Origin of the sequence: Amycolatopsis sp. WAC 04169, from assembly GCF_003947535.1 — a bacterium.
GTDB classification, from domain to species: Bacteria; Actinomycetota; Actinomycetes; order Mycobacteriales; family Pseudonocardiaceae; genus Amycolatopsis; species Amycolatopsis keratiniphila.
Genome location: NZ_QHJI01000014.1, coordinates 110,794 through 224,059 on the forward strand (window position 1 = coordinate 110,794; position 113,266 = coordinate 224,059).

A 113,266-nucleotide genomic window follows, 5' to 3' on the forward strand; every position below is an offset into this window, starting at 1 on the left:
CGAAGTCGATCAACAGCTCGGTCGTGCTCGGCGGCGTCAACGACGTCATGCCCGAAGCGGCGCAAGGCTTCCCGAGCGAACTGCGCAAACTGCTGGACGCCTCGGGCTTCCCGTCCATTGTGGACCCGTTCCAGAAGCCGAACGTCGAGGACACCAGCCCGCCGGACACCGCGCTGCAGGCGAGCGCGATCGTCAAACAGGTGCACCGCAGTGTGGTGAAGATCCGCGGCAACGCGACCTCGTGCTCGCGGGCGCTGGAGGGCAGCGGGTTCGTCGTCGCGCCGCAGCGGGTGATGACGAACGCGCACGTCGTCGCGGGCACCGACGAGGTCGCCATCGAGTCGACCTCGGGCAAATTCCCGGCCAGGGTCGTCTACTTCGACCCCGAGGCCGACGTGGCCGTGCTCGCGGTGCCGAGGTTGCAGGCCCCGGTGCTCCCGTTCACGCCGCGAGTCGCGCGCGCCGGCGACAACGCGATCGTGCTCGGCTACCCGCTCGACGGCCCGTACACCGCGACGCCCGCCAGGGTGCGCGGCCGGATCAACCTGCGCGGACCGGACATCTACGAGTCCAACACCGTGCAGCGCGACGTGTTCACCGTGCGCGGGCAGGTCCGCAGCGGGAACTCGGGCGGGCCGATGATCAACCCCGAGGGCGAGGTCATCGGGGTCGTGTTCGGTGCGGCCGTGGAGGATCCGGAGACCGGCTTCACGCTGACTTCGGAACAGGTGCGGCCGGTGGTCGAGACGGCTCCGGCGCTGAGCGCGAACGCCTCGACCGGGCCGTGCGCTAACTAGCGGCTTCGCGCCAGGAGGTCACGACCTCTTCCACGTCCAGTGGCCGTGCCCGGAGCACCGGACCGCCCGCCGGGCGCCGGTGCTCGGCGCGGATCCGTTCGTTCAGGTCCTCGACGATCTCCCGCACCCGCGCCTCCCGGCGCACCTTCGCCAAGGTGTCCGGCAGATCGTCGAGCTCCTTCGCGATCGCCAGCGAAGGCGGCAGCAGCGCCGAAACGTCGTGCCCCTCGGCGCGGACCTTGTTCACCACCCAGGCCAGCGCGGTGTCCTTGCCGTCGGTCTTCGGCAGCGGTTTCCCCGCGCCGGGAAGGTCGTCGAACTCGCCCTTCGCCGCGGCGGCGCTGACCTGCCTGTCCACCCAGGACTCGAACGACACGCCCGTCGGTTTGCGCTCGGTCATGCGTCCAGGGTACGGAAAAACTCCAGCAACGCGGCCGACGTGCGTTCCGGGGCCTCCAGATGCGGGAAGTGCCCGATGCCCGGCCAGCGCTCCAGGCGGGCGTCCGGGGCCCAGCGACGGGACGCCGCCGCGGTGTCGGGCAGGACGCATCGGTCCTCTTCGCCGTGCAGTTGCAGCACGCGGGGTGCGAAACGGCCTCGCAGCGCTTCGCCGAACCGGCGTCCTTCGCCGCGGAACTGCGCGCGGAACGCCCATCGGTAGTACTCGAGCGCGCTGTGCGGCACTCCCGGCACGAGCATCGCCTGCCGGAACGCCCGCATGGCGTCGGCGAAATCGGAAGTGTCCGTCCACTGTGGACCGGACCAGGCGCGGAACAGCTCTTCGACGGCGAGCGCGTCGTCCTTGACCAGCCATTTCTCCGGCGCCATCGGCACCTGGAAGCGGAACAAGTGTCCCGAAGCCCGCAGTTGCCCCGGCCGCCGGACGGCCCGGCGCAGCGCCAGCGGATGCGCGCCGCCCAGCACGCTCACCGACGAGACCAGCCGCGGGTGCAGCGCGCCGACCGTCCACGCGAGCATGCCGCCCCAGGCATGCCCGACGAGATGGGCCTTGCGCGCGCCGAGCGACTTGATCAGCCCGCCGACATCGCCCGCGAGGGTCCAGGCGTCGTAGCCGCGCGGGGGTTTGTCGGAGTCGCCGTAGCCGCGCAGATCCACCGCGACCGCGCGGAAACCGGCGTCGGCGAGCGCGGCCAGCTGGTGGTGCCAGGTCCACCAGAACTCGGCGAACCCGTGCAGCAGTACCACCAGCGGTCCGTCACCGAGCTCGGCGACGTGCAGCCGGATGCCGTTCGCCGAGACGTCACGATGGGTCCACGGACCGTCGATCCGGACGATCGACGGATCCGGTGTCGCCTGCACCGACTCGAAGACTTCTCAGTCGCGGTCCGCGGGCGCGTCGTCATGACGCGGCTTGAACGCGGCGGCGGTGTCCTTGAAGCTGTTGATCGTGCGCTCGGGCGCCTTGATCTTCTTCACCTTGCGGTAGCCGAGGAAGCCCGCGACCGCCGTCGTGGCGAGCATCAGCCCGAACACGATCGCGAACGCCGCCCAGCGCATCAGCCACTCCGACAGCAGCTCGCCGAGGAAGAAAAAGAAGAAGAACGAGCTGTACAGCCCGACGACCAGCGCGACCAGGAAGAAGATGGCGCCCTTGAGGCCCTTCTTCGCCTCCGCGACGACCTCGGATTTGGCCAGCTCGACCTCGGCGCGGATCAGCGTCGAGACGTGTTGTGTGGCATCGCCGACGAGTTTCCCGAGGGACTGCTCGCTCGCTACCACGTCGTCATCGCTCGACAGGGGGAGGTAGGGCACGGCCCCCACGCCGTCGGGGCCGGTACGTTCGTGCTTGGGGCTGCTCACACCGGTCATCGTGCCACGTGCCCCGATCACGGGCGCGGCGGACCGGCGAGTGTCGCATTCTCAATCTTCGCGCGCGTGCACGCGGCTGCGGTGCAGCAGCATCGCGGCGGCCGAAAGCGAGGCGATGGCCGAAGCGATCAGCACCGCCGCCTTCGCCAGTTCGACGGCCTCCCCGTCGAGCGCGAGATCGGCGATCAGCAGGCTCACGGTGAACCCGACGCCGCCCAGCATCGACAGCGCCCCGATGTCGCGCCAGCCCATGCCCCTGGGTTTCTCCGCGAGCTTGAACTTCACCGCGAGCAGGCTGGCGCCGAAGATCCCGAGCAGCTTCCCGCCCACCAGCCCGACCAGCACGGCCAGCGGCAACGCCGTGGTGAACACCGCGCTGAGCGATTCGCCGTCCACTTTGATCCCGGCCGCGAACAGCGCGAACAACGGCACCGCGACCGCGGCCGACCACGGCTGCAACCGGTGTTCGAGCCGGATCGCGGGCGCGTGCTCCTCGCCCTCGTCGGCGCGGACGCGGGTGAGCAGGCCGAGCGCGACGCCGGCGATGGTGGCGTGGATGCCCGCCGAATGCACCGCGATCCAGGTGATCAAGGCCAGCGGCACGTAGATCCAGGCACTGCGGACGCGGCGGTGCTGCAGGTACGCGTACAGCGCGAGGGCGACGACGGCGACGCCCGCGGCGACGAGGTCGAACTTCGCGGTGAACAGGATCGCGATGAGCAGGATCGCGCCGAGGTCGTCGACCACCGCGAGCGAGAGCAGGAAGACCCGTGCGCTGCTGGGCAGGTTCGAGGCGGTTAGGGCGAGCACGCCCAGCGCGAACGCGATGTCCGTGGCGACGGGGATGGCCCACGCGCGTTCGATGCCCGGGGTGCCCCAGCCCACGGACAGCGCGACCAGCGCGGGCACGATCATGCCGCCGACCGCGGCGACCACCGGCAGGATCGCCTGCTTGAACCGGGAGAGTTCACCGACCACGAGTTCGCGTTTGAGTTCGAGCCCCGCGACGAAGAAGAACAACGCGAGCAGGCCGTCCTTCGCCCAGTCGCCGATCGTCAGATTCAGGTGGAGGAATTCGGGGCCGAGCCGGAAATCGCGGATGGCGCGGTAAATGTCGTCGATGGGCGAATTCGCCCACAGCAGGGCGATCGCGGTGGCGCCGAGCAGGATCATTCCGCCGGTGGTCTCCGTGCGGAGATAGCGGGCGAACTCGGCGACGACGACTTTCGCGGGACGGTTCGGTCCGGACAAGGCATCCTCCGGTTTTCGGCGACGACGAATACTGTTGCCGACCAGACTTCCCGGCGCACCTTGACGTCATTTTAACGCCTGGAGCTGCGGAAATCTCGCGTTCATGACAGCGACCACAAGATCCATGCGGACGTCGGTGTCCCGTCCACATGCTGGGCTTCTAGCATGTCAACTGAAAACCGACAACGATGTCTTCGATAAGGACGGCATGGTGAGTACCTCTACCGAGGTCCAGCAAGACACGAGGTTCTTCGGGCACCCACGAGGGCTGGCGAACCTCTTCGGCGTCGAGATGTGGGAGCGTTTCTCGTACTACGGGATGCTCGGAATCCTCCCCATCTACCTCTACTACGAAGTCAGTCAGGGTGGCCTCGCGCTGCCGAAGGCCTCCGCGCTCGGCATCGTCGGCGCGTACGGCGGCATGGTCTACCTGTCGGCGGTGATCGGCGCCTGGGTCGCGGACCGCGTGCTCGGCTCCGAACGGACGCTGTTCTACAGCGCGATCCTGATCATGATCGGGCACATCAGCCTCGCCGTGCTGCCGGGGCTGGCAGGCATCGGTGTCGGTCTCGTCTGCGTGGCCGTCGGCAGTGGCGGGCTGAAGTCCAACGCCACGGCCATCGTCGGCACGCTGTACGCGGACGGCGACGAGCGCCGCGACGGCGGTTTCACCATCTTCTACATGGGCGTGAACATCGGCGGTTTCGTCGGGCCGCTGCTGACCGGGCTCGCGCAGAGCGAGATCGGCTTCCACGTCGGCTTCGGGCTCGCCGCGTTCGGGATGGCGCTCGGCCTGATCCAGTACACGATCGGCCGCAAGAACCTCGGCGAGAAGGCGAGCGAGGTCCCCAACCCGCTGCCCGCTTCGCAGCGGCCGCTGGTCTTCGGCGGCACCCTGGTGGGTGTCGTGGCGATCGTGCTGCTCGTGGTCTTCGGCGTGATCAACCCGGGCAACCTCGTCGACGTCGTCGTCTGGGCCGTCGCGGTCATCTCGGTGATCTACTTCGTGGTGATCATCAGCAGCAAGAAGATCACCTCCGACGAACGCAGCCGGGTGTACTCGTTCATCCCGATGTTCATCGCGAGCGCCGCGTTCTTCTCGCTGTACCAGCAGCAGTTCACCGTGGTCGCGGCCTACACCGACGAGCGGCTGGACCGGACGATCTTCGGCTGGGAGATGCCGGTCGCGTGGGTCAACTCGATCAACCCGGTGTTCATCATCCTGTTCGCGCCGGTGATCGCGGCGATCTGGACGAAACTCGGCTCGCGGCAGCCGTCCTCGCCGATCAAGTTCGTGCTCGGCACGGTCACCATGGGGGTGGCGTTCCTGCTGTTCCTCCCGATGGTCGGCAGCGGCAAGAACGCGAGCCCGCTGCTCGCGCTGGCCGGCATCCTGTTCGTGTTCACCATGGCGGAACTGATGCTTTCGCCGGTCGGCCTCTCGCTGTCGACCAAACTCGCGCCGGAGGCGTTCCGGACGCAGATGGTGGCGCTGAACTTCCTGTCGATCTCGCTCGGTACGGCGATGTCCGGGAAGCTCGCCGAGTACTACACGGTCGACGACGAAGCGCCGTACTTCAGCATCGTCGGCGGTGTGGCCATCGTGGTCGGTGTGGCGCTCCTGGTGGCGACGCCGATGATCCGCAAGCTGATGAAGGGCGTTCACTGACGCACTTCTTCCCGCGCTGACGAGCGACCCTCGGAGGTGCTGAAAGGGCCCTTCACCGCATAGGAAGCGGTGAAGGGCCCTTTCGCTACACGTAACACGCGTGCTTGGAGGCGTAACTCGTGTGATTGGGGACGGAACTCGCGTGATTGGAAGGCGATGTCGGTGTGCGGCGTCTGATCACGCGAGTTGCGGCTTCAATCACGCGAGATCGCCGCCTGATCACGCGTGTCGTCCCTCCGATCACGCGAGATCGCCGTCAGCCGACGGTGGTCCCGAACAGCACACCGACGTAGTACGTCACCAGCATGGTCAGGGCGCCGACGCCGACGTTCCGCGCGATCGCGCGGCCGGCCCGGGCGTCGCCGAGTTTCGCGCTGATGAACCCGGTCAGCGCCAGCCCGACCACGACGGCCGCCGCGCACGCCCAGACGCGTGCCGAGGTCGACGTCCACACGATCGCCAGCAACGGCAGCAGCGCGCCGACGGTGAACGCCACCAGCGAGGCCCACGCCGCCTGCCACGGGCTGGTCAGGTTGTCCGGATCGATGCCGAGTTCGGCCTCGGCGTGGGCCTGCAGCGCGTCCTTTTCGGTCAGTTCGCGGGCGACCTCCGCGGCGAGTTCGGGGGAAAGGCCCTTGCCTTCGTAGATTTCCGCGAGTTCCCGTTCTTCGGCTTCGGGCATCTCTTTCAGTTCGCGCTTTTCCAGCCGCAACTGTGCGCGTTCGGTGTCGCGCTGGGTGCTCACGGAGACGTATTCGCCGCCCGCCATCGAAAGCGCGCCCGCCACGAGCCCCGCGATTCCCGCGGTGGCGATCGTGGTGGAGTCGGTGGTCGCACCCGCGACGCCGACCACGATGCCCGCCACCGACACGATCCCGTCGTTCGCGCCGAGTACCCCGGCGCGCAACCAGTTCAGTTTGCCGCCCAGATCCGCGTGCGGTTCGTGGGGATGTTCGGTCGATACCGTCTCGGTCACCGTTTCAGTGAAACACGGAAAACGACGTGAGGCGAGCGGAAAGTGTTTCGGTCAATTGAGGCGATCCTTATTCATTATTGCCTTACCTAAGTCGTCGGATAGATTGCCGGGCATGGCCGAGGTGGTGATCCTGATCGGGTTGCAGGCGTCCGGGAAGTCGACGTTCTTCCGGTGGGCGTTCGCGGGTACGCACGTCCACCTCAGCAAGGACCACTTCCCGAACGCCAAACGACGGCAGCCGCGCCAGCTGCGGATGCTGGCCGAGGCGCTCGAAGAAGGCCGTTCGGTGGTCGTGGACAACACCAACCCGTTCTGTATGCGACTCTCAAGCGGCTGCGGCGCCCGAGCGCCGAAGACGGTTTCGACGAGCTGTACACCGTCGGTTTCGACGGCGAAGGCGGTTTCGTCGTGGAGCGGGGGTGAGGCATGGACGCCGGTGATTTCGAGGCACGGCAACGGGAACGCGAGTGGTTCCACGGGCTGACCGTGCCACCGGGAGCCTGGACGGTGCTCCGCGTCGACGGCCGGGGCTTCTCCAAGTTCACCGAAGCGCGGTTCGGGAAACCGTTCGATCCCCGGTTCGCCGGCTGCATGGCCGAGGCGGCGAGCGCGTTGATGGCGGAGTTCGCCTCGCCTTACGTGTACACGGAAAGCGACGAGATCTCCCTCGTCCTGCCGCCCGCCGCCGACCTGTTCGGCCGGGGCGTGGAGAAGCTCGTGTCGATCTCCGCCGGCGTAGCGTCGGCCGCGTTCACCCACGCGGCCGGGGTGCCCGCGCACTTCGACGGCAGGGTCTGGCTCGGCACGACCGCGGACGACGTCGTCGACTACTTCTCCTGGCGTCAGGCGGACGCGGCCCGCTGCGCGCTCAACGGCTGGTGCTACTGGATCCTGCGCAAGGCGGGGAAATCGCCGAGTGAGGCCGGCGCGGCTCTCGAAGGCACTGGCGTCTCCGAGAAGAACGAACTGCTCTTCGCGCACGGCGTCAATTTCGCCGAAGTCCCCGCCTGGCAGCGCCGCGGCGTCGGGCTGTACTGGGAGTCCTACGAGCGCACCGGTTTCGACCCGGTGCGGGAGGTCGAGGTCTCCGCCATCCGCCGCCGCGTCCGCGTCGACCGCGAGTTGCCGATGAAGGGCGAATATCGCGCCTTCCTCGGCGAGTTGCTTCAGCCGATCGGTTCGGGCAGCCGCCGCACGGAGTAGGCGAGTTCGATCGTCTCGCCGGTCGCCGGGTCGCCCAGTTCGACGCGCCAGGAGTCGGCGAACTGGTCGACGCCGTGCACCATCGGGATCGTTCCCGAGATCAGCACGGTGCCGGGGGCGTACAGATCGCGTTCGCGCAGCACGTCCAGCCAGTACGACGGCGGCAGCAGCTCCGCGAGTTTCCCTTGCTGGATCAGGGTTTCCCCGGCCCAGGCGGACAGCGTGAGGTCGTCGAGCCGGTCCTGGACGTCGACGAGACGCCAAGCCTTGGCGGCGAGGACGTCGGGGCCGGCGTTCTTGCTCCACGCCACGCCGTGCGCTTCGAGCGCGCGGTCGGTGTGGTCGCAGGCGGCGGTCAGGAGGACGTCCTCCGGCTCGGGACCGGTGATGACAATGGCCCATTCGGCCTCGCCGGAGGTCCGCTCGTGCTGTACCGGGACCTCGCTGGTCTGGCTCGCCAGGTACGGCGCGACCGGGTAGAGCGCCGGGATCACCGAAGGCGCGGGGACGCCGAGTTCGGCCAGTTCGGCCACGTGGGCGGCGACGTCCTCCTGGCTGCGACCGGCGTATCCGGCGTTCAGCAGCGTGTGGACCTCGGTCCGCCGCTCCTGGCCGTCGGGAAGGGTGAAACGCAGCTCAGGCATCTGTCCTCCGAGATTGGGGGTTGCGCATACAGCTTGTATACAAGGAGTATATCCGCAATTCAACCCCTCCCGGCGGGGTTGCGGACCTCCTACGGACGGATGTGGACATGACCTCACCAGCCGGTGACCGGCGTTCGTTGCACAAGGCCTTCGCGGCCAGCCTCTCGGGGACAGCGCTCGAGTGGTACGACTTCGCGGCCTACTCGGTGGCGGCCGCGACGATCTTCGGGCATCTCTTCTTCCCCTCGGAAGACCAGCTCGCGAGCACGATGGCGGCGTTCTCGACCTACGCCGTCGGCTACCTCGCCCGGCCGCTCGGCGGGTTCCTCTTCGGCCGCCTCGGCGACGTGCTCGGCCGCAAGCGCATCCTGGTCATGACGCTCGTGCTCACCGGCGTGGCGACGTTCCTCATCGGCGTCCTGCCCACGTACGAGACGATCGGCGGCTTCGCGGCGGTGCTGCTCGTGGCGCTGCGGTTCGCGCAGGGCGTCGGCATCGGCGGCGAATGGGGTGGCGCCGTCCTGCTGTCGAGTGAGTTCGGCGATCCGGGCAAACGGGGCTTCTGGGCGTCGGCCGCGCAGATCGGCCCGCCCGCGGGCAACCTGCTCGCCAACGGTGTCCTCGCCGTGCTGGCCGCGCTGCTCACCGAGGACCAGTTCAACAGCTGGGGCTGGCGGATCGCGTTCCTGCTGTCCGGCGCGCTCGTCGGGTTCGGGCTGTGGATCCGGCTCAAACTGGAGGAGACGCCGGTCTTCAAGCAGATCCAGGAGCGGGGCGAACGCTCGTCGGCGCCGATCTCCGAGGTCTTCCGCACCGAACGCCGCGCGCTCGTCGCGGCCGTCCTGATCCGCGTCTGCCCGGACGTGCTCTACGCGCTGTTCACCGTCTTCGTCCTCACCTACGTCACCACGCACACCGGCCTCTCGCGCGGTGCCGGGCTGGCCGCAGTGATGATCGGTTCCGCGTTCCAGCTGATCCTGATGCCGCTGTTCGGCGCGCTCTCGGACCGGGTCTCCCGGCGCAGGATGTACCTGTTCGCGACGATCGCCGCCGGGATCTGGCCGTTCGTGTTCTTCCCGATGGTCAGCGGCGGCTCGTTCGCGATGCTGGCGATCGGGATCGTGCTCGCGCTGGTCATCCACGCCGCGCTCTACGGCCCGCAGGCCGCCCTCGTCACCGAGCAGTTCTCACCGCGCCTGCGCTACACCGGCAGCTCACTGGCGTACACGCTGGCCGGCGTGATCGGCGGGGCACCCGCGCCGCTGCTGTTCACCGCGCTGCTGGCCGGTTTCGACACCTGGCTCGCGATCGGGGGCTACTTGCTCGTGACCGCGGTGGTGACCATCATCGGTGTCGTGCTCGCCCGTGACCCGGACCGCGAGGAGGCGGCTGCCATGGAGCCCGTGCGATGACCTGGACTCCGATGTCCATAGTGGAGGGTCTGCCGCTGATCGGCGGACAGGGCCGGTTCCGGACGCTCGCGACCGCGGAAGGCGGCCTGGCGTACGAGATCTGCTATCCGGCGGGCGTCGCTTCGCCCGTGCACAGCCACGATCACGACAGCATCGTGTACCTGATTTCGGGCTCGCTGCGCGGCACGCTCGACGGCCGGGAAGTGACGCTCGAAGCGGGCGGGACGATTGTCCATCCGCGCGGCGTCCAGCACAGCGTCGAGGCCATTGTGGACAGTCGGTGGGTCGAGTTCAAGACCCCGCTGCCTTCGCGGCCACCGATCGCGGAATGAAGAAACCGGGGCGGACACTGATATCCAGCGTCCGCCCCGGTCGGGAGGAAAGTCTCAGGCGTCCAGCTCGGCCAGCGCCAGCTTCGCCTTCTCCAGCTCGGCTTCGAGCTGGGCCACCTTCGCGGCCTGCAGCTCGCGGGCGGCGTTGATGACCTCGTCGATCGGGCCCGACAGGTCCGCGTGCAGCTCCTTGGCGGCGCGGGACACGGCGGCGGCCGGGATCTCCAGGCCCTTCGCGACCCACTTCGTGCCGTTCTTGAGCTCGGCCTGCCACTCGCCGTCGGCGGTGCCGGTGACCGTGAGGGTCAGCTCGACGGTGCGGGTCTTCTTGGCCGTCGTGGCGACCTTCGGGCGGCCGCGCTTGGGCTTGGGGGACTCCGCCGCCGCTTCTTCGGCGGGGGTCTCCGCCGGGCTTTCCGGTGCTTCGGTCTTCGCCTCGGCCGGGGCTTCGGCCGTCTCCGCCTGCGGCGTCGAGTCGACGGGCGCTTCGGTAGCCGCTTCTTCGGACACGGCGTCAGTGCGTGTCAAGGCATCCACGGTCATCGTCGGTGTCGTCTCCTTGCCCGGGTATGGGGTGGTACCCGGCACATCCTAGAACAGGCGTTCGACTCGCGCCCGGCGGGGTGTGGTAAGCGTGCCGGATGTCATGAAAGGGTCGTTCAGGACAAAAAGTGTCCTGAACGACCCTTTCATGACGTTTGGGGGCGCTACTCCTCGGACTTGCCCGACTTCAGGCCCGAAGAGATCAGGTCCATCACCGACGAGTCGGCCAGCGTCGTCACGTCGCCGACCTGGCGGTTCTCCGCGACGTCGCGCAGCAGGCGGCGCATGATCTTGCCGGACCGTGTCTTCGGCAGCTCCTGCACGACCAGGATCTGCCGCGGCTTCGCGATCGGGCCGATCTCCTTGGCGACGTGGTTGCGCAGCTCCTGCACGGCCTCGTCGCCGCCGTCGACCGCGTTGCCGCGCAGGATGACGAACGCGACGATGCCCTGCCCGGTGGTCGGGTCGGTCGCGCCGACGACGGCGGCCTCGGCGACCGTCGGGTGCGAGACCAGCGCCGACTCGACCTCGGTGGTCGAGATGCGGTGCCCGGACACGTTCATCACGTCGTCGACCCGGCCCAGCAGCCAGACGTCGCCGTCGGCGTCGTACTTCGCGCCGTCTCCGGCGAAGTAGAAGCCCTGGTCGGCGAAGCGGGACCAGTAGGTCTCGCGGAAACGCTGCTCGTCGCCCCAGATGCCGCGCAGCATGCCCGGCCACGGCTTGTCGAGCACCAGGTATCCGCCGCCGCCCTTGCCGACCTCGACGCCCTGGTCGTCGACGACCTTCGCCGAGATGCCCGGCAGCGCCTTCTGCGCGGAGCCCGGCTTCGTGGCGGTGACGCCCGGCAGCGGCGAGATCATGATCCCGCCGGTCTCGGTCTGCCACCAGGTGTCCACGATCGGCGCCGAGTTCGCGCCGATGTTCTCGCGGTACCAGATCCACGCCTCGGGGTTGATCGGCTCGCCGACGCTGCCCAGCACGCGCAGCGACGAGAGGTCGTACTTCTGCGGGATCTCGTTGCCCCACTTCATGAACGTACGGATCAGCGTGGGCGCGGTGTAGTAGATGGAGACCTTGTGCTGCTGCACGATCTCCCAGTGCCTGCCCTCGTGCGGCGTGTTCGGGGTGCCTTCGTAGACGACCTGCGTCGTCCGGTTCGCCAGCGGCCCGTACACGATGTACGTGTGCCCGGTGATCCAGCCGATGTCCGCGGTGCACCAGTAGACGTCTTCGCCCGCCTTGTGGTCGAAGACGTTGTGGTGGGTGTACGCGGCCTGGGTCAGGTAGCCGCCGGAGGTGTGCAGGATGCCCTTCGGCTTCCCGGTGGTGCCGGAGGTGTAGAGGATGAAGAGCGGGTGCTCGGAGTCGAACGCCTGCGGCGTGTGCTCCGCGGACTGGCCGTCGACCAGTTCGTGCCACCAAATGTCGCGGCCTTCGGTGATCGGCACCTCTTCGCCGGTGCGGCGGACGACGATGACCTTCTCGACCGATTCGGCGCCTTCGAGCGCTTCGTCGACATTGACCTTCATCGGGGCGGCCTTGCCGCGGCGGTACTGGCCGTCGGTGGTGATGACGATCCGCGCCGCCTGGTCGTCCACACGGGAACGCAGTGCTGTCGGGGAAAAACCACCGAAGACGACACTGTGCAGGACACCGATGCGGGCACACGCGAGCATCGCGACGATCGCTTCGGGCACCATCGGCATCTGGATGGCGACGCGGTCGCCGGCCGTGAGGCCGAGGGATTCGAGGGCGTTCGCCGCGCGGGAGACGTCGTCCTTCAACTGCGCGTAGGTGATGTCCCGGTTGTCGCCGGGCTCGCCGACCCAGTGGATGGCGACCTGGTCGCCGTGCCCGGAATCGACGTGGCGGTCCACGCAGTTGTACGCGACGTTCAGCTTCCCGCCCACGAACCACTTCGCGAACGGCGCATTGGTCCAGTCCAGTACCTGCGACCACTTCGTTTCCCAGTGCAGGCGCTCGGCCTGCTTGGCCCAGAACGCTTCCCGGTCGGCGTCGGCTTCGGCGTAGAAGTCGGCGGTGGCATTCGCTTGCGCGCTGAAAGCCTCACTCGGGGGGAAGGTCCTGCTCTCCGTGAGCAAATTGTCCAGCGCCGGCGACTGCTCGGTCATGGTGCGATGCCTCCTGTGATTCGCGTGTCTTCACGCCCGTTGGCACGCTATCGACGTTACGACGCGAAGTAAAAGGTTGCATCGTGGTTGCGCGCGGCATTCACACGCTTGAGGACAAAGCGGTACGGACCGCCGGCCATTCTGGTCCGGTCAGGGAGTAGACGACGGTGTCGCGGATGGTCCCGTCCGGCCGGACGCGATGCGCGCGCAGCACCCCTTCCCGTTGTGCGCCGAGACGTTCGATCGCCTTCTGCGACTTGAGGTTGCGGATGTCGGTCTCCCACGAGACGCGGTTCGCGCCGAGGTCGTCGAAAGCGTGGCGCAGCAACAGGAGTTTCGACTCGCGGTTGAGCCCGGTCCGCTGCCATTCGGAACCGATCCAGGTGTAGCCGACGGAAACGATCTTGTGGCGCGCGCTCATCGCGTAGAACGAGGTCGTGCCCGCGACCTCGCCGGTGCGCGCGTCGATCTGCGCCCAGGCGCGGCGGTCGGTGTCGGCGAGGATGTCTTCGACCATCGCTTCGGCCGCGGCGAGATCCGGCGGCTGCCGGAGGCTGAGCCAGGTCCAGATCGCCGGGTCGGAGCCCGCCGCGAAGAGGCCCTTGGCGTGGTCGCGGGTGAGGGGTTCGAGGCGGACGCGTTCACCGGTCAGGGTCGCGTGGTCGTTCCAGTCGGTCACGATCTTGACGGTACGACCGGCAATGGCCTTACTGGATAGCCAGTTTCGAAGCATTCGAGAAGGCCACTGCGGCGTTGCCTATGCTCGCGGGAACGATCGACGAAGGCGAGGCACCATGGCCGAAGAGCGGGAAGAGCTCACCTGGGAGTTGTTCGGGACGGCCAGCAGGGATCTGGCACAGGCCGTCGCCGACGACGGCTTCGAGCCGGACCTGATCCTGTCGATCGCGCGCGGCGGGCTGTTCGTCGCGGGTGCGCTCGGCTACGCGCTGGACGTCAAGAACCTGCACGTGATGAACGTCGAGTTCTACACCGGTGTCGACCAACGTCTCGACCTGCCGGTGATGCTGCCGCCGGTGCCGAACGTCGTCGACCTGACGAAGAAGAAGGTACTCGTCGCCGACGACGTCGCGGACACCGGCGCGACCCTGAAGCTGGTCCGCGACTTCTGCGCCGACCACGTCGCCGAGGTTCGTTGCGCGGTGGTCTACGAGAAGCCGCGCTCCGAGGTCAAATGCGAGTACGTCTGGAAGCACACGGACCGGTGGATCAACTTCCCGTGGTCGGTGCAGGCTCCGGTGGTGCGGCGCGAGGGCCAGGTGCTGGACGCGTGACGGATCCGCTGAAGCCGCTGCTGGACCTCGAAGGGGTCGCGGCGGCCGCGAAATCAGCTCAGGACGCGGTGTTCGCCGTCCACCGGCTGCCCGCCAACCTGCGCGGCGGCGCGGCGACGGCCGCCGAAGCGTCCGTGCGGTCGGCGCGGGCGTCGGCCGGTATCGAAGGTGCCGCGCCCGAACTGCCGGAATCCGGCGAGGTGACCGATCCGGTGCTGGCGGGCGCGTTGCGGGTCGCGGAAGCGCTCGAAGGCCTGCTCCCGACCTGGCGGCGGGCGCCGCTGCAGGCGTTGGCGCGCCTGCACGTTCTCGCCGCGTCGGATCTGGTGGCGGATCTCGACGCGCTGGGGCGGCCGCGGTCGTCGGGTGATGTCGGGCCGAGGCTGGAGATGCTGGCGCAACTGGTCACCGGCGCGACGTCGGTGCCGGGACCGGTGCTGACCGCCGTCGTGCACGGGGAACTGTTGGCGCTCAAGCCTTTCGGCTCCGCGGACGGGGTCGTCGCACGAGCGGCGGCACGGCTCTCGGCGGTGGCGACCGGGCTGGACCCGAAGGCGCTGACGGTGCCGGAGGTCGCGTACTTCCGGCGGGTGCCGAAGTACCTCGAAGCCGCTTCGGGCTTCTCCAGCGGAACTCCCGACGGCGTCCGCGCTTGGTTGCTCTTCTCGTGCGAAGCGTTCGAGGCGGGCGCTCGCGAGGCGAAGTCCATCTCCGACGCCGCCGGCTGACTCCCCGCATTTCGTCCTCTGGATGCGGTAGTTCGCGATGCCAACTACCGCATTCAGAGGACGAAATGCGTGGGTGGGGTGGGCCCACATGGGATCTTGCCCAGGTGTGGTCCGTGACCACATGGCCTAAGCGCGCCGGGAGACCTAACGTCGTCCGGCATGAGTGGTGCGTATCACAGCGATCTGGCGGGTAAGTCCGCGCTGGTCACGGGCGCGGCGGGCGGGATCGGCCTGGCCTGCGCCGAAGCGCTCGCCGAGGCCGGGGCCAAGGTCCACCTCGTCGACATCGACGACGCCGTCGAGAAGGCGGCGGCCGGCGTCGACGGCATCGCGCACGTCGTCGACCTCACCGACGCCCGGGCCGTCGAGACCCTCCCCACCGAGATCGACATCCTCGTCAACAACGCCGGTTTCCAACACATCGCGCCGATCCACGAGTTCCCGCCGGAGACGTTCACCCGCGTCCAGTCGCTCATGGTCACCGCGCCGTTCCTGCTCATCCGCCGCGCGCTGCCGAGCATGTACGAACGCGGCTGGGGGCGCGTGGTCAACATGTCCAGCGTCCACGGCCTCCGCGCGAGCCCGTTCAAATCCGCGTACGTCACCGCGAAACACGCGCTCGAAGGCCTCTCCAAGGTCACCGCGCTCGAAGGCGCGGAACACGGCGTGACCAGCAACTGCGTCAACCCGGGCTACGTCCGGACGCCGCTGGTCACCGGCCAGCTCCAGGCGCAGGCCGAAGAGCACGGGCTCGAACGCGACGCCGTCATCGAGCAGGTCCTCCTGCGCCGGTCGGCGATCAAACGGCTCATCGAACCGGCGGACGTCGCCGCGTGCGTGCTGTGGCTGTCCGGCGACCACGCCGCCCATGTCACCGGCACCTCGATCCCCCTCGACGGCGGCTGGACCGCCGCGTGAACCCCTCTCCCGAAAGGACGTCCCCGGTGACCACGCAGAACCGTGGCTCGATCGCGAAGGTCGTCAGCGCCAGCCTGATCGGCACGACGATCGAGTGGTACGACTTCTTCCTCTACACCTCCGCCGCGGCGCTGGTGTTCGGCAAATTGTTCTTCCCCACCAACGATCCGCTCACCGGCACGCTGCTCGCGTTCCTCACCTACGCCGTCGGCTTCCTCGCGCGGCCGATCGGCGGGCTGGTGTTCGGGCACTTCGGTGACCGCGTCGGCCGCAAGAAGCTGCTGGTGCTGAGCCTGCTGCTGATGGGCGGGTCGACCTGCGCGATGGGCATCCTCCCGACCTACGCGACCGTCGGCGTGGTGGCGCCGATCCTACTGACGCTGCTGCGGCTCGTGCAGGGTTTCGCGCTCGGCGGCGAATGGGGCGGCGCGGTGCTGATCGTCTCCGAACACGGCGACGACAAGCGCCGCGGGTTCTGGGCGTCGTGGCCGCAATGCGGTGCTCCCGGCGGCAACCTGCTCGCGACGGCGGTCTTGGCGATCCTCGCCGCGACGCAGTCCGACGAAGCGTTCCTCAGCTGGGGCTGGCGGATCCCGTTCCTGCTGTCCGGTGTGCTCGTGGTGATCGGGCTGTGGATCCGGCTCGCGGTCAGCGAATCGCCGGTGTTCCTCGCGGCGCAGAAGAACAACACGACCACGCACGCGCCGGTCGTCGAGGTGTTCCGCAAGAGCTGGCGCGCGGTGCTGATCACGATCGGCTCCCGGATGGCGGAGAACGTCTCGTACTACGTGATCACGGCATTCATCCTCGTCTACGTGACCACCGGGCTGAGCCTGCCGAAATCCGCCGGTCTCAACGCGGTGCTCATCGGTTCGGCGGTGCACTTCGTGACGATTCCCTTGTGGGGCAAGCTTTCCGACCGGGTAGGCCGCCGCCCGGTCTACCTGTTCGGCGCGATCGGCATGGCGGTGTGGAGCTTCGTGTTCTTCGCGATGCTCGACACGAAGAACTCCGGCGTCATCATCCTCGCGGCGACCATCGGTCTGGTGCTGCACGGCGCGATGTACGGCCCGCAGGCCGCGTTCTTCTCCGAACAGTTCCCGACGGGGGTGCGCTACACCGGGCTTTCGGTCGGCGGGCAGCTGTCCTCGATCGCGGCGGGCGCGGTGGCTCCGCTCATCGCGGTGGCACTGTTCAAGGAGTTCGGCAGCACGGTCCCGGTGTCGCTTTACGTGGTCTCGATGTGCGCCCTGACCGTGATCGCCCTGCTCGCCGCCCGCGAGACCAAGGGGGAATCCCTGCACTCCGAAGTTCTCACGGAGCGCGGTCACGTGTCAGCATGACCGCTGTGGACGGAGCCGCGGAATTGCGCCGGCTGCTCGAACTGCTCGCCTCCGGCGCGGGCAGCGAGCAGCTGGCGCACGTCCCTGTCGACCCGAAGGCCACCGAGCTGGCGCTGCGGATCCGGGACACTGTCGCCGAGCACCGGCGGCGCGAGGCGGAGCTGGCCGCGTTGTTCGACACGGCCAGCGACCTCGCGCGGCTGGACGATCCGGACGCCGTCCTCCGGTCGATCGTGCGGCGGGCGCGGGCGCTGCTCGGCGTGGACGTCTCGTATCTCAGTCTCAACGACGAGACCGAGGGAAAGACCTACGTCCGGGTCACCGACGGGTCGGTTTCCGCGCTGTTCCAGGACATCGTGCTCGGAATGGGCGAGGGGCTCGGCGGGCTGGTCGCGCAGACCGCGCGGCCGTACGCGACGGCGGATTACTTCAACGACAAGCGGTTCCGTCACACGTCGTCGATCGACACCGGGGTGCTCGACGAGGGATTGACCGCGATCCTCGGCGTGCCGCTGGCGATCGGCAGCAAGGTCATCGGGGTGCTGTTCGCCTCGGACCGGACCACCCGCGAGTTCTCGCCCGACGAGGTCGCGCTGTTGTCGTCGCTGGCCGACCACGCGGCGATCGCGCTGGACAACGCGCATCTGCTCGACGAGACGCGCCGCGCGGTCGCCGAGCTGAACGCCGCGAACGCGACGATCAGCGCGCACAACGACGCGATGCGCCGCGCCGAGGACGCGCACGACCGGCTGATGGATCTCGTGCTGCGCGGCGGTGATCTGGCCGAGGTCGCCGCCGCGGTCGCGGACGTGCTCGGCGGCGCCATCGCGGTCTACGACGCGGACGGCGCGGTCCTCGCCAGGACCGACGGCGAGCTGCGTCTTTCGCGTACCGCGGTTTCCGCGTCCAGGACGAGCGGGCGCGCGGTGTCCACTGAGGACGGTTGGCTGTGCGCGGTCCAGGCTGGGCAGGAGTTCCTGGGCAGCCTGGTGCTGGGCGGCGGAGGTTCGCTCGGCGAGGCCGACCGGCGGCTGTTCGAGCGGGCGGGCGTGGTCACCGCCGTGCTGCTGATGCAACGGCGGTCCGTCGCGCGCGCCGAGGACGAGGTGCGCGGCGAGCTGCTGTCGGACCTGCTCACCGCGCCCGGCCGCAATCCGGCCGCACTGCTGGCACGTGGTCGGCGCCTGGGGGTCGATTTGTCGACATCGCACGCGGTGCTGATCGCGCATTCCGACGACGTCTCCCGGCGTCGGCTGGCCGCGGCGGCTTCGCGGCACGCGGATCTGGTCGGGGTGCACGCCGACGAAGTGGTGCTTCTCGTCCGTGGCGCGGATCCGGGTGCGCTGGCGCGAACCGTCGCCACCGAGCTGACGTCCACAATGGACTGCCCGGTGACGGTGGGTGCGGCAGGGCCGGCCGGCTCACCGAAGGCGCTGGCCGTGGCGCACGCCGAAGCCGCGCGATGCGTCGCTTCACTGCTGGCGCTGGGCCGGGCGGGGGAGGGCGCGAGCATGGCCGACCTCGGCTTCGTCGGGCTGCTCCTCGGCGAGCACGCCGATCTCGGCGCGTACGTGACCGCCACGATCGGCCCGGTGCTCGACTACGACGACCGCCGCGGCACGGACCTGATCGGCACGCTCCGCGCGTATTTCGCCTGTGGCGGCAACTTGACGCGGGCGAAGGACCTGCTCCACGTGCACGTCAACACCGTCGTCCAGCGGCTGGACCGCATCGCGTCGCTGCTGGGCGAGCAATGGCAGGCGCCCGAGCGCGCGCTGGAACTCCAGCTCGCGCTCAGGCTGCATCGCCTCACCAGTGACCGAAACGGATGACTTCGTCGAAGTCGCGCCGGGCGATCGTGGTCGCCGACGAGCCGGGCGACGGACCGGATTCGGCGCCGTGCCCGAGCGCCACGACGCCGATCGGGTCGTGATCCTCCGGCACGCCGAACTCGCTGTGAAGCCGCTCCACGCTTTCCGGTGCCAGCCCGAAGAAGACCGCGCCGAGACCTTCGTCGACGGCCGTCTGCAGGATGAGCAACGTCGCCATCCCCGTGTCGACGTCCCAGTACGGCACGCGCCACCACGACTCGTCCCGATCGGCGACACCCTTGTCCGGCTTGGCGTAGCGGTCGAGGTACGCGTTCTTGACCGAAAGCGGGACGATCGCGACCGGGGCCGTGGTCACGGTTTCCGGCGCCCAGCTCGCCCCGAACTCCCAGAAGTTCGCGAGTTCTTCGCCGGTGAGCACGAGAAATCCTTGTCCCTGTGAGAAACCGGCCGATGGGCCCTTCAGCGCGTTGCGCAGGATGCGCTGAAGGCTCGCCTCGGCGACGGGCTCGCCGGTGAACTTCCGGACCATGCGACGGCGTCGTACGACGTCCTGGAATTCCATGCGATCAGCTTAATGCGCATGCCGTCGCCAGGTCGCCGCTCGCGCGCGGAATGGTCGCCGAAGCGGGCGGACGGACGCCGTCGAGCCAGCCTTCGAGCGCGCTGAAAGCCGTGCGGAAACAAGGGCCGATCGGGCGCAGCTTGTCCGGGTACGCGTCGTACAGCCCGTCGACGTGGTTGCCGTCGGCGATCCGGTAGTAGCGCTGCAGGCCGGCGCGGCCCTGCTCGGCGATCATCCGCTGGTAGACATCGGAATCGTGGGTGATCGGCAGGAGCGTGTCGAGGGTGCCGTGCAGGGTGATCAGCGGTTTGCCGATCCGGCCGGTCAGCGAGATCCGTTCGACCGCGCGGTGTACCGGCCGAGGGCGGGCGGCGTAGTCGTAGTCGGTCCCGGCGAACGACGGGTCGAATTCGGCCTGATAGATGCGCTGGGTCAAGCCCCAGTAGACGTCGTTGTGGTACTTCCAGAGGAATTCGGAACCCGGCGCGAATCCGGCGTCGAGGATTTCCTGGTGGGCTTGCGCGGAACCGGAGGCGTACGCGGGATAGGCCTTGATCGCGGGCGGCAGGAAGGTGAACAGGTTCGGGCCGTCTTCGTGCCAAAGCGTGCCCTCCCAGTCGATTCCGCCGTCGTAGAGCCACGGCCGGTTCTCGAGCTGCCAGCGGACGAGGTAGCCGCCGTTCGACATCCCGGCCGCGAGGGTGCGGCTCGGCAGGCGTCCGTAGCGGTGCGCGACGGCCGCCTTCGCGGCGATGGTCAGCTGTGTGACCCGCGAGTTCCACTCGGCGATCGCGTCACCGGGGCGACGTCCATCGGTGTGGAAGTCGGCGCCGGTGTTGCCCTTGTCGGTGGCGGCGAACGCGTAACCGGCGGCGAGGACCTGGTCGCCGATCGCGCGATCGTTCGCGTACTGCCGTCGCACGCCGGGCGATCCCGACACCACGAGGCCGCCGTTCCAGCGATCGGGAAGCCGGAGCACGAACTGCGCGTCGTGGTTCCAGCCGTGCGTCGTGTTGGACGTCGACGAATCCGGGAAGTAGCCGTCGATCTGGATACCGGGAACACCCTTGGGCGCGGGGAAACCGGTGGAGGTGAGCCCGGCCCAGTCGGACTGGACGGTGTGCCCGGTGGCCAGGGTGCCGGTGGTGGTCAAATCGTCCAAACAGGACAGTCGTTGGGTCGCGGCGCCGGGAACGCGCACGTTCCCGCAACCGCTCGCCGCCTGAGCGGGGGTGGCCAGGGCCAGCATCATCGCGAGGACCAGGAAGAGCCGCATCGGCCGACGATAAGCGGGCATTTCGCGGATCGGTACCCGGCGCGGCCACACAAAACGCGCCGCCGCTGTGGTGGTCTTCCACGTGGAAACCCCGCGGGCGCCGGTTTTAGCCTCGGGTGATGCGAAAACTCCTCATCGGCGCGGTGGTTTCGGCATTGACCCTTCTCTTCGCGACTCCGGCACAGGCGGCGACGATCCGTCCGGTGACCGGGTTCGGGAGCAATCCCGGTGCTCTGCAGATGTTCGAATACGTCCCCGACGGGCTGCCGTCCGGACGTCCGGCGGTGGTCGTGCTGCACGGCTGCACGCAGGACGCCGCCGGATACGCGCGTGGCTCCGGCTGGGTCGGGCTCGCGGACAGGCTGCGGTTCAAGCTCGTTCTGCCGCAACAGGTTTCGGCGAACAACTTCAGCAAGTGCTTCAACTGGTTCCAGGCGGCCGACATCAAGCGTGGCTCTGGAGAAGCCGAATCGATCGCGCAGATGGCGCGGTATTCGGCCGGAAGCCGGACGTACGTGACCGGCTTGTCGGCCGGTGGTGCGATGACTTCGGTGATGCTGGCGGCGTATCCGGAACTGTTCGCGGGCGGCGGTGTCGTCGCGGGGCTGCCCTACGGCTGCGCGGCCTCGATGATCGACGCGTACTCCTGCATGAACCCCGGCAAGGATCTGACCCCGAAGCAATGGGGCGACAAGGTGCGCGCTGTGGGCACAGGGCCGCGTTCGCCGGTCAGCGTCTGGCACGGGACCGCGGACTACACCGTCGCCCCGATGAACATGCGTGAGCTTTCCGAGCAGTGGTCCGATGTCGGCGCGGCCGTCGACACGCACGCCATCACCGGGATGGGGCACGGTCAGCCGATCGCGCCGGCATCGGGTTGCGGGCAGGCGGGGCCGTATCTGCTCGATGTCGGTGTGTGCGCCGCGGCGGAACTCGCGGCGAAGTGGCGGCTAGGCGAGGACGGCGTCCAGTAGCCCGGGGAAGCGGGCGTGGACGTCTTCGGTTCGTAGCTCGACCCAGCGGGTCCGGCCCTCGACGAACGTCGTCGTGAGGCCGGCCTCGCGCAACACCTTCCAGTGGTGGGAAAGCGTCGGCGCGCTGATCTCGACGTCGTACTCGGTGACGGCGCAGCTTCGCGGCGAAGGGTTGCTTCGCAGGGCGCGGATCAGCTCCAGGCGCACGGGATCCGCGAGCGCCTGGAGCACCGGCACGATCTCGATCTCGTCGATCGACGGCTGCGGCAGCGTGCTGCTCACGGCACTCCAAACTATTTGACAGTCATCGAACAGTCCCGCCACTATACCTCCCATGACGATTCGACGATCATCAAATGATCGGCTCGCTCTGGGGGCTCTGCTGGTACTCGCCGTCGGGACGTTCACCGTCGGCACCGACGGATTCGTCCTGAACGGGCTGCTGCCCGCCATCGCCGCCGACCTGCGGGTTTCCGAGGCCGTCGCGGGCCAGCTGACCACGGTCTTCGCGGTGACCTACGCGATTTCTTCGCCGCTGATCGCGGCTTTCACCGGACGGCTCGACCGGCGCTGGGTGCTCGGCGCGGGGATGGTGCTGTTCACGATCGGCATGGCCGGTCAGGCTCTCGGCGAATCCTTCGCCGTGGTCGCCGTCGCGCGGGTGCTGGCCGCCCTCGGCGCCGCCGCGTTCCAATCCAACGCCTATGTACTGGCCGGCGCGCTGTCCTCGGACGAGCGCCGCGGCCGCGCGCTGGCCACGGTCTCGAACGGGATGAGCGTGTCGATGGTGCTCGGCGTGCCGATCGGGGTGGTGGCGGGCAACTGGTTCGGCTGGCGCGCGGTGATGTGGGGGATCGGTGCGGTGGCGCTGGTCGTGATGCTGCTCGTGCCGCTGCTGCCCGGGGTTCGGATGCCGACGGTGTCGTTGCGCGACAGGCTCGCCGTCGTCGCGCGGCCGCCGATCGCGCGTGTGCTCGGCGTGAGCGTCCTCGGCACCGCCGCGGGCTTCGCGGCCTTCGTGTACCTGCCGGTGCTGGTGGCTCCGGTGGCGGTGGGCGCGACGATCTCGTGGTTGCTCGTCGGTTTCGGGATCGGGCAGATCGCGGGCAACGCCTTCGCGGGCCGGGCGACGGACTCGCTGGGGCCTTCGCGCGTCCGCTCGATTTCGCTGATCGGCACGGTCGTGACGTTCGCGCTGCTGGACGTCGCCGTGCTGAGCCTGCCCGGTTCGCTGGTCCTCGCGCTGGCTTCGGGGGTCTTCGGCGGCATGCTGATGGTTCCGCAGCAGCACCGGCTGTTCTCGCTGGCGCCCGACGCGCCGACGGTCGCCATGGGGCTCAACGGTTCCGCGATCTACGCCGGCGGAGCGCTCGGTGCCGCGCTGGGCGGCGTCGTCCTGTCTTCCGCCGGTGTCTGGTGGATCGGTCCCGTTGCCGCCTTCGTCGCTCTGGTGGGCTTCGCGCTTTCGGTGCCTTCGCGGGCGAAGGTGCCCGAGCCCGCGTGACCTTACTTGACCGACCAGCGCTCCTCGATACGCGCAAACCGCCACACGAGGAGCGCGAAGAACCACGTAAGCACGAAGAGCGCTACAACCGCGTAGCCCACGTAGTCCAGGCTCAGCGACCCGATAGCCGCGAGCGGTCCGGTCGTGATGCCGAGCCGTTCGGTGATGATCGAGACGACCTCGATCGTCCCGATCAGCAAGGCGACCGCGACGGAAAGCGCCGTCACGATGAGGTTGTAGTAGATCTTCCGCACCGGCTTCGCGAGCGCCCAGCCGTACGCGTAGTTCATGAAGCAGCCATCGGCGGTGTCGAACAGCGTCATCCCGGCGGCGAACAGGATCGGCAGCACCAGGATCGCGTACCAGGGCAGCGAGAACGCCGCCGCGCCGCCGGCGAGCACCAGCAGGCTGACCTCGGTCGCGGTGTCGAAGCCGAGGCCGAACAGCACGCCGATCGGATAGATGTGCCAAGGCTTGCGCACCGCTTTGGTGGCGCCGCGGAGCAGACGGTTCATGAAGCCGCGGTTGTCGAGTTGCCGCTCCAGCGCCGCTTCGTCGAACTCGCCCCGCCGCATGCGCCGGAACACCTTCACGATGCCGACGAGCACCACCAGGTTCATGATCCCGATGAGGTACAGGAACACCGCCGAAACGGAGGTCCCGATCAGCCCGGTCGCCTCGTGCAGCGCCGACGAGTCGTCCTCGACGGCCCCGGCGAGCGCGCGGACGCCGAGCGACAGCAGCAGGCACAGGACGAAGACGATCGTCGAATGGCCGAGGGAGAACCAGAACCCGACCGAAAGCGGCCGTTGCCCGTCGGCCATCAGCTTGCGGGTGGTGTTGTCGATCGCGGCGATGTGGTCCGCGTCGAACGCGTGCCGCATCCCGAGTACGAACGCCGTGACGCCGAGGCCGACCCCGAACACGCCCGTGGCGCCGAGCTCGTACTGGCGCGGCGCCACGAAAAGCGTCAGGACCCCCCAGCCGATGACGTTGAGCAGCAGGATGAATCCGGCCATCCCGGCGACGGACACCCGTTCGCGTCGCGTGAGCGCGATGCGTCGGGATGAACGGGTCTGTCCGCCGGTGTTCAGCTCGCGCGCACCCTGAGGGAGTCGAGAGCCTTTCGTACATGGCCATCGCTGGCCGTCAGCGCCTTCGCCGCACTCGCGACGTCTTCACCGGACAGCAGATGGACCAGCGCGACCTTGAGGTCGCCGTCGGCCTCGGTGAGCGCGTCGGAACAGTCCGCCATGCTCATGCCGGTGGCCTCGCGCAGGATCCGGATGGTCCGCCCGCGCAGCTTCGCGTTGGTCGCCCGCATGCTCACCATCAGGTTCGAATACGTGCGGCCGAGCTTGATCATCGTGGCGGTGGAGAACGCCGTGAGGATGATCTTCTGCGCCGTGCCCGCCTTCATCCGCGTCGATCCGGCGATCGCCTCGGGGCCGGTGTCCACCGCGATGAGGACGTCGACACCCGGCGGCGTGACCGCGGCCGGATTGCCCGAGACCAGCGCGGTCCGGGCACCGAGACGGCTGGCCGCGGCCAGCGCGCCGAGGACGTAGGGCGTCCGGCCGGAAGCCGTCAGCCCGAGCACGAAGTCGCCTGGCGCGACGGACTCGGCCACCTCGGCGGCTCCGGCCTTCGCGTTGTCCTCGGCGTCTTCGACGGCTTGGCGCAGAGCGCGCGCGCCGCCCGCGTGATGCGCGATGAACCAATCGGAGGGCACGTTGAACGTCGGCACGAGCTCCGCCGCGTCCAACGTCGCCAGCCTGCCGGAAGTACCGGCCCCGAAGTAGTGCACGCGGTGTCCCGACCGCAGCGCCTCCACGGCGAAGTCGACCGCCCGCGCCACCTGCGGCAGCACCGCGGCGACGGCTTCGGGGACCCGGCGGTCCTCGGCGTTGATCGCGCCGAGGATGCCCATGGTCGACATCAGGTCGATGTCGGTCGTCCGTGGATTGCGCTGTTCGGTTGGCGAGTCGACGTGCACCACCTGGCGTGGGACGGTCATCATGCGCCTCACTTTTTCGCTCATTTGCCGGTTTCCCGCGGCCGCCGCCTGCCGTCGGGCCGGACGCCCAGACGGTGCGAGCCAACCGCGTCCCTGGTCGCGTCGAGCGCGTTGACCGACGCGTCCATGTGCCGCTGCGCGACACCGATGAACAGGCAGTCGATGACGGTCAGCTGCGCGATGCGACTGGCGGTCGCACCCGAGCGGAACGTCGTCTCCCGCGCGGCCGTGGTCAGCACGTGGTCGGCGACCTCGGTGATCGGTGAACGCGGGAAGTTCGTCACGGCGACGGTGATCGCGCCGTGCTCACGGGCCACGCGCAGCGCCTCGACGGTGTCCGTGGTCGCGCCCGTGTGGGAGATGCCGATGGCGACGTCGCCGGGGCTCAGCACGGCGGCCGAGGTGAGCATGATGTGCGTGTCCGACCAGGCGAAGCTGACCCGCCCGATGCGGTGCAGCTTCTGCTGCAGGTCCGCGGCGACGAACGCGCTCGCGCCCACGCCGTAGACGTCCACGCGGCCCGCGCCGGCCACGATGTCGATCACGCGCTGTAGCGACGGGACGTCGAGCTGGTCGGCCGTCTCCTCCACGGCGCGTGCGTCCGCGAAGCTGACCTTGCCGATCACCGCGGCCAGGTCGTCCTCCGGCCCGATCTCGCCGCCGAGGTTGCGGGTCGACCGCGCCTCGGAGCGGGCGGTGTCGGCCGCCAGGGCGATCCTGAGCTGCGGATACCCGCCGACGCCGACCGCCTTGCAGAACCGCGTGACGGTGGTTTCGCTGGTGTTCGCCGCGAGCGCGACCTCGGTGATGCTGCGCCGCGCGACCTGCGCGGGGTCGTCGAGGACGACCTTCGCGACGCGCTGCTCGGCCCGGGCGAGGCCGGGCAGGAGGGAGCGAATCCGGACGAGCGGGCTCGCGTCAGCGTCCCGTGTCGGCTGCGCCGGCACGGCCTCGGACGGTGCGGCCGCGATTACGGAATCGGTATCGCCCACCGTGGGAAAGTTACTAACCGTTGGCATCTGCGACAAGGCTACCCACACCCTTCGGGAAGATCGCAACCTATCCGTGTCTGCGGATTCGATTTGCGATTAATCGTTGACCAGAAAGTCGCTAACCAGGTCGAGGCCGTTAACGAGGTCGAGCTAACGACTTGGCAACTTAGTGTCGCGATGCAAGGGGCTGTGTCCCGGTCAACGGGGCGGTCCGGTCAGCACATCGGAGCCGATTGGCTACCTAGTGCTCAACTTCCAGCCGGTAGCGACGAAAGTAGGGGGATTATGCTCACTGTCCAGCAGTATGCGGCCGCGTTCAGTGACTTTCACACCATCCAAGGAAATTCCGCGTCCGGTGTAACGGGCATCGGTCGTGTAACGCCAGCGGAGGGTGATTTGTGAGCTTTGTGACACCTCGGCGGCGGCCCGCCACCAAGCGCGGTGGCCGTGCCCGCCGAGCCCGGTCTGCTCCCCGGCGGGGGCGCCCGGTCCGGACGCACGCACGGTAATCGATTTCCAGGTTGCTCCGCCGTCGGTACTTATTTCCAGGAAGAGCGAATCCGACGGTCCTTCGGTGTCCACGAAGGTGTCGAAGGAGACCTTCAGCGGCCCGCCGCGCGTCTGTAACGGCGGAGTCGTGAGCGTGGCCGTGGAGACGTCCCCGGCGCCGCTGAACCACGCGTCGCGGCCGCGCGCAGGGCGGACGGCCATCGCCTTCGCGAGCGAGCTCGCCCACGTCTCCCTCGCGAGGTTGATCGAGCCCCAGCTCCGCGTCGGGTGCACGCGGTTGGTGAGCAGGATCGCGAACGACCGCGAGAGCGGATCGATCACCAGCGAGGTCCCGGTGAAGCCGGTGTGCCCGGCCGTCGAGGGGGCCGACAGCGCGCCCATGTACCAAGGCTGGTCGAGTTCGAAGCCGAGCCCGTGCGCGTTGTCGGGGAACTTGTGGTTGTAGTTCGTCAGCATCGCCCGCACCGTCTCTTCGCGCAGGATCCGCTGGCCGCGGTACGCCCCGCCGTTCAGGATCGTCTGCGCGAGCACCGCCATGTCGGCGGCCGTGGAGAACACGCCCGCGTGCCCGGCGACGCCGCCCAGCGACCAAGCGTTCTCGTCGTGCACTTCGCCGCGTACGAGCCCCCGGGGCGGCTTCGCGGCGTACTCGGTCGCCGCGACCCTGGCGAGTTTCGCCGCGGGCGGGTTGTAGCCGGTGTCCACCAGGCCCAGCGGCGCGGCGATGCGGTCCTGGACCACCTTGTCCAGCGGAGCCCCGGCCACCTTCTCGACCAGGAAGCCGAGCGTCAGCAGGTTGATGTCGGAGTAGAGGTACGTGCTGCCCGGCGCGTTCTTCAGCGGGCTGTCGAGGACGGCTTTCCGGCGGGACGGGATGTCCGGGTAGCCCTCCCACAGCGACGGGAGCGGTGTCGCGGCGAAACCCGAGACGTGGGTGAGCAGCTGCTGGACGGTGACGGCCTCCTTGCCGTTCACCCCGAACTCCGGCAGGTACCGCACCACCGGCGCCGAGATGTCCAGCTTGCCCGCCTCGGCCAGTTGCATCACCGCGATGGAGGTGAACAGCTTCGAGATCGAAGCCATGTCGAAGATCGTGTCCGCGCGCATCGGCACCTGCTGTTCGGGTGGCAGCTCCGTGCCCTTGGCGTCGGCGTAGCGGACCGCGCCGCCGACGGCCTGGCGCTCGACGATCACGCCGTCGTGCGCGAGCAGGCCGACCGCGCCGGAGAAGTGCGGATGGCCGGTGGCATCCGGCTTCGTCCAGCTCTCGATGAACCGCTCGGCCGCCTTGATCGGCTCCGGGTCGAGGCCGACGTCGGAGGGCGCGCCGTCGCGCAGCACGGTGGACGCCGGCGCGAAGCCTCCGCGCGGCTTGTCGAACCGGCCCGCCGCGCCGTCTCCCTGTTGCCCGGTCCCCGGAATCGCCTGTGCTCCCGCCGTCGACAGCGTGGTCGCCGCGACCAGTACGGAGACGGCCGCGATCAGGATCTTCCTAACACGCACGGTCGTCCCCTTCAGCGGTAGATGAGATGGCGGCGGCGTTTCCGGTCGAACTCGGCCAGTTCGGCCTGCCAGGACCCGACGATCTCGTCCACTCCGGCGCCCTTGTCGATCATCGTGCGCAGCCTGTCCGAGCCGGAGAGCTTGTCGAGGAAGTTGTCGGGGCGCCACTTGAACTTGTCCGGATGCACCTGTTTCGCGGTGACGAACATGGTGACCGCGGTGCGGATGGCGTCGAACGCCCGCGGATCGGTGATCGTCACCTGCACGCCGCCGCAGGGCTCGTTGACGAACTTGCCGAACGTCGGCACGAAGTACGCCTCACGGAACTTCACCCCGGGAAGCCGTAGCTCGCCCAGCTTCTCGCGCCAGCGCCAATCGAGGCCCGGCGCGCCGATGATCTCGAACGGCCTCGTGGTGCCCCGGCCTTCGGAGAACACGGTGCCCTCGAACATCCCGGTGCCGGGGTAGACGAGCGCGGTGTCCGGCGTCGGCATGTTCGGGCTCGGCGGGACCCACGTCAGCCCGGTGCGGGCGAAGAGCTGATCTCGGCGCCAGTCGCGCACCTCGACGATTTCGAGCTTGCCCGGCGTGACCCCGTCGGCAGGCAGGAACTCGGCCGCGAAGAACCGCGCGAGTTCGCCGACGGTCATGCCGTGCTGCTGCACGATCGGCTTCCGGCCGACACCGGAGGCGAACGCCGGGTTCAGCATCGGCCCGGCGGCCTTGCCACCCAGCGGATTCGGCCGGTCCAGCACGACGACCGCCGCGCCGACCTTCGCCGCCGCGACCATCGCCGTGTACAGCGACCAGATGTAGGTGTAGAACCGCGCGCCGACGTCGGCGATGTCGAAGACGACGGTGTCGACGCCCGCCTTCGTGAACATCCCGGCGAGCTTCGTCGCGTCGGCGCCGTACGCGTCGTACACCGGCACGCCGGTGCGTGGATCGGTGTAGTCGCCCTCGGAACCGCCTGCCTGCGCGCTGCCGCGGAAACCGTGCTCCGGCCCGAACGCGGCGAGCGGCCGGACCCCGGCGGCGACCATCGAGTCGACGATGTGGTCGCCGCTCGCCAGCACGCCCGTCGGATTCGACAGCACGCCGAGCTTGCGGCCGGACAGCGGTGCCCAGCCCCGTGCGGCGAGCACGTCCGCTCCGGTGCGGGTGAGCGGGGGACCTTTGCTCTCGCTTTCCGGCTGGGCCCCCGCGACCGAGGACCCGGCCGTCAGCGCGGGGACCGCGAGCGCGCCGGTGGCGAGGAAGTGGCGACGGTTGAGGTTCACCAGGTCAGCCCGTGGCCGAAGGGGTACTTCACCGTGCCCACGTCCTTGCCCGCGGGAACGTCCACCGGCAGCTTGCCCTGCGGCGTCACCTTCCCGAGGATCACCTTCGCCAGCGCTTCGAGCGAAGGCGAGATGTAGCCGTACGTGGCGAGCCACGTCTTGATCGGGTTCTCGTAGCCGGCGTCGTAGGGGATCTGGGCGGCGACGGCGACGACGGGCTTCCCGGTGTCGGCCAGCGCCTGCAACAGCTTGCCCTGCAACGGATACGTGCCGACGTTGTTGGTCAGCACGACCACGAGGTCGACGTTCTTCGCCGCCGCGGCCGCCTGCGCGATCTGCGCGTCCGTCGGCGTCTGGCCGGTCTGGAGCGCGGTCGCCTGCGTGCCGTGCGCGGTGAGCTTCGCGGCCAGCGACGTCGTCGTGGTCGCGCCCCAGCCGGTCACGAGCGTCTTCGCGGGCTGCTGCTTGAGCGGCAGGACACCGCCGTCGTTGCGGATCGCGGTGACCGACCGGTCGGCGATGCCCTGCGCGGTCGCGAGGTTGGCCGGCACGCCGACCTTCGACATCACCTTGGCCGGGTCGACGAACGGCGAGGTCAGGATGCCGCGGTTCAGCTTGAGCTTCAGCACCCGCAGGACGCTCTCGTCGATACGCCGCTCGGTCAGCTCGCCCTTGCGGACGGCGTCGAGCACCGAGTTGATCGCGAGTTCGAGGTTCACCGGCATGAGCAGCTGGTCGATACCCGCCTTGAGGGCCAGCACCGGGATCTCCGCGTCGGTGTGCATCTCGCGCACCGCGTCCATCGAGAGGGAGTCGGTGACGACGACTCCGCGGTATCCGAGCTCCTCGCGCAGCTTGCCGGTGAGGATCGGCTTCGACAGCGTGGCCGGTTCGCCCGACGGGTCGAGGCTGGGGAACTGGATGTGCGCGCTCATGATCGAGTCGATGCCCGCCTTGATGGCGGCCTTGAACGGCGGCACGTCGGTCTCGCGCCAGCTGGCCTCGCTCCGGTCGATCCGGGGCAGCTCGTGGTGACTGTCGGTGGCCGCGTCGCCGTGGCCGGGGAAGTGCTTCGCGGCGGCGGACACCGTCTCCGAACGCCGTCCCGAGTTCTGGAAGCCCCTGACCTGGGCTTCGACGAACTGGCTCGCCAGCTCCGGACGGCCGGAGAAGGAACGGACGCCGATCACCGGGTTCGCCGGGTTGGAGTTCACGTCGGCGTCGGGGGCGAAGTCCTGGTTGATGCCGACGGCGCGCAGTTCGTGCCCGAGGATCCGGGCGGCGTCCTGCGCGGCCTTGGTGTCGCGGCCGGCCGAGATCGCCATCGCGTTCGGCAGTTCGGTGGCGGGGGCCCCCATCCGGGTGACCGTGCCGCCTTCCTGGTCGGTCGCGATCTGCAACGGGATGCGCGCGCCGCTGCGGAGCGCGGCCCGCTGCAGCCCGTTCGACAGCTTGGCGACCTGCACCGGGTCGTCGAAGTTGTCGCGGCTGTCGTTGTTGAAGTAGATGACGCCGCCCAGGTGGTACTTCTCGATCACCTGCGCGGGGGTGTCGACCCCGAAGTCGGCCTTGTTCTTGGCGTTGACCTCGTCGGCGGACTTGCCGTTCACCCAGGTGACGAAGAGCTGCCCGACCTTCTGCTCCAGGGTCAGCCCGCGCAGCGTCCGCTGCGCCTCCGCGTCGGCCGTCACCGGCTGCGCGGTCGCCGGAACACCCGCGACACCCAGGGCGAGCAGACCCGCGAGGGGCAGGGCGAGCGCATGGATCCTCCGATGACGGGCGTGCGCGATTCGGGTCGTCACCTCAAGCCTCCCAGATTCGTGCCTGACTCTCAGATGGAAAGAAGTCCACCTGGAAGCACTGATATCCGGAAGCTACCCACGAGCACTTTGCTTGTCCATCGGCCACCCGCACGAACGGTCCGTTCATACACAAAGGGACGCGAACGGGCCTGTCACGCTTGAAAACCTGGGCAAAACACTGGCGGCGCCCGTCGGCAAGAAGCCGGCGGGCGCCGCCAGTCAGTGCGGACCACTCGGGCGACCAAGCGTGCAACTCTGGTCGTACCTTCATGGACTCGGCGTCCGGCGTCCCGGTACGCAGTCCCTAGACGACGAGCCTCCCGCGGCGCGCTGCGCGTGGGTACCCGGTGTCCGCACACGGAGATTCGCCGGGGTGGAACAGGCTTCTCTTCTACCTGTTCCCTGGCCGACCGAACGTCCGCACCTACTTTCTACGCCGTGAGCCGGGTCACTTCAAGTGCGCAGACGGGTGCACCGGTACAGAGGCTCGATCTAGTGACACGGGCACCCTCCGCGACGGACAATTCGCGCCCCTGACTGCGAAAACCGGCCCGGTACCGCCGTGTGGGTGTGCGTTCAGCGGGTGCGTTTGCGCCGGTTGTAGCCGTACCAGGTGGCACCCGCGGCGAAGGCGCCGAGCGCGACCAGGCCCGCCGACCGCGCGGGGATCCGGGTCCGCAGCGACATCGGGTGCTCGAAGGCGAGGATCTCCCAGCCCTGTTCCGTCGCGTGCTTGCGCAGGACGCGGTCGGGGTTGACCGCGTGCGGCCGTCCGACGACTTCGAGGAGCGGGATGTCGGTGCTCGAGTCGGTGTACGCGTGGCACTGGGTGAGGTCGTAGCCGTACGTCGCCGCGAGTTGCTTCGCGGCGACGGCCTTGTTCTCGCCGTAGCAGTAGAAATCGACTTCGCCCGAGTAACGGCCGTCCACGATCTGCATCCGCGTGGCCACGCTCCGCGTCGCGCCGAGCATTTCGGCGACCGGCGCGACGACTTCCTCGCCGGTCGCCGACAGCACCACGACGTCGTGCCCGTCCGCGCGATGGGACGAGATCAGTTCCGCCGCCTCCGCGTAGACGAGCGGGTCGACGACGTCGTGCAGCGTTTCGCGGACGATCGCCGACACCTGCGCGACATCCCATCCGGTGCACAGCGCGGAAACCTCGGCTCGCATCCGCTCGGTCTTCGCCGCGTCCGCGCCCGCGAGGGAGAAGACGAGCTGGGCGTACGCACTGCGAAGCGCGGCTCGGCGGTTGATCAGGCCTTCGCGCAAAAGCGGCTTGCTGAAGGCCAAAGCGCTCGATGACGCGATGATCGTCTTGTCGAGATCGAAGAACGCCGCGACCTGGGTCGGTGTCGTGCTGGGTCGGTCCACTCGCCAAGGATAGGAGAGGCGGACGGCCGGGTGCGGCGTTGGTCGACCACGATCGGGATACGACGGTGGAAAATTCACGACCGCGTATCCGTTCGGGGGCGTCGTGCCGTTATCGAATTGTGGGTACCGGCGCCGCCCGCAACGGGCCGGTATCGGAGTTACAGTGAGAATGTCCGGTGTTGCACCGGACCCAGGTTCAGTCCGACCCCCCGGGGCTGAACCCCAGGCGGCCCTCGTCCCTCCCCCCTGGCGAGGGCCGCCTCCTATTTCCCCGTCGTGCCAATGGTTCAGACCTTGTCGGCGGCAGAAACCACGGCGGGACAAGGCTGATCCGGCCGTAGTTCGTTAACTTTCCTTTCTCTCAAGGGATTTCTTGTGCCCCGTCCGGCTCTGATTCCCATAGCGGTAGGGACCGACGGAAATCGCGGGAAACCGGTTTCCCGGGGCGGAGTTGTCCACAACACCCCGGTTGTCCACAGGCGGGGCGGAATGGCGTTGTGCGCGGTGGGGAAGCGGCGGGACCGTGGAGTGGTCACCCGAGTCCGACCGAATCACTGGGGGAGTCATGACCGCGGAACATCCGCTCGTCGTCGCCGGAGACGACGTCCTGCTCGACGAGATCCTGCGCGTGGCGGCGGCCGCGGGGTGCGAGGTCGATCGAGCACCCGATCTCGACGCCGCACGCGGGAGATGGGCCCGCGCGCCGCTCGTGGTGCTCGACGAGGAGGCCGCGAGCGCGCCGAACCGGCTGCTGCGGCGGAACAAGGTCCTGCTCGTCTGCAAAGGCGCGCCGACGCCGGCGACGTGGGAGCGGGCCGTCAACACCGGTTCGGAGAAGGTCCTTTCCCTGCCGGACGAGGAAAGCGACCTCATCGGCGAGTTCGCCGACGTCGTCGACGGGCCGCCGCGGGACGACGGCGTCGTCATCGGGATCATCGGCGGGCGAGGCGGGGCCGGGGCTTCCGTGCTTTCGGCCGCCGTCGCGTACCGGGCGGAGAAATCCGGCGCCGGCGGGCTGCTCGTCGACTGCGATCCGCTCGGCGGCGGGGTCGACGTCCTCCTCGCCGCCGAACGCGATCGCGGGCCACGCTGGCCGGAGCTCGAGCTCGGCGGCAGGGTCTCCATGGCCGCGTTGAGCGAAGCACTTCCGCGAAAGAAGTACGCGACCGGCTCACTGTCCTTTGTGTCCTATGGCAGGGAAGGACGCGGGCCGGGGCCGGACGCGATCGAAGGAGTGCTGTGCGCCGGACGCCGGGCGGGCCGGACGGTCGTCTGCGATCTGCCGAGGTATTTCGGCGTCGAGACCTCCACCGTGATCGGGCTGGCCGATCTGGTCGTGGTCGTCGTCCCCGCCGAACTCCGCGCCTGCGCGGCGGCGAAACAGGTCCTCGCCAGGATCGAGCCACACGCGTCACGGATCGGTGTCGCGGTGCGGGGGCCGTCGCCCGCCGGGCTGATCCCCCAAGAGATCGCCGACGCCGTCGGCGTTCCGCTCATCACCTCGATGGGCCGCGAGCGCTCCCTCGCGGCGGCCCTCGACCGCGGCGAGTTCGTCCTGAGGCATCGCGGGCATTTGGCCATCGCCGCCGACGAAGTCCTCGCGGCCGCGCGAGGGCGGTTGGCCGGTGCCTCGCGATGACCGGCGATCTGGTCGAGCGGGTCCGGCGGAGGCTGGCCGGATCGGCCGCCCCGGCGGATCCGGTGAGCGTCGCGCGGGCCGTCCGCGCCGAAGCCGGTGGCGCGCTCGGGCAGGAGGCCGTCCTCGGAGCGGTCCGGCTGGCCCGTGACGAGTTCGTCGGAGCCGGTCCGTTGGCGCCGCTTCTCGAAAAACCCGGCGTCACCGACGTTCTCGTCACGGCACCCGACGAGGTCTGGACCGACACCGGCGAAGGCATCCGCCTGACGGACGTTCGTTTCGCCGACGAAGAAGCCGTCCGCAGGCTGGCTCAGCGGCTCGCCCTCGCCGGCGGGCGGCGGCTGGACGACGCTCAACCGTTCGCCGACTGCTGGCTGCCGGGCGTGGGGCCGCAAGGCCGGGTCCGCATGCACGCGGTCCTCCCGCCGATCGCTCCCGCCGGGACCGCGCTCTCGCTCCGGGTTCTCCGGCCCGCCACCCATGATCTCGCCGAACTCCGGCTGCGCGGGGCGTTCGGCACCAGCGGCGCGGACCTGCTCGGCTCGGTCATCCGGCGACGGCTCGCGTTCCTGGTGTCGGGCGGGACAGGGGCGGGCAAGACGACCCTGCTTTCCGCGTTGCTCGGCGCGGTGCCCCCGGCCGAGCGCATCGTCTGTGTCGAAGACGCCGGAGAACTTCAACCGGACCATCCGCAGTTCGTCAGCCTGCTCACCCGCCCGGCGAACGTCGAGGGCGCGGGCGAGGTCGGGCTGAGCGAGCTGGTGCGGCAGGCGTTGCGCATGCGTCCGGACCGGCTGGTCGTCGGCGAAGTGCGCGGCGGCGAGGTCATCGCGTTGCTCAACGCCATGAACACGGGCCACGAGGGCGGCGGCTGCACCCTGCACGCCAATTCGCCGGAGGACGTCCCCGCGAGGCTGGAGGCGTTGGCCGCGCTCGGCGGGTTGAAACGGGACGCGCTGCACAGCCAGCTGACCGCGGCGATACGCGTGGTCCTGCACATGCGCCGCCTGCCGAGCGGGATCCGGCGGCTGGACGAGGTCGGCGTCCTCCGGTCCTTCCGAGGCGAGGCCAAGGTCGTCCCGGTCTGGAGCAAGGGCGCCTGGATCGGCGACGAGACGCCGTTCGAGGAGGTGGCGGCGTGAACCCGTGGTTCCTTCTCTCCTGGGGTGCGGGTCTCGCCTGCTGGCCGAAGCCGATGGCGCGCACTCCGATCGCCTGGCGGCTGCCTCGCGCCGTCCGGGCGGGCTGCTGGCCGCTCCCCGCGCTGGCTCTGTCCTTCGTGGGAATCGGCTGGGCGGTGGCGACGCTGGTGCTCACCTTGGCGATCCGCCAGGAATACCGGTGGCGGGCGCGAGAGAAGGCTGCGCTGGCCGAAGCCGAACTCACCGCGTCCGTGCTGCGGACCATGATCGGTGAACTCCGGGCGGGTGCCCATCCGGTCGCCGCGGCCGAAGCCACCGCGGAGGCGGTGCCCGCGGCGTCCGAGCGCTTGCGCGGACTCATCGCGGCCGCCCGGTTCGGTGGTGACACCGCCACAGAACCGGACGCGCCACCGGCGCTGGCGACCGCGTGGACACTCGCGAATCGCTTCGGACTCCCGATGGCCGAGGTGCTCGATGCCGCGCGCCGGGACGCCGAGGCGGAGATCGGTTTCCGCCGTCGTCTCAAAGCCAAGATGGCGGGTCCTCGGGCGAGTGCCGCCGTGCTCGCGGTCCTCCCGCTGATGTGTCTGCTGCTCGGCGAGGCGATGGGGGCCGGGCCGGTCCACGCCCTCACCGGGACGGCCGCCGGTCAGTGGTCGCTCGTCGTGGGCAGCGGGCTGATCTGGGCGGGCACGGCCTGGTGCCGGGCCCTCACCGGGCGGGTGGCGCCATGCTGACCGGCGCGGCCCTGATCCTGCTGGGCGGTGCCGTCTTCTGTTGGCCGCGTGTCACCTCTGTCGCCACAGAGCGCCCCGCATGGCTCCGGCCGCGGGAAAGAAGGCCTCGCGACAAAGGCGTCTCCGAACTCCTTCGGTCCGCGGCCACCCTCGATCTGTTGTCCGCCTGCCTGGCCGGCGGGCTGCCGGTACCCGTCGCGCTCGAAGCCGTCGTCCCGACCGCGTCACCGCAGACCGCGGCGGCACTGCGCTCGGTGGCGTCGCACCTCGCCGTGGGCGTCGGACCGGCGGAAGCCTGGGCCCCGGTCCGCGACCGGCCCGGCCTGACGGAGCTGTCCGTCGCCGCGGTTCGTACGGCGAGGGCGGGCACCGCGCGCGCCGCCCACGCGAAGGACCTCGCGCGAAGACTGCGCGAGTCGCTCTCCGCCGAAGCCGAGGAACGAGCCGAACGGGCCGGAGTGCTGCTAGCGGCACCGATCGGCCTCTGCTTTCTCCCCGCGTTCCTCTGCCTCGGCGTCCTGCCCGTCGTGCTCGGCCTGGCCGGGCGTCTCGACTTCCTCTGATCTTTGGGAGGGCGGAGCTGGAGAAATCACGCGAGAAGCGACCAAAGACGTGAACCCGCCCGGCCGAAGGCCCCGTTATCGCGGTGGCAGGGCGCCCTGTTCGTCAGCGTGCCGTGGAAGGCCAGGCAGCGCTCTGCCGACGTCGATCACGGCCGCGGGTTCACCGACAAACAACTGACTGAAAGGTAATCCCCCCCATGAACAAGCTCCCCACCTTCCACGAAGACGACGGCATGACGACGGTCGAGTACGCCATCGGCACCTTGGCCGCCGCCGGGTTGGCGGCCCTCCTCTATCTGGTCGTCACCAGTGATGCCGTCTCCGCCGGGCTCACCGCGCTCATCGAGCGGGCCCTGTCGGTGAAGTTCTGATGGCCGACCGCGGCTCCGTCACGGTCGAGGCGGCGCTCGGCATCGGCGCGCTGACCTTCGTCTCGGCCTTGCTGTTCACCGGGATCGGCGTCGCCTCCGATCAGCTCCGCTGCACCGACGCCGCCCGGGAGGCGGCCAGGCTCATCGCCCGGGGCCAGCCCGCCCGTGCCGAACAGGCGGTGCGGGCGATCGCACCGTCCGGCGCTCGGCTGGACGTCGTCCGCGAAGGCGACTCGATCACCGTCGGCGTCGAGGCCGAACCGGTGGCCGGGCTCCTGCCGGGTATCCGGCTGCACTCCCGTGCCTTCGCCATCGCCGAGCCGGGGAGCGGGCCATGACCTCGAACGACCGCGGGGTCGCGACCGTGTGGACGGCCTCGATCGTCGCGGTCCTGGTCTGCGCCGCGGCGTTCGTCTTCTGGATCGGCGCCGCCGTCACGGCCCGCCACCGCGCCGAGGCCGCCGCCGATCTGGCCGCGCTCGCAGCCGCCTCGCACGCGACGGAAGGGCCCGGCGCGGCCTGTGAACGGGCCCGGGAGGTCGCCGTCCGGATGTCGGTCACGCTGCTCAGCTGCCGCTGGGAGCGCGGCGATGCCCTGGTCGAGGTGCGCTCGGAGCCGTCGGGACGGCCGGCGGTCACCGGACGGGCGGAGGCACGGGCCAGGGCGGGGCCGGTCGACCGGTCACCGTGACGTGCGTCGCACGACGAACGGTCGTCCGGTGGTGACCGGCCGGTAGTACGCGTCAGTAACCGCTCGGCGCGAGCAGCGGTCGTTGCCGCACGGCGAGCGGTCGAAGCCATGATCAGCGCGCCGCCGAACGGCCGTCCGCCGCTCGTCGTGAGCGCCGTCACTCCGGGCGGAAGCCCAGGTCGGCTGCGACGAACGGCCCTGGACCGGTCGTGCACGCCCGTTAATCGGACGTCCGGCGTTCGGTTCGTCCGGTCGCACTACCGCGCGTTCATCGCTAAGTAACCGCCGGTTGTCGCGTGAGGTCTTCTCCCGATGTGCAACTTGCCGTTTATTGAGATGTGCGCCACCTCGAGAAGGTCGCCGGGTAGCGCGGAGCAGAACCGACACAGGACAGAGTTGACCTGAGGCAGGGACGGGAATGTTGGACGCGAATTGGCCGGACAGCTGGCGGGGCGCCTTCCGCATCGAGATGCGGGCGGAGGCGATCGGCCTCGCGTGGCGTGGCTGGCCGGTGCTCCCGGGCGCGGAGCCCGCCGCGATCACCGCCGAAGGTGACGACCTCACCTGGCGCCGTCCCGTCCCGGCGCAGGACAACTGGCGCGAACTGACCGAGACCCACCCGCACGAGGTCGCCACCTGGTTCGGCGACGACACCCACAGCCTGCTCGTGGCCACCGGCACCGTGCTCGACGCCATCGAGGTCGACGACGAGCTCGGCAAGGCCGCCGCCCGCCTGCTGCGCGCCACCGGACACCCCGCCCCGATCGTCGCGATGCCGAACGGCCGCTGGCTGTTTCTCACCACCGTCGCCACGAGCATCCCGCGGGAACTGGCCGACCAGGCCTCGATCCAGTGGCACGGCGCGAACGGCTACATCCCGCTGCCCCCGTCGCCCTTCCAGCACGGTGTCGTGCACTGGCGGGTCAAGCCCGAGGTCTGGGGCTGGCAGCTGCCCGAGGCCACCGAGGTGCACGACGTGCTCGTCCGTGCGCTGGCCGGTGACCGGACCGTCGCCCCCGTGGCGACCCTGAGCACCGCCGCCTGATCAACCCACAATTTCAAGCCACCCCGTGGCCGGACACGGACCCGTGCTGACGCAAAGCCCCGAGCACGGTGTCCAGAACGGCCACTGCCCCCGCCTTGTCCAGCGGATCGTTGCCGTTCCCGCACTTCGGCGACTGGACGCAGGACGGGCAGCCGGCCGGGCACTCGCAGGAAACGATCGCCTCCCGCGTTGCGGCCAGCCAAGGGACAATCGCGGCAAATCCGCGGTCGGCGAATCCCGCACCCCCGGGATGGCCATCGTGCACGAACACCGTCGCCTCCCCGGTGTCTTCGTGCCACGCGGTCGACACCCCGCCAATGTCCCAGCGGTCGCACGTAGCGAACAGCGGTAGCAGGCCGATCGCCGCGTGCTCGGCGGCATGCAGGGCACCGGGGACGCGCGCCGGATCCAACTCGGCGCTCGTCCCCGGTGTCCCGCCAAGTTCCTCGGTCCCCACCCTGGAGCCTCCGGTCCCCACCGGCTCCAGAGCTTCGGTCCCCGTCCGATGGCCCCCGGTCCCCGCCACACCATCGGACACACCGAGCAGCTCCGCCGAGATCGTGTACCAGACGGCGCGGGTGTGCAGGCTCTGCTCCGGCAGATCCAGCGGAGTCTGGTCCAGCACCTCGCCGGACGGGCGCCTCCGCAAGTAGCCGACCACTTGCGAACTGACCGACACCTCGCCGAGGTTCACCGTGACCCCGCCGTGCACGCTGGTCTCTTCGGTGCGCAGCACACTGATGTCGACGATCTCGCGCGGCGACGTGGTCCAGTCCGGATCCTCCGCGTGCACCAGCGCGAGCCCGGTCTCCAGGTCGAGCTCGTCGACCACATAGGACGAACCCTGGTGCAGGTACACCGCGCCGGGATGCACCGCGTAGCAGGCGGAACCCGGGTCGACGGTGCCGAGCATGCGGCCGGAATCGGCCTCCACCACGGCGATCTGCTCGCCGCCGGAACCGCGGATGCCGACCTCGGCGTGCGGCCGGTCGCGCGAAGTCCAGTACCAGCCGCTCGTCCGGCGCCGGATGATCTTCTCCTTGACCAGATCGGCGAGTACGGCACGCGCCGGGTCGCCGCCGAAGGCCGCGACCTCCGGCTCGGTCAACGGGAGTTCGGCGATGGCGCACGCCAGCTGCGGCCCGAGGACATACGGATTCGACGGGTCGAGGACGGCGGCTTCCACCGGCCGGTCCAGGATCGCGGCCGGATGGTGCACGAGATAGGTGTCCAGCGGATCGTCCCTGGCCACGAACACGACCAGCGCCGCGTCTCCCGCGCGCCCGGCCCGGCCCGCTTGCTGCCAGAACGAAGCGAGCGTGCCCGGGTACCCGGCCAGCACCACCGCGTCCAGCCCCGCGATGTCGACGCCGAGTTCGAGCGCGTTGGTCGTCGCGACGCCGAGCAACCGCCCGGACAGCAACGCCGCTTCGAGGGCACGCCGCTCCTCCGGCAGGTACCCGGAGCGGTACGCGGCCACGGATTCCGCCAAGGAACCGTCCACTTCGGACAGAATGCGCCGGGCGCCGAGCGCGGTCAGCTCCGCGCCTCGCCGTGACCGGACGAACGCCAGCGAACGAGCGCCTTCGATGACCAGTTCGGCGAGGATGCGGGAAGCCTCGGCCCCCGCCGAACGCCGCACCGGTGCCCCGTTCTCGCCCGAGAGTTCCGACAGCAGCGGCGGTTCCCACAACGCGACCGTGCGGGCGCCGCGGGGTGAGCCGTCCTCGGTGACCGGGACACAGTCCTGTCCGGTGAGCTTCGCCGCGAACGCCGCCGGATCCGCCGTCGTCGCCGACGCGAGGACGAAGACCGGCGAAGCGCCGTAGTACGCCGCGACCCTTCGCAGCCTGCGCAGCAGCAGTGCCACGTGCGAACCGAAGACCCCGCGATAGCTGTGGCATTCGTCGACGACGACGAACGCGAGCCGCCGGAAGAACCGTGACCAGCGCGCGTGCGACGAAAGGATCCCGCGGTGCAGCATGTCCGGGTTCGTGAACACCCAGTTCGCGTGCGCGCGGACCCAGTCCCGCTCCTCCAACGGGGTGTCGCCGTCGAACGACGCCGCCCGCGCCTTCTTGATGTCCAAAGAGGACACCGCGCGCAGCTGATCGGCGCCGAGCGCCTTTGTCGGCGACAGGTACAGCGCCGAAGCGCGCTCGTCCTCGACCAAAGCCGAAAGCACCGGCAACTGGTACGCGAGCGACTTGCCCGACGCCGTGCCGGTGGAGATCACCACGTGCTCGCCCGCGCGGGCCAGCGACGCCGCTTCCACCTGATGCCGCCATGGCGCCTTGACGCCGTTCGCCCTCAGCGCCTCGACGACCGGGGCCGCCGCCCACTCCGGCCAGTCGACCGAATCCGCCGGACGGGCGGGCAGCTCGGCCACATGGGTGACCGGGTACAGCGAAGCCGGGATCCCCGCCGTCGCGCGATCGAGAAGCCTCCGCCCTTTGCCGGGTCGCACCGTGCCGTCCACCTTCCGAGCTTCGCACAGCGCACCGACAGAAACGGGCCGCCGCCGAACGGGCCGGGCACTGGAAGCGGCCGTCGATGATCGATAAAGTGACCAGCCTCACAAGGTAACGGAACGTGCGGTGGCGGGGACGCCTTGCCGTCCGCCATCCCACTACCAATACACTCCCGCAATCCACACCGACTGTGGCGAGCGTCATGTGAGACGTGCCTTGCAGTGCGACTAGCGTGACGTTCGGTTCAGTTCCCCCATGCCAGCGTCGGCACGCCGGTTCCATCGGCGGATCGTCGTTGGCCAACGGCGACGTCTCCAGGAGGACGAATGTCCCGGCAGTTCCTCGCGGAGGGCGAACTCACGCTCTCCGGAGGTGGTTACACCATCGTCGGTGTAATCGCCGTGGTCGCCCTTGCCGCACTGGTCATCGGCTACGTTCTGCTCAAGGAGGTGCTGGCCGCCGGCCAGGGCACCACCAAGATGCAGGACATCGCGAAGGCAGTGCAGGAAGGCGCGGCTGCCTATCTGAAACGGCAGCGCAACACCCTCGCGATCTTCGGTGCGATCGTGTTCGTACTGCTCTTCGCCTTGCCGGCCGATGACTGGAACGAAAAGATCGGCAGGTCGATCTTCTTCCTGGTCGGCGCGGCGTTCTCCTTCGCGATCGGCTATCTCGGCATGTGGCTGGCGACGCAGGCGAACCTGCGCGTCGCGGCCGCTTCGCGGGAGGAAGGCGGTCGCGAAAAGGCGATGCGCGTGGCCTTCCGCACCGGTGGCGTGGTCGGCATGATCACCGTCGGTCTCGGCCTCTTCGGCGCCGCGGTGGTCGTCCTCGTCTACACCGGACAGGCCCCGAAGGTGTTGGAGGGCTTCGGTTTCGGTGCCGCGCTGATCGCGATGTTCATGCGTGTCGGCGGCGGTATCTTCACGAAGGCCGCGGACGTCGGCGCCGACCTGGTCGGCAAGGTCGAGCAGGGCATCCCCGAGGACGACCCGCGCAACGCGGCCACCATCGCCGACAACGTCGGTGACAACGTGGGCGACTGCGCCGGGATGGCGGCGGACCTCTTCGAGTCGTACGCGGTCATGCTCGTGGCGGCGCTGATCCTGGGTAGCACCGCCTTCGGCGTGCACGGCCTGATCTTCCCGCTCATCGTTCCCGCCATCGGCGTGATCACCGCGGTCATCGGTGTCTACATCACCAAGGCCAAAGCGGGCGAAGGCGGTCTGGTCACGATCAACCGCTCCTTCTACATCTCCGCGGGTATTTCCGCGGTGCTCTCGACGATCGCGGCGTTCGTCTACCTGCCCGGTTCGTTCTCCGAGCTGACCGGCGGCGCCACCAACGAATCCGGGAACCCGGCGGTCATCGCGACCGTCTCGGTCATCATCGGCATCGTGCTCGCGGCGGTCATCCTCAAGCTCACCGGCTACTACACCGGCACCGAGCACAAGCCGGTCAAGGAGGTCGGCAAGTCTTCGAAAACCGGTGCGGCGACGGTGATCCTGGCCGGCATCTCGGTCGGTTTCGAGTCCGCTGTGTACACCGCGCTGGTCATCGGCGCTGCGGTGTTCGGCGCGTACCTGCTCGGCGGCGGCGTCGCGCTGTTCGCCGTGGCGCTGGCCGGTACCGGTCTGCTCACCACCGTCGGCGTCATCGTCGCGATGGACACCTTCGGCCCGGTTTCGGACAACGCGCAGGGCATCGCGGAGATGTCGGGCGACGTCGACGAAGACGCCGCGCAGATCCTCACCGAGCTCGACGCGGTCGGCAACACCACCAAGGCCATCACCAAGGGCATCGCGATCGCCACGGCGGTCCTCGCGGCGACGGCGTTGTTCGGGTCCTACCAGGACGCGATCAGCAAGGCGCTGAAGTCGATCCCGGAAGCGGCGGAAGCCAGCATGTCGACGCTGAACTTCTTCGTGAACACGGTGGTCAGCCCGAACACCCTGGTCGGCGTGATCGTCGGCGCGGCGGTCGTGTTCCTGTTCTCCGGTCTCGCGGTCAACGCGGTGTCCCGTGCCGCCGGCGCGGTCGTCTACGAAGTGCGCCGCCAGTTCCGCGACATCCCGGGGATCATGGAGGGCACCACCCGTCCCGAGTACGGCCGGGTCGTCGACATCGTCACGCGCGATTCGCTGCGTGAGCTGACCACGCCCGGTCTGCTCGCGGTCTTCGCCCCCATCGCGGTCGGCTTCGGCCTCGGCACCGGCGCGCTCGCCGGTTACCTGGCCGGTGCGATCGCGACCGGCACCCTGATGGCGATCTTCCTCGCCAACTCCGGTGGCGCCTGGGACAACGCGAAGAAGCTCGTGGAGGACGGCAACCACGGCGGCAAGGGTTCGGACGCGCACGAGGCCACCATCATCGGTGACACCGTGGGCGACCCGTTCAAGGACACCGCCGGTCCCGCGATCAACCCGTTGATCAAGGTGATGAACCTGGTGTCGGTGCTGATCGCCCCCGCGATCGTGCAGTTCTCGATCGGCGCGGACGCCAACGTCGGCATCCGCATCGCGATCTCGCTGGTCGCCGTCGCGATCATCGTCGCGGCGATCGTGGTCTCCAAGCGCCGCGAGTCGGTTCTTTCCGACACCCCCGCGGAAGCGAAGGCATAACGCCGGGACAGTTTCCCTCCGCCGGGCCCGCCACGATTTCCGTGGCGGGCCCGGCGTGTGTCTAATATCTGCGCGTCACGCCGATCCGATCCGGGGGAGTCCCTGCCATGAGGCGTTCGCTGATCCTGTTCGCCGCCTTCCTGCTGGCGGGCTGCGGCGCCGAACCGGCGGCCACTCCTTCTTCCTCCGCTCCCGTGGCCGGGGTTTCCTGGATGGACGGTTTCTGTGGTTCGTTGCTCGACTTCGCCAAGATCGGCGATTTCACGATGCCCGAGTTCGAGCAGAACGACGTCGCGAGCGCGCGGAAGGTGATGGACGAGGCCTTCGGGGTGTTCGCGCCCGGTTTCGACAACGCGGTCACCGGCTTGGGGAAGCTGGGCCAGGCGCCGAGCGCGGAGGCCGAAGCGGTGCGCAAGAGCATCGTCGACGCGCTGACGCCGATCCGGGACGAGGTACTCGCCGCGAAGGCGGCACTCGACGCCGCACCGAAGGACGACAAGAAGGCCGTGACGGACGCCGCGGCTTCCTTCCGGCAAATCGGTTCCCGGATGAACGACATGCCCGACCCGTTCCAGCGGCTGGAATCGAACGTTTCGTTGAAAACACTGGCCGCGCAGGCCCCGAACTGCAAAAAGCTGCCTTCTTGACCGTTCTTTCCGCCACGTTGATTTGCATTGCCCCCCGGTATCGGTACCGTCGGGGGCCAGCCGGGAAGTCGTCAGGTCGGGAGGTGTTTTCGTGCGGCCGCGGTTCACCGTCCTTGCCGCGCTAGCAACAGGTATCGGACTCGGCCTCGCCGGGTGCGGGCAGCAGCCCGCGGTGACTTCCCACGCCAGACAAGAAGGTCTCGCGACGGTCAGCGCGTCGGAGGCCGACCCCACCTCCGCTTGGGCGGAGGCGTACTGCGGCGCGGCGGGCGGACTCGTCCGGACGCTGGCGGCGCTGCCCAGCGTCGATCCGAGCACGCCTCAGCAGGCTTCGCGTACCTCCAGCGAGCTGATGCTCTCGGTGGTCGAAGGGCTGGATCGCACTTCCGCCGCGCTCGAGAACCTCGGCCCGGCACCCGTCGCCGGCGGCGACACCTCGCGGACGGCCGCGGTCGCCCAGCTCGGCGGCATCCGCGCCCGAGCCGACGACGTCCGTCATCGTCTCGACTCCTCAGCCGACCCCGAGGCGACGAAGGCCGCGCTTCGCGACGCGAGGACCTCGCTCGACGAACTGGACCGTCTTGACCTTCTCAGGGGCCTTAACGACGTGCCTCAGCTCGCCGCGGCGAGCAGCCGGATCCCGGTTTGCCAGGAATTGGTGAAACAACCTCGCTGAGTCATCGCCCGATCACTGGCCATGAGTCGAACTTGTGTTCTATTCTGTTCGGGTGGACGGGACGATCTCGCTCTTCTCGGCGGAGGCGAGCGGGCCGGAGCTCGCCGACCTCGCCGGAGTGCTGTGCGGGCCCGGGCGGATGACGGGCTTCGGGCGGACGGCCGGGCGGCTGTCCGCCGTGGTCGACGAGCCGTGGCGAGCGGGTGCCCTCGCCAGGGAATGCCGTCGGCGCGGCGTCCAGGCGCAGGTCTCGGCCGCCGAATGCGGGCGGCCGCTCGTGCGGACGCCGTTCCGGGTCGATCTGCTGTCACTGGAGCAGCGGTGGAACCGTGGTGAAGAGAAGGTCCTGCCGGAGGGCTTCCGGCTCGACGGGGCCATGTTGAGGATGTGGGCGCTGGCGGCGGGCAGCCCCCAGGGCAACGGCTACCTGCTCGCGCTCGATCCGGCGGCGCCGGAGACGCACGAGCGGCTGATCACGGCGCTGGCGCGGCTGGGCGTGCCCGCCAAAGCGCAGAAGGGGGAAGACGCGCTGCTCCGGGTCACCGGACGGCGGCGGCTCGCGCACGTCCTCGAGCTGATCGGGGACGCGCCCGCGGGTGCCGAGCCCGCCTGGCCGAGCTTGGTGCCGGTGGTGCGCGCCGTCTGAAGCCGCTCGGTCGCGCGGGTCGTGAGTGGCGTTTCGTGTTCTAACCCGAATCGCCACTCATGACCACGTTGCGCCGCATCATGAGGACGTGCACCGCACTCGCGAGTTCCGTGCCTGATCACGCGAGTCACGTCTGTGATCACGCGAGTTCCGGTTTTGCGCACGCCGCGCCCTGCAGACCTTCACGGAGTTCGGACCGGTAGGTACAGAGGGCAGGGCCGGCTCTGACTCGAATCGCCACTCATGACCAACGCGAGGTCAGGCGACTTCGCGTGATCGAACGGACAGCACGTGTGATCAGGCGGACGACACGCGTGACCAGATGGACGACACGGCTACGGCGAAGCCTTCACCGCGAGTCGTCCGTCCAGACACGCGTGTCGTCCGTCGGAGCACGTGTGTCGTCCATCCGGTCACGCAAGACCGATCCAGGACAGGGTCGGCCCTAACCAGAAACGCCACTCACGACCCACCCGACCCGCGATCAGCCGCCGACCGTTCATGGCAGCCGGCTAGGGAGAAAGAGTCAGGGCTTCGGCGCCCGGCAGTTCGGGTTCGCGAGGTCGAGTTCACTATGCGAAAGACAGGAGGTCAGCTGGTAGGTCTGCTCCCCGTAGTTGATGCCTTGCCGCACGGTCACGTTCCCTGCCGCGTCGACCTCGCACGGGTTGTTCATCGTGCACCGCTGGCCGCTTTCGTTGCCGGTGTTGTTGACGCCGACGACCTTCCCGGTCGAGGTCTCGATGATGGGCGACCCCGAGGTCCCGCCGATCGTCTTGCACGCCGAGGTGTACCGGATCGAGTCCTTCCAGACCCAGTCCGCCTCGTGCAGCTCGTGGACGAAGCCGTCGATGTTGCAGGAGTAGATCTTCTTCCAATATCCCGAGACCACGTCCATCGCGATACCCGCCGACGGACGGGTGGGCGACAGCGTCAGCGGGGCGATACCGTACCTCGACTTGATCTTGGCGTAGCTGGTGTCGAGCTGGTACAGCGAGACGTCGGTGTCGGTCATCGTGGCGTAGAGCAGCTTCTTCGCCTTGAGCGTGCCCAGCGACGAGCGGCCGTCCTTGGACAGCAGGCTGAACGTCCGTGACGAGGGCTTGTCGACGATTACTTCCCCGGGGTCCGGGAAACCTTCTTGCAGGCAATGCCCGTTGGAAAGGACGAGGGCCGGGTCGTCGAGGCTCGCCTCGGGCGGTTTGACCACCGACCCGGAGCAGTTCGACAACGCCACCGTTCCGGCGAAAGTGGTCGTGGCCGCATGCGCCGGTGCGATGCCGACCAGGGCGGACGCGGTCAGCATGGCGAAAAGGGTGCCGAGGAGTCGTCGGGTCACGTGGAGTCCTTTCGGGTCGGCGTGGACATCAAGTGAAGCGTTGACGGCCACGGTGTCACCACCGTCGAACGGAGGGTGTTCGCCCCGTCACGCGGGACCCCAGGCGGACGTGTCCGACATCACGTGCTAGGTGTTGAAAGGAAACATCGACGAGGTCAGCGGCGATGCGCTGGACACACGATCGGCGGCGTGTTGCACCACCTAGCCGTGGTCCGGGCGGTGCGAGCGTGCACACTGACGGGTCGAGAGGCGGCGCGAAGGCGCCGAAGATGAGCGGAGAGCAGGACAGCGTGGCAGGAGCACGGACGAAGAAGACCGCGGCGTCGGACGACGGCGCGGGCCGTCGTCGGCTGGTGATCGTCGAGTCGCCGACCAAGGCCCGCAAGATCGCCCCGTACCTCGGCGGTAACTACGTCGTGGAGTCCTCCGTCGGACACATCCGCGACCTTCCCCGCGGCGCGGCCGACGTGCCCGCCCAGTACAAGGGCGAGTCGTGGGCACGGCTGGGTGTCGACGTCGACAACGACTTCAAGGCGCTCTACGTCGTCACGCCGGACAAGAAGTCCAAGGTCACGGAGCTGAAGGGCCTGCTGAAGGACGTCGACGAGCTCTACCTCGCCACGGACCCCGACCGCGAGGGCGAGGCCATCGCGTGGCATCTGCTGGAGACCCTCAAGCCGAAGGTCCCGGTGCGCCGGATGGTCTTCCACGAGGTCACCGAGCAGGCGATCCGCGCCGCGGCCGACAGCACCCGCGAGCTCGACGGGGACCTCGTCGACGCGCAGGAGACCCGCCGCATCCTGGACCGGCTCTACGGCTACGAGGTCTCGCCCGTGCTGTGGAAGAAGGTCATGCCGAAGCTTTCGGCCGGCCGCGTGCAGTCGGTGGCGACCAGGATCGTGGTCGAGCGCGAGCGCGAGCGCATGCGCTTCACCTCGGCGTCGTACTGGGACATCTCCGCGACGATGGACGCCGGTGCCGAAGCGTCCCCCCGCAACTTCCCGGCCAGGATGATCGCCGTCGACGGCGCCCGTCTGGCTACCGGCCGTGACTTCGGCTCGGACGGGCAGCTCAAGGCATCGAACACCGAGATCCGCGTGCTGGCCGAGGCCGACGCCGTCCGGCTGGCCGAGGCGCTGAAGAACCGCGACTTCAAGGTCGCGAGCGTCGAGGAGAAGCCGTACACGCGCAAGCCGTACGCGCCCTTCATGACCTCGACCCTGCAGCAGGAGGCCGGCCGCAAGCTGCGGTTCACCTCCGAGCGCACCATGCGGATCGCGCAGAAGCTGTACGAGAACGGGTACATCACTTATATGCGTACCGACTCCACGACGCTGTCGGAGTCGGCGATCTCGGCGGCGCGCAGCCAGGCGACGCAGCTGTACGGCAAGGAATACGTCTCGCCGTCGCCGCGCCAGTACACCCGCAAGGTGAAGAACGCGCAGGAAGCCCACGAGGCGATCCGTCCTTCGGGTGAGGTCTTCCGCACGCCGGGCCAGGTCGCGAAGGATCTGGACACCGACGAGTACCGCCTTTACGAGATGATCTGGCAGCGCACGATCGCGTCGCAGATGGCGGACGCGAAGGGCACCACGATGTCGGTGCGCATCGTCGGCACGGCCACCAGCGGCGAGGAGTGCACGTTCGCCTCGTCGGGCCGCACGATCACCTTCGCCGGGTTCCTCAAGGCGTACGTCGAGGCTGTCGACACCGAGAGCGGTGGCGAGGCGGACGACAAGCAGAGCCGTCTGCCGCAACTGGTCAAGGACCAGGCACTGACCGCGACCGAGCTGAGCCCGGACGGGCACACCACGTCGCCGCCGGCGCGCTACTCGGAGCCGAGCCTGGTCAGCAAGCTCGAAGAGCTGGGCATCGGCCGCCCGTCGACGTACGCGTCGATCATCAAGACCATCCAGGACCGCGGCTACGTGTGGAAGAAGGGTTCCGCACTGGTGCCCTCCTGGGTCGCGTTCGCCGTGATCGGCCTGATGGAGCGGCATTTCGAGCGGCTGGTCGACTACGACTTCACCGCCGGCATGGAGGACGAGCTCGACCGCATCGCCGCCGGTGACGAGCACCGGACGCAGTGGCTGTCGAAGTTCTACTTCGGCGGCGACATGGGTGTCGACGGTTCCGTCGGCCGTCTCGGCGGGCTGAAGAAGCTGGTCGGCTCGGGTGTCGAGGACATCGACGCCCGCGAGATCAACTCGATCCCGCTGTTCAGCGACGCCGACGGGCACACCGTCGTCGTGCGCGTCGGCCGCTACGGCCCGTACCTCGAGCGCGAGGTGGACGGGACGTCGCAGCGGGCGAACCTGCCGGAGGACCTGCCGCCGGACGAGCTGACCAAGGAGATCGCGGAGAAGCTGTTCGCGACACCGCAGGAAGGCCGCGTGCTCGGCAAGGACCCGGTCAGCGGGCACGAGATCGTGGCGAAGGAAGGCCGCTTCGGCCCGTACGTCACCGAGCTCCTGCCCGAGCCGGAGCCGCTGCCCGAAGGCGCGACCGCCGCGCAGAAGAAGGCCGCGAAGGCGAAGCAGCCGAAGCCGCGGACGGGCTCGCTGTTCAAGTCGATGTCGATCGAGACGATGAACCTCGAAGACGCGCTGAAGCTGCTTTCGCTGCCGCGCGTGGTCGGCAAGGACCCGGAGTCCGGCGACGAGATCACCGCGCAGAACGGGCGCTACGGGCCGTACCTGAAGAAGGGCACGGACTCGCGTTCGCTCACCACCGAGGACCAGCTGTTCTCGATCACGCTCGAAGAGGCGCTGAAGATCTACTCGGAGCCGAAGCAGCGTGGCCGGTCCGCGACCGCGAAGCCGCCGCTCAAGGAGCTCGGCGACGACCCGGTGTCCGGTAAGCCGATGGTGGTCAAGGACGGCCGCTTCGGCCCGTACGTGACCGATGGCGAGTACAACGCGACGCTGCGGAAGTCCGACAGCATCGAGGAGCTGACCGCCGAGCGCGCCGCCGAACTGCTGGCGGAGAAGCGCGCGAAGGGCCCAGCGCCCAAGCGCAAGGCTCCGGCGCGGAAGACGGCGGCGTCGAAGACGACGGCCACCAAGACGACCGCGGCCAAGAAGACCACCGCGACCAAAACCGCGGCAGCGAAGTCGACAGCGGCGAAGAAGCCTTCGACGCGCTCGACGGCCACGAAGACGAAGTAGCTCCCTTCACGCGCCATGAAAGGTCCTTTCCTTGCAAAATTTGCAAGGAAAGGACCTTTCATGGCATCTGAGAGGACGTGAGTGGAGCCGGGTCAGGTCGCACAGGCCGCCGGGATGTTCACGGTCGTGCGCAGCGCCTCGCTCGCCGACGCGGGTTCGCTCATCCGCTCGGCCATGGACGCGCCGATCTCGCGGAAGACGTCTTCGAGGACCGTCCGGACGAGTTCCTCCTTGTTCGCGAAGTGGTACGAGATGAGGCCGGTGCTTGTCGGCCGATGACCGCTCACCGACCGCTCGCCGAACCGCCTCACCCGTTCGAACAAAAGTTCTAAAAATTGTCGGTACCAGGGTGTTCAATGGTCAGGTGAGCACTTCAACGACCGCTGTCTTCGACGTCATCGACGAGGTCATCGCCCCGCTGGCAGCCGAGGTTCCGGAGCGTCCCTCGGTGATGGAGTTCTACGACCCGGAGCTCGCCGTGCCGCCGGTGCTGGCCGACGAGGAGCCGACTCCAGGGCTCACCCTGGCCGAGGAGGTGGAGCAGTACACCCGGTTCGTGAGCGGGATGGCGACCATCGGGCTGGCCCCCGGCGGCGAGGTCACGCCCGAGGCCGTCGGGCTGTATCGCGCGCTGCGCGGCGGGTTCATCCGCGGCGTCGTGACCGGTGTGTTCCCGTCGCGTCCGGAGCCGTGGGAGGTGCGGTTCTTCGGCGACGAGGACTACACCACGGTGCTGAACAAGCTCGGCAGGCGGGCGCGGCTGCGGTCCGGTTTCCTCAGCGCGCTGCCGGGCTGGGTGTTCGACGGCCTGCCCGACCATCCGCCGGGCACCGGCGAGACGGTGCGCATCGTGACGGACGCCGGCGGGCTGATCCCGCTGCGGGCCCGCGACGCCGTCGAGGTGATCCGTGAGGGCGCTTCGCGGCCGCGCCACGGCACGGTCCTCGTCGATCTCGCGGTGCGGAACTCCATTCTCGCCGAGTATCCGCACGGCGCGTTCGGCCTGGTGGACAACGACCTCGGCCGGTACCAGTTCAGCGCGGCGATGGACGGCGACGGCCGCTGGACGCTCACCTGGGGCCCGGCCAGCCGGTCGACGGCTGAGCAATGGATTGTGAAGGCGGTGCAGAACCATGCGTGAACCGGCGACCGTGAAGGAACTGATGAGGCGGGCCGCCGAGCCGGTGCTGCGCGCGGTGCCCGAGCGGCGGAGCGTGTACCTGGGCTACGACCCGGAGATCACCGACGACGAGATCCGGCGGCTGTGCCCGTCCTACGACGAGCCGGCGGATCTCGTCACCCAGGCCGAGCGGTACGCGGCCAAGGCGGCGATGCTCGAAGAGGCCGGGCTGATGGAGAACGGCGAGATCCATCCGGCCGCGGTGCGGATGCACGGCGTGATGCTGCGCGGTTCGGTGCGAGGCGTCCTCACCGGCGTCTTCGCGTCCGCGCCGCGCTCGGTACGCGTCGATTGCTACGGAGACGGGCATCAGGCGGTCGTCTGGCGGATGCGGTCGGGGCGGCGGACCACGTTCAGCCTCAGCGATTTCGGCGAGCTGGGAGCCCGGGTGTTCGGCGGGCTCCCGCACGTTCCCGCCGGGGAGACCGAGCCGATGCGCATCAGGATCGACGAGCACGGAGTGCCGCTGCCTGGCCAGGAAGAAGAGGTCGGGCTCGTCGCCGACACGCTGAACCGTCCGCGCACCGGCACGGCGATCCTCGATCTGGTCGCCTTCGGCGGGCTGAACGCCGAGTACCCGGACTACGGCTTCGTGATCGTGGACAACGACTTGGGGAGGTTCGTTTTGTACGCAGCCCCTTCCGAAGGGTGGCTGATGTTCGGTGGAATGGACCGCCGGGCACTGGCGGGCTGGCTGCACGAGGCGGTGGACTTGAGCCGGACGTAGCCGCCTTGGGCGACGACGAGGGGGAATGCGGGCATGGACCTGGACCGGCGCGCGGCCGACGCGTGGTTCCGGCGGCGAGGGCTGCCGATGGTCATCCACCGGCGGAGGCGTGGGGCGGGCATGTTGCGCCGGTCCACGCCTGGGCTGGTGTTCCTGTGCCTGCTCGACCTGCTGCTGGCCGCGTTGCTGAAGCTGCTCGACGTCCCCGAGGACGTGCTCGCGGCCCGGATGCGCAGCAGCGGCGTCGGCTACGTACTCGGCGTGCTGGCGCTGACGTTCGCCGTGGTCGTGGTGCCGGTGATCGCCGGGCGGCTGATGGCGAAGCTGCTCCGCGTGCTGAGCCACATCCGGGTCCGGTTGGCCGTGATGGCGGTGACGATCGGCTTCTGGCTGCTCGTACTGCCGCTCGGCGAGCGGCTCACCGGGCTGGTGTCGTGGGACAACCCGTTGTGGGTCGCCGTGCTCACCAACCTGGCCGCGCTGGCCGTGCTGATGCTGCTGGTCCGGATCGGCGTCGGTTCGATCCTCACCTGGGCGGCTCGGAGCGCGGTCGCCCAGGTCAGGGCCATCGGCACGCTGGCGTCGCGGGCGTTGCCACTGCTCCTGCTGGTGGTGATGTTCAGCTTCTTCACCGCCGAGCTGTGGCAGGCCGTGGAACGGCTCACCCCAGGCCGGTTGTGGCTGGTTGCCGGCTTCCTCGTGCTGATCGGCGCCGTGTTCCTGGCGTCGATGCTGTCCGACGAGATCAAGGAGCTGAAGTCCTGGACCGTGGAGCCCGGCGCGACCGTCCTGCGCGGCACGCCGTTCGACGACGACACCCCACCCCCGGGCAGGCGCGCGCTGACGAAGACCGAGCGCCTGAACATCGCCTTGGTGCTGTTCTTCGCCCAAGCGGTGCAGATCGTGGCGTTCGGGGTGCTGGTGTTCGCGTTCTTCGTCGTGTTCGGGGTGCTGATCCTCAGCCCCGAGGTCGTGACGGAGTTCGCCGGCCGCGAATCGGCGCCCGGGACACTGCTGGGTGTCCCCCTCCCGGTGAGTTCCGCGCTCGTCAACGTCTCCGTCTTCCTCGCCGTCTTCTCCGGTCTGTACTTCGCCGCATCGACCGCGACGGATGTCCGGTACCGGCGTTCTTTCTTCGAACCTTTGCTGGAGGATGTGAAGATCAGCCTCGCGGCGCGTGACATTTATCTGGCCCATTGGGCGGATGTGCGGCGGGCCGAGGTGGTTACCCTGGAAGCAGAGGACATTCCGTAGTGAGGTGGTCACCATGAGCGGGAAGGGCGGAACTCCCTTCTTCGATGCCCCCGACTTCGTGAAAGGCGATGGCACTCAGGCAGATCCTCCGGGCGACACGTTCGCCGACCCGCTGTCCGGGCTGGTCACGACCGGCACGACGGCCCCGTCGGCGGGAGCCGACGACGTCCACGTGCAGGTGCCGGGACCGGTACAGCCCGACCCCGAAGTCGTGAGCAGGATGGTCAACGCGGCCATGCTCGCGGACGACCAGCCGGCCGAAAGCCCGGGCCCGGAGCAGACCGCGTCCCCGTCGCCCGCCAAGGTCGTCAGCACGGTGGGTGAACAGGGCGCTGCGCCGATCGGGATCCTGCCCCAGCAGCGGACCTGGCCGTCGAGGCCGTCTCAGCTGATCCGTCAGCCACGTCGCCTGAAGCCGGAAGAGCCGGTCGATGTCGACGAGGAGGCCGAGGTCGAAGTACGGCGTGCCAAGCGTTCCATGCAGATGCCCCGGCTCGCCAAGCCCTCGTCGAACACGGCCGGGGTGATGATCGCGATCGCCCTCATGATCGTCTTCGCGGTCCTCGCCATCCAGCTGCTCGCGAGCCTGTTCAACAGCATCGCGGGGATCTTCGGGTAACCCGTCCGGCGGATACCGCCGGACGGGGCCGTCCGTCCAGAAGTCACCCATCGGGATACCCTGGCCCTACGGTCGGGGTACCCGGTGTTGACCCGGGTCGCAACTCCGGCGCCGCGTGACTAGTGGGGTGGGCGTATCAGCGAGGGCGTGCAGTCGGTGCCCGAGGCGGGCACGAGTGGTCCGTCGGGACGTGACGCTTCCACCATGCACCGGGTGCGGCGGGTGCTGGCGATCAAGCCGTTCCGCCGGATCTGGGGTGTCTCCTATCTGTGCAGCGTCGCGGACTGGCTGAACCTCCTCACGCTGACCGGTCTGGTCACCAAACTGACCGACAACTACGCCGCGCAGAACTTCGCGTTCGTCGGGGTCGTGCTGACCTCGCTGCTGCCGGGGCTGCTGTTCGCCCCGCTCGGCGGGCTGCTCGCCGACCGCTTCGACCGGCGCAAGGTGATGGTGCTCTGCGACCTCGGCCGGTGCGGGTTCCTGCTGTCGATCGCGTTCGTCGGCACCCCGTGGTGGGTTTTCGTCGGCAACTTCCTGGTCGGCTGCTGCTCGATGATGTGGATCCCGTCGAAGGACGCGGCGGTGCCGAACCTGCTGCGCCGTCCGGACCAGGTCGAGACGGCCAACCAGCTCGGCATGGTGATGACCTACGGCCTCGCGGTGATCACCGCGGCCGGGGCGAACGCCGTGCTCACCGGTAGCAACACCACGTTCCACTTCTTCCAGGGCGACGCCCAGCTCGGCATCGCCAAGGTCGCCGTCGTCATCACCGGCCTGCTGTACCTGACCAGCGCGATCGTGATCGCGACCCGGATCCCCGAGCTGTCGCTGCGCAACGTCCACGCGGTCGAGAAACCCAAGGTCAAGGCCGCGGACGAGGAGAAGTTCGGCTTCCGGCAGATGATCGCCGACGGTGCCCGGTTCGTGCGGACGACGCCGCTGGTGCGCGGGCTGATGATCGGTGCTTTCGGCGCCTTCGCCGCCGGTGGCGCGGTGATCGGTTCGGCCAAGCCGTACTCGTCCAGCCTGCTCGCCGGTGACGCGGCGTTCAACCTGCTCGTCCTGGCCGTCTTCCTCGGGCTCGCGACCGGGATGGCGGTGGCGCCGAAGCTCGCCAGGCGGCTCGCGCACGACCGGCTGTTCGGGATCTCGATCGTCGCCGCGGGCCTGTGTCTCGTCGTGGTGGCGCTGTCGCCGCATCTCGCCGTTTCGCTGGTCGCGGTCGCCGCGGTCGGGGTCTGGGCGGGGACGGCGTTCCTGACCGGTGTCACGATCATCGGTTCGCGGATCGAGGACTCGATCCGCGGCCGGATCAACGCGATCTACCAGTCGCTGATGAAGATCGTGCTCTTCGGCTCGACGGTGCTGGTGCCCGTGCTGATCAGCCTGGTGCGGCCGACCGCGATCTCAGTGTGGGGTAGCACGATCACGATCGACGGGACGCGGCCGGTGATGATCGGCGGCGGTGTCCTCGCGCTGCTCGCCGGCATCTTCGCGTACCGGCAGATGGACGACCGGCGGGCCGAACCGATCCTCGCCGACCTCCGCAACGCTTTGCGCCGCAGTCCGCGTCGCGTGAACGGGCTGCTGATCGCGCTCGAAGGCACGCGGGCGATCAACACCGAGACCCAGGCCGCGCGGCTGGCCGAATGGCTGCGCGCGGGTACGCGTCCAGTTGTGCTGGCCGCCGATCCGGCGCTGGACGATCAGCGGCTCGCGAAGCTCGTCTCCGGCGCTTCGCTGTCCGGTGCGCGGGCGCAGGCGCTGGCCGCCGCCGCGGTGCGGGCGGACATCGTGGAGCGGGACATCCAGCCGGCGCTCGACGCCGGTTCCGTCGTGGTGATGGAGCGGTTCGTGGACTCGCCGCTGGCGCATCTGTCCGCGGTCGCCGGGCTGGACAGCCAGGAGCTCGAAGGGCTCGCGGACTGGGCGACCGGCAGGCTGCGGCCCGACATCACCATCCTGCTCGACGCCGATCCCGGCACGGTGATGCGGAAGTCGGAGTCGCTGGACGCGCAGTGGCGGGTGCAGCATCTGCTGACGGAGATGGCCGCCGCCGACCCGGACCGGTATGTCGTGGTCGACGCGGAAGGTACCGAGGACGAAGTGAGCGACCGGGTGCGGACCGCGATCCGCGCGGTGCTCGTCGGCAGGCTCGCCGGGCTCGCTCCGGCGGAGGAGAAGGTCGAAGCGAGATGACGCTGATCGGTGTCTGGAAACAGCTCGTCGGCCAGGAGCCCGCCGCACGCACGCTTTCCACGGCGTCGACGGCGGCGGCCCGGATCATCGAGAATCAGCCTGTCGCGCCCGGCGCGATGACGCACGCCTGGCTGATCACCGGCCCGCCCGGTTCGGGGCGCTCGACGGCTGCGCGGGTTTTCGCGGCGGCGTTGCAGTGCAGCACCGGCACCGGCTGCGGCGAGTGCCCCGGCTGCCGCACCGTGATGGCCGGGACGCACGCTGACGTCAAGCTCGTCGTGCCGGAAGGTCTTTCGATCTCGGTCGCCGAAATGCGTTCGCTGGTGCAGGCCGCCGCCCGCCGCCCGACCACCGGGAAGTGGCAGGTGGTGATCATCGAGGACTCCGACAGGCTGACCGAAGGCGCGTCGAACGCGTTGCTGAAGGCCGTCGAGGAGCCGCCGGATCGCACGGTGTTCCTGCTGTGCGCGCCGTCGGATCACCCGGACGACGTGTCGGTGACGATCCGCTCGCGGTGCCGCCTGGTCACTCTGCGGACGCCGCCGGTCGAGGCGATCGCGCAGGTGCTCGTGGAGCGGGACGGCATCGATCCCGAACGCGCGCAGTGGGCCGCGTCCGTCTCAAGTGGACATGTCGGCCGCGCGCGGCGGCTCGCCACCGACGAGGCGGCCCGGCAGCGGCGGGCGACGGTGCTGCGGATCCCGCTCGGCCTGCGGCGGCCGTCCGATGTGTTCACTTGCGCCGATCAGCTGATCAGCGCGGCGGAGGCCGACGCGGGCGAGGAGAGCAAGGTCCGCGACGAGGCCGAACGTTCCGAACTCCGCACCGCGATGGGCGGTGACGGCACCGGAAAGGGTGTCGCCGGGGCGAAACGTGCCGCCGAAGCCGCCGTGAAGCAGCTCGAGAAGCGCCAGAAGTCCCGTGCGACCCGGACGCAGCGAGACACTCTCGATCTCGCGCTGGTGGACTTGGCCGCGTTCTACCGGGACGTGCTCGTGACCGCGAGCGGCGCGGGCGCGACGCTGAACCACCCGGACCACGCCTCGGAAATCTCGCAGGCCGCCTCCGCGTGGGCGCCGGACTCGATCCTGCGGCGGCTCGAAGCCGTCCTGGAATGCCGCGAGGCGATCGACCTGAACGTGAAGCCGAGGATCGCCGTCGAAGCCATGGTCACCACCCTGCGCCAGGGCTGACGCGCCGCTTCGCCCCTACCCCAGCCCCCGCCCGTCCCAGGGGGCGTCCCCGAGTCCAGTTTACCGGGGGTGGAGGGGGAAAAGGGCTGGTCGCGGGAGTTGTCCACAGGTGGGGATGGTTGTGGACAAGTGCTGTGGGTAAGTGAAGAGACTTCGGGTTCGGGGCGGGGTTCCCAATGTCGCATTCGGGACGCTCAGCGACTCGAAGGCGACATTGGGAACCCCGACAGACGAACGGTCCTCTCACGCGGGGACGTGAAAGGACCGTTCATCACCCTCCTCGCCCCGTCTAGTCCTCCGAGTCCAGAGAGCGCGGCCGCGGCGAAGGCTTGAAGCCAGGCGACTTCTTCGCGACCGGAACCACCTCGAGCCGGCGCCGTCCCGGCATGGCGGCCACGAGAACGACACCGATCAGCAGCATCGCCGTACCCGACCAGAACATCGGCACCGTGTCGTAGGCGGCGTTGGTGTACGCCAGGTTCTTGACCGGCCCCTTCGGCGCCGCGCCACCGTTGTTGCCGGCAGGAGGCGCCTGAGCCGTGCCGCACTCGACACCGCCCGTGGGCGCGTACGCCCGGGCGATCTGCTCACCGAGCGAGACCTGGGCCAGCGACGAAGGCAGCTTCTTCGCGGCGTCCGGCGGCAACGCCTTCTGCAGCGCCGTCGTCGGCAGGATCTGCAGGTCCAGCAGCCGCGCCGAGGCGCCCATCTGGAAGCCCTTGAACGGCGAAGTCATGTCGCTCGACTTCTGGTTCAGCCCAGCGATCGACAGCTTCAGCACCCCGATGTCGAGGGTGAGCCCGTTCCCGGCCTCACCGCCGGGAAGCTGCTTGGTGGCGCCGTTGAGCATCTCGGCCAGCCCGCCGATCACCGGCACGTTCTTCAGCTGGTCGAAGCCCGGAACCTGTTTGAGCGACGGCAGCGGGATCCCGATCGGGATGTCCTTGGTCGGGTTGTTCGCGTCGAGGGTGAACAGCACCTTGTCGCCGCGGACGATCTGCAGCACCGGGGCGCTGTACTCGACCTTCGACGTCTTCTTGTCGCCGGTCGAGGTGACCCTCAGCGTCGGCTGGCTGGCGACCTTGATCGTCAGGCCGAGCGGAGTGCCCTTCAACAGTTCGATGTTGGCCGCCTGCAGGGTCGACGTCGACTCGACGGCCTTGTTCTTCGAGCCGGGGATGTCGACCAGCCGCACGACCGAACGCGACGACAGCGTGTTCGGCAGGCTCAGCACCGCGCCCTTGCCGTCGGCGCTGGCGCTGGTGCCCGACAGCAGCCCGCCGAGGTTCGCCAGTGGGCCGGGAAGCCCGCCGAGACCGGCCTTGAGCTGGTCGGAGGCCTGGGTCAGCTGGTCGGCGCCCGGGATGTTCGGGATGGTCGGCAGCAGCGCGAGGTTCGCGATCGACGTGCTCGAATCGGAGATCGTGCCGACGCACGGCCCGAGCGTCGGGCTCCAGCGCGCGTGCGCCTGACCGTTGAGCAGGCCGAGGTTGAACAGCGGGTTCTTCGGCGCGTTGAGGCCGCCGCTGATCGGCTTCGGGTTGTCCGGCAACGCCGTCTGCACGAGGCTGCCCGGCGTCTGCGGCGCGTTGCCGGCGGCGGACAGGCCGAACGGCGACGACTGCGCGATCGACTTTTCGTAGCTCAGGTAGGCCTCGGAGTTGGCCTGCGCGCTGGAGAGCCCCATACCGGCTTCGAGCGCGGACTGCTTCGGCAGCAACTCGCCCGCTCCCGGCAGGATCGCGCTGGTCGGCACCGCGTTCGGCAGCAGCCGCAGCACCCCGAGCGCGGCACCCGCGTCACCGACCGCCTTCCCCAGCGGCTGCGGCCCGATCGGCGCCGACATCGGCGGCTGTCCCGGATTCGCCGGATCGGGGATCGGCGTGGTCGGGATCGTCTGGGCGGTCGCCGGAGCCGCGGTCAGCAGAAGCAGGGCCGCGGCGGCCGGAAGCGCCAGCACACGGGGCAGTCGTTGCCGCATGAACAGGTCCTCCAGTGGGGATGGGCCGATCTTGGGGGACTGAGACCGGCGTCATAGGACCTTAACGACGGTGGCCCTCGAAGGTGACGTTCAAGCCTCCGCTACACTTGGCTCCGTCATCGGGTGCGAGCCCGGTGTCCGCCGCCTTAGCTCAGTCGGCCAGAGCGATTCACTCGTAATGAATAGGTCAGGGGTTCGATTCCCCTAGGCGGCTCCGCAGGTCAGGGCCTCATTCGGAACACTCCCGGATGGGGCCCTGGTTCGTTTCCGGCTCGGCGCCGGGGCCGAGCCGAAAGTTCACCCGTTGGTGTCACCCTTGAGGAACATCCGCGACAGTGAGGTGCCCACTCCCGTGAGGTGCTCGACGAGCGTGTCCGCGTCCGCGTCGAGCAGTCCGGAGCGCCACGCGAGCATGATCTCCACGAAGCCGCCGATGCCCAGCAGGACGTTGACCCGGAACTCCAGCCCGTCCACGTCCGGCTTCAGATGCGGCCGCGCCAGGTCGATCAGCAGGCCGGTGGTCTCCTGGACGGTCTGCCGCCGCAGTTGCTCCAGCACCGCGCTGCCCGCGTGGTCGCCGAAAAGGATCTGCGCGCGCGACGGCTCTTCCTGCACGTGGTGCACGACGACGTCGACGGCGGCGCGGAGCTGGTCCAGGGCGGGTTGCTCGATGCGGGCGGCGACGGCGTCGAGAACCATCCGCAGGGTCTCGTCGCGGACCTGTTCCCAGGCGGTGGCGAGCAGCGCGTCGCGGTTGGCGAAGCTCTCGTAGAAGTACCGGTCGGTCAGGTTCGCCCGCGCGCAGACGCCCCGCATGGTGACCGCCGCCCAGCCTTGTTCCTGCCAGATCTCCAGCGCGGCGCCGAGGAGTGCCAGCCGCCGTTCGGCGCGGCGTTCGTCGGCGGTTTTGCCGCTGTAGCGGCGGGACGCGGTCACCTCCCCATCTTGACAGCAGGTGCCCTCAGATTCATTCTGAGGGCATGCGACCGCAGAATGGCCTGCGCGCCGGGTTGGCCTCCGCGCTGACGTCCGCTTTCGTGCGGCCGATCGCCAACGCGATCCCGGCCAATCGGGCGGGAGTTGCGTTCTCCAGGGCCTTCATCGCGAGCAGTTTGTGGCTGGCCTCGCCGCCGTTGAAGGGGAGCCGCGTCGAGCCCGGCATCCGCGGCGAGTGGGTCCGCGCGCCCGAGGTGAGCGAGGGCAACGCCGTGGTCCTCTACATCCACGGCAGCGGTTACGCGCTCTGCTCGGCGCGCACGCATCGCGGGCTGACCACGCGGGTCTCCGCAGGCACCGGACTGCCGGTCTTCGCTTGCGAGTATCGGCTCGCGCCGCGGCATCGCTTCCCGAGCGCCGCCGACGACGTCCGTGCGGCTTACGACCGGCTCCTCGGCCAGGGATACCGCCGGATCCTCGTCGCGGGCGACTCCGCGGGCGGGCATCTCGCGGTCGACCTCGCCGCGCAGCTGATCCGCGAGCACCGAGAACCACCCGCGGCGTTGGCGCTCTTCTCGCCGCTGTTCGACGTGACCTTCGGGCTCGCGGCCGAACGAGAGCGCATGAGCCCGGACCCGATGATCTCCGCCGCCGCGGCCGCGCGGCTGGTCGGTCTGTACACAGTGGACGCCGACCTCGCGTCGGAGCGGCTGCGGTTCGCCTTCGACGACATCAAGGGTTTCCCGCCGACGATCATCCAGGCGGGCGGGCTCGAAATGCTCGCCGCGGACGCCATCGAGCTGGCCAGGGCGCTGCGCCGCGCGGGAGCCGACTGCGAACTCGACGTGGTCCCCGGCCAGATGCACGTCTTCCAGGCCTTGACCCGCTTCATCCCCGAAGCGGCGCCGGCGATGGAGCGGGCTTGCCGCTTCCTCACCGGACATCTTCCGGCGATCGTGAGGGCGGCATGACGAAACGGACCCACGGAGCGCACGCCGTCGTCACCGGTGCGGGAAGCGGGATCGGGCGGGCGATCGCGGCCGAGCTCGTCCGGCGCGGCAGCCGCGTCGTCTGCGCCGACATCGACCTCGAAGCCGCCGAAGAAACCGCGAAAACACTCGAGAACGCGGTCGCCATCGCCTGTGACGTGTCCGATGTGGACGAAGTCGCGGATTTGGCGAGCCAGGCACGGTCCTGGTTCGGCCGCGAGCCGGACCTCGTCGTCAACAACGCCGGGATCGGCGCGGGCGGCAAACTCGTCGGGCAGAGCCCGCTGTCCGATTGGCAACGCACGCTCGGCGTGAACCTCTGGGGCGTGATCCACGGTTGCCACACCTTCGTCCCCGCCATGCGCGCGGCGAAGGCGGGCGGCGTCATCAACGTCGCGTCGGCCGCCGGGTTCACCGCCGCGCCGAGGATGGCCGCGTACAACGTGAGCAAGGCCGGGGTCGTCAGCCTGTCCGAGACACTGGCCGCCGAACTGTCCGGCACCGGCGTCGCGGTCACCGTGCTGTGCCCGACCTTCGTGCGCACCAACATCTTCGGCGGCGAGCTCATCGAAGACGAGGCACGTGGGCTCGCCCAACGGGTTTCCGACGTGGTCGGGTTCTCGCCGGAGCGCGTCGCGAAGATGACCCTCGACGCCCACGATCGCGGACGCCTCTACGTCGTGCCGCAGCCCGACGCCCAGCTTCTGTGGCACGCCAAGCGGTTCGTGCCCGTCCCGTACACGCGGATCGCCGGCCTGCTCGGCCGGTTCCTGCCCGCCGAAAAGGAGAAGTGATGGCCTACGACTTCGCGGCGATGCTCCAGACCATCAAGGACAAGCAGTGGTCGCTGGCCGACATCGACTGGGACGCGCCCGGCGCCGAGACGATGACGGACGAACTCCGCGCCAAGATGCGGCCGTTCATGGCCGACCTCGTGTGGATCGAGCACGTCGGCGCGCGCGGGTTCGCCTCACTGGCCAAGAAGGCGCCGACCCCGGTGATCCAGGAGATCTACCGCTACTTCCACGCCGAGGAACAGAAGCACGCCAACGCCGAACTCGCGCTGATGAAGCGCTGGGGCATGCTCGACGAGGACGGTTCGATGCCCGAGCCGAACATCAACGTCAAGCTCGCCATCAAGGTCCTCGACGACTTCGGCGACACGCTGCCATTGACGGCGCTCGCCACCCTCATCCCGCTGCTCGAATGCGCGCTGGACGGCGCGCTGGTGAAGTTCCTGCTGGAAGAGGTCTCGGATCCGGTGTGCCATCAGGTGTTCCGGCACATCAACTCCGACGAGGCCCGGCACATCACGGCCGATTTCGAGGTGCTGGAGCTGATCGGCGCCGGATCCACGACCAAACTGCTCACCGAATCGATCGGCTCGCTCAAACCGCAGATCGTCCTCGGCCTGATCGTGGTGTTCGTGCCGCTGATCAACAAGATGCGGGACAACATCGTCGCGATGGGCCTGCCGGAGAAGAAGCTGTACAACGCCGTGAAGCGGTTCTCCACCATCGGCGGCCGCGGCGAGTTCACCAAACGCATCCCGGCGTACCACGTGCTCAAGGCGCAGGCGGCGATGATCGTCGACCGTTCGCACGTCTACCACCGGCTGCTCGCCGACCCGATGGTGAAGGTCACCCGGCTGATTCCCGCGCGGCTGCTGGGAAAGCCGCAGTCGTGGACCGAGGAGATCACCCACGAACCGGTCGCGTCATGAGCCTCGGCGCGTTCCGGGGCGAGGTGCTGCGCGGCACCGAGTGGTTCGGGCACGACTTCACCGGACAGCGTGTCGCCGTGGTCGCGCCCGGCCGCGAGGCGGCGCAGATCGTGCCCGAGGTGGTGGCCACCGCGCGGTCGGTGAAGGTGTTCCAGGAGGAGCCGGACTGGGTGGTGCCGATGCCGGTCCCCGGGCCGGCCGTCCTCGGCGTCGCCGTCGCCCGGGTTTTCCTGCGCTGGCAGGTGAAAGACCCCTGGATCCGCAGGCTCCTGACACCCGACCGACGCTTCGGCTCGCGGCGGACGGCGCCGGGCCTCGGCTACTACGGAGCGCTCCGGCGGCCCGGCTGCAAGCTCATCACCTGGCCGGTCTACGCCTTCGCGTCCGGCGGGATCCGCACCGCCGAAGGTATCGAGCACCAGGCCGACGTGGTGGTGCTCGGGCCCAGCTCACTGTTCGCCAAGGAAGGACTCCCCGCATGAAGCCGGACCACGAGATCGCGATCATCGGCGGGGGATTCTCCGGGATCGGGGCCGCGATCCTGCTGCACCAAGCCGGTTTCGAAGACTTCCTGATGCTGGAGGAGGGCGACGGCGTCGGCGGCGCGTGGCATTGGAACACCTATCCCGGGGTCGCCGTCGACATCCCGTCGTTCAGCTACCAGTTCTCGTTCGAGCAGATCTCCGGCTGGTCGCGGGTCTACGCGCCCGGCCGCGAGCTGAAGGCGTACGCCGACTACTGCGTCGACAAGTACGACATCCGCCGCCGCACCCGCCTCGGCAGCAAGGTCGTCTCCGCGACCTTCGACGACGAGACGCACTTGTGGCGCCTCGAAACCGCCGAAGGCCGGCCGCTGACGGCACGCTTCGTCGTCGGCGCCACCGGCGTGCTCACCCAGCCGAAGCCGCCGGACATCGACGGCATAGACGCTTTCCGCGGCACGGTCATGCACACCGCGCGCTGGGACCACGGCGTGGACCTGCGGGGCAAACGCGTCGCCGTCGTCGGCACCGGGGCCTCGGCCGTGCAGGTGATCCCGTCCATCGCACCGGAGGCCGCGCATCTGACGGTGTTCCAGCGCACGCCGATCTGGTGCCTGCCCAAACCCGACGCCGCGTTGCCCCGGACGGCGCGGCTCGCGCTGCGGCGGCTGCCGGGCGCGAAACTGGTGTCCCGGCTGGCCAGCCAGGCCCTCGTGGAGGTGACCTTCCCGCTGGCGGCGCATTTCCACAACCTCCTGCCGACCGCGGGCGCCGGCGAGCGGCTCGGGCGCGCGCATCTGCGCCGCGCGGTCAAGGATCCCGAAACCCGCGAGAAGCTGACCCCGCGCTACGCCTTGGGCTGCAAACGGCCGAGCTTCTCGAACGAATACCTCCAGACGTTCAACCGGGACAACGTCACGCTGGAGACCACCGGCATCGAGGCGATCACCGAATCCGGCGTGCGCACCGCCGACGGCACCGAGCATCCGGTCGACGTCCTGGTGCTGGCGACCGGGTTCAAGGTGTTCGAGAAGGGCAACATGCCCGCCTTCAGCGTGCGCGGCGCGGGCGGCGCCGATCTCGAGAAGTTCTGGGCGGAGAACCGGTTCCAGGCCTATCAGGGCGTCAGCGTCCCCGGTTTCCCGAACTTCTTCACCATCCTCGGACCGTACGGCTACAACGGTTCCTCGTACTTCAACCTCATCGAGACGCAGACCGCGCACATCATCCGCTGCCTGCGCAACGCGAGGAAGACCGGCGCGACGCGCGTGGAGGTCACGAGCGAGGCCAACGACCGGTACTTCCGGAGCATGCTGGACCGGCGCAAGCACCAGGTGTTCTTCCAGGACAGCTGTTCAGTGGCCAACAGCTACTACTTCGACGCGAACGGGGACGTGCCCTTCCGCGCCTCGCCCACGCTGGAAACCATGGTGACGAGCCGGTTCTTCGACCTCGACGACTACGCCTTCGCGGACGGCCGGTGAACACTGGCTGAAGTCCGCCGCCCCCGGTCGTGACCGGCCTTAGGTTCGATTCCCCGAACCTGGAGGCTGGTCTTGGAAGGCTTTCCCTGGGACGTCCTGCTCGCGGTGGCCGGGATCGCCGTCCCGGCCGTCGCGTTCCTGTGGGAGTTCGCGCTCGTCGGCCGCAAACGGCTCGGTTACCGCGTCCAGATGGACACCCCCACGGCGTCCGGGCGCGGGTTCGCGCCGTCGGCCGACGCGCTGGCGCAACTCCAGCACGAGAACGGCGAGCGGCTCGTCGACCCGTCGTTCGTGCTGCTGCGCATCGAGAACAACGGCACCACCGACATCGACACCGACGACTACGCGGTCAACGAGAACGACCGCGTCGGCATCCGCGTGAAGTTCCCCGGCCGCACCGTGGCGGGCATGGTGGTGACCGAACTCAGCTCGCCGCATCTGCACGAATGCTTCGGTGACGACTCGGGTTTCGGCGCGCGCGACGAGAATCCCGAACGGCCGGCGGGCGTGATCGATCTGCCGAGGGTGCCGCTGAACCGCGGCGCGCACTACAAGATCCTCGCCGTGCTCGACCGCATCCCCAACGGCTCGCCGGACGATTTCGACGATCCCCAGGTCGTCGGCGAGATCAAGGGCGGCAGCCTCCGCGAGACCAAGAGCCGCACCGGGCCGACGACCTCGGTGATCGCGCTCATCCTGTTCCTCGTGGTGATCAGCATCTTCCAGCTGACCCGTTCGCTGGTCTTCGACGAGAAGCCGCCGCCGCTGGACTGCGCGTCCGGGAAGCTGACGATCACCGGATCGACGGCGTTCGCGCCGGTGCTGAAGGAAGCGACGGCTTCGTACGCGAAGACGTGCCCGGGTGCGTCGTTCGCCTTCGACACCCGGGGGAGCGCGGAAGGGCTCGGCAGCTTGAATCAGGCAGGGAACGACGGCGTGCTGGCGTTCTCCGACGGCGCCAAGGGCGAGGGCTTCCCGCAACTGCTGCCGCGTCCGGTCGCTTTCTCGCTGTTCACGCTCGTGATCAACAAGGAGGCCGGGGTCCAGGACCTCACGCTCGCGCAGATCCGCGACGTCTACGACGGCAAGATCGCGAACTGGCGGGAGATCGGCGGCAAGGACCGGCCGGTGCGGCTCGTCGACCGGCATTCCGACTCCGGTACGCGGCGGACGTTCGAGGGACAGATCCTGGCAGGCAAGCGGGAGCCCGGCGACAACTCCGACGACTGCCTCAAACCGGCGCCGGGTGCTCAGCCGGGAGTGGTGCGGTGCGCGAAGCCGTCCACGAACGACGTCCTCGACGCGGTGTCGCGTGTGCCGGGCGCGCTCGGCTACAGCGAACTGGGCGCCGCCACGAAACGCGAGGACGTGCTGCCGGTGCGGATCGACGGCCACCAGGCGACGCTGGAGGGCGCGATCCACGCGGCCTACCCGTTCTGGGAGACCGAGTACGCGTACACGTTCGGCGAGCCGAAGGCCGACTCGCTCGTCGCGAGCTTCCTGCGGTATCTGACCAACCAGGTCGGCAAGGACATCGTGCGGTCGCACGGGCACCGGCCGTGCGCCGAGCTGGCGAATCCGGTGCTGTGCCGTCCGGGCGCGTGAAGGCCCCCTTCCCTCGGCTCAGCCGAGGGAAGGGGGCCTTCACGCGCTAAACGGGTCAGGCAGGCGGCTTCAGGGTGACGACCGTGGCGCTGGTCTCGCCCCGCGGCGTCCGGTACGTGATCTCGTCGCCGTCCTTCGCGCCCACGAGCGCGAGGCCGAGCGGGCTGTCCGAGGTGACCGTGGAGGCGTCCGCGTCCTCGCCGGGGATCGTGACGATGTGGAGCTCGTCCTCGTCGCCGTCGGCGAACCTGAGGGTGACGGTGGTGCCGTCGGGGAGCAGGCCCTTGCTGTCGCGGCCGCCGTGCTCGAGTTTCGCCGCGACGTCGGCGATGCGCCGGTCGAGGTAGGCGGCGGCCTCCGCGCGGTCCAGCACCTCCGCCTGGTCGGCGGCGTCGCCGGTTCGTTCCTGCTCGCCGACGAGCGGCGCCATCGCGTCGCGCTGCGCACGCAGATCGGCGAGTTCCTTCTCCAGCTGCCGTCGTGCGGCCGGGCTGAACCCGTTGTCCCCTGAGGTCACCATGCCGGGCATTGTCCGCTACGGATCGGCGGCTAGCCACCTAGATTTTTCACCCGCTGTGATCGGACAGGACGCTTGCCCTAAGCTTCAGGGCTCGTGTCCTGACTACTTGGTGTAAGGAACTTCGTGACCGCCGTTCCCGGCCGCAGCGCGCGGCTCTCCCCCAATCAGCTGCAGAAACAGGAACAGATCGTCGAAGCGGCGCGTGTCGTGCTCGCCAGGGACGGGCTCGCGGGCTGCACCGTGCGGGCGATCGCGGACGCCGGGCCGCTCACGAAGAGTGCGATTCATTACTACTTCGCGGACATCGACGTCTTGATCGACCGCGCGATGGCGGCGCACATCACAACGTTCATCGCCGATTTGCGCAAAATTTCGGCGAAACACGATCACCCGGATGAGCGGCTCTTCGCCGCGCTGGAGGCCTTCCTCGCCGAGTTCTCCGGCCGTCCGAACGCGGCCTTCCTCTGGTTCGAGTACTGGATCGCCGCGGGCCGCGCGCAGCACCCTCAGGCCATCGACGTCATGCTGACCTCGATCACCGAACTGCTGGCGGAACTGCTCGCGCCGCTCGACGTCGAAGACCCGCGGGCACGCGCGCGGGCCCTACTGTCCTATCTGCTCGGTGCGATCGTCCAGCAGCGCGTCCGGCGGCGGCCGTTCGCCGCACTGCGTGGTGACATCGAAGCGCTCTGTTTCGCGAACTACGGCTAGAAATACGCATTAGATCCGTACCGTTACGGATTGTTCGCTCTTCCGGCTCCGGTCATGGTGAGGTTCCCCTTCCCCTGCCTCAGAGCTAGGAGACGACGATGCGCATAAGACGGTGCATGGCCGTGGCGATCGCGGCCGTCGCGGCGTTCACCATCCCGGTCGCCGCGAGTCCGGCGACCGCGGACCAGCAGGCCGAGGACGCGCAGGTCCAGATCTACGAGGTCTTCGGCACCGGGACTTCCCAGCAGCGCACCCAGATCTCCCGGCTGGGCGTCGATGTCCTCGGCTCCGCCGGCGGCACGACCACGTTCATCGGTGAGGCGAGCGACGCGGCGAAGATCCGTTCGCTCGGCTACCGCGTCGAGCAGCGCGGCGTGGTCGACCGGTCGGAGAAGGTCGGCACCAACGCGATCAACGACTTCCCGCCGTCGGACTCCGGCTTCCACAACTACGCCGAGGTCACCACGGAGCTTCGCAACGCGCAGTCGAACTACGGCTCGATCGCGCGGTTGAGCAGCGTCGGCAACTCGTATCAGGGCCGGGCGCTGAACCTGCTGAAGATCAGCGACAACGTCGGCACGGACGAGAACGAGCCCGAGGTCCTGTTCACCTGCAACCAGCACGCGCGTGAACACCTCACCACCGAGATGTGCCTGCGGATCGTGAACCGGTTCACCCAGGGCTACGCCTCGGATCCGGCGATCAAGCGGTTCGTCGACAGCGTCGAGATCTACGTGATCCCGAACGTCAACCCCGACGGCTCGGAGTACGACATCTCCGGCGGCAGCTACAAGTACTGGCGCAAGAACCGGCAGGGCAACGGCACCGACCCCAACCGCAACTGGGCCTACAACTGGGGCTGCTGCGGCGGTTCGTCGGGCTCGACCACCAGCGAGACCTACCGCGGCCCGTCGGCGTTCTCCGCCCCGGAGACCAGGGCGGTGTCCAACTTCGTCAACTCGCGCAAGATCGGCGGCGTCCAGCAGATCAAGGCGAGCATCGACTTCCACACCTATTCGGAGCTCGTGCTGTGGCCGTTCGGCTTCACCTACAACGACACCGCCCCCGGAATGACCGCCGCGGAAGCGCAGCGGTTCCAGACGGTGGGCCGTCAGCTGGCGGCGACCAACGGCTACACGCCGCAGCAGTCGAGCGACCTGTACATCACCGACGGGACGATCGACGACTGGATGTGGGGCACCCACAAGATCCTGAGCTTCACCTTCGAGATGTACCCGCGGGGTTCGAACCCCGGCTTCTACCCGCCCGACGAGGTGATCGTCCGGGAGACCACGCGTAACGACAAGGCCGTGGACCTCCTGCTGAACACCGCCATCGGCTGACCTCTGTAGTGCGTGAAGGCCCCCTTTCCTCGGCTCAGCCGCGTGAAGGGGGCCTTCACGCGCTCGGGCGCATAGGGTGCGGGGCATGCCGATGTTCGAATTCGAGGGGCACCGTCCCCAGGTGGATCCCGAAGCGTGGATCGCCCCCACCGCCACCCTGATCGGCGACGTCGTCGTCGAGAAGGGCGCCTCCGTCTGGTATGGCGCCGTGCTGCGCGCCGACTTCGGGAAGATCATCGTCCGCGAGGGCGCCAACATCCAGGACAACTCGGTCATCCACGTCAACGGCGGCGTGACCGAGGTCGGCAAGAACGTCACCGTCGGGCACCAGTGCCTCGTGCACGACTGCACGATCGGCGAGCAGGCGCTGATCGGGAACGGCTCGACCGTGCTCGACAAGGCGCAGATCGGCGCGAAGGCATTGGTCGCCGCCGGCGCCACGGTCACGCCCGGCATGGTCATCCCGCCGGAGACGGTCGCCATGGGCAGCCCGGCGAAGAAGCACGTCCCGCTCGACGGCACCGCCCGCGGCTGGGTCGAGCACAACGCGGTGATCTACCAGGAGCTGGCGCGCCGTCACGCGGAGAGCGTCAAACCGATCGATTGACTCTCCAGTAACTGGAGACCATAGCTTCGGCGCATGGCACCGAAGTCGAAGAAGAAAACCCATCAGGCGACCCTCGAGCTGACCGCCGGCAACGCGCCGGTGGTCGACCTCGGGAAGACGCTCGGGCAGACCGGCGTGAACCTCGTCGAGGTCAAGAAGGCCTACGACGCGGCGACGGCGGCGCAGCGGGGCGACATCGTCCCGGTGGTCGTGTCGGTGTTCGAGGACCGCTCCTTCGAACTTCGGCTGAAGACCCCGCCCGCGTCGTTCCTCATCAAGAAGGCGTTGGGTGGTAAGGGATCCGGCCGCCCTGGGCATGAGGTCGCCGGAAAGCTGACCCGGGACCAGCTGCGCGAGATCGCCGAGCGGAAACTGCCGGACCTCAACACCGGTGACGTCGAAGCGGCCATGCGCACGATCGCGGGCACGGCCCGCTCGATGGGCGTCGCGATCGAAGAACCGTGACGCGCAAGCACGTGATCGTCCCGCCTTTCCGCGACCTCGACCCGGCCCTCGAAGTCGCGGAAAGGCTGCTGGCCCAAGGAAATCCGTGGCTCGCCGGCGTCGTCTCGGCGCTGCCGGACGAGCATGCCGCCGCCGACCGGCTCAACCGGATCCTCGCCGGGAACGGTGCCGCGCCGCGGCTGGTCGAGTCCGGGAAGGGCTGGCGGCTGGTGCAGGTGACGGCGTGGCCGGGCTGCGGTGACCTGGTCGCGGGAGCGTCCGGGCTGGCGGAACTCGTCGTGTTCGGCGGCTGGCGGCGGATCAAACGCTGTGCCGTCTGCGCACAGGCGTTCTGTGACCGCACGGCCGGATGCAGCCGCCGGTGGTGCGCCGGACATCGTCCGCACGCCGGGTCACGCGCCGTGCTCTAGGCTGTTCCGCACCAGCGACTGGCGCCATTTGAGGTGGAGCACCACCGGGAAGCGACGACAAGGCCGGTACCGCGCGCCTGGGTCCGGCCGTCTCTGGCAGGAGTACGTCCGATGACACACCAGCCCGAACTTTCCGCGCTCGCCGCCGCCGACCCGCAGATCGCGGGGCTCGTGGAGGACGAGGCGAAACGCCAGCACGACAAGATCCGCCTGATCGCGTCCGAGAACTACGTTTCCCAGGCCGTACTGGAGGCCACGGGCACCGTCCTCACCAACAAGTACTCCGAGGGCTACGCGGGCAAGCGGTACTACGAAGGCCAGCAGCTCATCGACCAGGTCGAGAACCTCGCCATCGAACGCGCGAAGGCCGTCTTCGGCGTCGACCACGCGAACGTCCAGCCGTACTCCGGCTCCCCGGCGAACCTCGCGGTGTACCTGGCTTTCGCGCAGCCGGGCGACACCGTGCTCGGCATGGCGCTGCCGGACGGCGGCCACCTCACGCACGGCTGGAGCGTGTCCGCGACCGGCAAGTGGTTCACCCCGGTCCGCTACGGCGTCCGCAAGGAGACCGGCCGCGTCGACCTCGACCAGGTCCGCGAACTCGCGCTGAAGCACCGGCCGAAGCTGATCTTCGCGGGCGGCACCGCGATCCCGCGCACCATCGACTTCCCGGCGTTCGCGGAGATCGCGCGCGAGGTCGACGCCGTGCTGGTCGCCGACATCGCGCATATCGCCGGACTGGTCGCCGGCGGCGCGCACCCGTCGCCGGTCGGGCACGCGCAGGTCATCACCACGACCACGCACAAGACGCTGCGCGGCCCGCGCGGCGCCATGATCCTCTCCGACGCCGACCACGCGAAGGCCGTCGACAAGGCGGTGTTCCCCGGTCTGCAGGGCGGCCCGCACAACCACACGACCGCCGCGATCGCCGTCGCGCTGGGCGAGGCGCAGAAGCCGGAGTTCTCCGCGTACGCGCACCGCATCGTCGCCAACGCGCGTGCGCTGGCCGAGGCGCTGGTCGAGCGGGGCTACGACCTCGTGTCCGGCGGCACCGACAACCACCTGCTGCTGATCGACCTGACGAACAAGAACGTGCCGGGCAAACCCGCCGCGCAGGCGCTGGACCGCGCCGGGATCGAACTGAACTACAACACCGTGCCGTTCGACCCGCGCAAGCCGTTCGACCCGTCCGGCATCCGGCTCGGCACCTCCGCGATCACCACCCGCGGGCTGGAGCCGGAGCACCAGACGCAGGTCGCGGAGTGGATCGACCGCACGATCACCGCGGCGGCGGGCGAGGAACAGTCCGCTTTGGACACCATCGCCGCCGAGATCCGCGAGTTCCTGGCGCCGTTCCCGATCCCGGGCTACTCGGCGTAGTAAGCGGTCTCGTGAGTGGTAAGGACGGTTCTAACCGTCCTTACCACTCACGAGGCGCAGCACCGGTGATGTCACGTGACTGGACGGACGTCACGCGTGATCCGGCGGACGAGACGCGAAGGGGCCCTTCACCGCACGAGATGCGGTGAAGGGCCCCTTCGGTGCTTAAGCGACTTAGTGAGCCGCCGGACCGTCGATGGCCTCCTTGGCCAGCCGGTCGGTCTCACGGTCGAGCGAACGCTTGATCTCGGCCTCGGCCTCGGAACGCCCGACCCAGGTCGAACCCTCGACGCTCTTGCCCGGCTCCAGGTCCTTGTACACCTCGAAGAAGTGCTGGATCTCGAGCTTGTGGAACTCGTTCAGGTGGTGGATGTCGCGGAGGTGCTCGAGCCGCGGGTCGTTCGTCGGGACCGCGAGGACCTTGTCGTCCGGGCCCTTCTCGTCGGTCATCCGGAACATGCCGATCGCGCGGCAGCGGATCAGGCAGCCCGGGAAGGTCGGCTCCTGGACGAGCACCAGCACGTCGAGCGGGTCGCCGTCCTGGCCGAGGGTGTCGTCGATGAACCCGTAGTCGGCGGGGTACTGCGTGGCGGTGAACAGCGTCCGGTCGAGTTTGATCCGACCGGTCTTGTGGTCCACCTCGTACTTGTTGCGCTCCCCCTTGGGGATTTCGATAGTGACGTCGAATTCCACGCCGGCCTCGCTGCTCTCGTCTTTGGTACGCCCCGCCGTCGCGGACGGCTCACCGAAATCATGGTCTTGTCTTCACTAGTGTGGACCACGGGGGCCCGGGCGGTCGCATCGATGTGGTCGTATGTGAGCTTGGCCCCTTCCCCGGACGGTGGATGAAGGAGTGTTGCGTGCCGGAAAACGATGTCCCGATGTGGCCGTCGGACGACAAGGACACCTCATCCGCCGAGCCCAAGGGCACCAAGGGGGAGGGTGAGGCCACCATCTGGCTGCCGATGTCGGGTCTGGCGAACGGCAAGACCGAAGAGCTGGCAGTGCCGAAGGTCACACCCGAAAGTGGCTCCTGGTTCCAGCCCGTCGTCGAGGTGGAGGAGGAGCCGGACGTCCCGGAGACCCCGACGCCGCAGTGGTCCGCCTTCGAGCCGGCGACGCCCGTCGAGCCGGAAGCGCCGAAGACGGTCTTCGTCCAGCCTGTCCAGCCGCGGCAAACCGACGAACCCGACTGGGAGCAGTTCGACCGGGGAGCCGCGACGCCGGCGAGGGAGCACGAGCTCGCGAGACCCGAGCCGCGGCCGGAACCCCCGCAGGATCCGCCGCGCCGTCCCGAGCCGGGCAAGGTCGATCCGCCGGCTCCCGCGCCGGTCCCGTCCGCGACCATGCACGCGCGCCCGGTCCGCATCGAGCCCGCCGAAGAGCGCTTCGACTCCGGAGCCACCGTCGGGATCCAGCAGCCCGAGCCGCCTTCTCAAGAACCCCCGGCCGGGGAGGCCGAATCCGCGCCCGCGCCGAAGCCGAAGCGCAAACGCAAGGCCCTGCTGATCACGACGCTGGTCGTCGTCCTGCTGCTCGCCGGGATGGGCGGCGCCGCCGCGATGCCGAAGGTGTCGAACCGGCTCGGCCTGCCCTGGGCGCCGAACGCGCCGAAGGGGGAGATCCCCAAACCCGCCGGTGTCACCCGTGTCCTGCACGGGCCGGACATCAACGGCGCCGGGCCGACGAAGGAAGGGCTCGCGGCCGCGCTGGCCGGCCCCGCCGCGGCCCCCGACCTCGGCACGCTCACCGGCACCGTCGTGGACGCGGCGTCCGGCGAAGTCCTGTGGGACAAGAACTCCGGCACCCCGCTGACCCCGGCGTCGACCACGAAGATCCTCGTCGTCGCGGCCGCGCTGTTGTCGATGGAGCACGGCACGCAGTTCTCGACGAAGATCGTCCAGGGCGCCGAGCCGGGCACGGTCGTCCTCGTCGCAGGTGGCGACCCCTCGCTGACCGCGCTGCCGCTGGGCACCGATTCACCGCTGTACCCGGGCGCGGCGCACGTCGACGACCTCGTCGCCCAGGTCAAGAAGGCCGTGGGCGGCAAGATCTCCAAGGTCCAGCTGGACATCAGCCTGTTCAAGGGGCCGACGAGCGCGAAGGGCTGGGACCCGGAGGACACCGCCGCCGGGAACACCTACATGGCGCCGGTCCTCCCCGTGATGGCCGACGGCGGCCGCACCGACCCGAAGAACGACCACTCGCCCCGCGTCGCGAACCCGGCGGCCGCGCTGACCCAGAAGATCGCGGGGAAGCTCGAAGCCCAGGCCGGCGGTACGACGACGGCGCCGAAGGACGCGAAGGTGCTCGGCGAGGTCAAGTCGCAGCCGCTGACCGAGTTCGCCAACTCGCTGCTGCAGCTCTCGGACAACCTGATGGCCGACGTCCTCGCCCGCCAGCTCGCGCTCGCGAAGGGCGCCGAGCCGTCGTTCACCGGCGGCGCGACCGCGACGATGGACGTGCTCAAGCAGGCCGGCTTCGATCTCACCGGGGTCCAGATCAACGACGGCAGCGGACTGTCCGACCAGAACAAGATCCCGGCCAAGGTGCTCAGCGAGATCCTCGCGGTCGCGGCGGCGCCGGACGGCAAGGACCCGAGGACGCCCAAGCTGCGGCCGCTGCTGGCGGGCCTCCCCGTCGCGGGCGGCAGCGGGACGCTGGAGAAGCGCTACGGCGACCCGGCGTCGGCGGCGGGCCGGGGCTGGGTGCGCGGCAAGACCGGGACGCTGTCCGGGGTGAACACGCTGGCAGGCGTGGTGCTGGACACCGACGGCCGGATGCTGGTGTTCGCGCTGATGTCGTCCGGTTCGGACCAGAACAAGGGCAGGGCCGCGCTCGACGTCGTCGCGGCGACCCTGCACAAGTGCGGCTGCAGATGATTTTGGTGAACCCGCGACCGCGATCGCGTCGCCAGGGCGCACTTTTCGTCTCCCCGGCGTCGTGCGTTCGGGGCGCCCTGCCGCCGCGATCGCGGAGCCTTCGGCGGGCGGGTTCACGTCGTAGTCGGTCGGCCTTCGATTGTTCGCATCTGCTCCGCCACCGCCTCCCGGTGAGCGACCGGAACCGGAGCGTGAGGAAGTCGGGACGGAAACCGGTCTCCCAGCGGGTAGCGTCGTAAGAGTGACTGAGGAAACGCCGACCAAGACACGTTCGATGGTCGACTGGTCCCTGGCCGCCTCGACGGGCGCCCTCCTGGTGCGTGGCGGTCCGGTGGTCGACCGCGAAGAGGCCGAAAAGGCCGTCGCCGAGCTACGTGACCTGACGAGCGAGGCCGAGGAGCACGTCCGCGAGCTGACCGGGCTCGGCCTCGACCTGCCGCTGCTGCCCGCCGAAGTCGTCGACAGGCCCGGTTGGGTCCGTTCGGCCGCGGCGGGCCTCGACGCGCTCACCGGTCGCGCACTGCCGGAAGCGCAGGGCGGCCCGCTGGCGCCCGTGCTGGCCGGTGGCGCCGGAGTCCAGACCGGGCTGGTGCTCGCCTTCCTGGCTTCCCGCGTGCTCGGGCAGTACGACCCGTTCGGCGGGCCGGACCGCACCGGGCAGCTGGTGCTCGTCGCGCCGAACGTGGTCGCCGCCGAGCGCGCGATGGACGTGCCGGGGCACGATTTCCGGCTGTGGGTCTGCCTGCACGAATGCACCCACCGGTTGCAGTTCACCGCGGTCACCTGGCTGCGCGACTACTTCGCCGACGAGGTCGAGCGCCTGATCGGCGGGCTCGCCGGCCGGGACGCGGACGGGCTGAGCGATCTGGTCGGCCGCCTGCCGGACACCATCAAGCAGATCGGCAAGGGCAAGGCGGGCGGCGCCGGTCTCGCCGAACTCCTGCAGTCGCCGAGCGAACGCGCGGTGTTCGACCGGCTGCTGGCCCTTTCCACGCTTCTGGAGGGGCACGCCGACTTCGTGATGGACGCCGTCGGGCCGCGGGTGGTGCCGAGCGTCGAGCTGATCCGTTCGCGGTTCACCGCCCGGCGCAAGGGCGGCGGCCTGATCGACCGCGTGCTGCGCAGCCTGCTCGGCGTGGACGCGAAGCTGCGCCAGTACGAACAGGGCGCGAAGTTCACCAAGCACGTCGTCGACGCCGTCGGCATGGACGGCTTCAACGCCGTGTGGACGTCGCCGAACACGCTGCCGACCAGGGCCGAGATCAGCGATCCCGCGGCCTGGGTGCGGCGCCTGCACGGGTGAGCGGACCGGATCCCGCGATCGCGGCCGTGCGGACGGCCGTGCGGGAGTTCCTCGCGTCGGCGAGCCCGCGCGACGAGGTGTACGTGGCGGTCTCGGGCGGCGCCGATTCCCTGGCCCTGACCGAGGCGGCCGCGTTCACCGGCCGCCGGGCGGGGCTGAAGGTGCGGGCGCTCGTCGTCGACCACGGCCTCCAGGACGGTTCCGCCGAAACCGCCGCCCGGGCCGCGAACACGGCACGAGAGCTGGGCGCCGACACCGCCGAAGTGCTGAAGGTGCGCGTCGAGGGCGCGGGCGGACCGGAAGCCGCGGCCCGCCGGGCCCGCTACGGCGCCTTGCGCTCGGCGCTGCCCGGCGCGCACGGCCTCGTCCTGCTCGGCCACACCCTCGACGACCAGGCCGAAACGGTCCTGCTCGGCCTCGGCCGCGGTTCCGGGCCGCGCTCGCTGGCCGGGATGCGGCCGCTCGACCCGCCGTGGGGACGGCCGCTGCTCGGCGTCACCCGCGCCACCACCCGGCGGGCCTGCGCGGCACTCGGCGTCGACCCGTGGCAGGACCCGCACAACGAGGACCCGCGGTTCACCCGTGTCCGGTTACGGACGGAAGTACTGCCCCTTCTGGAGGAGGTGCTGTCCGGCGGTGTCGCGGCGTCGCTCGCCCGCACGGCGGCGCAACTGCGCGAGGACACCGAGGCGTTGGACACACTCGCCGGAGACGTCCACCTGCGGGCTTTCACCGGCGAAGGACTCGACGTCGCGGTGCTCGCCACCGAGCCGCCCGCTCTGCGGCGACGCGTCCTCCGCAGGTGGCTGCTCGACTCCGGGGTCCGCGAACTCACCGACGCCCATCTGCGTTCGGTCGACGCGCTGGTGGGGAACTGGCGGGGTCAGGGCGGCGTCTGGCTACCCGGCGACTTGGTGGCGAAGCGGGCGCATGGCAGGCTCTTGCTCGAAGCACCCCAGTCCACCACCTAGAGGGGAACGTCCCGTGTACGAAGGCGAGATCGCCTCCGTGCTCGTCACCGAGCAGCAGATCAACGACAAGATCGCCGAGCTGGCCGCACAGGTCGCCGCGGACTACCCGGCCGACGGCCCCGGCTCCGGGCAGGGAGACCTCCTGCTCGTCGGCGTGCTCAAGGGCGCGGTGATGTTCATGACCGACTTCGCCAGGGCGCTCCCCCTTCCCTCCCAGCTCGAGTTCATGGCGGTCTCCTCCTACGGCTCGGCGACGTCGTCGTCCGGCGTGGTGCGGATCCTCAAGGACCTCGACCGCGACATCGCCGGCCGCGACGTGCTCATCGTCGAGGACATCGTCGACTCCGGGCTGACCCTGTCCTGGCTGCTGAAGAACCTCGCGAGCCGGAACCCGGCGTCGCTGGAGGTCGTCTCGCTCCTGCGCAAGCCGGAGGCGGTCAAGGTCGACGTACCGGTCAAGTACATCGGGTTCGACATCCCCAACGAATTCGTAGTCGGATACGGCCTTGACTACGCGGAGCGTTACCGGGACCTGCCCTACATCGGCACCCTGGATCCGCACGTTTACACGTCCTGAGAACCGCTTGCCCGTTCGCGGGGAAATGCGGAACCCTGAGCGCGGCGAACACGTCATAAGCTGCGATCAAGTGCGTTAACCTATGCGAAGACCTTTGCCACGAAGCCGTCGTGGCCTGGCCCGGGGGAAACGGAGAGAGCTCAGATGGGGAACAGCAGCCTGGCGGACGCGAACGCGTTCAAGAACGCCGCGGCTCAGGGGCAGGTCGGGATCGACCCGGACGCGGCCCAGACCGCACTGAACAAGATCCGCACCGGCAAGGACGCCGTCGAGGCGCTGCTCCAGAGCGCCGGCGACCTCGGCCAGGCGCCGAAGCTGGGCAACAACCCGGTCGGCAACGCGATCGCGGCGAAGGTCGCGAACCGTGCCGATGGTGGCGGTGACTCCTACACCGCCGCCCTCCAGAACCTTTACCAGCAGTACGAGGCGGCCGAGTCCGGCATCGTCACCGCGATGGCCCGTTACCACGAGATCGACCAGGCCGCGGCCGAGCCGTTCCGGAACGTCTGAGGGGGAGTCAGAAAGCCATGCCACCGAAGCACAGCGCAGACTCTTACGGCGAGAGCAACACCAGCGGCACGCCGGTCCAGCTCGGCGACAACACGGACGCCGCGAACATCGTGTCGGCCGCGCGAGGCCGCTCCGACGGCTTCGACATCGGCGCCGACCGCGCGATCACGAACCCGCCGAACTGGGAGAGCGCCCCGAGCAGCCAGGACCTGTGGAACCAGGCCAACCTCGGCAACGACCCCAGCACCGCGACCGCGATCAGCCAGTCCTGGGGCTCGCACGGCAGCAAGCTGAGCCAGGCGTCGAACGACCTCTACAACGCGATCTCCGAGCTGGGCTCCGCCTGGATCGGGCAGGGCGCGGCGGCCGCGCAGGGTTCGCTGGTCGCCATCGCGAACTCGGGTTCGCAGGCCTCCGAGGCCGCGCACACGATGTCGGACCGGCTCCAGAAGCAGGCCGACGCCGCCACCAAGGTCAAGCTCATGCCGAAGCCGACCGACTACAGCCCCGAGAAGGCCATGGGCCAGGCGCTGGCAGCGGGCCCGGTCGGCATGATCACCGACCAGAAGCCCCTCGCCGACCAGGACAAGGAAGTGCGGGCGGAGCAGGCCAGGTTCCTCGAGGCCTACACCAAGGAGATGAGCGAGGTCGACAGCTCGACCCCGAGCTTCGGCCCCGAATCCCTCGGCATGAAGCCGACCGCCACGCACAACAGCGCTTCGTTCAGCGGTGTCGGCAACATCGCCTCCGGGGGCCTCAACTCCGGCGCCGTCTCCGGCACCCCCGTCCTCGCCGGCACGCACGGCTACGGCGGCGCGCAGGGCAGCGGCGCGGCTCCGGTCCACGGTGGTCCGGACACGGGCGTGTTCTCGCAGGCCGGCTACAACCCCGCCGCGAACGTCCCGGCCGCCGGTGTCGCGCCGGGTGCCGGCGTCGCTTCCGGCGCCGGTGCCCCGATGACCCCGCACGCCCCGGCGAGCGGCGGCAACGGACTCGGCCAGGCCCTCACCGCGGCCGCGCTCGGCGGTGGCCTCGGCTACGCCGGTGCCAAGGCGCTCGGACAGGGCAACAAGTCCGGCTCCAAGGACACCGACAGCACCGACGCCGCGGCCACCGAAAAGGGCGGGCCCGCGCAGAGCGCCGCGTCCCAGGCCGTGCCGCAGCAGGGCATCGTGTCCTCCAGCGGCACCATCGGTGCCGGCGCCACCCCGCCGATGCACGGCATGGGCGGCGGCATGGGCATGGGCGCCCACGGCGCGCAGGCCGAGCAGGAAGAGGAGCACACGCACGCGTCGTTCCTCATCGAGCCGGACCCGGACGACGCCTTCGGCGCCAACGAGGCGACCCCGCCGCCGGTCATCGGCGCCTGGACCGAAGACGACGAACGCTAGAACGGTTTTCACCGGGCGCGCGGCCGATCCGGCCGCGCGCCCGCTGACTTGTTTGGGGGCCGAAGATGGCGAACGGTGAGCTGCTCACGCCGGTCGAGCTGGACTTCCTGTGGGAGAGCGCGAACGCCGGAGAGCTGCCGTACCCGCTGCGGCTCCGCTCGCACGGGGCGACCATGGACGAGCGCGGGGCCCTGCGGACGCAGACGCTCCAGTCGCTGAACCAGCGCCGCCTCGCCGACGAGCGCGGACGTCCCGAGCCGCATATCGAGGACTACTTCGGTGTCCTCGCGCGGCCGGACCTGAGCCTGGACTGCGTCCAGCTCAACAACCCCAACACCGAACCGCTGCTCGCGGTCGCGTCAGTGCTCGGTGGCCAAGGCCTGCTGACGGTGCAGGACCCGCGCGGTTTCCACCTGCACCCGATCGCCCCGGACGGCCTCGCGAGCGCGATCGTCTCCCTCCTGCCGCCGGGGAGCCGCGGCACGGAGAAGTCGATCACCCTCCCGCTGGACGGGCTCGTCGGCGCTTCGGGGGCGGACTTCCTCCAGCGTCGCCAGCCGCAGATCGACGGCACCGCGACGTCCGACGAGGACCGCAAGGCCCTGTCGCGGCTTCAGGCGCAGCCGCGGCTTCGCGGTGGCCAGTTCGGCGCGAACGCGCGCAGCAAGCACGGCACGCGGAGCCGGTCTTCGGTGCTGAGCTGGTTCGACACGCAGTCCGGCCGGTACTTCACCCAGGCCACCCGCGGTGCCGACGGCCGGGATTGGATCACCATCGCGCCCGCCGATCCGGCGACGCTGCGGCACCGGCTCACGGAGATGCTGGGGAAGATCGCTTCCGAGGCTTCCCTCGCGCGCTGACCCGCCCCCTCACTCGCGTGCAATGAAAGGTCCTTTCCTTGCAAAATTTGCAAGGAAAGGACCTTTCATAGCGTTCGCGGCGGGCACTTAGCGCATCCGGACGACGACTGTCGTACCCCTTCGCTATCGTGAACCCGCTGGGCGTCCCGAGGCCCAGAAGCCGAGGTGCCGGGAGGGCACGGAGCAATGCACCAGGAACATTTCACGCCGATGGCGTTCGACTTCCTCTGGGAGTCCGCCGAGCTCGGCGACCTGCCGTACCCGCTGCGCGTCCGGTCGCACGGCGCGACCGAGCTCGAACGCCGGGCGCTGCGCCAGCGCGTCGACAACGAGCTCCAGGCCCGCGGCATCCGCGACGGCCGGGGGCGGCTGGAGCGGCGGATCGAGGACTGGCTGTACCTCCTCGCCCGCGGTTCGCTGACCATCGACGCGCTGCACATCCCCGATTTCCAGGCCCCGACGATCGCCGTGCTCGGCGCCACCGACGGCCGCGACGCGGTGATCGCGATCCAGGACCAGTCCGGGATCTGGCTGCGCGAAGCACCCGCCGACGGGCTCCCGACGGCGGTCGTCGATCTACTGCCCCCAGGGCAGCGCGGCTCGGAGGCGTCCGTCACGCTGCCGATCGACGACGCCCGCCGCACCGAGCCGATCCGCGCCGCCATCAACGCGACGAAGCAGTCCGAAGAGCCTGAAGCGGCGAAGAGCCGCCGCAAGGACAAGCCGCGCGTCTCGCTCAGTGAACGCATCACCGCGGACCCGCGCGAGGCGTTCGGCAAGCTCACCGGCCAGCCGAGGCTTCGCGGCGGTCAGCTCGCAGCGAACAGCCGATCCCACGTCGGCGCCAAGCAGCGGTCCCGGGTCCTCGGCTGGTTCGACACCGCCAGCGGCCGGTATCTCAGCACGTCACAGGCCGGTCCGGACGGCCGCGAGTGGGTCACCGTCTCGCCCGCCGACGTCAAGACACTCCGCATGCGGCTGGGGGAAATGGCCGCCGGTGTGGCGGTCGACACACGCTAGGGTCCCGCTCCGGGAACCCTCACGAGGCGTCCGCCGTTTACGTCCGAGAGGCTCACCACCCTCATCCGTCCAGGCGGGCGGTATCCTGAGGGGCGGGTGTCGGAGCACCATGGGTCGTCAAGATCGTGATGGCGGGTATCACAGGAGCCGCCCAACCAGGAAGGGTCGAGGCCACCAGGGCCGAGTCGTATGAACCGGAAGAGCGTGCTCAGGAACCCAGTGCTCTGGATTCTCGCGGCGGTACTGGCGTTTCTCGCATACAACACGATCTTCGACAGTGATCGTGGCTACACCCAGGTGCCGATCTCGATCGCGAACCAGCAGATCACCGCGAACAACGTCAAGGAAGCCTCGCAAGAGGACAAGGAGCAGCAGATCAAGCTGCTGCTGAACAAGAAGATCGAGGTCGACGGCCAGCAGGTCGACCAGATCATCGCCCAGTACCCGGCGAACGTCGCGGGCACCATCTACGGCCAGCTCATCGGCCTCAAGAGCGGTGACAACCCGGTCAAGTTCACCACCAAGGTCACCCAGCAGAACGTCCTCACCCAGATCCTGATCTTCGCCATTCCGCTGGCGCTGGTGCTGGGCCTGCTGATGTGGATGATGAACAACGCCCAGGGCGGCGGGAACCGCGTCCTCAACTTCGGCAAGTCGAAGGCCAAGCAGCTCAACAAGGACATGCCCAAGACGACCTTCGGGGACGTCGCGGGCGCCGACGAGGCCGTCGAAGAGCTGTACGAGATCAAGGACTTCCTGCAGAACCCGGCGCGCTACCAGGCGCTCGGCGCGAAGATCCCCAAGGGCGTCCTGCTCTACGGGCCGCCCGGTACCGGTAAGACGCTGCTCGCGCGCGCCGCCGCCGGTGAGGCGGGCGTGCCGTTCTACACGATCTCCGGTTCGGACTTCGTCGAGATGTTCGTCGGTGTCGGCGCCTCGCGCGTCCGCGACCTGTTCGAGCAGGCCAAGCAGAACGCGCCCTGCATCATCTTCGTCGACGAGATCGACGCGGTCGGCCGCCAGCGCGGCGCCGGCCTCGGCGGCGGCCACGACGAACGCGAGCAGACGCTGAACCAGCTCCTCGTCGAGATGGACGGCTTCGACGCGCGCGGCGGCATCATCCTGATCGCCGCGACCAACCGCCCCGACATCCTCGACCCGGCACTCCTGCGCCCCGGCCGCTTCGACCGCCAGATCCCGGTGTCCGCGCCGGACATGCGCGGCCGCAAGGCGATCCTCGAGGTGCACGCCAAGGGCAAGCCGATCGCGCAGGGCACCGACCTGAGCAGCCTCGCCAAGCGGACCGTCGGCATGTCCGGCGCGGACCTGGCGAACGTGCTCAACGAGGCCGCGCTGCTCACCGCCCGCCAGAACGGGCACGTGATCACCGACGCCGCGCTGGAGGAGTCCGTCGACCGCGTCGTCGGCGGCCCCGCCCGCAAGAGCCGGATCATCTCCGAGAAGGAGAAGAAGATCACGGCCTACCACGAGGGCGGGCACGCGCTCGCCGCGTGGGCGATGCCGGACATCGAGCCGGTCTACAAGCTGACGATCCTCCCGCGCGGGCGCACCGGCGGGCACGCCCTTCTCGTCCCGGAGGACGACAAGGAGTTGATGACCCGTTCGGAGATGATCGGGCGCCTGGTCTTCGCGATGGGCGGCCGGACCGCGGAGGAGCTCGTCTTCCACGAGCCCACCACCGGTGCCTCCTCCGACATCGAGCAGGCGACGAAGATCGCCCGCGCGATGGTCACCGAATACGGCATGAGCGCCCGGCTCGGCGCGGTCAAGTACGGCCAGGAACAGGGCGACCCGTTCCTCGGCCGCTCGGCAGGCCGCCAGGCGGACTACTCGCTGGAGGTCGCGCACGAGATCGACGAGGAGGTGCGCAAGCTCATCGAGACCGCGCACACCGAGGCGTGGCACGTGCTGAGCACCTACCGCGACGTGCTGGACGAGCTGGTCATCGAACTCCTCGAGAAGGAGACGCTGACCCGCAAGGACCTCGAGCGGATCTTCGCGACCGTCGAGAAGCGCCCGCACATCACCATCTTCAACGAGTTCGGCGACCGCAAGCCGTCCGACAAGCCGCCGATCAAGACCCCCGGCGAGCTGGCGATGGAGCGCGGCGAGCCGTGGCCCCCGCCGGAGGAGAAGAAGGAGCAGCCGGTACTGCAGCCGGCGCCGACCCCGGTCGGCACCGCGCAGGGCGGCGGCGACCTTCCCGGCGGCCCGCCGTACACGCAGCCGGCCCCGCCGCCGGACCCGAACGCCAACCCGTACGCCCCTCCGCCGCCGGGCGCCTACCCCAACGGCGGTCGCCCCAACGGCGGGCCGAACGGCACCGGTCACTGGCCCCAGGCATATGGTGGGCAGCAGCCGGGCGGACCGGCAGGCGGTTACCAGGGTGGGCCCGTAGGCGGCCCGCCGAACTACGGGGCTCCTCCCGGATGGACCCCGGCCACGCAGCCGGGCGGCCAGCCGAACCAGCCCTGGCGTCCCGCCGAAGACCGCCCGCGCGACGGCTGGTTCGCTGACCAGCCCGGCGGTCAGCAGGACGAAGGACAGCAACGGCGTGACGACGGACAGGACGACACCAAGCGGTAACGGCCCCAGCCCGGTCTTCGACCAGGACCGGGCCGAGAAAGCCGTACGCGAACTCCTGCTCGCCTGTGGTGAGGACCCGGACCGGGACGGTCTCTTGGAGACCCCGGCCCGGGTCGCTCGCGCTTACCGGGAAATGTTCGCCGGTCTCTACACCGAACCGGACCACGTCCTGGACCGCACGTTCGACGAGGCACACGAAGAACTCGTGCTCGTGACGGACATCCCGATGTTCAGCACCTGTGAACACCACTTGGTGCCCTTCCACGGTGTCGCCCACGTCGGCTACATCCCGAACGGCCACGGCAAGGTCACCGGCCTGTCCAAACTGGCCCGCCTCGTCGATCTCTACGCCAAGCGCCCGCAGGTCCAGGAGCGCCTGACCTCCCAGGTCGCAGACGCGCTCATGCGCAAACTCGAGCCCCGCGGCGCGATCGTCGTGGTCGAGGCCGAACACCTTTGCATGGCCATGCGCGGGATCCGCAAACCCGGCGCCAGGACGACGACGTCCGCCGTGCGCGGGCTGCTGCAGTCTTCGGCGTCCTCGCGGGCGGAGGCGCTGGATCTGATCAAGGGCCGTCGATGACCGCCCTGCCCCGGCCCGGCCGGTGTGCGGTGATGGGCATCCTGAACGTCACCCCGGATTCCTTTTCGGACGGTGGCCGCTACCTCGGCGTCGAGCAGGCGCTGGAGCACGCGCACGAGATGTGGGCGCGCGGCGCGGATCTGATCGACGTCGGCGGGGAGTCGACGCGGCCGGGAGCGTCCCGGGTGGACGCCGGGACCGAGATTTCCCGGATCATGCCGGTGATCCGCTCGCTTGCCGCCGACGGTATCGCGATGTCCGTGGACACCACCCGCGCCGAGGTCGCCCTCGCCGCGGTCGAGGCGGGCGCGTCCGTCATCAACGACGTCTCCGGCGGGCTGGCCGATCCGAACATGGCGAAGGTGGCCGCCGAGACCGGTGTCCCGTATGTGCTGATGCACTGGCGCGGGCACAGCAAGGACATGAACGCGCTGGCGTCCTATGAGGACGTCGTCGCGGACGTGCGCGGCGAGTTGCTGTCCCGAGTGGACGAAGCGCTCGCCGCGGGCGTCGACCGCAGCGCGATCGTGCTCGACCCCGGGCTGGGTTTCGCGAAGAACGCCGAGCACGACTGGGCGTTGCTGAACGGCCTGGATTCCTTTCTGTCACTGGGTTTCCCGGTCCTCGTCGGCGCGTCGCGCAAGCGGTTCCTCGGGCGGCTTTTGTCCGGAAAGGACGGAAAGCCCGCTCCGCCGGACGGCCGGGAGAACGCGACCGCGGCCGTGTCCGCGCTCGCGGCGGCGGCCGGTGCCTGGGGTGTGCGGGTGCACGAGGTCGGCGCGAGTATCGACGCCGTGACCGTCGCGGCGGCTTGGCGGAAGGGGAGTCCCGTTGTCTGACCGGATCACGTTGACCGGATTGAGGGTCTTCGGCAGGCACGGGGTCTTCGACCACGAGAAGCGGGACGGGCAGGAGTTCGTCGTCGACATCGTGGTGTGGCTGGACCTCGGTCCGGCCGCCGCGTCCGACGACCTGACCAAGACGCTGCACTACGGCGAACTGGCCGAACTCGCCGCCGGGATCGTGGCGGGCGAGCCGTACGACCTCATCGAGAGTGTCGCCGGGAAGATCGCCGACGAGGTGCTGCGCGACGAGCGGCTGTCCGCCGTCGAGGTGACGGTGCACAAGCCGTCCGCGCCCATCCCGCTGAACTTCGACGACGTCGCCGTCACGGTGCGACGCGAACGATGAGCCGCGCGCTGCTCTCGCTCGGCTCCAACCTGGGTGACCGGCTCGCGTACCTCCGGTCCGCCGTCGACGCGGTCCGGCCCGCGGTCGTCGCGGTGTCGTCGGTGTACGAGACCAAGGCTTGGGGAGTCGAGGACCAGCCGGACTTCCTGAACGCCGTCGTCCTGGTCGACGATCCGGTGCGCGATCACTGGGACTGGCTGCGCACCGGGCAGGCCGTCGAGCAGGCGGCGGAGCGCGTGCGTGAACTCCGGTGGGGTCCGCGCACGCTGGATGTCGACATAGTGACCGTGGACGGGGTTCGCTCCGACGACCCCCAGTTGCTGCTTCCGCATCCCGGCACGCCGGAGCGCGCGAGCGTGCTGATCCCCTGGCTGGAGATCGAGCCCGACGCGGTGCTCCCCGGCCACGGCCCGGTCGCCGACCTCCTCGCCGCCCGCCCCGCCTCGGACCGCGACTCCGTCCGCCTCACGCATTTCGTCCTCTGAATGCGGTAGTTCGCAATGCCAACCACCGCATTAAGAGGACTAAACGCGCGTTAGGCGAGCGCGGAGCGCAGGGCGGCGATGATCCACTCGGCCTGCCGCATCTGCGACGGGAACGACGGCCAGCCGTTCATCTTCCCCAGCAGCAGCCAGTACCGCTCGGCTCGCGGGTCGGAGCTGATCGCCATCCCGTCGGTCAGCCGCTTCCGCCAGGCGGGGTCGTGCGGGTCGCGGCCGTTCCGCGAAGACTGGGTGAAGATCGTCTCCGCCAGCTCCCGGCCTTCGGGCGAGTCCGGCGCGAGGCCGGCTTCGAGCGCTTCGGTCGCCTTCGCGCTCCACGCCGTCCACAGCTCCTGCTGCTTCGCGCCGAAGTCCGCCCCGTCCTGCTTCCGGAGCTGCGAGTGCCACTCGCTCATCCGGCGGATGGACGCGCGGAACTCCTCGTCCTGCACGAGTTCGGCGAACTCGATCCAGGCCTCCAACTGCTCGGGCGTCGGGTCGTCGGGCAGTTCAGGTTTCGCCGAGCGCATCCGCTCGTAGAACTCCGGATCCAGATCGAGCCCTTCGACCATGTCCGCCCAGAACTCGTCGAGCAAACGTTTGCGGTCTTCGTCCGACATCGACGCGAGTTTGTTCATCAGTTCGACCTCCTCCAGTGGTGAGTCCCGTTTGGCCACCGCTCGCAGGACCGCGCGGCGCAGTTCCAGCCGCCGGATCTGCTCGTCCAGGGCGGCGACGTGCTGGACCGCGAGGTCCCCGATGGTCGCTTCCCTGGTCAGCGCCCGCTCCACGTCCGCGAGACCCAGCCCGAGTTCCCGCAGCGTCCGGACCAGCTCCAGGCGCGCCATCGCGGTGGCGTCGTAGAGGCGGTAGCCCGAATCGGTGCGGTCGGTCGGGGGCAGGAGCCCTTCGTCGGAGTAGAAGCGGATGGTCTTCACCGGCAGGCCGGTCCGTTTGGCCAGCTCCCCGATGGTGAAAACCGCTGCGGTGCCCATATGCTTCATCGTCGACTCTCCAGTTGGTGGAGAGTCAAGCCTGCCAGGTAGCGTTGGACCATGCACTTCACCCGGCCACGCGAGCTGGCGGTGGCCGGCCTCCTCGGATTGGTCCTGGCCTATCTGCTCTTCCAGGTCGCGTACGGCTCCATCCCCGCGCTTCCGCTCTTCGCCGGAATCACGCTGCTCGTCCTCGCGCTCTGCGAGGTCGTGCTCGCCTTCATCATCCGTGCGCGGATCAAGAGCAACCGCGTGCTCTCCGCGATCTCCGTCGCCCGATCGGTGGCCCTCGCGAAGGCCTCGTCGCTCGCCGGATCCGTGATGACGGGGGTCTGGCTGGCGGCTTTCGCGTATCTTTTTCCGCGACGTGACGAACTCCTCGCGGCGAGCGGTGATCTCCGCTCGGCGACGGTCGGGATCGTCAGCTCGGTGGCGCTGGTAGCTGCGGCTTTATGGCTCGAACACTGCTGCCGGACCCCCGAGGGCGGTGATCGGGACAGCCATCCCGAGCCGACCGGTTAACGCGCGAGAGCCACCGCTCGAAGTACCGACTAGGTCTCGTTCGGATTACTAGAAGGTACGGTGTTGGGCATGACCGGGGTGGGTGACGACTCGCGCGGCCGCCTTGCGGGTAGGCCGTGGCTTGTCGTCGGCTTGGTTCTCGCCGTCGGCGCGACTCTCGCATTGGTGCTTTCCGACGACCTCCGCTACTTGCGGTTGGGCATCGTCGCGGCGCTGTGGGCCGCCTTGATCGGTGCGTTCCTCGCGGTCCGCTACCGCAAACACGTGTCGCAGAGCGAGGACGCCGTCGCCGAGGCGCAGGCCGTCTACGAGCTGGAGCTGGAACGCGAGATCGCCGCCCGCCGCGAGTTCGAGCTGGAGATCGAGGCGGAGACCAGGCAGGCCGCCGAGAGCCGCTCCCAGGAAGAGCTCGAAGCGCTCAGAGCCGAGGTGAGCGCCCTGCGTGAAAGCCTCCAGTCGCTCTTCGGCGGCGAGGTGCTCCTCGAACGCGTCGCGCTCACCGCGCAGGCCACCCGGATGCGGTCCCTCGACAACAAGCAGCTGATGAGCGCGGGGTCCGAGAACGGCAACGGCAAACCCCAGCTCATGGCGGCCAAGAGCACCACGATCGACGTCGACGAGCGTGAACGCGAGCGCGAGCGCCCGACCGAGATGATCGACCGCGTCCTCGAACCCGCTTCCGCGCGGGCGGGCACCCCGCCCGCCGCCCGCCGCAAACCGGCGAACGGCCAGGTCAACGGCACCAACGGCTACGGGCAGAGCAATCAGGTCCAGCGGCCGAAGCCGGTCGACGAATCGACTCGCCGCAGTATGCGCAAGGCGGACGCCCGCGCTTCGAAGGCGGCCGAAGCGCTCGCCGCCGAAGCCGCCCGCCGCGAGCGGCTCGAGATGTCGAACCCCGGGATGTCGCCCGCCGAGGTCTCCCGGCCGATGCCGAGGGTCGACGCTCCGCGCAAGACCCCGCCGCCGGTGACGCCCGCCGAGGTGTCCCGCCCGTCGATGCCGGGGGTGTCGCGCGCCGAGGTCTCGCAGCCGTCGATGCCCACCATCGCCCGGCAGCCCCAGCGTCCGGAGCCCCCGCGCAACGAACCGCCCCGCCGCCCGCAGCAGTCTTCGCTGCAGCAGCGGCTCGACGCCGGCACCGTGCAGCGTCCTCCCGCGGCGCGGCCCGAGGAGCAGACCCGGAAGCAGACGCCGCCGGTGAAGCCCCCGGCGCAGGCGAAGCCGGTGAAGAAGGTCGAGCCGGACCGTCCCCGGCCGAACCGCGAGCTCGGCCTGACCCGCCCCGGGATGAAGCCGGTCGAGCGGTCCCGTCCGGCCGGTGGCACGCCGCCGCCCGCGAACAAGCCCGCCACGCCGGAGCCGATGGAGGCCACCGGCGAGTGGAAGCCGTCGTGGACGCAGGAGCGCCCGGTGTCCGATCTGAGCGCGGCGTTCCCCCGGAAGGACGACTTCCAGGACCGGCTGCGTCCGACGCCGCCTGCCAAGCCCCAGCCCGCGGCCGCCCAGCCGCGTCCCGAGCCGAGGCCGGAGCCGCGTCGCGAACCGGAGCCGCCGACCCCGCCGTCGATCCCGGCCGTGTCCGAGCCACCCCGCCGGGCCGAGCCGGTGCGGCAGCCGGAGCCCGAACCGGTGCGCCGTCCGGCCGCCGAGGCGCCGTCGCGGCACAGCTCCCCGCCCGCGGAGGAGCCGCCCGCGGTGAACCCGACGTTGCCCGAAGAGATCCGGCTGGCGCAGGGCGGTGGCGCCGGACGCCGTCGCCGGGCCGCCGAGGACTCCTCGGTCTCGATCACCCCGGCGCCGAACGTCCCGGAGCCCACCGGTGGCGGCCGTCGCCGTCGTCCCGACGGGGAGCCCCCGGCCTGGCAGAGCGCCGCCGAGTCCAGCGGTGGCCGTCACGGCGGCAGGCGGGCGAAGCCGGACGACGAGACGCCGTCCCGCAACGGCTCGTCGCACAGCCGTCCGGAGACCTCCGACGCGGGCTCGCACGCGTCCGGCCGCTCGGTGATGGACCTGCTCGCCGCCAACGGCGCGAACGAATCCACTCCGCGGCGCAGGCGGCGCGCCGAAGACTGAACCGGATCCGATGGGTGAACCCGCGACCGCAATCGACGTCGGCAGGGCGCTCGTCGGTGAGTCCGGTCGCCTTCTCGGGGCAGGCGCCCTGCCACCGCGATGGCGGGGCCTTCGGCAGGGCGGGTTCACCTGTGTGGCCGGTGCCGTCTCGTACTTCAGCTCCACGTCCCGCCCATGTCCCGTACCGACGGTAGGGTGACCCGCTGTGAGCGAGCCTTCCTCCCCGGCGCCCGGTCTCGACCGGCCCCGCCGGTCTCGGTCGATCACCGTGCTGCTGCCGGTGCTCGGGCTGATCGCCGTCGCGCTGTGCGGGCTGTTCGTCTTCGGCACGGTGACCGAAAAGGTGGGCCCGCTCGCGGTGGGGATCGGTGTGCTCGCGGCGCTGGTCCCGGTCGCCGTGGTGGTCACCGCGTTCCTGTGGGTCGACCGCTGGGAGCCGGAACCGCCGAAGCTTCTGCTGCTTTCCTTCGTGTGGGGCGCGTGCGTCGCGACGATCATCGCGTTGCTGCTGAACAGCGGCGCCGAGGCGGTCGGCGACCTGCTGCTCGGCACGGGAGTCGGCGGCAAGATCAGCGGCCTGGTCTCCGCGCCGCTGGTCGAGGAGGCCGCGAAGGCCGCGTTCATCCTGTTGCTGTGGTGGCGCCGCCCGAGCGAGTTCGACGGCGTCGTGGACGGCATCGTCTACGCCGGGTTCACCGCGGCGGGCTTCGCCTTCACCGAGAACATCTATTACTTCGGCCGCGCGTTCGCCGAGCACGGCTTCGGTGACGGCACGAGCGCCGGCGTGCTGGCGGCGTTCTTCCTGCGTGGCGTGCTGTCCCCGTTCACGCATCCGCTGTTCGCCGTGATGACCGGGATCGGCCTCGGGGTCGCCGCGAGCAGCAAGGTCCGCTCGCTGCGGATCCTGGCGCCGATCGGCGGCTACCTCGTCGCCGTGCTGCTGCACGCGCTGTGGAACGGCGCCGCGCTGCTCGGCGGGGCCAAGACCTTCCTGAACGTGTACTTCCTGATCATGGTGCCGTTGTTCATCGGCGTCTTCTCGGTGGTGGTCATGCAGCGGCGCCGCGAGCAGCGGATCGTCGCCGCCGCCCTGCCGATGATGGTCGACGCGCGCTGGATCGCCCCGTCCGAGGTGTCGCTGCTGGCGAGCCTCTCCGGGCGGCGGTCGTGGCGCAAACAAGCGCGGAAGCAGTCGGGACGCGAGGCGGCGAAGGCCGTCGGCCGCTACCAGGCCAGCGTGACCGAGCTCGCGTTCCTGCGGCGTGGCCCGAAGCTCACCGACGAGGCGAAACAGCGGCAGAGCGAGCTGCTGCAGGTGCTCAAGACGTCGCGGGCCGAGGCCGTACGGCTCGCCGACGGCGCGCCGCGCGGATGACCACGGTCAGGTGAAGCTGGTCACGAGCGCCGGGTCAGAGCCGGGCCGGAGGGTTACCCTCGCGCCGTCGTCTGGTACCCGCGACCGCAGAGCGGGACTGGAACGAGTTGAGGAGTTTTCGACCATGAGCGTCCATTGGCGCACGCCATGATGAGGCCCGCTCGCCTGGCCGTGGGCGTCGTTTCCGCAGGCCGCGTCGGCAGTGTCGTAGGCGCGGCGCTCACCAGGGCCGGGCACACGGTCGTCGCCGCTTCGGGCCTTTCCAACGCTTCGGTGCGCCGGGCGGAGCAGCTGCTCCCCGACGTGCCGCTCCTGCCGCCCGACGAGGTCGCCCGCCGGGCCGATCTGGTCCTGCTGGCCCTGCCGGACGACGCGCTCGCCGGGATGGTGCGCGGTTTCGTCGCCACCGGCTCCGTGCGCCCGGGACAGATCGTCGTGCACACCTCCGGGTCGCACGGCATCGACGTCCTCGCGCCCGCCGCCGAGGCCGGCGCGCTGCCGCTGGCCCTGCATCCCGTGATGACCTTCACCGGCCGCCCCGAAGACCTCGACAGGCTCGCCGCCTGCAATTTCGGCGTCACGGCGGCGGAGGGTGACGAAGCGGCGTGGAACGTCGGCGAGGCCTTGACCGTGGAGATGGGCGCGGAGCCCGTCCGGGTCCCCGACGAAGCGCGGGCGCTCTATCACGCGGCGCTGGCGCACGGGGCGAACCACCTGATGACACTGGTCGCCGATTGCGCGGAACTGTTGCGGGAGGCGGGAATCGCCCAGCCCGAACGCCTGGTGGCTCCGTTGTTGTCGGCGGCGTTGGATAATGTTCTGCGACACGGGGACCGGGCACTGACCGGGCCGGTGGCCCGTGGTGATCTCGGCACCGTGCGCAAGCATCTCGCGGTGCTGGCCGAACGTGGCCCCGGCATCGCCCCGAGCTACCGCGCGCTCGCCAAGCGCACGCTGGCGCGCGGCGACGCCGCCGGGCTCTTGGACGCCTCGGCCGCCGCCGAGCTCACCGAACTCCTCAGTGATCCCGCCGAAGGGCAGCAAAACCAGTGACCACACCGAAATTCGCCCGAGGCACGCTGCACACCTTCCAGCCGCCGGAGCAGGTCAGCCAGGTGACGCGTGCGCTGCACGGCGTCGGCCGCAAGGTCGCGCTGGTGCCCACGATGGGTGCCCTGCACGCGGGCCACCGCGAGCTGATCCGCCGGGCGAAGCGGCTGCCGAACACGGTCGTCGCGACGTCGATCTTCGTGAACCCCCTGCAGTTCGGGGAGGGCGAGGACTTCGAGGCGTACCCGCGTCCGCTGGACAAGGACCTCGAGGTGCTGAAGGAGGACGGAGTCGAGCTGGGCTTCCTGCCCAAGGCGTCGGATCTGTATCCCGAAGGGGCCACCGTCACGGTGCATCCCGGCGCGCTCGGCGACGAGCTGGAAGGCGCGGTGCGGCCGGGGCATTTCGCCGGCGTGCTCACCGTGGTGGCGAAACTGTTCAACATCGTGCGGCCGGACTACGCCTTCTTCGGGGAGAAGGACTACCAGCAGCTGGTGCTGATCAAGAAGATGGTGCGCGACCTGAACTTCGACACCCGCGTCATCGGGGTGCCGACGGTACGGGAGCGCGACGGGCTGGCGTTGTCCTCGCGCAACGTCTACCTGACTCCGGAACAGCGCGAGGACGCGATCGTGTTGTCGGCGGCGCTCACCGCGGGTGCCTTCGTCGGACGCGACGGAGCGGAAGCCGTGCTGGCGACCGCCAGGCAGACCCTCGCCGCGCGGCCCGCGGTCGAGGTCGACTATCTGGAATTGAGGGGAACCGACCTCGGGCCCGCGCCCGTCGACGGTGAGGCGCGTCTGCTGATCGCGGCCAGGGTGGGGAGTACCCGGCTGATCGACAACGTCCCGGTGGTGCTCGGCGCGGCCGTGGACCATCCGGAACACGCGCCGGACGCAGGGGAATAGGGAGAGTCCACGATGTACCGCACGATGCTGAAATCGAAGATCCATAGGGCGACGGTCACCCAGGCCGATCTCCACTACGTCGGATCGGTGACCGTCGACGAGGACCTGATGGACGCGGCGGATCTGCTGCCGGGCGAACAGGTGTCCATTGTGGACGTCACCAACGGCGCACGGCTCGAAACCTACGTGATCGCGGGTGAACGCGGCAGCGGGGTGCTCGGGATCAACGGCGCCGCGGCGCATTTGGTGCACCCGGGCGACCTGGTGATCCTGATTTCGTACGCGCAGATGGAGAACGCCGAGGCGGCCGCGTTCCGGCCGCGGGTGGTCTTCGTCGACGCGGACAACCGGATCGTCGAGAAGGGCGCCAACCCCGGGCACGCGCCGGAGGGCTCCGGTCTGCTGAGCGGCACCGTGACCCTGGCCGACGACGACACGATGACCTTCCCGGTCGCCGAAACCGCCGACGCCCGCCGTCTCGACGCGCTGCTGCACGCCGAAAGCTGAGTCCTTGCTGCTCACGATCGACGTCGGCAACACCAACATCGTTCTCGGGCTGTATTCGGGAAACGAGCTGGCCGGTGACTGGCGGATGCGCACCGACGCGCGGATGACCGCCGACGAGCTCGCGCTCACCATGCGCGGGCTCCTCGGCTCGCATGCGGACGCGGTCACCGGGATCAGCGCGCTGTCCACGGTTCCCGCCGTGCTGCGGGAGTTGCGCGTCATGCTTTCGCGGTACTACGCCAGGGTGCCGAAGATCGTCATCGAGCCGGGGGTGCGCACCGGTGTGCCGCTCCTGGTCGACAACCCCAAGGAGGTGGGCGCGGACCGGCTGGTGAACACCCTGGCCGCGCATCACCTGCACCCGTCGACCGCCTGTGTGGTGGTGGATTTCGGGACTTCGACCAATGTGGACGCCATCTCCGCCAAGGGCGAGTTCCTCGGCGGCGCGTTCGCCCCCGGGATCGAGATCTCGGTCGACGCGCTGGCCGCGCGGGCCGCGGCGCTGCGCAAGGTGGAGCTGGTGCCGCCGCGGTCGGTGATCGGCAAGAACACCGTGGAATGCCTGCAATCCGGCATCCTCTACGGGTTCGCCGGCCAGGTCGACGGCCTCGTGAAGCGGATCAAGCGCGAGCTCTCGCCCGGCGGGGCGGATCCGGTCGCGGTGATCGCGACCGGCGGCCTCGCACCCCTGGTGCTCGGCGAGTCCGAGACGATCACCGAGCACGCGCCGGATCTGACGCTCCTGGGCCTGCGGCTGGTCTACGAGCGCAACCACCGCGTTTAGTCCTCTGAATGCGGTCCTTGCGTGGGCAACTACCGCAATTAGAGGACTAAACGCAGCGGGAGGCGATCATCAGCACTCGCCGCGTCATGAGGTCCTGGTTCCGCAGCGTCTGTTCGAGGCTCGCCCGGAGCCTCGAAGGATCGTCGCCCGATTCGGCCGCGAGTTCCTCCAGCCGTTCGAGCGAAAGCTCCACGGTCCGCCGCTGTCGCGCCCGCCAGTCCGGCGTCTCCTCGTAGGAAAGGACGTCGAAACCGGCGGCCTCCAGCAGCGGCCGGTGGTCGGCGACCTGGGGCGGCCGGTTCACCGGCTGCCCGTCGAAGTCCCAGGTCGTCACGAGCAGCCGCCCGCCCGGCGCGAGGATCCGCGCGAACTCCTCGCAGGCGCGCCGCTTGTCGGGCGCGAACAGCAGCGCGTCGACACTCATCACCGCGTCGAACGACGCGTCGTCCAGCCCGGTGTCCTCGAAGTCGCCGACCCGGAACTCGGTCGCCTCGACGTCCATCGCCTCCGCGCGGCGCCGTGCCGACGCCAGCGCAGTCGCCGCGATGTCGATGCCGGTGAGCGTCGCGTACGTGCGGGCGGCGACCCACAGCCCGGGACCGCCGCGCCCGCAGCCGATGTCGGCGAGCCGCCCGCCCGGCTCCAGCCGCGCTTCGGCCGCGATGCGGCGCAGGTCGGTCCGGGTCACGAAGCTGTAGGTGTCCAGCTCGGCGGGGTACTCGTCGCCGTACACCTCGGCCCAGATCCGCGCGGACACCGCCGACGCGGGGGCGCCGAACGTCGTCGTGAACGCCGCCTTCCAGTCGGTCATCGCTTCCGCGCCCGGAAGACGGTGGTGGTGATCGGCAGGTCGAATTCCCCCGTGGCGGTTTCCGGATTCCGGTCGAGGAATTCCCGTGCCGTGCGCAGTTTGGCTTCGCGTTCCTTCGCCGGGGCCACCAGCATGTGCGAATGGGTGGCGAGAGTGGCCACCAGGGTTTCCGCCGTCCTGGGCTGTTTGTGGCCGAACGTCTTCTTCTCGAACGGCTCGAAGGCTTCGTGTGCCGGCAGCGATTCGTAGTCACTCAGCCAGCGCCTGCTCATCGACGTCTTGATCAGCGCGTTCAACTCCGCCAGCCAAGCCGTCGACTCGTCGTCGTGGTTCCACAGCGCCGCAAAGACTCCGCCGGGTTTCAGCACCCTGGCCATCTCCGGATAGGCCCGGTCGAGATCGAACCAGTGGACGGCCTGGCCCACCAGCACGGCGTCCACGGAGCCGTCCGGCAACGGGATCTCTTCGGCGGTCCCGACGAGCGGCGTCACGGCGGGGAGCGTCCTGGTGAGCTCGGCGAGCATCTTCTCGTCCGGCTCGACGGCCGTGACCTCGACGCCCAGTGCCAGCAGTCCCTCGCTGACCTTGCCGGTCCCGGCCGCCAGGTCGAGGACTCGCTCCGGGGTTCCCGCCGCGCCGGCCAGCCCCCAGGCCAGTGCCTTTTCCGGATAGTCCGGCCGATGTTCGGCATAGGCGGCGGCCTCCGCGCCGAACGAGGCGGCACGGCGTGCTTGCAGTTCGGGTTCGATGCCGGGAGTGGATGAGTTCACGCGCTCAAGGTTAATGGAGAGAAAACCGGCCGGTCCGGACCCGGAAAAGGTAATCCGGTTGGCGTAGGGAAGCGGCGGGTTCGTACGCTGTGCGCCATGACTGAAATCCCCGCATCCGAGGGCGTGAGCCCCGACGAAGACCTGCCGGAACAGATGCGGGTGCGCCGGGACAAGCGCGACCGGATAATCGCGGAGGGTATCGATCCGTATCCGGTCGAGGTGCCCCGGACGCACTCGCTGGCCGAAGTGCGCGCGAAGCATTCCGGTCTTCCTGCCGACACCGCCACCGGCGACATCGTCGGTATCACCGGCCGGGTCATGTACATGCGCAATACCGGCAAACTGTGTTTCGCGAGTCTTCGTGAAGGCGACGGCACCGAGTTGCAGGCGATGCTCAGCCTCGCGAAGGTGGGCGAGGACGCGCTCGCGGCGTGGAAGTCCGATGTCGATCTCGGTGATCACGTATTCGTCTCCGGCGAGGTCATCACCTCCAAGCGCGGTGAGCTTTCCGTGATGGCCGACTCCTGGCGCATCACGTCGAAAGCATTGCGCCCGTTGCCCGTGGCGCACAAAGACCTGGCCGAGGAAACGCGGATCCGGCAGCGTTATGTCGATCTGATCGTGCGTCCCAAGGCCCGGGACGTGGTCCGTACCCGTGCCGGTGTGCTGCGTTCCCTGCGTGACTCGTTTCACGGCCGGGGATTCCTCGAGGTCGAGACCCCGATGCTGCAAACGCTGCACGGCGGTGCCGCGGCGCGGCCATTCGTCACGCATTCGAATGCCTTCGACCTCGATCTGTACCTGAGGATCGCGCCGGAGCTGTACCTCAAGCGTTGCGTGGTCGGCGGTATCGAGAAGGTCTTCGAGATCAACCGGAACTTCCGGAACGAGGGCAGCGACTCCTCGCACTCGCCCGAGTTCGCCATGCTCGAGTACTACGAAGCGTATGCGACCTATGACTCCAACGCGGTGATGACGCGGCAGCTCATCCAGGAGGCGGCACAGAACGTTCTCGGTACTCAGGTGGTCACTCTCGCCGACGGTTCGGAGTACGACCTGTCCGGCGAGTGGACCACGCTCGGAATGTACGAGTCGTTGTCGGAGGCGTTGTCGGAAGAGGTCACTCCCGAGACGTCCGCGGACAAGCTGCGTTCCTATGCCGAAGCGCGAGAGCTGGAGCTCGACCCAAAGTTAGGTCACGGCAAACTGGTCGAAGAACTTTGGGAACATCTCGTCGGAGATCATCTCCACGAACCCACTTTTGTCCGTGATTTTCCGGTCGAGACATCCCCGCTGACCAGGCAACATCGCAGCAAGCCGGGGGTTGCCGAGAAGTGGGATCTGTACGTGCGCGGATTCGAACTGGCCACCGGATACTCCGAGCTGGTCGATCCCGTGGTGGAGCGTCAGCGTCTGGTGGAACAGGCCCGGCTGGGTGCGCAGGGCGATAGTGAGGCCATGAACCTGGATGAGGATTTCCTCCGCGCGCTGGAGTACGGAATGCCGCCGAGCGGTGGTGTCGGAATGGGGATCGACCGGTTGCTGATGGCGCTGACCGGCCTTGGTATCCGGGAGACCATCCTGTTCCCGCTCGTCCGACCCGAATAACCCGTCCGCGTGACAGATACCTCGATCGTTCTCGTAAACAAGATTTGCGTTATGAGTCGGTAGCGGGTATTAATGTCGCTAGACAAAGTCTTCTGTCCGGGGCATGCCCCGTACCAGATCATTCGTGTAAGCCCCCAGCAGGAGGAAACAGATGGCACAGAAGGTGCTCGTCTCGCTCGTCGACGACCTCGACGGCACTGAGGCGGAAGAGACCGTCGAGTTCGGTTTGGACGGTGTGAGCTACCAGATCGACCTTTCCGCGGAAAACGCGGAAGAGCTTCGTGACGCGCTGGCCCAGTATGTGGAGCACGCCCGTCGCGCGGGTGGCCGTAAGCGCACTGCCATTCGTCCGGTCGCCGGCGTGAAGGCCGCCGCCCGTCCCGCGACCGTGGACCGCGAGCAGAACCAGGCCATTCGTGCCTGGGCCCGCAAGAACGGCTTCCAGGTTTCCGACCGCGGACGTATCCCGTCCGAGGTCGTGGAGGCCTACCACAAGAAGAACTGAGGTCTTTCAGACCAGACGGCCGCCGGGAAACTTTTCCCGGCGGCTTTCTTGTTCTTGTACACGGTTCAAGCGGGCGTACTCGCTGGGCGCCCATCCGGTCACGGAGCGGAAATCCCGGGTGAAGTGCGCTTGGTCGCTATAGCCCAGCGTGAACGCCAGTTCCGCGTAGTCCGGCCGTTCCTCGGCCGCGATCCGTGCCGCCGCCTCGTTCAATCGGTATACCTGAATCGCCCATTTGGGGGCGGTGCCGACATGTTCGGCGAACAGGCGTTGCAGGCTTCGTTGAGACAGGCCTGTCCGGCTTGACAGCTCGGCCACCCGGGTAATGGCTTGATCGCCCGCGATTGTTTCCACCGCTTCGATGGCCGTCGCGGCCGCGGCGGTGAGCACGGGGTGTTTCGCGAGGAGCAGTTCCTCCGCGGCACGGACCATTTCGAAGTCGTCCGTCGCATTCCGTACCGATTCCGTCACTCGTCCGGCGCCGGGGAAGAGATCGGTGAGCGGAACGGAACCGCCGGAGATCATCGAGACCGGACCGCCGAGGAATGCCCGGAATGCCCCGGGGCGGAATCGCACGCCGATACCGTGGTCGGTGCCCTCGACGAGGTAACGGAAAGGCCGTTTCCCCGGCCCGTACGCGCCCGCCGCGCGGCGGAAGAACGTGACGTTCACCGCGAGGTTGGGCAAAACCGCCTGTTCCTCGCCCGGCAGGCCGCGCAGATCCCAGCGCAGCACCCAGTGGTGGTCGACGTACGGGCGCAGTTCGGGCGCGGGCGGATGTCGGACGAGGCTGAACTTCGCCGCCCGCGCGTTGACGATCCCCGCCGGGATCCGGTGCCCGCTCACCGGATCAACCTAACTCTGTCGGGTTTCTTCAAGACAGCGCGCCGGTGCGCGGGATTTCCTGCCCACATGACCGAACACGCTGCCCTGATCGCTCCCGCCGCCGCGGAATTCACCGGAATGCTGCGCGGGATCGGCGAATCCGACCTCTCCGCCCGCACGCCGTGCGCCGAGTACGACGTCCGCGCGTTGCTGAACCACCTTCTCTACTGGGGCCCCTGGCTCGAAGCCGCCGGGCGCAAGACGGCACCGCCCGAGGTGTCCGTCGGTGAGGCCGAAGCGGGACTCGCCGACGGCGAATGGCTCAGTGCCATCGAGAAACAGACCGCGCGGCTCGTGGACGTCTTCGGGAAACCCGGGGCGTGGCAGGGCATGACGGCGCTCGGCACGGCGGAAATGCCGTCGTCGATCGTCGGCGACATGGTGCTCGGCGAGTTCGTCCTCCACGGCTGGGACCTGGCGAAGGCGACAGGCCGCACGCTCGACGTCGCGCCCGAAGCGGCCGAAGCCGTCTTGGCGTCCGCCACGGCGATGGGGGAACAGGCCCGGACGATGAAGGTGTACGGAGAAGAAGTGGCCGTCGCGGAAGACGCGACACCGTTCGAGCGCGCTTTGGGCGCGACGGGACGAAACCCCGGCTGGACCCGTTAGCGGGTTCGCGGACAACCTCCGCATTCCGATTCCGCCGGAAGCAGATAGTTGAAACAGCAGCCCTCGCGGATTCTCGTCCACTCGCGGCTTCCGCCGGCTCCGGTGGCCAGCGTCAGCTTCGATGAAGAGGTCAACGGCGGGAACCGGGCTCCGAGGACCAAAGCGGCGTCCGCGACCCCGGCGCCCTCGGCCTCCGGAGTCCCGCCCAGCCGTCCCGCCGACCACAGCGCGTTGTCGAGCGCGTCCGTGGCGGCGGCCCACAACTGACGCCGCCCGAGCCTCGTCAGCGGCCCGTAGACGTCGATGAACCGGCTCGCGTGCGCGACGTACCGGCCCCGCAGGACGGCCGCCAGCGCCCGCTCGTCCGGGACCACGACGGCCCTCGGATGCGCCGAGCCCGGGTCCGTGGGCAGGCAGTGGAACATTTCACCGAGGACGGCCACCGAGTCCGGGTGGGGCCGGTCGGCGCCGATCCGGAACGCCAGCGCGGACGGAGCCAGCGACGGGACGCGGCGTTCGTGATGGAGCAGCATCGCGCCGGCCAGGGCCGGGACGTGCAGGTACCAGGACAGGATCCAGCTCGCCGGGGTCCGCTCGGGGATCGTGGCCGCCTGCGGATACGTCCCGGCCAGCCAGCCGGTGAGCCGCTCCCGCCAGCGCACGAGCCGGGCCGGTTCGCCGAGCAGATCGCCGCAGCGGACCCAGCCCGGCTCGCCATCCGGCACGTCCGCGCGGAGCCGGGTGTCTTCGGGCATCCTCGACAGGGAGGCGCGGAGTCCGTCCTCGCGCGACGCGAGCGTGTGAGGATGCGACACGCCGACCTCCCGTCATTAGGTACGGCTAACCTTACATACCGTCCGTGACTACTCCGGTCGGGTGTCCATCCACTGGGCGGAGCCGTGTTCGCGCTCAGCGGACAACCCTCGTCCGGCGGAATCCGGACGCGTGTTCGCACGTTGGGCTTGACGTAAAGGTGCAGGGCAACCGGAAGATGAAAGAGCGCACGGCCGGAGAACGGCCGGGGCGCGAACGGGCCGCAATCAGCCGTAGTGGTACGCCAGCGCGACCGCATGGCTACTAGAGTGGTCTCACGGTGCTGAATCCATCGCGGTGAAAGCACGATGGAAACGGGCCGCCGTCGCAGCAGTCGAGGGAGTGCACATGTTTGAGAGGTTCACCGACCGCGCGAGGCGGGTGGTCGTCCTGGCCCAAGAAGAGGCCAGGATGCTCAACCACAACTACATCGGCACCGAGCACATCCTCCTGGGTCTGATCCACGAGGGTGAAGGTGTCGCCGCCAAGGCGCTGGAATCGCTGGGCATCGCGCTGGAGGGCGTCCGCCAGCAGGTCGAGGAGATCATCGGCCAGGGGCAGCAGGCCCCGAGCGGGCACATCCCCTTCACCCCGCGGGCCAAGAAGGTGCTTGAGCTGTCGCTGCGCGAAGCGCTGCAGCTCGGCCACAACTACATCGGCACCGAGCACATCCTGCTCGGGCTGATCCGCGAGGGTGAAGGCGTCGCCGCACAGGTGCTCGTCAAGCTCGGCGCGGACCTCAACCGGGTGCGTCAGCAGGTCCTGCAGCTGCTGTCGGGCTACCAGGGTGGCAAGGAGTCGACCGAGACCGGCTCCGGACGCGGTGAAGGCACCCCGTCGTCGTCGCTGGTGCTCGACCAGTTCGGCCGCAACCTGACCGTGCAGGCCCGCGAAGGCAAGCTCGACCCGGTCATCGGCCGGGGCAAAGAGATCGAGCGGGTCATGCAGGTGCTGTCGCGGCGCACCAAGAACAACCCGGTCCTCATCGGCGAGCCCGGCGTCGGCAAGACCGCCGTCGTCGAGGGGCTCGCGCAGAACATCGTCAAGGGCGAGGTCCCGGAGACGCTGAAGGACAAGCAGCTCTACACCCTCGACCTCGGCTCCCTGGTCGCCGGTTCCCGGTACCGCGGTGACTTCGAAGAGCGCCTCAAGAAGGTGCTCAAGGAGATCAAGACCCGCGGCGACATCATCCTGTTCATCGACGAGCTGCACACGCTCGTCGGCGCGGGTGCCGCCGAGGGCGCGATCGACGCCGCGTCGATCCTGAAGCCGATGCTGGCCCGTGGCGAGCTGCAGACCATCGGCGCGACCACGCTCGAGGAGTACCGCAAGTACATCGAGAAGGACGCCGCGCTGGAGCGCCGCTTCCAGCCGATCCAGGTCGGCGAGCCGTCGCTCGAGCACACGATCGAGATCCTGAAGGGTCTGCGTGACCGGTACGAGGCGCACCACCGCGTCTCGATCACCGACGGCGCGCTGGTGCAGGCGGCCACCCTCGCGGACCGCTACATCAACGACCGCTTCCTGCCGGACAAGGCGATCGACCTGATCGACGAGGCCGGCGCCCGGATGCGCATCCGCCGCATGACCGCGCCGCCGGACCTGCGCGAGTTCGACGAGAAGATCGCCGACGTGCGCCGGGACAAGGAGTCCGCGATAGACGCGCAGGACTTCGAGCGCGCCGCCCGCCTCCGTGACGAGGAGAAGACCCTCCTCGGCCAGAAGGGCGAGCGGGAGAAGCAGTGGAAGGACGGCGACCTCGACGTCGTCGCCGAGGTCGACGAGGAGCAGATCGCCGAGGTCCTCGCCAACTGGACCGGTATCCCGGTGTTCAAGCTCACCGAGGAGGAGACCACGCGTCTGCTCCGCATGGAGGAGGAGCTGCACAAGCGGATCATCGGCCAGGAGGACGCGGTCAAGGCCGTCTCCCAGGCGATCCGCCGCACCCGTGCCGGCCTGAAGGACCCGAAGCGCCCCTCCGGCTCGTTCATCTTCGCCGGCCCGTCCGGTGTCGGTAAGACCGAGCTGTCCAAGGCGCTCGCGGCGTTCCTGTTCGGCGAGGACGACGCGCTCATCCAGATCGACATGGGCGAGTTCCACGACCGCTACACCGCTTCGCGGCTCTTCGGTGCCCCTCCGGGCTACGTCGGCTACGAAGAGGGCGGCCAGCTGACCGAGAAGGTGCGGCGCAAGCCGTTCTCGGTGGTGCTGTTCGACGAGATCGAGAAGGCCCACCAGGAGATCTACAACACGCTCCTGCAGGTCCTCGAAGACGGCCGTCTCACCGACGGTCAGGGTCGTACGGTCGACTTCAAGAACACCGTGCTCATCTTCACCTCGAACCTGGGTACCTCGGACATCTCCAAGTCCGTTTCGCTCGGGTTCTCGTCCGGCGGTGACAGCACCAACCGGTACGAGAAGATGAAGCAAAAGGTCAACGAGGAGATGAAGAAGCATTTCCGGCCGGAGTTCCTGAACCGGATCGACGACATCATCGTCTTCCACCAGCTGACCAAGGAACAGATCATCGAGATGGTCGATCTGATGATCGCCCGGGTCGAGACGCAGCTCAAGGCCAAGGACATGGAGCTGGAGCTCACGCCCAAGGCCAAGTCGCTGCTCGCCAAGCGCGGCTTCGACCCGGTGCTGGGCGCGCGGCCGCTGCGTCGCACGATCCAGCGCGAGATCGAGGACCAGCTGTCGGAGAAGATCCTGTTCGGCGAGGTCCAGCCCGGCCAGATCATCCTGGTCGACGTCGAAGGCTGGAACGACGAAGAGGGCGAGAAGGACGACAAGGCGCACTTCGTCTTCCGCGGCGAAGCCCGCCCCTCGTCGGTCCCGGACGCCCCGCCGGTGAGCATCGGTGCCGGCTCGACCGAAGAGAACGGTGAAGCCGAGGGCGAGTAACGCCTCTCTGCTCCGGAAGTGCCCGTCGCGGTTCGCCGCGGCGGGCACTTCCGCGTTTTCGGGTGTGTCGTGTCGTCCGTCCAATCACGCGAGTTCGCCCTTCAATCACGCGAGTTACGCGCCCAATCACCCGAGTTACGTCTTTCCGTACGGACGCCATTCGTGTCTGGATGGACGACACGTGTGCGTGGATGGACGACACGCGTGATTGGGGGCGCGACACGCGTGATTAGGGCCGTGACTCGCGTGATTGGAGGCGGAACTCGCGTGCGGTCCTTGCGCTTGCGGAAGGTCCCCAGGCGGAGGCGCACCTTCGTGGGAACTCTGGTCTTCGGGCCTCGACCGATATAAGGTCTACATTATGTTCGGCTGATGCAGTGGGAGATCGAACTTCACGAGGAAGTGGATCGCTGGTTCGCGGCGCTGTGTCGGGAAGAACCGCGTACGGCCGACCGGGTCGAAGAGGCGATCGACATGCTGGCTTGTGAAGGTCCCCGGCTCGGGCGGCCACTGGTCGACCGGATCAGCGGCTCGCGAAGACACAACTTGAAAGAGTTACGCCCGGCGTCGGCCGGGCACACCGAGATCAGGATCCTGTTCGTCTTCGACCCGGTGCGCAGGGCCGTGCTCCTGGTGGCCGGTGATAAGGCCGGAAACTGGAAACGGTGGTACGACATCAACATCCCGATCGCGGAGGAGCGATACCGGCGGCATCTGGACGCGATGGAGGAAGGCTGAAATGGGTCGGTCCTGGAAAGAGGTCAAGGCCGAAAAGCTCGCCGCGGACCGTGAAGCCGGTCGCGACGTCGAAGCCGCGCGTGCCGAGGCGCGTGAAGCCACTCAGGCCTACGTTCTCGGCTTCCGGCTGTCGCGACTGCGTGAGGACATCGGGCTGAGCCAGGCCGAGGTCGCCAAGCGAATGGGCGTCAGCCAGCCGCGGATCAGTCAGCTCGAACAGGGTGATCCGAGCCAGATGGAGTTGGACACGCTCCGCAGGTACATCGTCGCGTTGGGCGGCCGCATGCGCGTGGTCGCCGATTTCGACGATCACGACGTCACCATTTCCACCGCCGTCTGAACCCGCCCCGGTCTCCCGATCTTCGCGTGAGACGATGCCATCGGGTCCGGGAGGGGGTCAGGTGGACGTTCTGGCGATCGATTTCGGTACCTCCAGCACGGTGGGGGTGCTTTCGATCCACGGCAGGGGGACGCAGGTCGTCGAGATCGACGGGTCGGTGACGATGTCGTCCGCGATCTACGCCGACAAGGACGGCACGGTCTTCGTCGGCCGGGACGCCGAACGCCGGGCCCGGCTGGATCCGAGCCGGTTCGAGGCGAATCCGAAGCGGCGCATCGACGAGGGCGCCCTCCAGCTCGGTGACGTCTCGCTCCCCATCGCCGACGCCTTCGCCGCGGTTCTGCGCCGGGTCGGTGAAGAGGCCGAGCTGCTCCTCCAGCGGATGCCCGCACAGGTGCGTATTTCGCATCCGGCGGGCTGGGGACCGGATCGCAAGCAGATCCTCCGCGACGCCGCCCTCAAGGCCGGATTTCCCACCACGGTGCTCATTCCCGAGCCGGTCGCGGCCGCCGCGCATTACGCCTCGCTCAACAACGGCAGACGGCCGCCGGGCCCGATCGCGGTGTACGACCTCGGGGCGGGCACCTTCGACTGCGCCGTCGTCGGCGTGAGCGCGCAGGGGTTCGCCGTGCTCGCCGAGGACGGGCTGCCCGATCTCGGCAGTCTCGACATCGACCAGGCGCTGCTGGTGCACATCGGCCGCGAGGTGTCGCATTCCGATCCCGCGCAGTGGCAACGGATCCTGCGCCCGCAGTCGGTCAGCGACCGCCGGACGCGCCGGTCGTTGCTGCAGGATGTCCGTGACGCCAAGGAAAGCCTGTCCCGCCACCAGCAGACCGAGATCCCGATGCCGGAGCCGTTCGGCGACGTGCGGGTGACGCGGATGGAGCTCGAAGCGCTCGTCCGGCCGAGTTTCCTGCGCAGCGGCGAACTCCTGGCCACCACGATCCATCGCGCCGGGCTGACCCCGGACCGGCTCGGCGGCGTCTACCTCGTCGGCGGGCCGAGCCGGATGCCGTTGCTGGCGAGCCTGCTGGCGAACCAGCTCAGGATCGCGCCGACCACGCAGGACCAGCCGGAGACGGCGGTCGCGTTCGGGCTGCATCACGTGCCCACCGGTGGCGAGGATTCCCAGCTGACCGTGCCCGCTTTCGCGCCGGTGCGGCCACAGCCCGTCCAGCAGCCGGTGCAGCATCAGCCCCCGCCGCAGCGTCCCCAGCCGCCGCGCTGGACGCCGCCCCCGCCGCCGCCCGGCCGGAACTGGCAGAAGCCCACGACCTACGGCGTCGTGGCGCTCGCCCTCGCGGCGATCGTGACGACGATCGTCCTGCTCAGCGGCGGCAAGGAGGAGCCCGTCGCCGGGTCGGCCCCGGCGAAACCGGTGAGCTGCGATCAGCCCGGCCCGAAGGACGCGCAGGGGTTCACGGACTGTCTCCGCCGGATCGCCGCCGTCATCCCGCAGCGGGACGAGTGCCGGGACGCGCCGGACGCGGCCGCCACGGTGGGTGCGGCGTCGGCGGTCACCTGCGTGTTCAAGGACGCCAAGGGGTCGAACGCGATCAACTACTACCAGGGCGTCGCGATGACCGGCCTGGAGGACGGCGTCCGGCAGCGGATGACCAAGGGCAAACCCGCGGAGGGCACCTGGGCGGCCGACGGCCTCCGAGGGCGCTACGTGGCGGGCGTAGGCGCGCGAAGCGGCATCGTGCTCTTCGGGACCGAAGACGCGCCGTTGAGCGCGATGCTCGTCTCGACCCGCAGCGACGGCACCGCGCGGACGACCGCGGAGATGGTCGAGTTCTTCACCGCCCAGCTCAAGCCTTGATCAGTGCAGGGTGCCCGCGGGCGTCGAAAGGTCTTCGGTCACCGAAAGCGCGGTGTCCACGATGATCTCCAGCGCCTCGGCGGCGCGGTGCACGGCCAGGCTCGGCGCGGTGGTCCGCGCGGCCTGCTCCGGGGTGTACGGCACGTGCACGAAACCGCCGCGTACCCCGGGAAAGTCGTTGTCCAGCAAGTGCATCAGCCCGTAGAAGACCTGATTGCACACGTACGTCCCCGCGGTGTGCGAGACCGACGCCGGCAGCCCCGCGTCCTTTATCCCCGTGACACAGGCCTTCACCGGCAACGTGGTGAAGTACGCGTTGGGCCCGCCGGGGATCACCGGGACGTCGACGGGTTGCGAGCCCGCGTTGTCCGGGATGCGAGCGTCGATCAGGTTGATCGCGACCCGCTCCGGGGTGACGTCTGGGCGGCCGCCCGCCTGGCCGACGCAGATCACCAGCTCCGGGCGGTACTCGTCGATCGCGTCGCGCAAGGTGACCAGCGAACGCGAGAAGACGCACGGCAGTTCGACGGCCACGGTGTCGTGCCGACGGCCGGTGAGCAGGGAAACCGCCTGCCACGACGGATTCACCCGCTCACCGCCGAACGGTTCGAAACCGGTGAGGAGCACAGACGTCATGCCCTCACCCTAACGTGTGACGCAGGTCAGGCGGCGGGCTTGAGGTCACCCGGGTAGAGGTACTCGGGCGCCGGCTTGGTGTTGCCGTAGAACCACGCGTCGAAGAAGCCCTGGAGGTTCTTGTGCGCGACGCGTTCGGCGAACTTCTGGAACTCCGGCAGGCTCGCGTTGCCGTCGCGGTGGATGGCGGGCCACGTCTTCAGGATGCGGTCGAACGACGCCGCGCCGATGTAGTTCTTCAGCGCGTGCAACGCCACCGGGCCCTTCGAGTACACGTAGGTGAACTCGTTGCCGGGCCCCATGTCGTACAGCTTCCCGGCCCAGAACCGGTCCGTCGCCTTCTGCACGGCGGTCAGGTAGCGCGCCTTCAGGTCCTGGCCCGACTTCGCCTCGGACCACAGCCATTCCGCGTACGAGGCGAAGCATTCGTTGAGGCAGACGTCCTTCCACTTGTCGACGGCGACCGAGTCGCCCCACCACTGGTGGGCGTTCTCGTGCACGATCGTCGGGACGTTGCCCGCCGCGCCCGAGTAGATCGGCCTGCTCAGCGTCTCCAGCGAGAAAACCGATCGGCTCGGCGAGGAAGATGCCGCCCGCCGCGTCCACCGGATAGCGCCCGAACTTCGACGCCAGGAAGTCGATGATCTCCGGCAGCCGCGCCTCGGCCTGCTTGGTCGACGCGGGGGTGCCGGGGGCGTAGGCGTTGACGACCGGGGTGCCGTCGGACAGCTTCGTCCGCTCGAACTCCCATTTGTCGATCGCGACCGTCGTCATGTACGGCACGGCCGGGGTCTCTTCGGCCCAGACGTAGGTGGTCTTCGCCCCGGCGGCGAAGTGCCCGCGCTCGCGGCCGTTCGAGATGACGCCCCATTCCGAGGGCACGGTGACGGCGAGGTGGAAGGTCGCCTTGTCGCGCGGGGTGTCGTTGACCGGGTACCAGGTGGTCGCCGATTTCGGCTCGCCCGCGACGAACGCGCCGCCGGATTTCGCGTACTGCCAGCCGTTCTCGCCCAGCGCCGGATCCTCGATCGGCCGCGGGACGCCGTGATACGCGATTTCGGCGGTGAACCGCTCGTGGTTCCGCAGCGGACGCGCCGGGGTGATCACGAGTTCGTGGTCGCCGGTGCGGGTGAAGGCCGCCTTCCGCCCGTCGACCTTGACCGAGTCGACGGTCAGCCCGTGCAGGTCGAGGTTGAACGAGCTCAGCGCCTGAGTGGTCCGCCCGGTGATCGTCTGCAGGCCGGTGAGCTGTTTGGTGGCGGGCTCGTAGCCGATTTTCAGGTTGTAGTCGCCGACGTCGTAGCCGCCGTTGCCGTCCTGCGGGTAGTAGCTGTCGCCCGCGCCGTCGGCGCCGGGTTTCCCGGTGTCGGCGAGGGCGGTCCCGCCGCCGAGGACACTCGCGGCCAGAACGGCGGCGACGACGGCCGCACTCCGGTACCTCATTCACGCTCCCAGTCGATCGGCTGTGACTTGGTCCGAACGTAGCGCCGTGACCTCGGCCTTCCGCCCGGAAAGCTCCTTCGTGCCCGGATAATCCCCACTTCCGTCGCCTGACTGGGCTATGCGTTTGCGGCTTCTGGAAAGCTGGGGTCCGTGCGTGTGACGCTGCTGGGCCCGGTCGGAGCGGAGGCCGGTGACGGCACCCCGGTCGACATCGGCGGTGCCCGCCTCCGCATGCTCTTGGCCAGGCTCGCGCTGGACCCCGGCCGTGCCGTCCCGGCGACGGCCCTCGTCGACGGTCTCTGGGGCGCGGAGCCGCCCGCCGACGCGGCGAACGCGCTGCAATCCCTGGTCTCGCGGTTGCGCAAGGTCCTGCGTGCCGAGGACGTCGCCCTCGACTCCGGGCCGGGCGGTTACCGGCTGGACGTCGCCCGCGAGGACGTCGATGTGTGCCGTTTCGAGCGGCTGGCCGCGGAGGGACGCGCGGAACTCACGGCGGGCCGGGACGCCGGGGCGGCCGCGATCCTCGCCGAGGCGCTCGGGCTCTGGCGTGGGCAAGCGCTGTCCGACGTCCTCGACGCTCCTTTCGCGCAGGCGCCAGCGACCCGCCTGGAGGATCTGCGTCTCGAAGCCGCCGAAGACCGCTTCGAAGCGGAGATCCGGCTCGGTGGGCACGACCGGGTGCTGGCGGATCTCAAGGAGGCCGCCGCGCGGCATCCGCTGCGCGAACGGCTCGCCGGGCTGTGGATCCGGGCTCTGTGCGCGGCCGATCGCCAGTCCGACGCCCTCGCCGTCTACGAGGAGGTCCGGGCGGCGCTGGCCGATCAGCTCGGCGTCGACCCTTCGGCCGAGCTCCAGGAGATCCACCTCGCCGCGCTGCGCGGCGAACTCGGCCCGCCGCCCGCGCCCGCCGATCATCTGCCGGTGCGGCTGACCAGTTTCGTCGGCCGTGACGACGAGTTGAAGCTGATCGCCGAACTCCTCGCCGGTGCGCGGCTGGTGACGCTCGTCGGGCCCGGTGGCGCCGGGAAGACGCGGCTGGCCACGGAGGTCGCGACGCGGCATCCGGCGCACGCGCGCGGACGCGTCTGGTTCGTGCCGCTCGCCGGCGTCCGCGACCCCGGCGACCTGCCCGGCGCGGTCTTCGCGGCGCTGGAGCTGTGGGATCTCGGCCTTTCGCACGCCGGCGACCCGATGCGCCGCCCGGCGGACGCGCTGGCCAGGGTCGTGGAGACGCTCGGCGCCGGTGAAGCGGTGCTGGTGCTGGACAACTGCGAGCATCTGGTCGACGCGGCGGCGGAGCTGACGAACACCCTGCTGCGGCGCGTGCCGACCTTGCGCGTCCTCGCGACGAGCCGGGAGGCGCTGGCCATCGACGGCGAGACGCTGTGCCCGCTCGGTCCCCTGTCCGTCCCGGAGGGCACGCCGACGGTTTCCCAAGCGGCCGAGGCGGGCGCGATCCGGCTGTTCGTCGACCGGGCGGTGGCCGTGCGCCCGGACTTCCGGCTCGACGAGTCCACAGTGGACGACGTCGCGCAGATCTGCCGCAGGCTGGACGGGATGCCGCTGGCGCTGGAACTGGCCGCGGCGCGGCTGCGGTCGATGACCGTCGCGCAGATCTCGCAGCGCCTCGACGACCGGTTCCGCCTGCTGACCTCCGGCAGCCGGACGGCGCTGCCGAGGCAGCGCACGCTGCGTGCCGTCGTGGAGTGGAGCTGGGACCTGCTCGACGACGCCGAACGCGTGCTCGCCAGGCGGCTTTCGGTGTTCGGGGGCGGTGCCGAGGTCGAAGCGGTCGAAAGCGTCTGTGCCGACGACGACCTTCCCGTCGAGGACATCCTGTACGTCCTCGGCTCACTCGTCGAGAAGTCCATTGTGGACGCGACCGCGGGGGAGCACGGCGAGCCCCGTTACCGCATGCTGGAGACCATCCGGGCGTACGCGGCGGAGCGGCTCGACGAGGCCGGAGAGCGGGAACGGCTGCGGAAGGCCTATCACCGCTACTACGCGCAACTAGCCGAGCGGCTGGAGCCGATGCTGCGGACGGCGGATCAGCTCGTCGCCATCTCCCGCTACGACGTGGAGCACGGCAACATCGTGACCGCGCTCCGCCAGGCCATCGACGCCGACGACGTCGACATGGCGATGCACCTGTTCGGCGGCACGTTCTGGTATTGGCTGATCAAGGGCGACAGCGAGCGGGTCGAGTCCTTCGTCGCCGAAGTGCTCACCTTCGGCGACCGCCTGGAGGACGACTTCGCGGCCGCGTTCCGGGCGATGCGCGAGATCACCACGATGGTGCCGGGCGTCGGCGACCCGGTGGCCGTCCGTTCGCTCATCGACGACTGCGTGCGGACCGACGCGTACCACCGGTTCGCCGGGCTGGCCATCGGCCTGCCCATGCTGGCCTTCTTCTCGCAGGACAAGAAACTCGCGCACCGCGAGGTGGAGCGGGCGCTGTCGAGCGAGGACCCGTGGGCCAGGGCGGCGGGATCGTGGGCGCACAGCTTCGTCCTCACCGACGACGGTGACCCCGACGGCGCCGAACAGGCCAGGGACCGGGCCTACGAAGGCTTCCTGGCGCTGGGCGACCGGTGGGGCACCGCGATGGCGCTGGGCATGAAGGCGAGCGACATCTCGATGTCCGGCGATCACGAAGCCGCGCTCGCGCTGTACCGCCGAGGGCTCGCCCTCGCGCTCGAACTGGGTTCGCAGGACGACGTGATCCAGCAGCGCTGGCGGCTCGCGACGGAGTACGCGCGGGCGGGCGACCTGGACACGGCGACGCGCGAGATGTTCGAGGCCGAGCGCTACGCGACCGAGAAAGGCAACGCCCAGCTCGCGGTGATGGTGCTGGTGGGCAAGGCCGATCTGCTCTGCCGCGCCGGACGCGTGGACGAGGCCCGCGAGGTCGCCATCCGGTTCCGGGAGAAGATGGCCCTGGTCGCGGCGCCGGGCATGTTCGGCGAGGAGTTCGGCGGGTACATCGACACCGAGATCGCGCTGGCCGCCGGGGATCCGGACGCGGCCGCGCGCGGTGCCGCGGTCGTCGTGAAGTCCACCGCGGAGCGCGGCGACATCGCCGATCTCGGCCGGATCGTCGAGGTCTGCGGCCTGATCCGGTTCCGGCAGGGCCACCCCGAGACCGCCGTCCGGCTGCTCGGCGCGGCGAAACTCCTGCGCGGCAGGCTGGATCTCGGTGAGCCCGGCATCCGGGACCTGATCGGCGAACTTCGCGAGCGATTCGGCGAGGAGCGCTACGAAGCGTTGCTCGTGCAGGACGCCGGGCTGTCCCGGGCCGACCTGATGTCCTGGATCCTGCGGGAAGTCGGCGCGTGAAGAAGGGCCCCTCGCCCGGCAGTGGCGAGGAGCCCTTCACGCGCGTTCCCCCTGACCCCCGTCAGACGCGCTTCCGGTAAGCCCACGTGGCGAGCGGGAAGAAGACCGCGAGCGCGGCCGCCATCCAGATCAGCGCCCCGGTCAGCGGGCCGGCGACCGGTCCGCCGTTCATCAGCCCGCGCAGGACGTCGGACATCTGGGTCACCGGGCTGATGTCGGCCCACGCCTTCAGCCAGCCGGGCATCGTGCTCGTCCCCACGAACACGTTGCTGCCGAAGGTCAGCGGCATCAGCACCACGAACATCAGGCCCTGCACCGCGCCGGGGCTCTTCACCAGCATCCCGACGAACACCGAAGCCCAGCAGAACGACAGCGCGAACGCGATGACGAGCAGGATCGCCAGGGCGAACTCGGCGGGCCCGGTCTGGATCCGGTAACCCATGATCGTCGCCACGACCATCAGCACGACCAGGCACACCAGGTACCGCACGATATCGGCCAGCACGGCGCCGATCAGCGGCGCGGACCGGGCGATCGGCATCGCGCGGAACCGGTCGAACACGCCCTTGGTGACGTCGGTGTTCAGCTGGACGCCGACGGTCATGCTGGCCTGCAGGATGTTGAACACCATGATGCCGGGCACGATCATCTGGAGGTAGTCGTCGATACTCGGGGCGAGCGCGCCGCCGAACAGGTAGACGAACATGACCAGGAAGATGATCGGCGCGATGGTGACGTCGGCCAGCTGCTCCGGGTTCTTGCGGATTTTCAGCACACCGCGCCAGGCAAGGGAAAGCCCGTGCCGCGTACTGCTGGACAGTGAAACGCGCCGTGGTGGTGCGGGCGCGGCGATGGTCGTCATACCAGGCTCCCTTCCGGAGTAGCGTCCTTTGTGGACTCGTCGGTCTTCTTGCCGGTCAGCGCGAGGAACACCTCGTCGAGGCTGGGCAGCCGCAGCGCCAGCTCGTCCGCGGTGATCCCGGCTTCGTCCAGCTTGCGGACCAAAGTGGACAGCAGGACCGGGTCGGCGACGGGCGCGGTGAGCAGCCCGGTGTCGTCGTCCCGGTTCGGCCGGACCCCGGTGAGCCCGGCCAGGATGCGCTCGACGGCGTCGAGGTCGGCGAGCGCGGACGGCCGCACCTGCAGCGTCTGGCCGCCGGTCCGCCGCTTGAGCTCGTCGGCCC

General features: G+C 69.3%; 106 protein-coding genes, 1 tRNA gene and 1 pseudogene (2 of these 108 running past the window's edge). 73 read left to right on the plus strand and 35 right to left on the minus strand.

What is annotated here, in order from left to right; translation table 11 throughout:
- Positions 1 to 797 carry the 3' portion of a MarP family serine protease gene (locus DMC61_RS35335; protein WP_016337877.1) on the plus strand. Its footprint begins 388 nt before the window's first position, so the window shows 797 of its 1,185 coding nt (coding positions 389–1,185); its start codon lies off the left edge, out of view; its stop codon occupies positions 795 to 797.
- Here DMC61_RS35335 and DMC61_RS35340 read toward each other — a convergent pair.
- The 4 genes from DMC61_RS35340 to nhaA are packed head-to-tail and all read right to left on the minus strand — an operon-like array spanning position 790 to position 3,878.
- Positions 790 to 1,197, minus strand: a complete 408-nt coding sequence (locus tag DMC61_RS35340; protein WP_016337876.1) for a DUF1992 domain-containing protein — start codon at positions 1,195 to 1,197, stop codon at positions 790 to 792. The two genes, DMC61_RS35335 and DMC61_RS35340, sit on opposite strands and share 8 nt — an antisense overlap.
- Positions 1,194 to 2,117 carry an alpha/beta fold hydrolase gene (locus DMC61_RS35345; protein WP_125694863.1) on the minus strand — a complete coding sequence of 308 codons (924 nt, stop codon included), beginning with the start codon at positions 2,115 to 2,117 and terminating at the stop codon, positions 1,194 to 1,196. The genes DMC61_RS35340 and DMC61_RS35345 overlap by 4 nt, the downstream gene beginning before the upstream one ends.
- A 15-nt stretch (positions 2,118 to 2,132) precedes the next feature.
- Positions 2,133 to 2,627 carry a phage holin family protein gene (locus tag DMC61_RS35350; protein WP_016337874.1) on the minus strand — a complete coding sequence of 165 codons (495 nt, stop codon included), beginning with the start codon at positions 2,625 to 2,627 and terminating at the stop codon, positions 2,133 to 2,135.
- 51 nt (positions 2,628 to 2,678) lie between these two features.
- On the minus strand, positions 2,679 to 3,878 hold the full coding sequence (gene nhaA / locus DMC61_RS35355) for a Na+/H+ antiporter NhaA (RefSeq protein ID WP_125694864.1): 1,200 nt from the start codon (positions 3,876 to 3,878) through the stop codon (positions 2,679 to 2,681).
- Positions 3,879 to 4,086: 208 nt separating this feature from the next.
- On the opposite strand from nhaA, the gene DMC61_RS35360 reads away from it, so the two are divergent.
- The gene (locus DMC61_RS35360; protein ID WP_083715326.1) at positions 4,087 to 5,547 is read left to right on the plus strand and encodes a peptide MFS transporter; all 1,461 of its coding nucleotides are present in this window, start codon (positions 4,087 to 4,089) and stop codon (positions 5,545 to 5,547) included.
- Between the two features lie 256 nt (positions 5,548 to 5,803).
- On the opposite strand, the gene DMC61_RS35365 is transcribed toward DMC61_RS35360, so the two are convergent.
- Entirely contained in the window at positions 5,804 to 6,523 is a 720-nt protein-coding gene (locus DMC61_RS35365) for a VIT family protein (protein ID WP_016337871.1), read from the minus strand.
- Positions 6,524 to 6,635: 112 nt separating this feature from the next.
- Here DMC61_RS35365 and DMC61_RS35370 point away from each other — a divergent pair, with 112 nt between their 5' ends.
- Entirely contained in the window at positions 6,636 to 7,007 is a 372-nt protein-coding gene (locus tag DMC61_RS35370; RefSeq protein WP_199750172.1) for a hypothetical protein, read from the plus strand.
- Positions 6,950 to 7,726: a tRNA(His) guanylyltransferase Thg1 family protein gene (locus tag DMC61_RS35375; RefSeq protein WP_125694866.1), complete on the plus strand. Its 777-nt coding sequence runs from the start codon at positions 6,950 to 6,952 to the stop codon at positions 7,724 to 7,726. Before DMC61_RS35370 ends, DMC61_RS35375 begins: the two co-directional genes overlap by 58 nt.
- Here DMC61_RS35375 and DMC61_RS35380 read toward each other — a convergent pair.
- Positions 7,690 to 8,370: a DUF2848 domain-containing protein gene (locus DMC61_RS35380; RefSeq protein WP_125694868.1), complete on the minus strand. Its 681-nt coding sequence runs from the start codon at positions 8,368 to 8,370 to the stop codon at positions 7,690 to 7,692. The two genes, DMC61_RS35375 and DMC61_RS35380, sit on opposite strands and share 37 nt — an antisense overlap.
- 107 nt (positions 8,371 to 8,477) lie before the next feature.
- On the opposite strand from DMC61_RS35380, the gene DMC61_RS35385 reads away from it, so the two are divergent.
- Together DMC61_RS35385 and DMC61_RS35390 are read left to right on the plus strand one after the other, a co-directional pair.
- A complete protein-coding gene (locus tag DMC61_RS35385) occupies positions 8,478 to 9,782 on the plus strand; it encodes an MFS transporter (protein WP_125694870.1) in 1,305 nt (434 codons plus the stop codon).
- A complete protein-coding gene (locus DMC61_RS35390; protein ID WP_125694872.1) occupies positions 9,779 to 10,114 on the plus strand; it encodes a cupin domain-containing protein in 336 nt (111 codons plus the stop codon). The genes DMC61_RS35385 and DMC61_RS35390 overlap by 4 nt, the downstream gene beginning before the upstream one ends.
- A gap of 54 nt (positions 10,115 to 10,168) precedes the next feature.
- Here the strand turns inward: DMC61_RS35390 and DMC61_RS35395 are convergent, their stop codons facing one another.
- The 3 genes from DMC61_RS35395 to DMC61_RS35405 all read right to left on the minus strand — a co-directional run bounded on the left by DMC61_RS35395 (position 10,169) and on the right by DMC61_RS35405 (position 13,471).
- Positions 10,169 to 10,657: a DUF6319 family protein gene (locus DMC61_RS35395; RefSeq protein WP_125694874.1), complete on the minus strand. Its 489-nt coding sequence runs from the start codon at positions 10,655 to 10,657 to the stop codon at positions 10,169 to 10,171.
- A 164-nt stretch (positions 10,658 to 10,821) separates the two neighbouring features.
- On the minus strand, positions 10,822 to 12,792 hold the full coding sequence (gene acs / locus DMC61_RS35400) for an acetate--CoA ligase (protein WP_125694876.1): 1,971 nt from the start codon (positions 12,790 to 12,792) through the stop codon (positions 10,822 to 10,824).
- Between the two features lie 100 nt (positions 12,793 to 12,892).
- On the minus strand, positions 12,893 to 13,471 hold the full coding sequence (locus DMC61_RS35405) for a GNAT family N-acetyltransferase (protein WP_125694877.1): 579 nt from the start codon (positions 13,469 to 13,471) through the stop codon (positions 12,893 to 12,895).
- A gap of 115 nt (positions 13,472 to 13,586) precedes the next feature.
- Between DMC61_RS35405 and DMC61_RS35410 the strand changes: the two genes are divergently transcribed.
- From DMC61_RS35410 to DMC61_RS35430, 5 genes are all read left to right on the plus strand, one after another.
- Positions 13,587 to 14,084, plus strand: a complete 498-nt coding sequence (locus DMC61_RS35410) for a phosphoribosyltransferase (protein ID WP_016337862.1) — start codon at positions 13,587 to 13,589, stop codon at positions 14,082 to 14,084.
- Entirely contained in the window at positions 14,081 to 14,812 is a 732-nt protein-coding gene (locus DMC61_RS35415; RefSeq protein WP_125694879.1) for an oxidoreductase, read from the plus strand. Before DMC61_RS35410 ends, DMC61_RS35415 begins: the two co-directional genes overlap by 4 nt.
- 159 nt (positions 14,813 to 14,971) lie before the next feature.
- The gene (locus DMC61_RS35420) at positions 14,972 to 15,730 is read left to right on the plus strand and encodes a 3-hydroxybutyrate dehydrogenase (protein WP_125694881.1); all 759 of its coding nucleotides are present in this window, start codon (positions 14,972 to 14,974) and stop codon (positions 15,728 to 15,730) included.
- Between the two features lie 26 nt (positions 15,731 to 15,756).
- A complete protein-coding gene (locus DMC61_RS35425) occupies positions 15,757 to 17,073 on the plus strand; it encodes an MFS transporter (RefSeq protein ID WP_125694883.1) in 1,317 nt (438 codons plus the stop codon).
- Positions 17,070 to 18,905, plus strand: a complete 1,836-nt coding sequence (locus DMC61_RS35430; protein ID WP_125694885.1) for a GAF domain-containing protein — start codon at positions 17,070 to 17,072, stop codon at positions 18,903 to 18,905. The genes DMC61_RS35425 and DMC61_RS35430 overlap by 4 nt, the downstream gene beginning before the upstream one ends.
- Here the strand turns inward: DMC61_RS35430 and DMC61_RS35435 are convergent.
- Positions 18,883 to 19,467: a nitroreductase family protein gene (locus DMC61_RS35435; protein ID WP_125694887.1), complete on the minus strand. Its 585-nt coding sequence runs from the start codon at positions 19,465 to 19,467 to the stop codon at positions 18,883 to 18,885. The two genes, DMC61_RS35430 and DMC61_RS35435, sit on opposite strands and share 23 nt — an antisense overlap.
- A 4-nt stretch (positions 19,468 to 19,471) precedes the next feature.
- Positions 19,472 to 20,743 (minus strand): tannase/feruloyl esterase family alpha/beta hydrolase, encoded by a 1,272-nt coding sequence (locus tag DMC61_RS35440; protein ID WP_199750173.1) that lies wholly within the window; start codon positions 20,741 to 20,743, stop codon positions 19,472 to 19,474.
- Positions 20,744 to 20,862: 119 nt separating this feature from the next.
- Here DMC61_RS35440 and DMC61_RS35445 point away from each other — a divergent pair, with 119 nt between their 5' ends.
- Positions 20,863 to 21,717: a PHB depolymerase family esterase gene (locus DMC61_RS35445; RefSeq protein ID WP_125694889.1), complete on the plus strand. Its 855-nt coding sequence runs from the start codon at positions 20,863 to 20,865 to the stop codon at positions 21,715 to 21,717.
- On the opposite strand, the gene DMC61_RS35450 is transcribed toward DMC61_RS35445, so the two are convergent.
- Positions 21,694 to 21,999, minus strand: coding sequence for a helix-turn-helix transcriptional regulator (locus DMC61_RS35450; protein ID WP_016337854.1), 306 nt, complete (start codon positions 21,997 to 21,999; stop codon positions 21,694 to 21,696). The genes DMC61_RS35445 and DMC61_RS35450 overlap by 24 nt on opposite strands.
- A gap of 52 nt (positions 22,000 to 22,051) precedes the next feature.
- Here DMC61_RS35450 and DMC61_RS35455 point away from each other — a divergent pair, with 52 nt between their 5' ends.
- Positions 22,052 to 23,221, plus strand: coding sequence for an MFS transporter (locus DMC61_RS35455; protein WP_125694892.1), 1,170 nt, complete (start codon positions 22,052 to 22,054; stop codon positions 23,219 to 23,221).
- Between the two features lie 2 nt (positions 23,222 to 23,223).
- Here the strand turns inward: DMC61_RS35455 and DMC61_RS35460 are convergent, their stop codons facing one another.
- The 7 genes from DMC61_RS35460 to DMC61_RS35490 all read right to left on the minus strand — a co-directional run bounded on the left by DMC61_RS35460 (position 23,224) and on the right by DMC61_RS35490 (position 32,699).
- Complete coding sequence (locus DMC61_RS35460) at positions 23,224 to 24,255, minus strand: HoxN/HupN/NixA family nickel/cobalt transporter (RefSeq protein ID WP_199750174.1); 1,032 nt, start codon at positions 24,253 to 24,255, stop codon at positions 23,224 to 23,226.
- Between the two features lie 56 nt (positions 24,256 to 24,311).
- Positions 24,312 to 25,241: an N-acetylmuramic acid 6-phosphate etherase gene (locus tag DMC61_RS35465; RefSeq protein WP_125694896.1), complete on the minus strand. Its 930-nt coding sequence runs from the start codon at positions 25,239 to 25,241 to the stop codon at positions 24,312 to 24,314.
- A 17-nt stretch (positions 25,242 to 25,258) separates the two neighbouring features.
- Complete coding sequence (locus DMC61_RS35470) at positions 25,259 to 26,257, minus strand: MurR/RpiR family transcriptional regulator (protein WP_225949385.1); 999 nt, start codon at positions 26,255 to 26,257, stop codon at positions 25,259 to 25,261.
- A gap of 210 nt (positions 26,258 to 26,467) precedes the next feature.
- Positions 26,468 to 28,243: a serine hydrolase gene (locus DMC61_RS35475; protein WP_125694898.1), complete on the minus strand. Its 1,776-nt coding sequence runs from the start codon at positions 28,241 to 28,243 to the stop codon at positions 26,468 to 26,470.
- Positions 28,244 to 28,254: 11 nt separating this feature from the next.
- Positions 28,255 to 29,523 (minus strand): exo-beta-N-acetylmuramidase NamZ domain-containing protein, encoded by a 1,269-nt coding sequence (locus DMC61_RS35480; RefSeq protein WP_125694900.1) that lies wholly within the window; start codon positions 29,521 to 29,523, stop codon positions 28,255 to 28,257.
- Entirely contained in the window at positions 29,520 to 31,325 is a 1,806-nt protein-coding gene (locus DMC61_RS35485; RefSeq protein ID WP_125694902.1) for a glycoside hydrolase family 3 protein, read from the minus strand. The genes DMC61_RS35480 and DMC61_RS35485 overlap by 4 nt, the downstream gene beginning before the upstream one ends.
- Positions 31,326 to 31,901: 576 nt before the next feature.
- Positions 31,902 to 32,699, minus strand: coding sequence for an HAD family phosphatase (locus DMC61_RS35490; protein WP_125694904.1), 798 nt, complete (start codon positions 32,697 to 32,699; stop codon positions 31,902 to 31,904).
- A gap of 565 nt (positions 32,700 to 33,264) precedes the next feature.
- On the opposite strand from DMC61_RS35490, the gene ssd reads away from it, so the two are divergent.
- The 8 genes from ssd (at position 33,265) to DMC61_RS35530 (ending at position 38,884) form a co-directional block, all read left to right on the plus strand.
- A complete protein-coding gene (gene ssd, locus DMC61_RS35495; RefSeq protein WP_125694906.1) occupies positions 33,265 to 34,338 on the plus strand; it encodes a septum site-determining protein Ssd in 1,074 nt (357 codons plus the stop codon).
- Positions 34,335 to 35,477: a TadA family conjugal transfer-associated ATPase gene (locus tag DMC61_RS35500; RefSeq protein WP_125694908.1), complete on the plus strand. Its 1,143-nt coding sequence runs from the start codon at positions 34,335 to 34,337 to the stop codon at positions 35,475 to 35,477. Before ssd ends, DMC61_RS35500 begins: the two co-directional genes overlap by 4 nt.
- Positions 35,474 to 36,214, plus strand: coding sequence for a type II secretion system F family protein (locus DMC61_RS35505; RefSeq protein WP_125694910.1), 741 nt, complete (start codon positions 35,474 to 35,476; stop codon positions 36,212 to 36,214). The genes DMC61_RS35500 and DMC61_RS35505 overlap by 4 nt, the downstream gene beginning before the upstream one ends.
- Positions 36,208 to 36,777 carry a type II secretion system F family protein gene (locus DMC61_RS35510; protein ID WP_125694912.1) on the plus strand — a complete coding sequence of 190 codons (570 nt, stop codon included), beginning with the start codon at positions 36,208 to 36,210 and terminating at the stop codon, positions 36,775 to 36,777. Before DMC61_RS35505 ends, DMC61_RS35510 begins: the two co-directional genes overlap by 7 nt.
- A 197-nt stretch (positions 36,778 to 36,974) precedes the next feature.
- Positions 36,975 to 37,148, plus strand: a complete 174-nt coding sequence (locus tag DMC61_RS35515; RefSeq protein ID WP_125694914.1) for a DUF4244 domain-containing protein — start codon at positions 36,975 to 36,977, stop codon at positions 37,146 to 37,148.
- A complete protein-coding gene (locus DMC61_RS35520; protein WP_125694916.1) occupies positions 37,148 to 37,486 on the plus strand; it encodes a TadE family type IV pilus minor pilin in 339 nt (112 codons plus the stop codon). The genes DMC61_RS35515 and DMC61_RS35520 overlap by 1 nt, the downstream gene beginning before the upstream one ends.
- Positions 37,483 to 37,839: an Rv3654c family TadE-like protein gene (locus DMC61_RS35525; RefSeq protein ID WP_125694918.1), complete on the plus strand. Its 357-nt coding sequence runs from the start codon at positions 37,483 to 37,485 to the stop codon at positions 37,837 to 37,839. The genes DMC61_RS35520 and DMC61_RS35525 overlap by 4 nt, the downstream gene beginning before the upstream one ends.
- Before the next feature lie 418 nt (positions 37,840 to 38,257).
- Positions 38,258 to 38,884 carry a bifunctional DNA primase/polymerase gene (locus DMC61_RS35530; protein WP_016337838.1) on the plus strand — a complete coding sequence of 209 codons (627 nt, stop codon included), beginning with the start codon at positions 38,258 to 38,260 and terminating at the stop codon, positions 38,882 to 38,884.
- 13 nt (positions 38,885 to 38,897) lie between these two features.
- On the opposite strand, the gene DMC61_RS35535 is transcribed toward DMC61_RS35530, so the two are convergent.
- On the minus strand, positions 38,898 to 41,363 hold the full coding sequence (locus DMC61_RS35535) for a DEAD/DEAH box helicase (RefSeq protein ID WP_125694920.1): 2,466 nt from the start codon (positions 41,361 to 41,363) through the stop codon (positions 38,898 to 38,900).
- A gap of 318 nt (positions 41,364 to 41,681) precedes the next feature.
- Between DMC61_RS35535 and DMC61_RS35540 the strand changes: the two genes are divergently transcribed.
- The 4 genes from DMC61_RS35540 to DMC61_RS35555 all read left to right on the plus strand — a co-directional run bounded on the left by DMC61_RS35540 (position 41,682) and on the right by DMC61_RS35555 (position 45,945).
- Entirely contained in the window at positions 41,682 to 43,976 is a 2,295-nt protein-coding gene (locus DMC61_RS35540) for a sodium-translocating pyrophosphatase (RefSeq protein ID WP_072029639.1), read from the plus strand.
- Positions 43,977 to 44,083: 107 nt separating this feature from the next.
- Entirely contained in the window at positions 44,084 to 44,623 is a 540-nt protein-coding gene (locus DMC61_RS35545; protein ID WP_233595058.1) for a hypothetical protein, read from the plus strand.
- A 91-nt stretch (positions 44,624 to 44,714) separates the two neighbouring features.
- Positions 44,715 to 45,299 carry a hypothetical protein gene (locus tag DMC61_RS35550; protein ID WP_125694922.1) on the plus strand — a complete coding sequence of 195 codons (585 nt, stop codon included), beginning with the start codon at positions 44,715 to 44,717 and terminating at the stop codon, positions 45,297 to 45,299.
- 34 nt (positions 45,300 to 45,333) lie between these two features.
- Positions 45,334 to 45,945, plus strand: coding sequence for a hypothetical protein (locus DMC61_RS35555; protein WP_125694924.1), 612 nt, complete (start codon positions 45,334 to 45,336; stop codon positions 45,943 to 45,945).
- 526 nt (positions 45,946 to 46,471) lie between these two features.
- Here the strand turns inward: DMC61_RS35555 and DMC61_RS35560 are convergent.
- Entirely contained in the window at positions 46,472 to 47,284 is an 813-nt protein-coding gene (locus DMC61_RS35560) for a serine protease (RefSeq protein WP_125694926.1), read from the minus strand.
- Positions 47,285 to 47,553: 269 nt separating this feature from the next.
- Here DMC61_RS35560 and topA point away from each other — a divergent pair, with 269 nt between their 5' ends.
- The gene (topA, locus tag DMC61_RS35565) at positions 47,554 to 50,451 is read left to right on the plus strand and encodes a type I DNA topoisomerase (protein WP_199750175.1); all 2,898 of its coding nucleotides are present in this window, start codon (positions 47,554 to 47,556) and stop codon (positions 50,449 to 50,451) included.
- Between the two features lie 92 nt (positions 50,452 to 50,543).
- Here topA and DMC61_RS35570 read toward each other — a convergent pair whose 3' ends face one another.
- Positions 50,544 to 50,738, minus strand: a complete 195-nt coding sequence (locus tag DMC61_RS35570; protein WP_199750176.1) for a hypothetical protein — start codon at positions 50,736 to 50,738, stop codon at positions 50,544 to 50,546.
- A gap of 62 nt (positions 50,739 to 50,800) precedes the next feature.
- Here DMC61_RS35570 and DMC61_RS35575 point away from each other — a divergent pair, with 62 nt between their 5' ends.
- The 6 genes from DMC61_RS35575 (at position 50,801) to DMC61_RS35600 (ending at position 57,626) form a co-directional block, all read left to right on the plus strand.
- Entirely contained in the window at positions 50,801 to 51,592 is a 792-nt protein-coding gene (locus DMC61_RS35575; RefSeq protein WP_016337829.1) for an ESX secretion-associated protein EspG, read from the plus strand.
- Complete coding sequence (locus tag DMC61_RS35580) at positions 51,585 to 52,358, plus strand: ESX secretion-associated protein EspG (RefSeq protein ID WP_125694928.1); 774 nt, start codon at positions 51,585 to 51,587, stop codon at positions 52,356 to 52,358. The genes DMC61_RS35575 and DMC61_RS35580 overlap by 8 nt, the downstream gene beginning before the upstream one ends.
- Positions 52,359 to 52,391: 33 nt before the next feature.
- On the plus strand, positions 52,392 to 53,612 hold the full coding sequence (locus tag DMC61_RS35585; protein WP_125694930.1) for a hypothetical protein: 1,221 nt from the start codon (positions 52,392 to 52,394) through the stop codon (positions 53,610 to 53,612).
- A gap of 13 nt (positions 53,613 to 53,625) precedes the next feature.
- Positions 53,626 to 54,231, plus strand: coding sequence for a hypothetical protein (locus DMC61_RS35590; protein WP_233595059.1), 606 nt, complete (start codon positions 53,626 to 53,628; stop codon positions 54,229 to 54,231).
- Positions 54,232 to 54,378: 147 nt separating this feature from the next.
- Positions 54,379 to 56,433: a dTMP kinase gene (locus DMC61_RS35595; protein WP_125694934.1), complete on the plus strand. Its 2,055-nt coding sequence runs from the start codon at positions 54,379 to 54,381 to the stop codon at positions 56,431 to 56,433.
- Positions 56,430 to 57,626: a DNA polymerase III subunit delta' gene (locus DMC61_RS35600; RefSeq protein WP_125694936.1), complete on the plus strand. Its 1,197-nt coding sequence runs from the start codon at positions 56,430 to 56,432 to the stop codon at positions 57,624 to 57,626. Before DMC61_RS35595 ends, DMC61_RS35600 begins: the two co-directional genes overlap by 4 nt.
- 289 nt (positions 57,627 to 57,915) lie before the next feature.
- Here the strand turns inward: DMC61_RS35600 and DMC61_RS35605 are convergent, their stop codons facing one another.
- On the minus strand, positions 57,916 to 59,607 hold the full coding sequence (locus DMC61_RS35605) for a hypothetical protein (protein ID WP_125694938.1): 1,692 nt from the start codon (positions 59,605 to 59,607) through the stop codon (positions 57,916 to 57,918).
- A 140-nt stretch (positions 59,608 to 59,747) separates the two neighbouring features.
- On the opposite strand from DMC61_RS35605, the gene DMC61_RS35610 reads away from it, so the two are divergent.
- Positions 59,748 to 59,821, plus strand: a tRNA-Thr gene (locus DMC61_RS35610).
- Positions 59,822 to 59,904: 83 nt separating this feature from the next.
- On the opposite strand, the gene DMC61_RS35615 is transcribed toward DMC61_RS35610, so the two are convergent.
- On the minus strand, positions 59,905 to 60,543 hold the full coding sequence (locus DMC61_RS35615; protein WP_016337801.1) for a TetR/AcrR family transcriptional regulator: 639 nt from the start codon (positions 60,541 to 60,543) through the stop codon (positions 59,905 to 59,907).
- Between the two features lie 44 nt (positions 60,544 to 60,587).
- Here DMC61_RS35615 and DMC61_RS35620 point away from each other — a divergent pair, with 44 nt between their 5' ends.
- The 6 genes from DMC61_RS35620 (at position 60,588) to DMC61_RS35645 (ending at position 66,826) form a co-directional block, all read left to right on the plus strand.
- Positions 60,588 to 61,514, plus strand: a complete 927-nt coding sequence (locus DMC61_RS35620) for an alpha/beta hydrolase (RefSeq protein WP_199750177.1) — start codon at positions 60,588 to 60,590, stop codon at positions 61,512 to 61,514.
- Positions 61,511 to 62,326: an SDR family oxidoreductase gene (locus tag DMC61_RS35625; RefSeq protein WP_125694940.1), complete on the plus strand. Its 816-nt coding sequence runs from the start codon at positions 61,511 to 61,513 to the stop codon at positions 62,324 to 62,326. The genes DMC61_RS35620 and DMC61_RS35625 overlap by 4 nt, the downstream gene beginning before the upstream one ends.
- Positions 62,326 to 63,255 (plus strand): ferritin-like domain-containing protein, encoded by a 930-nt coding sequence (locus tag DMC61_RS35630; RefSeq protein WP_125694942.1) that lies wholly within the window; start codon positions 62,326 to 62,328, stop codon positions 63,253 to 63,255. Before DMC61_RS35625 ends, DMC61_RS35630 begins: the two co-directional genes overlap by 1 nt.
- Positions 63,252 to 63,737: an FAD-dependent oxidoreductase gene (locus DMC61_RS35635; RefSeq protein ID WP_125694944.1), complete on the plus strand. Its 486-nt coding sequence runs from the start codon at positions 63,252 to 63,254 to the stop codon at positions 63,735 to 63,737. The genes DMC61_RS35630 and DMC61_RS35635 overlap by 4 nt, the downstream gene beginning before the upstream one ends.
- On the plus strand, positions 63,734 to 65,221 hold the full coding sequence (locus DMC61_RS35640; RefSeq protein ID WP_125694946.1) for an NAD(P)/FAD-dependent oxidoreductase: 1,488 nt from the start codon (positions 63,734 to 63,736) through the stop codon (positions 65,219 to 65,221). The genes DMC61_RS35635 and DMC61_RS35640 overlap by 4 nt, the downstream gene beginning before the upstream one ends.
- A gap of 72 nt (positions 65,222 to 65,293) precedes the next feature.
- Complete coding sequence (locus DMC61_RS35645) at positions 65,294 to 66,826, plus strand: PstS family phosphate ABC transporter substrate-binding protein (protein WP_125694948.1); 1,533 nt, start codon at positions 65,294 to 65,296, stop codon at positions 66,824 to 66,826.
- Between the two features lie 55 nt (positions 66,827 to 66,881).
- Here DMC61_RS35645 and DMC61_RS35650 read toward each other — a convergent pair whose 3' ends face one another.
- A complete protein-coding gene (locus DMC61_RS35650) occupies positions 66,882 to 67,346 on the minus strand; it encodes a GreA/GreB family elongation factor (RefSeq protein WP_016337794.1) in 465 nt (154 codons plus the stop codon).
- A 123-nt stretch (positions 67,347 to 67,469) separates the two neighbouring features.
- On the opposite strand from DMC61_RS35650, the gene DMC61_RS35655 reads away from it, so the two are divergent.
- The 6 genes from DMC61_RS35655 (at position 67,470) to glyA (ending at position 72,262) form a co-directional block, all read left to right on the plus strand.
- Positions 67,470 to 68,057, plus strand: a complete 588-nt coding sequence (locus DMC61_RS35655; protein ID WP_016337793.1) for a TetR/AcrR family transcriptional regulator — start codon at positions 67,470 to 67,472, stop codon at positions 68,055 to 68,057.
- A 116-nt stretch (positions 68,058 to 68,173) separates the two neighbouring features.
- A complete protein-coding gene (locus tag DMC61_RS35660; RefSeq protein WP_125695055.1) occupies positions 68,174 to 69,400 on the plus strand; it encodes a M14 family metallopeptidase in 1,227 nt (408 codons plus the stop codon).
- Between the two features lie 85 nt (positions 69,401 to 69,485).
- Complete coding sequence (locus DMC61_RS35665; RefSeq protein WP_016337791.1) at positions 69,486 to 70,007, plus strand: gamma carbonic anhydrase family protein; 522 nt, start codon at positions 69,486 to 69,488, stop codon at positions 70,005 to 70,007.
- Between the two features lie 33 nt (positions 70,008 to 70,040).
- Complete coding sequence (locus DMC61_RS35670) at positions 70,041 to 70,472, plus strand: uL11 family ribosomal protein (RefSeq protein ID WP_016337790.1); 432 nt, start codon at positions 70,041 to 70,043, stop codon at positions 70,470 to 70,472.
- Positions 70,469 to 70,882 carry a hypothetical protein gene (locus tag DMC61_RS35675; RefSeq protein WP_125694950.1) on the plus strand — a complete coding sequence of 138 codons (414 nt, stop codon included), beginning with the start codon at positions 70,469 to 70,471 and terminating at the stop codon, positions 70,880 to 70,882. The genes DMC61_RS35670 and DMC61_RS35675 overlap by 4 nt, the downstream gene beginning before the upstream one ends.
- Before the next feature lie 111 nt (positions 70,883 to 70,993).
- Positions 70,994 to 72,262, plus strand: coding sequence for a serine hydroxymethyltransferase (gene glyA / locus DMC61_RS35680; RefSeq protein ID WP_125694952.1), 1,269 nt, complete (start codon positions 70,994 to 70,996; stop codon positions 72,260 to 72,262).
- A 174-nt stretch (positions 72,263 to 72,436) separates the two neighbouring features.
- Here the strand turns inward: glyA and DMC61_RS35685 are convergent, their stop codons facing one another.
- Positions 72,437 to 72,955: an inorganic diphosphatase gene (locus DMC61_RS35685; protein WP_016337787.1), complete on the minus strand. Its 519-nt coding sequence runs from the start codon at positions 72,953 to 72,955 to the stop codon at positions 72,437 to 72,439.
- Positions 72,956 to 73,107: 152 nt separating this feature from the next.
- On the opposite strand from DMC61_RS35685, the gene dacB reads away from it, so the two are divergent.
- The 13 genes from dacB to folK all read left to right on the plus strand — a co-directional run bounded on the left by dacB (position 73,108) and on the right by folK (position 86,642).
- Complete coding sequence (gene dacB / locus DMC61_RS35690; RefSeq protein ID WP_125694954.1) at positions 73,108 to 75,144, plus strand: D-alanyl-D-alanine carboxypeptidase/D-alanyl-D-alanine-endopeptidase; 2,037 nt, start codon at positions 73,108 to 73,110, stop codon at positions 75,142 to 75,144.
- 274 nt (positions 75,145 to 75,418) lie between these two features.
- On the plus strand, positions 75,419 to 76,447 hold the full coding sequence (locus DMC61_RS35695; RefSeq protein WP_125695056.1) for a zinc-dependent metalloprotease: 1,029 nt from the start codon (positions 75,419 to 75,421) through the stop codon (positions 76,445 to 76,447).
- Entirely contained in the window at positions 76,444 to 77,418 is a 975-nt protein-coding gene (gene tilS, locus DMC61_RS35700) for a tRNA lysidine(34) synthetase TilS (RefSeq protein WP_125694956.1), read from the plus strand. Before DMC61_RS35695 ends, tilS begins: the two co-directional genes overlap by 4 nt.
- Before the next feature lie 13 nt (positions 77,419 to 77,431).
- The gene (gene hpt / locus DMC61_RS35705; RefSeq protein ID WP_016337783.1) at positions 77,432 to 77,995 is read left to right on the plus strand and encodes a hypoxanthine phosphoribosyltransferase; all 564 of its coding nucleotides are present in this window, start codon (positions 77,432 to 77,434) and stop codon (positions 77,993 to 77,995) included.
- Between the two features lie 144 nt (positions 77,996 to 78,139).
- Complete coding sequence (locus DMC61_RS35710) at positions 78,140 to 78,505, plus strand: hypothetical protein (RefSeq protein ID WP_016337782.1); 366 nt, start codon at positions 78,140 to 78,142, stop codon at positions 78,503 to 78,505.
- Positions 78,506 to 78,522: 17 nt separating this feature from the next.
- Complete coding sequence (locus tag DMC61_RS35715; RefSeq protein WP_125694958.1) at positions 78,523 to 79,896, plus strand: WXG100 family type VII secretion target; 1,374 nt, start codon at positions 78,523 to 78,525, stop codon at positions 79,894 to 79,896.
- A 65-nt stretch (positions 79,897 to 79,961) separates the two neighbouring features.
- The gene (locus tag DMC61_RS35720) at positions 79,962 to 80,756 is read left to right on the plus strand and encodes an ESX secretion-associated protein EspG (RefSeq protein ID WP_125694960.1); all 795 of its coding nucleotides are present in this window, start codon (positions 79,962 to 79,964) and stop codon (positions 80,754 to 80,756) included.
- 186 nt (positions 80,757 to 80,942) lie between these two features.
- Entirely contained in the window at positions 80,943 to 81,776 is an 834-nt protein-coding gene (locus DMC61_RS35725; RefSeq protein WP_125694962.1) for an ESX secretion-associated protein EspG, read from the plus strand.
- Between the two features lie 189 nt (positions 81,777 to 81,965).
- Positions 81,966 to 84,383 (plus strand): ATP-dependent zinc metalloprotease FtsH, encoded by a 2,418-nt coding sequence (gene ftsH / locus DMC61_RS35730; RefSeq protein WP_125694964.1) that lies wholly within the window; start codon positions 81,966 to 81,968, stop codon positions 84,381 to 84,383.
- On the plus strand, positions 84,352 to 84,966 hold the full coding sequence (folE, locus tag DMC61_RS35735; protein WP_125694966.1) for a GTP cyclohydrolase I FolE: 615 nt from the start codon (positions 84,352 to 84,354) through the stop codon (positions 84,964 to 84,966). The genes ftsH and folE overlap by 32 nt, the downstream gene beginning before the upstream one ends.
- Complete coding sequence (folP, locus tag DMC61_RS35740; protein ID WP_199750179.1) at positions 84,963 to 85,805, plus strand: dihydropteroate synthase; 843 nt, start codon at positions 84,963 to 84,965, stop codon at positions 85,803 to 85,805. Before folE ends, folP begins: the two co-directional genes overlap by 4 nt.
- On the plus strand, positions 85,798 to 86,157 hold the full coding sequence (gene folB / locus DMC61_RS35745; RefSeq protein WP_125694967.1) for a dihydroneopterin aldolase: 360 nt from the start codon (positions 85,798 to 85,800) through the stop codon (positions 86,155 to 86,157). The genes folP and folB overlap by 8 nt, the downstream gene beginning before the upstream one ends.
- Positions 86,154 to 86,642 (plus strand): 2-amino-4-hydroxy-6-hydroxymethyldihydropteridine diphosphokinase, encoded by a 489-nt coding sequence (gene folK / locus DMC61_RS35750; protein ID WP_125694968.1) that lies wholly within the window; start codon positions 86,154 to 86,156, stop codon positions 86,640 to 86,642. Before folB ends, folK begins: the two co-directional genes overlap by 4 nt.
- 50 nt (positions 86,643 to 86,692) lie before the next feature.
- Here folK and DMC61_RS35755 read toward each other — a convergent pair whose 3' ends face one another.
- On the minus strand, positions 86,693 to 87,634 hold the full coding sequence (locus tag DMC61_RS35755; RefSeq protein ID WP_125694969.1) for a MerR family transcriptional regulator: 942 nt from the start codon (positions 87,632 to 87,634) through the stop codon (positions 86,693 to 86,695).
- A 60-nt stretch (positions 87,635 to 87,694) separates the two neighbouring features.
- Between DMC61_RS35755 and DMC61_RS35760 the strand changes: the two genes are divergently transcribed.
- From DMC61_RS35760 to DMC61_RS35790, 7 genes are all read left to right on the plus strand, one after another.
- Positions 87,695 to 88,156, plus strand: coding sequence for a DUF3180 domain-containing protein (locus DMC61_RS35760; protein WP_063275557.1), 462 nt, complete (start codon positions 87,695 to 87,697; stop codon positions 88,154 to 88,156).
- A gap of 69 nt (positions 88,157 to 88,225) precedes the next feature.
- A complete protein-coding gene (locus DMC61_RS35765) occupies positions 88,226 to 90,232 on the plus strand; it encodes a DUF6779 domain-containing protein (protein WP_125694970.1) in 2,007 nt (668 codons plus the stop codon).
- Positions 90,233 to 90,437: 205 nt separating this feature from the next.
- Positions 90,438 to 91,607, plus strand: a complete 1,170-nt coding sequence (locus DMC61_RS35770) for a PrsW family intramembrane metalloprotease (RefSeq protein WP_016337770.1) — start codon at positions 90,438 to 90,440, stop codon at positions 91,605 to 91,607.
- A 147-nt stretch (positions 91,608 to 91,754) separates the two neighbouring features.
- Positions 91,755 to 92,660 carry a Rossmann-like and DUF2520 domain-containing protein gene (locus DMC61_RS35775; RefSeq protein ID WP_125694971.1) on the plus strand — a complete coding sequence of 302 codons (906 nt, stop codon included), beginning with the start codon at positions 91,755 to 91,757 and terminating at the stop codon, positions 92,658 to 92,660.
- Entirely contained in the window at positions 92,657 to 93,565 is a 909-nt protein-coding gene (gene panC / locus DMC61_RS35780) for a pantoate--beta-alanine ligase (RefSeq protein WP_016337768.1), read from the plus strand. Before DMC61_RS35775 ends, panC begins: the two co-directional genes overlap by 4 nt.
- Positions 93,566 to 93,577: 12 nt before the next feature.
- Positions 93,578 to 94,072 carry an aspartate 1-decarboxylase gene (panD, locus tag DMC61_RS35785; RefSeq protein ID WP_016337767.1) on the plus strand — a complete coding sequence of 165 codons (495 nt, stop codon included), beginning with the start codon at positions 93,578 to 93,580 and terminating at the stop codon, positions 94,070 to 94,072.
- 4 nt (positions 94,073 to 94,076) lie between these two features.
- Positions 94,077 to 94,856, plus strand: coding sequence for a type III pantothenate kinase (locus DMC61_RS35790; protein WP_125694972.1), 780 nt, complete (start codon positions 94,077 to 94,079; stop codon positions 94,854 to 94,856).
- 46 nt (positions 94,857 to 94,902) lie between these two features.
- On the opposite strand, the gene DMC61_RS35795 is transcribed toward DMC61_RS35790, so the two are convergent.
- Both DMC61_RS35795 and DMC61_RS35800 read right to left on the minus strand, forming a co-directional pair.
- A complete protein-coding gene (locus DMC61_RS35795; protein WP_125694973.1) occupies positions 94,903 to 95,667 on the minus strand; it encodes a class I SAM-dependent methyltransferase in 765 nt (254 codons plus the stop codon).
- On the minus strand, positions 95,664 to 96,437 hold the full coding sequence (locus tag DMC61_RS35800; protein ID WP_125694974.1) for a class I SAM-dependent methyltransferase: 774 nt from the start codon (positions 96,435 to 96,437) through the stop codon (positions 95,664 to 95,666). The genes DMC61_RS35795 and DMC61_RS35800 overlap by 4 nt, the downstream gene beginning before the upstream one ends.
- Before the next feature lie 96 nt (positions 96,438 to 96,533).
- Here DMC61_RS35800 and lysS point away from each other — a divergent pair, with 96 nt between their 5' ends.
- Together lysS and DMC61_RS35810 are read left to right on the plus strand one after the other, a co-directional pair.
- Positions 96,534 to 98,045: a lysine--tRNA ligase gene (gene lysS, locus DMC61_RS35805; protein ID WP_043848432.1), complete on the plus strand. Its 1,512-nt coding sequence runs from the start codon at positions 96,534 to 96,536 to the stop codon at positions 98,043 to 98,045.
- Between the two features lie 151 nt (positions 98,046 to 98,196).
- The gene (locus DMC61_RS35810) at positions 98,197 to 98,550 is read left to right on the plus strand and encodes an Lsr2 family protein (RefSeq protein WP_005165380.1); all 354 of its coding nucleotides are present in this window, start codon (positions 98,197 to 98,199) and stop codon (positions 98,548 to 98,550) included.
- 6 nt (positions 98,551 to 98,556) lie between these two features.
- On the opposite strand, the gene DMC61_RS35815 is transcribed toward DMC61_RS35810, so the two are convergent.
- Entirely contained in the window at positions 98,557 to 99,396 is an 840-nt protein-coding gene (locus tag DMC61_RS35815) for an AraC family transcriptional regulator (protein WP_125694975.1), read from the minus strand.
- Positions 99,397 to 99,462: 66 nt separating this feature from the next.
- On the opposite strand from DMC61_RS35815, the gene DMC61_RS35820 reads away from it, so the two are divergent.
- The gene (locus DMC61_RS35820) at positions 99,463 to 100,044 is read left to right on the plus strand and encodes a TIGR03086 family metal-binding protein (RefSeq protein ID WP_125694976.1); all 582 of its coding nucleotides are present in this window, start codon (positions 99,463 to 99,465) and stop codon (positions 100,042 to 100,044) included.
- Here the strand turns inward: DMC61_RS35820 and DMC61_RS35825 are convergent.
- On the minus strand, positions 100,041 to 100,859 hold the full coding sequence (locus DMC61_RS35825) for a (2Fe-2S)-binding protein (RefSeq protein WP_125694977.1): 819 nt from the start codon (positions 100,857 to 100,859) through the stop codon (positions 100,041 to 100,043). The two genes, DMC61_RS35820 and DMC61_RS35825, sit on opposite strands and share 4 nt — an antisense overlap.
- 346 nt (positions 100,860 to 101,205) lie before the next feature.
- On the opposite strand from DMC61_RS35825, the gene DMC61_RS35830 reads away from it, so the two are divergent.
- From DMC61_RS35830 to DMC61_RS35845, 4 genes are all read left to right on the plus strand, one after another.
- A complete protein-coding gene (locus DMC61_RS35830; RefSeq protein WP_016337759.1) occupies positions 101,206 to 103,764 on the plus strand; it encodes an ATP-dependent Clp protease ATP-binding subunit in 2,559 nt (852 codons plus the stop codon).
- A 372-nt stretch (positions 103,765 to 104,136) separates the two neighbouring features.
- Entirely contained in the window at positions 104,137 to 104,502 is a 366-nt protein-coding gene (locus DMC61_RS35835; RefSeq protein WP_125694978.1) for a type II toxin-antitoxin system RelE/ParE family toxin, read from the plus strand.
- A gap of 1 nt (position 104,503) precedes the next feature.
- Positions 104,504 to 104,842: an XRE family transcriptional regulator gene (locus DMC61_RS35840; RefSeq protein WP_016337757.1), complete on the plus strand. Its 339-nt coding sequence runs from the start codon at positions 104,504 to 104,506 to the stop codon at positions 104,840 to 104,842.
- Positions 104,843 to 104,903: 61 nt separating this feature from the next.
- Complete coding sequence (locus DMC61_RS35845) at positions 104,904 to 106,667, plus strand: Hsp70 family protein (RefSeq protein WP_125694979.1); 1,764 nt, start codon at positions 104,904 to 104,906, stop codon at positions 106,665 to 106,667.
- On the opposite strand, the gene pcp is transcribed toward DMC61_RS35845, so the two are convergent.
- Entirely contained in the window at positions 106,668 to 107,303 is a 636-nt protein-coding gene (gene pcp / locus DMC61_RS35850) for a pyroglutamyl-peptidase I (protein WP_037335254.1), read from the minus strand.
- A 26-nt stretch (positions 107,304 to 107,329) separates the two neighbouring features.
- Positions 107,330 to 108,746, minus strand: a pseudogene (locus tag DMC61_RS35855) (M1 family metallopeptidase).
- A 150-nt stretch (positions 108,747 to 108,896) separates the two neighbouring features.
- On the opposite strand from DMC61_RS35855, the gene DMC61_RS35860 reads away from it, so the two are divergent.
- Positions 108,897 to 112,082 (plus strand): BTAD domain-containing putative transcriptional regulator, encoded by a 3,186-nt coding sequence (locus tag DMC61_RS35860; protein ID WP_125694980.1) that lies wholly within the window; start codon positions 108,897 to 108,899, stop codon positions 112,080 to 112,082.
- A gap of 61 nt (positions 112,083 to 112,143) precedes the next feature.
- Here DMC61_RS35860 and DMC61_RS35865 read toward each other — a convergent pair whose 3' ends face one another.
- Entirely contained in the window at positions 112,144 to 112,944 is an 801-nt protein-coding gene (locus tag DMC61_RS35865; protein WP_125694981.1) for an ABC transporter permease, read from the minus strand.
- Positions 112,941 to 113,266 carry the 3' end of an ATP-binding cassette domain-containing protein gene (locus DMC61_RS35870; protein WP_125694982.1) on the minus strand. The gene runs 652 nt beyond the window's last position, so only the last 326 of its 978 coding nucleotides appear in the window; its start codon lies beyond the right edge, outside the window; its stop codon occupies positions 112,941 to 112,943. Before DMC61_RS35870 ends, DMC61_RS35865 begins: the two co-directional genes overlap by 4 nt.

What these genes read in the sequence shown, in the direction of transcription:
- DMC61_RS35340 (WP_016337876.1), bottom strand. Translation starts at nt 1,197, where the DNA reads ATGACCGAGCGCAAACCGACGGGCGTGTCGTTCGAGTCCTGGGTGGAC.
- DMC61_RS35350 (WP_016337874.1), bottom strand. Translation starts at nt 2,627, where the DNA reads ATGACCGGTGTGAGCAGCCCCAAGCACGAACGTACCGGCCCCGACGGC.
- DMC61_RS35360 (WP_083715326.1), top strand. Translation starts at nt 4,087, where the DNA reads ATGGTGAGTACCTCTACCGAGGTCCAGCAAGACACGAGGTTCTTCGGG.
- DMC61_RS35370 (WP_199750172.1), top strand. Translation starts at nt 6,636, where the DNA reads ATGGCCGAGGTGGTGATCCTGATCGGGTTGCAGGCGTCCGGGAAGTCG.
- DMC61_RS35375 (WP_125694866.1), top strand. Translation starts at nt 6,950, where the DNA reads ATGGACGCCGGTGATTTCGAGGCACGGCAACGGGAACGCGAGTGGTTC.
- DMC61_RS35380 (WP_125694868.1), bottom strand. Translation starts at nt 8,370, where the DNA reads ATGCCTGAGCTGCGTTTCACCCTTCCCGACGGCCAGGAGCGGCGGACC.
- DMC61_RS35385 (WP_125694870.1), top strand. Translation starts at nt 8,478, where the DNA reads ATGACCTCACCAGCCGGTGACCGGCGTTCGTTGCACAAGGCCTTCGCG.
- DMC61_RS35390 (WP_125694872.1), top strand. Translation starts at nt 9,779, where the DNA reads ATGACCTGGACTCCGATGTCCATAGTGGAGGGTCTGCCGCTGATCGGC.
- DMC61_RS35395 (WP_125694874.1), bottom strand. Translation starts at nt 10,657, where the DNA reads ATGACCGTGGATGCCTTGACACGCACTGACGCCGTGTCCGAAGAAGCG.
- acs (WP_125694876.1), bottom strand. Translation starts at nt 12,792, where the DNA reads ATGACCGAGCAGTCGCCGGCGCTGGACAATTTGCTCACGGAGAGCAGG.
- DMC61_RS35410 (WP_016337862.1), top strand. Translation starts at nt 13,587, where the DNA reads ATGGCCGAAGAGCGGGAAGAGCTCACCTGGGAGTTGTTCGGGACGGCC.
- DMC61_RS35420 (WP_125694881.1), top strand. Translation starts at nt 14,972, where the DNA reads ATGAGTGGTGCGTATCACAGCGATCTGGCGGGTAAGTCCGCGCTGGTC.
- DMC61_RS35430 (WP_125694885.1), top strand. Translation starts at nt 17,070, where the DNA reads ATGACCGCTGTGGACGGAGCCGCGGAATTGCGCCGGCTGCTCGAACTG.
- DMC61_RS35435 (WP_125694887.1), bottom strand. Translation starts at nt 19,467, where the DNA reads ATGGAATTCCAGGACGTCGTACGACGCCGTCGCATGGTCCGGAAGTTC.
- DMC61_RS35440 (WP_199750173.1), bottom strand. Translation starts at nt 20,743, where the DNA reads ATGCGGCTCTTCCTGGTCCTCGCGATGATGCTGGCCCTGGCCACCCCC.
- DMC61_RS35445 (WP_125694889.1), top strand. Translation starts at nt 20,863, where the DNA reads ATGCGAAAACTCCTCATCGGCGCGGTGGTTTCGGCATTGACCCTTCTC.
- DMC61_RS35455 (WP_125694892.1), top strand. Translation starts at nt 22,052, where the DNA reads ATGACGATTCGACGATCATCAAATGATCGGCTCGCTCTGGGGGCTCTG.
- DMC61_RS35465 (WP_125694896.1), bottom strand. Translation starts at nt 25,241, where the DNA reads ATGATGACCGTCCCACGCCAGGTGGTGCACGTCGACTCGCCAACCGAA.
- DMC61_RS35470 (WP_225949385.1), bottom strand. Translation starts at nt 26,257, where the DNA reads ATGCCAACGGTTAGTAACTTTCCCACGGTGGGCGATACCGATTCCGTA.
- ssd (WP_125694906.1), top strand. Translation starts at nt 33,265, where the DNA reads ATGACCGCGGAACATCCGCTCGTCGTCGCCGGAGACGACGTCCTGCTC.
- DMC61_RS35500 (WP_125694908.1), top strand. Translation starts at nt 34,335, where the DNA reads ATGACCGGCGATCTGGTCGAGCGGGTCCGGCGGAGGCTGGCCGGATCG.
- DMC61_RS35510 (WP_125694912.1), top strand. Translation starts at nt 36,208, where the DNA reads ATGCTGACCGGCGCGGCCCTGATCCTGCTGGGCGGTGCCGTCTTCTGT.
- DMC61_RS35515 (WP_125694914.1), top strand. Translation starts at nt 36,975, where the DNA reads ATGAACAAGCTCCCCACCTTCCACGAAGACGACGGCATGACGACGGTC.
- DMC61_RS35520 (WP_125694916.1), top strand. Translation starts at nt 37,148, where the DNA reads ATGGCCGACCGCGGCTCCGTCACGGTCGAGGCGGCGCTCGGCATCGGC.
- DMC61_RS35525 (WP_125694918.1), top strand. Translation starts at nt 37,483, where the DNA reads ATGACCTCGAACGACCGCGGGGTCGCGACCGTGTGGACGGCCTCGATC.
- DMC61_RS35530 (WP_016337838.1), top strand. Translation starts at nt 38,258, where the DNA reads ATGTTGGACGCGAATTGGCCGGACAGCTGGCGGGGCGCCTTCCGCATC.
- DMC61_RS35540 (WP_072029639.1), top strand. Translation starts at nt 41,682, where the DNA reads ATGTCCCGGCAGTTCCTCGCGGAGGGCGAACTCACGCTCTCCGGAGGT.
- DMC61_RS35545 (WP_233595058.1), top strand. Translation starts at nt 44,084, where the DNA reads ATGAGGCGTTCGCTGATCCTGTTCGCCGCCTTCCTGCTGGCGGGCTGC.
- topA (WP_199750175.1), top strand. Translation starts at nt 47,554, where the DNA reads ATGAGCGGAGAGCAGGACAGCGTGGCAGGAGCACGGACGAAGAAGACC.
- DMC61_RS35580 (WP_125694928.1), top strand. Translation starts at nt 51,585, where the DNA reads ATGCGTGAACCGGCGACCGTGAAGGAACTGATGAGGCGGGCCGCCGAG.
- DMC61_RS35585 (WP_125694930.1), top strand. Translation starts at nt 52,392, where the DNA reads ATGGACCTGGACCGGCGCGCGGCCGACGCGTGGTTCCGGCGGCGAGGG.
- DMC61_RS35590 (WP_233595059.1), top strand. Translation starts at nt 53,626, where the DNA reads ATGAGCGGGAAGGGCGGAACTCCCTTCTTCGATGCCCCCGACTTCGTG.
- DMC61_RS35600 (WP_125694936.1), top strand. Translation starts at nt 56,430, where the DNA reads ATGACGCTGATCGGTGTCTGGAAACAGCTCGTCGGCCAGGAGCCCGCC.
- DMC61_RS35605 (WP_125694938.1), bottom strand. Translation starts at nt 59,607, where the DNA reads ATGCGGCAACGACTGCCCCGTGTGCTGGCGCTTCCGGCCGCCGCGGCC.
- DMC61_RS35620 (WP_199750177.1), top strand. Translation starts at nt 60,588, where the DNA reads ATGCGACCGCAGAATGGCCTGCGCGCCGGGTTGGCCTCCGCGCTGACG.
- DMC61_RS35625 (WP_125694940.1), top strand. Translation starts at nt 61,511, where the DNA reads ATGACGAAACGGACCCACGGAGCGCACGCCGTCGTCACCGGTGCGGGA.
- DMC61_RS35630 (WP_125694942.1), top strand. Translation starts at nt 62,326, where the DNA reads ATGGCCTACGACTTCGCGGCGATGCTCCAGACCATCAAGGACAAGCAG.
- DMC61_RS35635 (WP_125694944.1), top strand. Translation starts at nt 63,252, where the DNA reads ATGAGCCTCGGCGCGTTCCGGGGCGAGGTGCTGCGCGGCACCGAGTGG.
- DMC61_RS35640 (WP_125694946.1), top strand. Translation starts at nt 63,734, where the DNA reads ATGAAGCCGGACCACGAGATCGCGATCATCGGCGGGGGATTCTCCGGG.
- DMC61_RS35650 (WP_016337794.1), bottom strand. Translation starts at nt 67,346, where the DNA reads ATGGTGACCTCAGGGGACAACGGGTTCAGCCCGGCCGCACGACGGCAG.
- DMC61_RS35660 (WP_125695055.1), top strand. Translation starts at nt 68,174, where the DNA reads ATGGCCGTGGCGATCGCGGCCGTCGCGGCGTTCACCATCCCGGTCGCC.
- DMC61_RS35665 (WP_016337791.1), top strand. Translation starts at nt 69,486, where the DNA reads ATGCCGATGTTCGAATTCGAGGGGCACCGTCCCCAGGTGGATCCCGAA.
- DMC61_RS35670 (WP_016337790.1), top strand. Translation starts at nt 70,041, where the DNA reads ATGGCACCGAAGTCGAAGAAGAAAACCCATCAGGCGACCCTCGAGCTG.
- glyA (WP_125694952.1), top strand. Translation starts at nt 70,994, where the DNA reads ATGACACACCAGCCCGAACTTTCCGCGCTCGCCGCCGCCGACCCGCAG.
- dacB (WP_125694954.1), top strand. Translation starts at nt 73,108, where the DNA reads ATGAAGGAGTGTTGCGTGCCGGAAAACGATGTCCCGATGTGGCCGTCG.
- DMC61_RS35695 (WP_125695056.1), top strand. Translation starts at nt 75,419, where the DNA reads ATGGTCGACTGGTCCCTGGCCGCCTCGACGGGCGCCCTCCTGGTGCGT.
- DMC61_RS35710 (WP_016337782.1), top strand. Translation starts at nt 78,140, where the DNA reads ATGGGGAACAGCAGCCTGGCGGACGCGAACGCGTTCAAGAACGCCGCG.
- DMC61_RS35715 (WP_125694958.1), top strand. Translation starts at nt 78,523, where the DNA reads ATGCCACCGAAGCACAGCGCAGACTCTTACGGCGAGAGCAACACCAGC.
- DMC61_RS35720 (WP_125694960.1), top strand. Translation starts at nt 79,962, where the DNA reads ATGGCGAACGGTGAGCTGCTCACGCCGGTCGAGCTGGACTTCCTGTGG.
- DMC61_RS35725 (WP_125694962.1), top strand. Translation starts at nt 80,943, where the DNA reads ATGCACCAGGAACATTTCACGCCGATGGCGTTCGACTTCCTCTGGGAG.
- ftsH (WP_125694964.1), top strand. Translation starts at nt 81,966, where the DNA reads ATGAACCGGAAGAGCGTGCTCAGGAACCCAGTGCTCTGGATTCTCGCG.
- folP (WP_199750179.1), top strand. Translation starts at nt 84,963, where the DNA reads ATGACCGCCCTGCCCCGGCCCGGCCGGTGTGCGGTGATGGGCATCCTG.
- folK (WP_125694968.1), top strand. Translation starts at nt 86,154, where the DNA reads ATGAGCCGCGCGCTGCTCTCGCTCGGCTCCAACCTGGGTGACCGGCTC.
- DMC61_RS35755 (WP_125694969.1), bottom strand. Translation starts at nt 87,634, where the DNA reads ATGGGCACCGCAGCGGTTTTCACCATCGGGGAGCTGGCCAAACGGACC.
- DMC61_RS35760 (WP_063275557.1), top strand. Translation starts at nt 87,695, where the DNA reads ATGCACTTCACCCGGCCACGCGAGCTGGCGGTGGCCGGCCTCCTCGGA.
- DMC61_RS35765 (WP_125694970.1), top strand. Translation starts at nt 88,226, where the DNA reads ATGACCGGGGTGGGTGACGACTCGCGCGGCCGCCTTGCGGGTAGGCCG.
- DMC61_RS35775 (WP_125694971.1), top strand. Translation starts at nt 91,755, where the DNA reads ATGATGAGGCCCGCTCGCCTGGCCGTGGGCGTCGTTTCCGCAGGCCGC.
- panD (WP_016337767.1), top strand. Translation starts at nt 93,578, where the DNA reads ATGTACCGCACGATGCTGAAATCGAAGATCCATAGGGCGACGGTCACC.
- DMC61_RS35795 (WP_125694973.1), bottom strand. Translation starts at nt 95,667, where the DNA reads ATGACCGACTGGAAGGCGGCGTTCACGACGACGTTCGGCGCCCCCGCG.
- lysS (WP_043848432.1), top strand. Translation starts at nt 96,534, where the DNA reads ATGACTGAAATCCCCGCATCCGAGGGCGTGAGCCCCGACGAAGACCTG.
- DMC61_RS35810 (WP_005165380.1), top strand. Translation starts at nt 98,197, where the DNA reads ATGGCACAGAAGGTGCTCGTCTCGCTCGTCGACGACCTCGACGGCACT.
- DMC61_RS35820 (WP_125694976.1), top strand. Translation starts at nt 99,463, where the DNA reads ATGACCGAACACGCTGCCCTGATCGCTCCCGCCGCCGCGGAATTCACC.
- DMC61_RS35830 (WP_016337759.1), top strand. Translation starts at nt 101,206, where the DNA reads ATGTTTGAGAGGTTCACCGACCGCGCGAGGCGGGTGGTCGTCCTGGCC.
- DMC61_RS35835 (WP_125694978.1), top strand. Translation starts at nt 104,137, where the DNA reads ATGCAGTGGGAGATCGAACTTCACGAGGAAGTGGATCGCTGGTTCGCG.
- DMC61_RS35840 (WP_016337757.1), top strand. Translation starts at nt 104,504, where the DNA reads ATGGGTCGGTCCTGGAAAGAGGTCAAGGCCGAAAAGCTCGCCGCGGAC.
- pcp (WP_037335254.1), bottom strand. Translation starts at nt 107,303, where the DNA reads ATGACGTCTGTGCTCCTCACCGGTTTCGAACCGTTCGGCGGTGAGCGG.
- DMC61_RS35865 (WP_125694981.1), bottom strand. Translation starts at nt 112,944, where the DNA reads ATGACGACCATCGCCGCGCCCGCACCACCACGGCGCGTTTCACTGTCC.